This window comes from Streptomyces sp. DF42, assembly GCF_058267695.1.
This window is the reverse complement of the sequence record NZ_CM177859.1, coordinates 1,995,090-2,107,741: the sequence shown is the minus strand read 5'-3', so window position 1 is coordinate 2,107,741 and position 112,652 is coordinate 1,995,090. Positions and strand designations below refer to the sequence as shown.

Annotated in this window: 102 protein-coding genes and 4 pseudogenes (2 of these 106 cut by a window edge); 54 read left to right on the top strand and 52 right to left on the bottom strand. The window is 71.2% G+C overall.

Annotated elements, in window-relative coordinates; all coding sequences use genetic code 11:
* Together ACYUED_RS09555 and ACYUED_RS09550 are read right to left on the bottom strand one after the other, a co-directional pair.
* Positions 1-135 carry the start of a hypothetical protein gene (locus ACYUED_RS09555; RefSeq protein ID WP_491291848.1) on the bottom strand. 255 nt of this gene lie to the left of the window's left edge, so only the first 135 of its 390 coding nucleotides appear in the window; its start codon is at positions 133-135; the stop codon falls past the left edge of the window.
* 61 nt (positions 136-196) lie between these two features.
* Complete coding sequence (locus ACYUED_RS09550; protein WP_491291847.1) at positions 197-979, bottom strand: DUF8842 C-terminal domain-containing protein; 783 nt, start codon at positions 977-979, stop codon at positions 197-199.
* A gap of 532 nt (positions 980-1,511) precedes the next feature.
* On the opposite strand from ACYUED_RS09550, the gene ACYUED_RS09545 reads away from it, so the two are divergent.
* Both ACYUED_RS09545 and ACYUED_RS09540 read left to right on the top strand, forming a co-directional pair.
* Positions 1,512-2,201, top strand: coding sequence for a LysM peptidoglycan-binding domain-containing protein (locus ACYUED_RS09545; RefSeq protein ID WP_491291846.1), 690 nt, complete (start codon positions 1,512-1,514; stop codon positions 2,199-2,201).
* A gap of 114 nt (positions 2,202-2,315) precedes the next feature.
* Positions 2,316-2,981 carry a transglycosylase family protein gene (locus ACYUED_RS09540; protein WP_491291845.1) on the top strand — a complete coding sequence of 222 codons (666 nt, stop codon included), beginning with the start codon at positions 2,316-2,318 and terminating at the stop codon, positions 2,979-2,981.
* On the opposite strand, the gene ACYUED_RS09535 is transcribed toward ACYUED_RS09540, so the two are convergent.
* The 3 genes from ACYUED_RS09535 to ACYUED_RS09525 are packed head-to-tail and all read right to left on the bottom strand — an operon-like array spanning position 2,881 to position 6,877.
* Complete coding sequence (locus ACYUED_RS09535; RefSeq protein ID WP_491291844.1) at positions 2,881-3,600, bottom strand: ABC transporter ATP-binding protein; 720 nt, start codon at positions 3,598-3,600, stop codon at positions 2,881-2,883. The genes ACYUED_RS09540 and ACYUED_RS09535 overlap by 101 nt on opposite strands.
* Positions 3,597-6,401, bottom strand: coding sequence for an ABC transporter permease subunit (locus tag ACYUED_RS09530; protein ID WP_491291843.1), 2,805 nt, complete (start codon positions 6,399-6,401; stop codon positions 3,597-3,599). The genes ACYUED_RS09535 and ACYUED_RS09530 overlap by 4 nt, the downstream gene beginning before the upstream one ends.
* Positions 6,401-6,877 carry a hypothetical protein gene (locus ACYUED_RS09525; RefSeq protein ID WP_491291842.1) on the bottom strand — a complete coding sequence of 159 codons (477 nt, stop codon included), beginning with the start codon at positions 6,875-6,877 and terminating at the stop codon, positions 6,401-6,403. The genes ACYUED_RS09530 and ACYUED_RS09525 overlap by 1 nt, the downstream gene beginning before the upstream one ends.
* Before the next feature lie 143 nt (positions 6,878-7,020).
* Here ACYUED_RS09525 and ACYUED_RS09520 point away from each other — a divergent pair, with 143 nt between their 5' ends.
* From ACYUED_RS09520 to ACYUED_RS09505, 4 genes are all read left to right on the top strand, one after another.
* On the top strand, positions 7,021-7,599 hold the full coding sequence (locus ACYUED_RS09520) for an MTB12 C-terminal domain-containing protein (RefSeq protein WP_491291841.1): 579 nt from the start codon (positions 7,021-7,023) through the stop codon (positions 7,597-7,599).
* Positions 7,568-8,881: an ABC transporter substrate-binding protein gene (locus ACYUED_RS09515; protein ID WP_491291840.1), complete on the top strand. Its 1,314-nt coding sequence runs from the start codon at positions 7,568-7,570 to the stop codon at positions 8,879-8,881. The genes ACYUED_RS09520 and ACYUED_RS09515 overlap by 32 nt, the downstream gene beginning before the upstream one ends.
* A gap of 94 nt (positions 8,882-8,975) precedes the next feature.
* On the top strand, positions 8,976-9,791 hold the full coding sequence (locus ACYUED_RS09510) for a hypothetical protein (protein WP_491291839.1): 816 nt from the start codon (positions 8,976-8,978) through the stop codon (positions 9,789-9,791).
* Between the two features lie 39 nt (positions 9,792-9,830).
* Positions 9,831-10,874 carry a helix-turn-helix transcriptional regulator gene (locus tag ACYUED_RS09505; RefSeq protein WP_491291838.1) on the top strand — a complete coding sequence of 348 codons (1,044 nt, stop codon included), beginning with the start codon at positions 9,831-9,833 and terminating at the stop codon, positions 10,872-10,874.
* On the opposite strand, the pseudogene ctaD reads toward ACYUED_RS09505, so the two are convergent.
* Positions 10,873-12,441 (bottom strand): annotated as a pseudogene (ctaD, locus tag ACYUED_RS09500) (aa3-type cytochrome oxidase subunit I); the annotation flags it as partial. The gene ACYUED_RS09505 and the pseudogene ctaD overlap by 2 nt on opposite strands.
* Before the next feature lie 438 nt (positions 12,442-12,879).
* Here ctaD and ACYUED_RS09495 point away from each other — a divergent pair.
* Positions 12,880-13,095: an I78 family peptidase inhibitor gene (locus ACYUED_RS09495; protein WP_266511620.1), complete on the top strand. Its 216-nt coding sequence runs from the start codon at positions 12,880-12,882 to the stop codon at positions 13,093-13,095.
* A 113-nt stretch (positions 13,096-13,208) separates the two neighbouring features.
* Here ACYUED_RS09495 and ACYUED_RS09490 read toward each other — a convergent pair whose 3' ends face one another.
* Both ACYUED_RS09490 and ACYUED_RS09485 read right to left on the bottom strand, forming a co-directional pair.
* The gene (locus ACYUED_RS09490; protein ID WP_491291837.1) at positions 13,209-14,231 is read right to left on the bottom strand and encodes a phosphatase PAP2 family protein; all 1,023 of its coding nucleotides are present in this window, start codon (positions 14,229-14,231) and stop codon (positions 13,209-13,211) included.
* 237 nt (positions 14,232-14,468) lie between these two features.
* The gene (locus ACYUED_RS09485) at positions 14,469-15,779 is read right to left on the bottom strand and encodes a mannosyltransferase family protein (protein ID WP_491291836.1); all 1,311 of its coding nucleotides are present in this window, start codon (positions 15,777-15,779) and stop codon (positions 14,469-14,471) included.
* Between the two features lie 261 nt (positions 15,780-16,040).
* Here ACYUED_RS09485 and ACYUED_RS09480 point away from each other — a divergent pair, with 261 nt between their 5' ends.
* Positions 16,041-17,645 carry an MFS transporter gene (locus ACYUED_RS09480; protein ID WP_491291835.1) on the top strand — a complete coding sequence of 535 codons (1,605 nt, stop codon included), beginning with the start codon at positions 16,041-16,043 and terminating at the stop codon, positions 17,643-17,645.
* Between the two features lie 93 nt (positions 17,646-17,738).
* The gene (locus ACYUED_RS09475; RefSeq protein ID WP_491291834.1) at positions 17,739-18,929 is read left to right on the top strand and encodes an acyl-CoA dehydrogenase family protein; all 1,191 of its coding nucleotides are present in this window, start codon (positions 17,739-17,741) and stop codon (positions 18,927-18,929) included.
* 37 nt (positions 18,930-18,966) lie between these two features.
* Here the strand turns inward: ACYUED_RS09475 and ACYUED_RS09470 are convergent, their stop codons facing one another.
* Complete coding sequence (locus tag ACYUED_RS09470; protein WP_491291833.1) at positions 18,967-19,407, bottom strand: cell division protein SepF; 441 nt, start codon at positions 19,405-19,407, stop codon at positions 18,967-18,969.
* Between the two features lie 302 nt (positions 19,408-19,709).
* On the opposite strand from ACYUED_RS09470, the gene ACYUED_RS09465 reads away from it, so the two are divergent.
* Together ACYUED_RS09465 and ACYUED_RS09460 are read left to right on the top strand one after the other, a co-directional pair.
* Complete coding sequence (locus tag ACYUED_RS09465) at positions 19,710-20,867, top strand: DUF5685 family protein (protein ID WP_491291832.1); 1,158 nt, start codon at positions 19,710-19,712, stop codon at positions 20,865-20,867.
* A gap of 104 nt (positions 20,868-20,971) precedes the next feature.
* Positions 20,972-21,568 carry a GTP-binding protein gene (locus ACYUED_RS09460; protein WP_491291831.1) on the top strand — a complete coding sequence of 199 codons (597 nt, stop codon included), beginning with the start codon at positions 20,972-20,974 and terminating at the stop codon, positions 21,566-21,568.
* Here the strand turns inward: ACYUED_RS09460 and ACYUED_RS09455 are convergent.
* Positions 21,565-21,840, bottom strand: a pseudogene (locus ACYUED_RS09455) (ABC transporter substrate-binding protein); the annotation flags it as partial. The gene ACYUED_RS09460 and the pseudogene ACYUED_RS09455 sit on opposite strands and share 4 nt — an antisense overlap.
* Between ACYUED_RS09455 and ACYUED_RS09450 the strand changes: the two are divergent.
* The 4 genes and pseudogenes from ACYUED_RS09450 to ACYUED_RS09435 form a co-directional block, all read left to right on the top strand.
* Positions 21,840-22,104: pseudogene (locus tag ACYUED_RS09450) on the top strand (DUF1684 domain-containing protein); the annotation flags it as partial. The pseudogenes ACYUED_RS09455 and ACYUED_RS09450 overlap by 1 nt on opposite strands.
* Positions 22,105-22,313: 209 nt before the next feature.
* The gene (locus ACYUED_RS09445; protein WP_491291830.1) at positions 22,314-23,213 is read left to right on the top strand and encodes a S1 family peptidase; all 900 of its coding nucleotides are present in this window, start codon (positions 22,314-22,316) and stop codon (positions 23,211-23,213) included.
* A 192-nt stretch (positions 23,214-23,405) separates the two neighbouring features.
* The gene (locus tag ACYUED_RS09440) at positions 23,406-24,332 is read left to right on the top strand and encodes a slipin family protein (protein WP_491291829.1); all 927 of its coding nucleotides are present in this window, start codon (positions 23,406-23,408) and stop codon (positions 24,330-24,332) included.
* A gap of 230 nt (positions 24,333-24,562) precedes the next feature.
* On the top strand, positions 24,563-25,645 hold the full coding sequence (locus ACYUED_RS09435; protein ID WP_491291828.1) for a S1 family peptidase: 1,083 nt from the start codon (positions 24,563-24,565) through the stop codon (positions 25,643-25,645).
* Positions 25,646-26,399: 754 nt separating this feature from the next.
* Here the strand turns inward: ACYUED_RS09435 and ACYUED_RS09430 are convergent.
* A pseudogene (locus ACYUED_RS09430) lies at positions 26,400-27,432 on the bottom strand (ABC-2 transporter permease).
* Between the two features lie 133 nt (positions 27,433-27,565).
* Between ACYUED_RS09430 and ACYUED_RS09425 the strand changes: the two are divergent.
* Both ACYUED_RS09425 and ACYUED_RS09420 read left to right on the top strand, forming a co-directional pair.
* A complete protein-coding gene (locus ACYUED_RS09425) occupies positions 27,566-31,006 on the top strand; it encodes a DNA polymerase III subunit alpha (RefSeq protein ID WP_491291827.1) in 3,441 nt (1,146 codons plus the stop codon).
* A complete protein-coding gene (locus ACYUED_RS09420) occupies positions 31,003-31,977 on the top strand; it encodes a DNA polymerase Y family protein (RefSeq protein ID WP_491291826.1) in 975 nt (324 codons plus the stop codon). Before ACYUED_RS09425 ends, ACYUED_RS09420 begins: the two co-directional genes overlap by 4 nt.
* A 3-nt stretch (positions 31,978-31,980) precedes the next feature.
* Here ACYUED_RS09420 and ACYUED_RS09415 read toward each other — a convergent pair whose 3' ends face one another.
* Complete coding sequence (locus tag ACYUED_RS09415) at positions 31,981-32,355, bottom strand: cupin domain-containing protein (protein ID WP_491291825.1); 375 nt, start codon at positions 32,353-32,355, stop codon at positions 31,981-31,983.
* A 99-nt stretch (positions 32,356-32,454) separates the two neighbouring features.
* On the opposite strand from ACYUED_RS09415, the gene ACYUED_RS09410 reads away from it, so the two are divergent.
* The 3 genes from ACYUED_RS09410 (at position 32,455) to ACYUED_RS09400 (ending at position 34,710) form a co-directional block, all read left to right on the top strand.
* A complete protein-coding gene (locus ACYUED_RS09410; protein WP_491291824.1) occupies positions 32,455-32,901 on the top strand; it encodes a MarR family winged helix-turn-helix transcriptional regulator in 447 nt (148 codons plus the stop codon).
* A 172-nt stretch (positions 32,902-33,073) separates the two neighbouring features.
* Positions 33,074-33,934, top strand: a complete 861-nt coding sequence (locus ACYUED_RS09405; protein ID WP_491291823.1) for an esterase/lipase family protein — start codon at positions 33,074-33,076, stop codon at positions 33,932-33,934.
* Positions 33,935-34,260: 326 nt separating this feature from the next.
* On the top strand, positions 34,261-34,710 hold the full coding sequence (locus tag ACYUED_RS09400; RefSeq protein ID WP_491291822.1) for a GNAT family N-acetyltransferase: 450 nt from the start codon (positions 34,261-34,263) through the stop codon (positions 34,708-34,710).
* 6 nt (positions 34,711-34,716) lie between these two features.
* Here the strand turns inward: ACYUED_RS09400 and ACYUED_RS09395 are convergent, their stop codons facing one another.
* Positions 34,717-34,851, bottom strand: a complete 135-nt coding sequence (locus ACYUED_RS09395) for a hypothetical protein (protein ID WP_266511554.1) — start codon at positions 34,849-34,851, stop codon at positions 34,717-34,719.
* A gap of 140 nt (positions 34,852-34,991) precedes the next feature.
* Here ACYUED_RS09395 and ACYUED_RS09390 point away from each other — a divergent pair, with 140 nt between their 5' ends.
* Positions 34,992-35,615: a class I SAM-dependent methyltransferase gene (locus ACYUED_RS09390; protein WP_491291821.1), complete on the top strand. Its 624-nt coding sequence runs from the start codon at positions 34,992-34,994 to the stop codon at positions 35,613-35,615.
* Positions 35,616-35,653: 38 nt separating this feature from the next.
* Here the strand turns inward: ACYUED_RS09390 and ACYUED_RS09385 are convergent, their stop codons facing one another.
* Together ACYUED_RS09385 and ACYUED_RS09380 are read right to left on the bottom strand one after the other, a co-directional pair.
* Positions 35,654-36,154, bottom strand: coding sequence for a ribonuclease FAU-1 family protein (locus ACYUED_RS09385; protein WP_491291820.1), 501 nt, complete (start codon positions 36,152-36,154; stop codon positions 35,654-35,656).
* Positions 36,135-37,067, bottom strand: coding sequence for a GNAT family N-acetyltransferase (locus ACYUED_RS09380; RefSeq protein ID WP_491291819.1), 933 nt, complete (start codon positions 37,065-37,067; stop codon positions 36,135-36,137). Before ACYUED_RS09380 ends, ACYUED_RS09385 begins: the two co-directional genes overlap by 20 nt.
* A gap of 70 nt (positions 37,068-37,137) precedes the next feature.
* On the opposite strand from ACYUED_RS09380, the gene ACYUED_RS09375 reads away from it, so the two are divergent.
* Positions 37,138-37,509: a GntR family transcriptional regulator gene (locus ACYUED_RS09375; protein ID WP_491291818.1), complete on the top strand. Its 372-nt coding sequence runs from the start codon at positions 37,138-37,140 to the stop codon at positions 37,507-37,509.
* Between the two features lie 96 nt (positions 37,510-37,605).
* Here the strand turns inward: ACYUED_RS09375 and ACYUED_RS09370 are convergent, their stop codons facing one another.
* Both ACYUED_RS09370 and ACYUED_RS09365 read right to left on the bottom strand, forming a co-directional pair.
* The gene (locus ACYUED_RS09370) at positions 37,606-38,391 is read right to left on the bottom strand and encodes a DUF72 domain-containing protein (RefSeq protein ID WP_491291817.1); all 786 of its coding nucleotides are present in this window, start codon (positions 38,389-38,391) and stop codon (positions 37,606-37,608) included.
* A gap of 23 nt (positions 38,392-38,414) precedes the next feature.
* Positions 38,415-39,509 (bottom strand): DUF5925 domain-containing protein, encoded by a 1,095-nt coding sequence (locus ACYUED_RS09365; RefSeq protein WP_491291815.1) that lies wholly within the window; start codon positions 39,507-39,509, stop codon positions 38,415-38,417.
* 211 nt (positions 39,510-39,720) lie between these two features.
* Here ACYUED_RS09365 and ACYUED_RS09360 point away from each other — a divergent pair, with 211 nt between their 5' ends.
* Positions 39,721-41,139 (top strand): GH39 family glycosyl hydrolase, encoded by a 1,419-nt coding sequence (locus ACYUED_RS09360; protein WP_491291814.1) that lies wholly within the window; start codon positions 39,721-39,723, stop codon positions 41,137-41,139.
* A 57-nt stretch (positions 41,140-41,196) separates the two neighbouring features.
* Here ACYUED_RS09360 and ACYUED_RS09355 read toward each other — a convergent pair whose 3' ends face one another.
* The 5 genes from ACYUED_RS09355 to ACYUED_RS09335 form a co-directional block, all read right to left on the bottom strand.
* The gene (locus ACYUED_RS09355; RefSeq protein WP_491291813.1) at positions 41,197-45,075 is read right to left on the bottom strand and encodes a lipopolysaccharide biosynthesis protein; all 3,879 of its coding nucleotides are present in this window, start codon (positions 45,073-45,075) and stop codon (positions 41,197-41,199) included.
* On the bottom strand, positions 45,068-45,868 hold the full coding sequence (locus ACYUED_RS09350; RefSeq protein ID WP_491291812.1) for a polysaccharide deacetylase family protein: 801 nt from the start codon (positions 45,866-45,868) through the stop codon (positions 45,068-45,070). Before ACYUED_RS09350 ends, ACYUED_RS09355 begins: the two co-directional genes overlap by 8 nt.
* Positions 45,861-46,871 carry a glycosyltransferase family 2 protein gene (locus ACYUED_RS09345; RefSeq protein ID WP_491291811.1) on the bottom strand — a complete coding sequence of 337 codons (1,011 nt, stop codon included), beginning with the start codon at positions 46,869-46,871 and terminating at the stop codon, positions 45,861-45,863. The genes ACYUED_RS09350 and ACYUED_RS09345 overlap by 8 nt, the downstream gene beginning before the upstream one ends.
* Positions 46,868-47,734: a glycosyltransferase family 2 protein gene (locus ACYUED_RS09340; protein WP_491291810.1), complete on the bottom strand. Its 867-nt coding sequence runs from the start codon at positions 47,732-47,734 to the stop codon at positions 46,868-46,870. Before ACYUED_RS09340 ends, ACYUED_RS09345 begins: the two co-directional genes overlap by 4 nt.
* Before the next feature lie 346 nt (positions 47,735-48,080).
* Complete coding sequence (locus ACYUED_RS09335; protein WP_491291809.1) at positions 48,081-48,554, bottom strand: hypothetical protein; 474 nt, start codon at positions 48,552-48,554, stop codon at positions 48,081-48,083.
* A gap of 163 nt (positions 48,555-48,717) precedes the next feature.
* Here ACYUED_RS09335 and ACYUED_RS09330 point away from each other — a divergent pair, with 163 nt between their 5' ends.
* Positions 48,718-49,524, top strand: a complete 807-nt coding sequence (locus tag ACYUED_RS09330; protein ID WP_491291808.1) for an SGNH/GDSL hydrolase family protein — start codon at positions 48,718-48,720, stop codon at positions 49,522-49,524.
* Positions 49,525-49,528: 4 nt separating this feature from the next.
* Here the strand turns inward: ACYUED_RS09330 and ACYUED_RS09325 are convergent, their stop codons facing one another.
* From ACYUED_RS09325 to ACYUED_RS09310, 4 genes are all read right to left on the bottom strand, one after another.
* Positions 49,529-51,136: a serine/threonine-protein kinase gene (locus tag ACYUED_RS09325; protein WP_491291807.1), complete on the bottom strand. Its 1,608-nt coding sequence runs from the start codon at positions 51,134-51,136 to the stop codon at positions 49,529-49,531.
* Between the two features lie 63 nt (positions 51,137-51,199).
* On the bottom strand, positions 51,200-52,933 hold the full coding sequence (locus ACYUED_RS09320; RefSeq protein ID WP_491291806.1) for an urease accessory protein UreH domain-containing protein: 1,734 nt from the start codon (positions 52,931-52,933) through the stop codon (positions 51,200-51,202).
* On the bottom strand, positions 52,930-54,906 hold the full coding sequence (locus ACYUED_RS09315) for a tetratricopeptide repeat protein (protein WP_491291805.1): 1,977 nt from the start codon (positions 54,904-54,906) through the stop codon (positions 52,930-52,932). The genes ACYUED_RS09320 and ACYUED_RS09315 overlap by 4 nt, the downstream gene beginning before the upstream one ends.
* Positions 54,907-55,056: 150 nt before the next feature.
* Positions 55,057-56,595, bottom strand: a complete 1,539-nt coding sequence (locus ACYUED_RS09310; RefSeq protein WP_491291804.1) for a DUF4331 domain-containing protein — start codon at positions 56,593-56,595, stop codon at positions 55,057-55,059.
* A 266-nt stretch (positions 56,596-56,861) separates the two neighbouring features.
* Here ACYUED_RS09310 and ACYUED_RS09305 point away from each other — a divergent pair, with 266 nt between their 5' ends.
* From ACYUED_RS09305 to ACYUED_RS09295, 3 genes are all read left to right on the top strand, one after another.
* Positions 56,862-57,404 (top strand): sigma-70 family RNA polymerase sigma factor, encoded by a 543-nt coding sequence (locus tag ACYUED_RS09305; protein WP_491291803.1) that lies wholly within the window; start codon positions 56,862-56,864, stop codon positions 57,402-57,404.
* On the top strand, positions 57,401-58,219 hold the full coding sequence (locus ACYUED_RS09300; protein ID WP_491291802.1) for an anti-sigma factor: 819 nt from the start codon (positions 57,401-57,403) through the stop codon (positions 58,217-58,219). The genes ACYUED_RS09305 and ACYUED_RS09300 overlap by 4 nt, the downstream gene beginning before the upstream one ends.
* A 126-nt stretch (positions 58,220-58,345) precedes the next feature.
* Positions 58,346-58,615: a hypothetical protein gene (locus tag ACYUED_RS09295; RefSeq protein WP_266678455.1), complete on the top strand. Its 270-nt coding sequence runs from the start codon at positions 58,346-58,348 to the stop codon at positions 58,613-58,615.
* Between the two features lie 210 nt (positions 58,616-58,825).
* Here the strand turns inward: ACYUED_RS09295 and ACYUED_RS09290 are convergent, their stop codons facing one another.
* Entirely contained in the window at positions 58,826-59,608 is a 783-nt protein-coding gene (locus ACYUED_RS09290) for an ABC transporter permease (protein ID WP_491291801.1), read from the bottom strand.
* Positions 59,605-60,552 (bottom strand): ATP-binding cassette domain-containing protein, encoded by a 948-nt coding sequence (locus ACYUED_RS09285; RefSeq protein WP_491291800.1) that lies wholly within the window; start codon positions 60,550-60,552, stop codon positions 59,605-59,607. The genes ACYUED_RS09290 and ACYUED_RS09285 overlap by 4 nt, the downstream gene beginning before the upstream one ends.
* 63 nt (positions 60,553-60,615) lie before the next feature.
* On the opposite strand from ACYUED_RS09285, the gene ACYUED_RS09280 reads away from it, so the two are divergent.
* Complete coding sequence (locus ACYUED_RS09280) at positions 60,616-61,329, top strand: TetR/AcrR family transcriptional regulator (RefSeq protein ID WP_491291799.1); 714 nt, start codon at positions 60,616-60,618, stop codon at positions 61,327-61,329.
* Between the two features lie 235 nt (positions 61,330-61,564).
* Here the strand turns inward: ACYUED_RS09280 and ACYUED_RS09275 are convergent, their stop codons facing one another.
* The 3 genes from ACYUED_RS09275 to hmgA are packed head-to-tail and all read right to left on the bottom strand — an operon-like array spanning position 61,565 to position 64,908.
* A complete protein-coding gene (locus ACYUED_RS09275; RefSeq protein ID WP_491294193.1) occupies positions 61,565-62,725 on the bottom strand; it encodes a type ISP restriction/modification enzyme in 1,161 nt (386 codons plus the stop codon).
* 26 nt (positions 62,726-62,751) lie between these two features.
* Positions 62,752-63,501: a GntR family transcriptional regulator gene (locus tag ACYUED_RS09270; protein ID WP_491291798.1), complete on the bottom strand. Its 750-nt coding sequence runs from the start codon at positions 63,499-63,501 to the stop codon at positions 62,752-62,754.
* Positions 63,502-63,528: 27 nt separating this feature from the next.
* Complete coding sequence (hmgA, locus tag ACYUED_RS09265; RefSeq protein ID WP_491291797.1) at positions 63,529-64,908, bottom strand: homogentisate 1,2-dioxygenase; 1,380 nt, start codon at positions 64,906-64,908, stop codon at positions 63,529-63,531.
* Between the two features lie 187 nt (positions 64,909-65,095).
* Here hmgA and ACYUED_RS09260 point away from each other — a divergent pair, with 187 nt between their 5' ends.
* From ACYUED_RS09260 to ACYUED_RS09210, 11 genes are all read left to right on the top strand, one after another.
* Complete coding sequence (locus tag ACYUED_RS09260; protein WP_491291796.1) at positions 65,096-65,701, top strand: hypothetical protein; 606 nt, start codon at positions 65,096-65,098, stop codon at positions 65,699-65,701.
* Positions 65,698-66,315, top strand: a complete 618-nt coding sequence (locus tag ACYUED_RS09255; protein WP_491291794.1) for a TetR/AcrR family transcriptional regulator — start codon at positions 65,698-65,700, stop codon at positions 66,313-66,315. The genes ACYUED_RS09260 and ACYUED_RS09255 overlap by 4 nt, the downstream gene beginning before the upstream one ends.
* 158 nt (positions 66,316-66,473) lie before the next feature.
* Positions 66,474-68,726 (top strand): molybdopterin oxidoreductase family protein, encoded by a 2,253-nt coding sequence (locus ACYUED_RS09250; protein WP_491291793.1) that lies wholly within the window; start codon positions 66,474-66,476, stop codon positions 68,724-68,726.
* A 133-nt stretch (positions 68,727-68,859) separates the two neighbouring features.
* Positions 68,860-70,287, top strand: a complete 1,428-nt coding sequence (locus ACYUED_RS09245) for a CitMHS family transporter (RefSeq protein WP_491291792.1) — start codon at positions 68,860-68,862, stop codon at positions 70,285-70,287.
* A gap of 73 nt (positions 70,288-70,360) precedes the next feature.
* Entirely contained in the window at positions 70,361-71,605 is a 1,245-nt protein-coding gene (locus ACYUED_RS09240; RefSeq protein WP_491291791.1) for an MFS transporter, read from the top strand.
* Positions 71,606-71,707: 102 nt separating this feature from the next.
* Complete coding sequence (locus ACYUED_RS09235; RefSeq protein WP_491291790.1) at positions 71,708-72,388, top strand: hypothetical protein; 681 nt, start codon at positions 71,708-71,710, stop codon at positions 72,386-72,388.
* A gap of 55 nt (positions 72,389-72,443) precedes the next feature.
* On the top strand, positions 72,444-73,088 hold the full coding sequence (locus ACYUED_RS09230; protein ID WP_491291789.1) for a class F sortase: 645 nt from the start codon (positions 72,444-72,446) through the stop codon (positions 73,086-73,088).
* 182 nt (positions 73,089-73,270) lie between these two features.
* Entirely contained in the window at positions 73,271-74,617 is a 1,347-nt protein-coding gene (locus tag ACYUED_RS09225) for an ABC transporter ATP-binding protein (RefSeq protein WP_491291787.1), read from the top strand.
* Positions 74,618-74,743: 126 nt separating this feature from the next.
* Positions 74,744-76,132: an aldehyde dehydrogenase family protein gene (locus ACYUED_RS09220; RefSeq protein WP_491291786.1), complete on the top strand. Its 1,389-nt coding sequence runs from the start codon at positions 74,744-74,746 to the stop codon at positions 76,130-76,132.
* An 11-nt stretch (positions 76,133-76,143) separates the two neighbouring features.
* Positions 76,144-77,226, top strand: coding sequence for a zinc-binding dehydrogenase (locus ACYUED_RS09215; protein WP_491291785.1), 1,083 nt, complete (start codon positions 76,144-76,146; stop codon positions 77,224-77,226).
* 189 nt (positions 77,227-77,415) lie between these two features.
* Positions 77,416-78,741 carry an MFS transporter gene (locus tag ACYUED_RS09210; protein ID WP_491291784.1) on the top strand — a complete coding sequence of 442 codons (1,326 nt, stop codon included), beginning with the start codon at positions 77,416-77,418 and terminating at the stop codon, positions 78,739-78,741.
* Here the strand turns inward: ACYUED_RS09210 and ACYUED_RS09205 are convergent.
* From ACYUED_RS09205 to ACYUED_RS09195, 3 genes are all read right to left on the bottom strand, one after another.
* Positions 78,733-79,698 carry a DMT family transporter gene (locus ACYUED_RS09205; protein ID WP_491294191.1) on the bottom strand — a complete coding sequence of 322 codons (966 nt, stop codon included), beginning with the start codon at positions 79,696-79,698 and terminating at the stop codon, positions 78,733-78,735. The two genes, ACYUED_RS09210 and ACYUED_RS09205, sit on opposite strands and share 9 nt — an antisense overlap.
* Positions 79,699-79,812: 114 nt before the next feature.
* A complete protein-coding gene (locus ACYUED_RS09200) occupies positions 79,813-80,523 on the bottom strand; it encodes an ArsR/SmtB family transcription factor (protein ID WP_491291783.1) in 711 nt (236 codons plus the stop codon).
* 47 nt (positions 80,524-80,570) lie between these two features.
* Complete coding sequence (locus ACYUED_RS09195) at positions 80,571-81,221, bottom strand: TetR/AcrR family transcriptional regulator (protein ID WP_491291782.1); 651 nt, start codon at positions 81,219-81,221, stop codon at positions 80,571-80,573.
* A gap of 89 nt (positions 81,222-81,310) precedes the next feature.
* On the opposite strand from ACYUED_RS09195, the gene ACYUED_RS09190 reads away from it, so the two are divergent.
* The 3 genes from ACYUED_RS09190 to ACYUED_RS09180 all read left to right on the top strand — a co-directional run bounded on the left by ACYUED_RS09190 (position 81,311) and on the right by ACYUED_RS09180 (position 83,584).
* Positions 81,311-82,462, top strand: a complete 1,152-nt coding sequence (locus ACYUED_RS09190; RefSeq protein ID WP_491291781.1) for an acyl-CoA dehydrogenase family protein — start codon at positions 81,311-81,313, stop codon at positions 82,460-82,462.
* Between the two features lie 75 nt (positions 82,463-82,537).
* Positions 82,538-82,825 (top strand): YiaA/YiaB family inner membrane protein, encoded by a 288-nt coding sequence (locus tag ACYUED_RS09185; RefSeq protein WP_266511439.1) that lies wholly within the window; start codon positions 82,538-82,540, stop codon positions 82,823-82,825.
* A gap of 135 nt (positions 82,826-82,960) precedes the next feature.
* Positions 82,961-83,584 carry a TetR-type transcription factor C-terminal domain-containing protein gene (locus ACYUED_RS09180; RefSeq protein ID WP_491291780.1) on the top strand — a complete coding sequence of 208 codons (624 nt, stop codon included), beginning with the start codon at positions 82,961-82,963 and terminating at the stop codon, positions 83,582-83,584.
* A gap of 13 nt (positions 83,585-83,597) precedes the next feature.
* Here the strand turns inward: ACYUED_RS09180 and ACYUED_RS09175 are convergent, their stop codons facing one another.
* Positions 83,598-84,059: a MaoC family dehydratase gene (locus ACYUED_RS09175; RefSeq protein WP_491291779.1), complete on the bottom strand. Its 462-nt coding sequence runs from the start codon at positions 84,057-84,059 to the stop codon at positions 83,598-83,600.
* 107 nt (positions 84,060-84,166) lie between these two features.
* Here ACYUED_RS09175 and soxR point away from each other — a divergent pair, with 107 nt between their 5' ends.
* On the top strand, positions 84,167-84,652 hold the full coding sequence (gene soxR / locus ACYUED_RS09170; RefSeq protein WP_491291778.1) for a redox-sensitive transcriptional activator SoxR: 486 nt from the start codon (positions 84,167-84,169) through the stop codon (positions 84,650-84,652).
* Between the two features lie 30 nt (positions 84,653-84,682).
* Here soxR and ACYUED_RS09165 read toward each other — a convergent pair whose 3' ends face one another.
* Positions 84,683-85,750 (bottom strand): RNA ligase (ATP), encoded by a 1,068-nt coding sequence (locus ACYUED_RS09165; protein ID WP_491291777.1) that lies wholly within the window; start codon positions 85,748-85,750, stop codon positions 84,683-84,685.
* Between the two features lie 158 nt (positions 85,751-85,908).
* Between ACYUED_RS09165 and ACYUED_RS09160 the strand changes: the two genes are divergently transcribed.
* Positions 85,909-86,118 carry a hypothetical protein gene (locus tag ACYUED_RS09160; protein ID WP_491291776.1) on the top strand — a complete coding sequence of 70 codons (210 nt, stop codon included), beginning with the start codon at positions 85,909-85,911 and terminating at the stop codon, positions 86,116-86,118.
* Here the strand turns inward: ACYUED_RS09160 and ACYUED_RS09155 are convergent.
* Positions 86,064-86,801 (bottom strand): 3-keto-5-aminohexanoate cleavage protein, encoded by a 738-nt coding sequence (locus tag ACYUED_RS09155; RefSeq protein ID WP_491291775.1) that lies wholly within the window; start codon positions 86,799-86,801, stop codon positions 86,064-86,066. The two genes, ACYUED_RS09160 and ACYUED_RS09155, sit on opposite strands and share 55 nt — an antisense overlap.
* Positions 86,802-87,038: 237 nt before the next feature.
* Positions 87,039-87,641 carry a hypothetical protein gene (locus ACYUED_RS09150; RefSeq protein WP_491291774.1) on the bottom strand — a complete coding sequence of 201 codons (603 nt, stop codon included), beginning with the start codon at positions 87,639-87,641 and terminating at the stop codon, positions 87,039-87,041.
* Between the two features lie 231 nt (positions 87,642-87,872).
* On the opposite strand from ACYUED_RS09150, the gene ACYUED_RS09145 reads away from it, so the two are divergent.
* Positions 87,873-90,656 (top strand): penicillin acylase family protein, encoded by a 2,784-nt coding sequence (locus tag ACYUED_RS09145; RefSeq protein WP_491291773.1) that lies wholly within the window; start codon positions 87,873-87,875, stop codon positions 90,654-90,656.
* 53 nt (positions 90,657-90,709) lie between these two features.
* Here the strand turns inward: ACYUED_RS09145 and ACYUED_RS09140 are convergent, their stop codons facing one another.
* Positions 90,710-92,029 (bottom strand): serine-threonine protein kinase, encoded by a 1,320-nt coding sequence (locus ACYUED_RS09140; protein WP_491291772.1) that lies wholly within the window; start codon positions 92,027-92,029, stop codon positions 90,710-90,712.
* Positions 92,030-92,110: 81 nt separating this feature from the next.
* The gene (locus tag ACYUED_RS09135) at positions 92,111-93,349 is read right to left on the bottom strand and encodes an exo-beta-N-acetylmuramidase NamZ family protein (protein WP_491291771.1); all 1,239 of its coding nucleotides are present in this window, start codon (positions 93,347-93,349) and stop codon (positions 92,111-92,113) included.
* Positions 93,350-93,507: 158 nt separating this feature from the next.
* Between ACYUED_RS09135 and ACYUED_RS09130 the strand changes: the two genes are divergently transcribed.
* Genes ACYUED_RS09130 through ACYUED_RS09120 form a run of 3 tightly spaced genes read left to right on the top strand, consistent with a single transcriptional unit; the run spans position 93,508 to position 96,577 of the window.
* Positions 93,508-94,281, top strand: coding sequence for an SDR family oxidoreductase (locus ACYUED_RS09130; RefSeq protein ID WP_491291770.1), 774 nt, complete (start codon positions 93,508-93,510; stop codon positions 94,279-94,281).
* Positions 94,278-95,945, top strand: a complete 1,668-nt coding sequence (locus ACYUED_RS09125) for a class I adenylate-forming enzyme family protein (protein WP_491291769.1) — start codon at positions 94,278-94,280, stop codon at positions 95,943-95,945. Before ACYUED_RS09130 ends, ACYUED_RS09125 begins: the two co-directional genes overlap by 4 nt.
* A gap of 38 nt (positions 95,946-95,983) precedes the next feature.
* Positions 95,984-96,577 (top strand): TetR/AcrR family transcriptional regulator, encoded by a 594-nt coding sequence (locus ACYUED_RS09120; RefSeq protein ID WP_491291768.1) that lies wholly within the window; start codon positions 95,984-95,986, stop codon positions 96,575-96,577.
* A gap of 121 nt (positions 96,578-96,698) precedes the next feature.
* Here ACYUED_RS09120 and ACYUED_RS09115 read toward each other — a convergent pair whose 3' ends face one another.
* The 3 genes from ACYUED_RS09115 to ACYUED_RS09105 form a co-directional block, all read right to left on the bottom strand.
* On the bottom strand, positions 96,699-97,922 hold the full coding sequence (locus ACYUED_RS09115; protein WP_491291767.1) for an acyl-CoA dehydrogenase family protein: 1,224 nt from the start codon (positions 97,920-97,922) through the stop codon (positions 96,699-96,701).
* A 6-nt stretch (positions 97,923-97,928) separates the two neighbouring features.
* On the bottom strand, positions 97,929-98,951 hold the full coding sequence (locus tag ACYUED_RS09110) for a phosphotransferase family protein (protein WP_491291766.1): 1,023 nt from the start codon (positions 98,949-98,951) through the stop codon (positions 97,929-97,931).
* A gap of 157 nt (positions 98,952-99,108) precedes the next feature.
* Entirely contained in the window at positions 99,109-99,405 is a 297-nt protein-coding gene (locus ACYUED_RS09105) for a hypothetical protein (protein WP_491291765.1), read from the bottom strand.
* A 112-nt stretch (positions 99,406-99,517) separates the two neighbouring features.
* On the opposite strand from ACYUED_RS09105, the gene ACYUED_RS09100 reads away from it, so the two are divergent.
* Positions 99,518-100,465: an NADP-dependent oxidoreductase gene (locus tag ACYUED_RS09100; protein WP_491291764.1), complete on the top strand. Its 948-nt coding sequence runs from the start codon at positions 99,518-99,520 to the stop codon at positions 100,463-100,465.
* Positions 100,466-100,826: 361 nt separating this feature from the next.
* Here the strand turns inward: ACYUED_RS09100 and ACYUED_RS09095 are convergent, their stop codons facing one another.
* From ACYUED_RS09095 to ACYUED_RS09080, 4 genes are read right to left on the bottom strand one after another with little or no spacing between them, the layout of a single operon-like run.
* The gene (locus tag ACYUED_RS09095) at positions 100,827-101,150 is read right to left on the bottom strand and encodes a DUF202 domain-containing protein (protein WP_491291763.1); all 324 of its coding nucleotides are present in this window, start codon (positions 101,148-101,150) and stop codon (positions 100,827-100,829) included.
* A complete protein-coding gene (locus ACYUED_RS09090; RefSeq protein WP_491291762.1) occupies positions 101,147-101,539 on the bottom strand; it encodes a YidH family protein in 393 nt (130 codons plus the stop codon). Before ACYUED_RS09090 ends, ACYUED_RS09095 begins: the two co-directional genes overlap by 4 nt.
* Positions 101,540-101,541: 2 nt before the next feature.
* The gene (locus tag ACYUED_RS09085) at positions 101,542-102,108 is read right to left on the bottom strand and encodes an NUDIX hydrolase (RefSeq protein WP_491291761.1); all 567 of its coding nucleotides are present in this window, start codon (positions 102,106-102,108) and stop codon (positions 101,542-101,544) included.
* A gap of 23 nt (positions 102,109-102,131) precedes the next feature.
* Entirely contained in the window at positions 102,132-103,025 is an 894-nt protein-coding gene (locus tag ACYUED_RS09080) for a DMT family transporter (RefSeq protein WP_491291760.1), read from the bottom strand.
* A 398-nt stretch (positions 103,026-103,423) separates the two neighbouring features.
* On the opposite strand from ACYUED_RS09080, the gene ACYUED_RS09075 reads away from it, so the two are divergent.
* The 4 genes from ACYUED_RS09075 (at position 103,424) to ACYUED_RS09060 (ending at position 107,474) form a co-directional block, all read left to right on the top strand.
* On the top strand, positions 103,424-104,377 hold the full coding sequence (locus ACYUED_RS09075) for a tetratricopeptide repeat protein (RefSeq protein WP_491291759.1): 954 nt from the start codon (positions 103,424-103,426) through the stop codon (positions 104,375-104,377).
* Positions 104,378-104,411: 34 nt separating this feature from the next.
* Positions 104,412-105,953, top strand: coding sequence for an APC family permease (locus ACYUED_RS09070; protein WP_491291758.1), 1,542 nt, complete (start codon positions 104,412-104,414; stop codon positions 105,951-105,953).
* A 158-nt stretch (positions 105,954-106,111) separates the two neighbouring features.
* Positions 106,112-106,864 carry a molybdopterin-dependent oxidoreductase gene (locus ACYUED_RS09065; protein ID WP_491291757.1) on the top strand — a complete coding sequence of 251 codons (753 nt, stop codon included), beginning with the start codon at positions 106,112-106,114 and terminating at the stop codon, positions 106,862-106,864.
* Positions 106,848-107,474, top strand: coding sequence for a cytochrome b/b6 domain-containing protein (locus ACYUED_RS09060; protein WP_491291756.1), 627 nt, complete (start codon positions 106,848-106,850; stop codon positions 107,472-107,474). The genes ACYUED_RS09065 and ACYUED_RS09060 overlap by 17 nt, the downstream gene beginning before the upstream one ends.
* On the opposite strand, the gene ACYUED_RS09055 is transcribed toward ACYUED_RS09060, so the two are convergent.
* The 5 genes from ACYUED_RS09055 to ACYUED_RS09035 all read right to left on the bottom strand — a co-directional run bounded on the left by ACYUED_RS09055 (position 107,412) and on the right by ACYUED_RS09035 (position 112,398).
* Entirely contained in the window at positions 107,412-108,482 is a 1,071-nt protein-coding gene (locus ACYUED_RS09055; RefSeq protein WP_491291755.1) for a hypothetical protein, read from the bottom strand. The genes ACYUED_RS09060 and ACYUED_RS09055 overlap by 63 nt on opposite strands.
* An 85-nt stretch (positions 108,483-108,567) precedes the next feature.
* Positions 108,568-109,605, bottom strand: a complete 1,038-nt coding sequence (locus ACYUED_RS09050) for an L-idonate 5-dehydrogenase (protein ID WP_491294190.1) — start codon at positions 109,603-109,605, stop codon at positions 108,568-108,570.
* Between the two features lie 23 nt (positions 109,606-109,628).
* A complete protein-coding gene (locus ACYUED_RS09045) occupies positions 109,629-110,387 on the bottom strand; it encodes an SDR family oxidoreductase (RefSeq protein ID WP_491291754.1) in 759 nt (252 codons plus the stop codon).
* A gap of 10 nt (positions 110,388-110,397) precedes the next feature.
* Positions 110,398-111,795: a GntP family permease gene (locus ACYUED_RS09040; RefSeq protein ID WP_491291753.1), complete on the bottom strand. Its 1,398-nt coding sequence runs from the start codon at positions 111,793-111,795 to the stop codon at positions 110,398-110,400.
* Positions 111,796-111,879: 84 nt separating this feature from the next.
* Positions 111,880-112,398: a gluconokinase gene (locus ACYUED_RS09035; RefSeq protein ID WP_491294189.1), complete on the bottom strand. Its 519-nt coding sequence runs from the start codon at positions 112,396-112,398 to the stop codon at positions 111,880-111,882.
* A gap of 150 nt (positions 112,399-112,548) precedes the next feature.
* On the opposite strand from ACYUED_RS09035, the gene ACYUED_RS09030 reads away from it, so the two are divergent.
* On the top strand, positions 112,549-112,652 hold the 5' portion of the coding sequence (locus ACYUED_RS09030) for a FadR/GntR family transcriptional regulator (protein WP_266511354.1). Its footprint extends 598 nt past the window's final position; 104 of the gene's 702 nt are visible here — the first part of the coding sequence; its start codon is at positions 112,549-112,551; the stop codon falls past the right edge of the window.

The window sequence follows — 112,652 nt, the reverse complement described above, 5'->3', positions numbered from 1 at the left end:
GAAGGACTTGACGTACTCGGAGTAGAGCGCGTCGTAGATGGGCGTGGCCGAGGGGCCGCCCGACATGTCCTGCGCCGACCGCGCGGACGGAATCGGCTGAAGGGACTGGCGGCGGGGAACGTCGTATGTGTGCACGTATGTCCAAACGACCCCGAAGTTCAAGGGATGCGGTTCGGACGTGCCCCTTTGGGGGCTCTCACGTCCCCGCCAGCGGCATGGCGACGCCGACCAACTTCCCGTTCGCCGCGGCCTTGTCCAGTGCGCCCCGCAGCAGGTCCTCGCGGGGCTGACGTCCGATGGACCCCACCGGGGCGGCGAACATGAGCACCTGCTGGTGCTTGTTGGCGGCGGCTCGCCAGCCCTCGGTCACCTGCAGCGGCTGGTGCGCCTGCCACCAGGCGACCGGCTGACCGGCGTTCGCCCCGGGCTGCAGGACGGCGTGCAGCCGGCCCATGGCGAGCAGCACCGACCAGCCGTGCAGCACGGGCGGCACCTCGGTCAGCTGCGTCAGCGGCATGAACCCCTGCTCGATGAGCAGCGGCAGGAAGTCGTCGCCGAGTCCGGATGCGCCCGGCCGCACGATGGGCCCGGTCGGCTCGACGACCAGCGCCGGGTGCAACTCCCCTGCGATCAGGACGAGTCCGCTGGTCACGCCGAGCACGGCCGGCTCGGGGGCGACCTGGTCGGGGTCCAGGTCCACGGTGTCGCCGGAGATGGACCGCACCGCCCCCCGGAGCTGCTCCTCGGTGACCTGGACGACCTGCGAGGGCAGACAGGTGGCGTGGGCGAAGGCGAGGACGGCGGTCTCCTCGCCGATGAACAGGACGGTGCTGGTGCGCTCCTGTTCGGAGTCGCCCGGAGTGCGGCAGGACGTGCAGTCGTAACTGCCAGGGGCGTTGTCTCCGGCGAGCAGCCTGTCGGCTTCTTCGTCGCCGATCTCGGCGCGTACCTCGTCGCTGACGTCGAGCATGCGCGGCACGGTGGCTCCCTCGGGGGTGCGTGACGGGGCCGGGTGGCTCCCGGCCCGTGAACCGGGTGGGCCCCGGGCTCATGAAGAAGACAACGGGTGATCTGTGGCCGGAGTCACGCCCCACGGCGAACGGAATCGAACCATCCACCGCACAGGGTCACCACAGGTGCGGAAGCGGGCACTCACCGTCAACTCCTGGGAAACCAAAGGAAGTTGATTGCGTGAAGTGGGTCACAGGTTGGGTGGGCAAGTGGTCGACAAATCACGAAATCGGCGAATGAAGTGGGTGACCGAAAATGGTCGATACCCGGGGTAACGGCGAACTGGCCTGGAATGACAAGCAGTTGCTTGCTGACGCCTCGCCGGCATCTCTACATTCCTCGGCCGTGTGCAACGAGCACCGCTCGGGAACGTCCGCCGGCCGCACCAGGCCAGCCAGCACCACCACTCCGGCGGACGGGGCGGAGCGCGACGACCGCGTCCATGCGTGGGAAGCGCGCCCCCGCTCTGGGGGACCCCGGGTTGTTCGAGAGGGAACTTCATGTCCGAATGTGCCGATACCACTCACGGCAAGAATCGTCACGACAGCGCCGGCAGCGACAACGCTCGTAAGGCACAGTCTCGTACGACGGCGGTCCTCGCCGGGGCCGCGTTGCTCGCCGCCCCGCTCGGACTGCTGGCCGCGGCCGGCAACGCCGCCGCGGCGGACGGCGGAGTGTGGGACCGCATCGCCCGGTGCGAGAGCGGCGGCAACTGGCACATCAACACAGGCAACGGCTACTACGGCGGGCTCCAGTTCTCCGCCGGCACCTGGCGCGCCTACGGCGGCACGGCCCATGCGCCGACGGCCGACCGGGCCTCCAAGGGGCAGCAGATCGCGGTGGCCACCAAGGTCCAGCGCGCCCAGGGGTGGGGCGCCTGGCCGACCTGCTCGGCACGGGCCGGAGCGTACGGGAGCGCACCCGCGGCCTCCGCCGGCTCCGTGACCGCCAAGAAGTCTTCATCGGCCGCAGCGTCGAAGTCGTCGAAGCCGTCGAAGGCGCCGGCACGGTCGACGGGCCACACGAACCGCGGCGCCTCGCGCGGCGACTACACCGTCCGCACCGGCGACACCCTGAGCAAGATCGCCGCCCGGCACGGGACCACCTGGCAGCGGCTGTACGCCGCCAACAAGGACGTCATCGGCGGTGATCCCGACATGATCGTGGCCGGGCAGCAACTCGCACTCTGAGACGCTCCCCCTCCCCGAGTACGGGCTCCGTCCGGTCGTCCGACCGGGTGGGGCCCTCGGGCGCACCGGACGCGCCGAAGCGGCCGCGAGCCACCCAGTGCTTACCGTGGCCCGATGTTCCGCACGCATCGCAGGCCACGCACGCACCGCATGCACCGCACACCGATCGTCCTCGTCCTGGCCGCCGTCCTGCTCGGCGTCCTCGCGCCCGCCGCGGCCCAGGCGGCGCCGCCACCCCCGCGGCCCGGAGCGCTTCCGGCGACCGTGTCCCTCGACTGCGCCAAGGACCACTGGCCCTGGGGCTGTCTCGCGGAGTGCGAGAGCGGCGGGCGGTGGGACGCCAACACCGGGAACGGCTACTACGGGGGCCTGCAGTTCTCGCCGGCCACCTGGAAGGCGTTCGGCGGCCTGAAGTACGCCGCGCGCGCGGATCTCGCCACGCGCGAGGAACAGATCGCCGTGGCGGAGAAGGTGCTGGCCGCGCAGGGCTGGGAGTCCTGGCCCGTCTGCTCCCAGCGGTACAAGCTCGAAGGGCGCATGCTCATGGTGCAGCGCGGCGACACGCTGGTGTCGATCGCCGGCATGTACGGCGTCCACGGCGGCTGGCGAGGGCTCTACCGGGCCAACAAGGACATGATCGGCCGACGTCCGGACCGGGTGAACGCCGGCACGCTGCTGGTCATCCCGAAGGACTCGGCCCGCGCCGGGGAGCCGCATCGGGCCCCCGCGGTGTTCGGCCCGCCCCTGGCCTCCGTTCCCGCTCGCCCGCCTCTCCGCTGAAGACGACGGCGCCACGCCGCAGTTCGTGGACGAAGACCCCCTTCCGGTCCCGGAGCCCGGGCGGCAACCGCTGCTCGGCGACGACCACACACGCGTCGAGGGCGCTCAGCAGGTCGTACGTGCGGGCCGAGACCGCGGGCGACATGCCCTGCGCGGGCTCGTCGACGAGGACCACGCGCGCGCGTGCGAGCAGCGCGCGGGAGAGAGCGAGCATGCGCTGCTCGCCACCGGAGAGGGTGCCGGCGCGACGCGTGAGCAGGGGCCGCAGCTGCGGGTAGGCGTCGAGGGCGAAGTCGTAGTCGCCTGAGGCAAGTTCGAGGTTCTCGTGCACGGTCAGGGAGCCGAACACGGCCTGTCGTTCGGGAACCAGGCACAGCCCACGGCGTGCCCGTTCGTGGGCCGGCATCCGGCTCACGTCGACGCCGTCCCACACCACCGCGCCGCCCGACAACGGCACGGTTCCGGCCAGCGCGCGCAGGGCGGTGGTGCGGCCGGATCCGTTGCGGCCGAGGAGGACGGTGAGGCCGGGGCCGGGGCCGGGGGCGGCGAGGGTGACGCCGTGCAGGGCCTCCAGGGGGCCGTAGCGCACGCGCGCGTGGCGCAGGGAGATGCCGCTCATGGGCCGGCCTCGTCCAGTACGCGGCCGGGCGGGCCGGAGGCGACGATGCGGCCCCCCGTCATCACGTGCACGACGTCCGCGAGGTCGGCGACCAGGTCGAGGTCGTGCTCGACGACGAGGAGGGCGGTGCCGTCGGCCGCCAAAGCCTTCAGCACCCGGGCCAGCGCGGCGACTTCGGCGCTGTCGAGACCGGCGGCGGGCTCGTCGAGCAGCAGCACGCGCGGACTGCCCGCGAGGGCCCGGGCCAGCTCGACGCGGCGCAGCGTGCCGGTGGGCAGGCCCGCGGCGGGCAGTGCCCGTACCGGTCCGTTAAGTGCCAGCAGCCGCAGGGCACGCTCCACGGCTCCCGGGTCGCTCACCCGGCCCTGCTCGGCACCCACGCGGACGTTCTCGGCGACGGTCAACGACGGGAAGACGGCGAGCTGTTGGAAGGTCCTCGCGATGCCGAGGCGGGTGCGTGCGTGCGCCGTCAGCCGGGTGATGTCCCGGTCCCCGAGGCGTACGTGCCCGCGCGCGGGGCGCAGGGTGCCGGCCAGGCAGTGGAACAGGGTGCTCTTTCCGGCGCCGTTGGGGCCGACGACGGCGGTGACCCGGCCGGGGCCGACGTCGAGATCGACGCCGTCGAGCGCGGTGAAGCCGCCGTAGCGGGCGTGGAGGTGACGGACTGTGAGGCTCGGCGCGGGCGGGCGGGGGTGCACGCGGTCCCGGGCCGGGAGCCGATTCCCACGCGCACCATCCGTGCGACCTTCGTGGTCGGGGGCCGGGGGCACCGGCGGGGGGTGAGCGCCGTCGGTGGCCGCGAGTCGGTTGTGAGGCGCGGGTCGATTCCGGGGTTCGGTGCCCCCGGAGGCATCGGCGACCCCTTGGCCGGGTCGCCCCGGCGCGCGGGCACGGGAGGCCGGGGTCGCCCCCGCCAGGGCCGGCCCGCACGCCGCGCCCGCTTCCTCCACCGGCCGCAGCCGCGCCCGCACCCCCGCCCCCACCGTCGTCAGCCTCGCACTCCGCCGCGGCCGCAGGCGGGCACCCGCCGTCCGCAATGCCCCGTACGGCCCTCCGGGGAACCGCCCGACGAGTACGGCCAGCACCCCGATCAGCGCCGCCGCCACCCCACCCCGCGCCCCCGCGTCGAGCCCGACCAGCAGCGCCGCCGCGGCCAGCGCGCCCAGCGTGCTGTCGGCGCCCAGTACCACCACCGCGGCGAACCACAGCAGGCCGCGCACGGGGTCGTAGGCGCCGGGGTCGAAGGCTCGCAGGCCCATGCCGAGCATGCCGCCGCCGAGCGCGGCGAGTGCGGCGCCGCAGACGAAGGCCAGCAGCTTGAGGGAGGGGACCTGGACGCCGGCCGCCGCGGCCCCCGGCTCGTGGTCGCGCATGGCGGCCAGGGCGCGACCCGTGCGGCCCGTGCGCAGGGCGCGTGTGGCGACCAACGCGGCTGCCAGCAGGGCCAGTTCGAGGACGTAGTAGGCACGGTCGCCGTCGAAGCCCGCCGGGCGGTCCAGCGAGAGGCCGGACGTGGCGTACGGCTGGGCGAAGACGAAGCGGCTCACCCCGACGCCCACCGCGAACGTCGCCAGCGCGAGCGCGAGGCCCCGGCGGCTGATGGCCGGCCAGCCGGTCAGCAGGCCCAGCGGGGCCACCAGGACGACGGCCACGGCCAGCGCGGCCAGTTCGGGCAGCCGCGGCAGACCCGGGAAGCGGCCCGCGGCGAGCAGCGCCGTGAACAGGGCGCCGAGGCCCGCGTACGCCGCCTGGCCGAGTGAGATCTGGCCGCCGCGTCCGGTGACCACCACCAGCGACAGCAGGACCACACCCAGCGCCGGCACCTGGACCGACGTGTGCAGGTCCGAGCCTGCGAAACCGAGCGGGAGCAGGAACAGCACCACGGCGACGATCCAGACGCCCGGCGGTGTCGCCACGCGCGCGGTGGCCGTGCGCGGCAGCGCGTCGCGCGTGCCGATGCGGGGCAGCACCAGAGCCGCGACCAGCAGGGCGACGACGAACAGGTTCGCGCCCACCGCCTGCAGCAACGGCTCGCCCCAGCCCCGTGGATGCAGCCGCGTCAGCTGGCTCTGCGCCACCCCGATGCCCAGCGCCACGACGACAGCCACCGGCAGGCTGCGCATCCGCGCCGCCACCGCGACCGCCACCACCTCCATGACGAGCAGCGGCAGCCCGTACGGGTCCAGACGCACGAACGGCGCCAGCAGCACGCCCGTCAGGCCCGCCGTGAACGAACCGAACGCCCAGCCCGCCGCGGCCACCCGGTCCGCGTCGATCCCGACCAGCACCGCGAGCTGCCGGTCGTCGACCACGGCCCGCAGCTCCCGCCCGAACCGAGTCCAGCGGATCACGGCCCCGACCCCCGCGGCCAGCACGACCACCACGGCCAGCTGCCCCCAGGGGTCCTGCGACACCAGCTCCGGCGCGTCGTCCCGCGCCCCCTGCCCCCACACCAGGGCAGCCCCGCCCACCAGCAGCACGAACACCCCGATGGAGGCGACCAGCGTCTGCGCGGGGTCGCCGCCCAGGACCGCGAGCGGCCGGAAGACGAACCGCTCCAGCGCCACGCCGACCGCAGGTGCCAGCAGGACGAGCGTCACCGTCGCCCCCAGCCACAGGGGCCAGCCCCACTCGACCACGCACTGCCGCAGCGCGTACGCGCACACCATGGCGATCGCGCCGTGCGCGAAGTTGAGGACGCCGGTCGCGCGGTACGTCACGATCAGGCCGATCCCGGTGAGCGCGGCCGCGCTGCCGACCGAGAGACCGGCGAGCGTGAGGTCGTACGTCAGCGAGGACATCAGTCGGTCTCGTCGGCGGGCTCGCAGATCGGGCAGGGGCCCAGCTCGCCGCCGGTCAGCAGCTTCGCGTCGACCGGCACGGCTTCCGCCTTCCCCGCGACCAGGGGGCAGTCCGCGCGGTGCCACAGGGTGCCGCCGGGCACCATCAGCAGGTCCCCGCTGACCGCGAGGGGCAGGGTGACGGCCTGACCGGGCCCGTCGGTGTCGGTGGCATCCGCGGCCACCAGGAGGCCGTACAGCTCCTCCACGCGCGCGGCGGCGAGGGCGTTGCAGCCATGGGTGAGCAGCACCGACCCGGCGATGATCAGCGCCGCGCCGGGGACCGTGCAGGAGGCGAGGTAGGGAAGTTGGCGCTCGGCGTACCGCTCGCCGGAGATGCCGTACCAGCCGATGACACACAGCACCGCGCCTGCGGCGAGCGCGGCCCAGCCGGCCCACAGCACGGGGTGTGCACTCCGCAGTCGGCCTGTCCGCATCGCTGGCTCCCACACGTCGCATGTTCGTGCATGTGCCTGCCGCTATTCCATGTAAGCCAATGGACTTGCACTATGCCTCCTGGAAGCTGACCCTGAAAGCACCGGGTGCACCTTGCCCGGACCGACACCCGGTGGTGAGCCAGATGGTTCTCGGGAGCGACCTCAGGCGGGGGAACGCAGGCAGGGGGCGCGGTCCAAGGGCGGCGGGACGGGGCCCGGTGTTCGCGGCCGCCCTCGTTCTCGTCCTCGCCCCGGTCCTCGCGGCGTGCAGTGACGACAGTGGCGGTGGCAGCGAGACCCCGCCGCCCACCCCTTCCGTCCACAGGACGACGACGAGCGCGCCGGCCACGGCCCCCGCCGACCCGGCGGCGGCCAAGCAGGAGATCTCCAGGAACTGGCAGACGTTCTTCGACCCGAGGACGTCCCTGGCGGACAAGCAGAAGGTCCTGGAGAACGGCGAGGAGATGGCCCCGGTCCTGAAGGCCTTCAGCGGCGACAAGCGCGGCGGGCAGGTGCAGGCGAAGGTCCGGAAGATCGAGTTCACCAAGGCGACCGCGGCGACCGTCACCTACGCGCTGACCCTCAACGGCGCCACCGCCCTGCCGAACGCCTCCGGGACCTCGGTCGAGCAGAACGGCACCTGGAAGGTGTCCGTCAACACCCTGTGCGCGCTGGTCCGGTTGAGCGGCGATGCGTCGGCTTCGCCGGCCGCGGGCTGCTAGCCCCGGGACCCGGAGCGCCGCCGCCGCGGCGTTGCTGCTCCTGCTGGGCACGGCCTGCGGCAGCCGCCTGCCGGAGAGCGACTTCGAGCACGGCGGCCGGTCGAACGCGCCCGCGCCCAGCGCCGGCACGCCCCTGCGTGTCGGGATCGTCACCAGCGCCACCAGCCCGGTCGGCGGCAACGCCTTCACCGGCCCGCGCGACGGAGCCAAGGCCTTCTTCGACCGGCTCAACGCGCACGGGGGCATCGACGGACATCCGGTCGAGGTGAGCGAGTGCGACGACGGCGGCAGCGGAGTCGGCAACAACGCCTGCGTGCACCAACTGATCGACGAGGACAAGGTGGTCGCCCTGGTCGCCACCACCGCACTGGACTACGCGGGCGCCTCCCGCGTCTCCCACGCGCGCGTGCCCGACATCGGCGGCCAGCCCATCGGGGCCGCCTACGACACCTGGCCGCACCTGTACGGCATCTACGGCAGCCTCGCGCCCAGGAACGGCACCCCCGGCTGGGACGGGAAGCTGTACGGCGGCACCGAGGTCTACCGCTACTTCAAGCGCGAGAAGGGCGCCCGTACGGCCGCCGTCGTCTCGTACAACCAGGCCTCTTCGGCCGCCTACGCGCGGCTCGTCGAGCAGGGCCTGAAGGCCGAGGGGTACAAGGTGGTCACGGAGCAGGTCGACTTTGCCCTGCCCAACTTCGGTGCGGCTGCCGCCGACTTGAAGGAACAGGGCGCGGACCTGGTCTTCGACGCCATCGACACGCACGGCAACGCCCAGCTGTGCAAGGCGATGGACGAGGTCGGTGCGAAGGTGATCGCCAAGGTCACCAACGTGCAGAACTGGACGTCCACCGTCGTGGACGACTACAAGGACTCCCCGCGCTGCCGCAACGCCCTCTGGGCGACCGGATCCAGCCGCGACTACGAGGACACGGACAACCCGGCCGTACGGCGGTTCCGGGACGCCACCGAGGGCCTGAAGACGCACTCCCAATGGCAGTTGGAGGGGTGGGCGGCCGCCATGTGGTTCAGGGACGCGGCGAAGTCCTGCGCCCGGACGGGCATCACGCGCGCGTGCGTGGACGCCTTCATGAACCGCGGCGGGAACCGCACCGCGGACGGGCTGCTGGTCCCCGTCACGTTCCGGCGACTGGCCGAGCCGCCGAAGACCCGCAGGACCTGTCTGTCGGTGGCCCGCTGGCAGGACGGCAGGGGCTGGGTGTCCCAGGGGGACATGAACAGCACCTGCTTCGACGTGCCGCAGCTCCCCTACCGGCCGTAGACCGGGCCCGGGTAAAGGGCAACCAAAGGGCCTGTTCGCAGGTCTGACGGAGCAGGACGGACCGGGAAGGAAACCGAGAAGGGATCCGTGCCGCATGACGACGTTGGCTCCGCAGTCCACACCGCTGCGCGCCGACTGCATCGCCGACTCGGCGGGCGGGCTGACGTTCGACGTCGCCGCGGCCTGCGACAGCGGCGCCGCCCTCCTGGTCCTGCGCCGCCGTTCGGGACACGACGAGGTCTGCCTGCCGCTGACCCCGGCCGCGGACGGCCGGCTGCGTGCCGCGCTGCCCGGCATCGTCGCCCTCCCCGAGGGCCGCTGGGACGCCTACGCGCGCGTGGACGCCGAAGAGCCGCGCCGTCTGGTGCCCGGCGCCACCGACCTGCGCCCGCTCGCCGCACGCACCCCCAGCGGCTCCCGCGGCCATGTCGCCGTCCGCATCCCGTACGCGACCCGGCAGGGCAATCTCTCCGTCCGCAGCTGGCTGCGCGCCCCGCACGCAGAGGCGGGCGAACTCCGCATCGGACAGGGTGTGTTGACCGTGACCGGGCGCGTGTACGGCATCGGGCTCGGCCCCCGCGCGTACGCCGAGGTACGCGGGCGCCACGCATCCGTCCCGGCACGGCGGAGCGAAGTCCTCGCCGACCGGACCGAGTTCCGCTTCAAGGTGGCGTACGGCGCCCTGGAGCCCGGCGTGTGGGACCTGTGGCTGCGGCCCGCGGGGGAGACGGGGCCGGCGGTGCGCATCGCCCGGCTGCTCGACGACGTGGCCGACAAGAGGTCCGTGTTCACCTGTCCACGCGTGCGCGTGGACGCGTCGTACGGGCCGGTGAAGGCCGGGCCGTACTACACGCGGGACAACGACCTGTCCGTGTCCGTCACCGAGGTGTCCCACACCGGGCACCCTTGAGGACCATAACTGTCCGCAATCCCTGGCAGACTCGGCGCCATGTTGGAGACCTCGGCACGACTGCTGCGCCTGCTCTCGCTCCTCCAGGCCCACCGTGAGTGGTCGGGCGCCGATCTCGCCGGCCGTCTCGGCGTCACCCCGCGCACCGTGCGCCGGGACGTCGACCGGCTGCGAGAGCTGGGCTACCCCGTCAACGCCAGTCCCGGTACCGGCGGCGGCTACCAGCTGGGCGCGGGCGCCGAGCTGCCGCCGCTGTTGCTGGACGACGACGAGGCGGTCGCCGTCGCCGTCGGGCTGCGCACGGCCGCCGGACAGGGCATCGAGGGCATCGGCGAGACCTCCGTCCGGGCCCTCGCCAAGCTGGAGCAGGTGCTGCCCGGCCGGCTGCGCCGTCGTGTCGGCGCCCTCAACGCCTTCACCGTGCCGATGCTGCGCGGCCCCCAGCCCGACGCCGTCGACCCGGCGGTCCTCACCGAGGTGGCCAATCTGTGCCGGGACTCCGAGCGCCTGCGCTTCGAGTACCGCAGCCACGACGGCGTCTCCACCCGCCGTACCGTCGAACCGCACCGTCTGGTGTGCACCGAGCGCCGCTGGTACCTGGTCGCCTGGGACCTGGACCGCGACGACTGGCGTACGTTCCGCGTCGACCGCATCACGCCCAAGCCGCCGCACGGCCCGCGCTTCGCCCCGCGCACCCCGCCTGCCGAGGATCTCGCCGCGTATGTCTCGAAGGGCGTCTCCACGCGCGCGTACGCCTCGCACGCCGTCGTCCGGCTGCTCGTACCGCTGGAGGAGGCCAGGGAACGCGTCTCGCCCTCGGCCGGCCGACTGGAGGCGGAGGGCCCGGACAGCTGCATCCTGCGCACCGGGGCCGCGAGCCTCGACGTGATGGTGATTCACGTGATGCTGATGGGTTTCGAGTTCGAGGTGCTGGAGCCGTCCGAACTCACCGAGGCGATCAGGACCGCTCGGGACCGGCTGTCTCGCGCTCTTCTCCGCGAGGCTCCTCACGACTCGCCGCGAACTCGGGATGGTGCAGGTCGAACGCCGGGGACTCGGAGCGGATCAGGGGCAGCGTCGTGAAGTTGTGCCGAGGCGGCGGGCAGGAGGTCGCCCACTCCAGGGAGCGGCCGTAGCCCCAGGGGTCGTCGACCTCGACCTTCTCGCCGTACTTGGCGGTCTTCCAGACGTTGTAGAGGAACGGCAGCGTCGACGTGCCCAGCAGGAACGCGCCGATCGTCGAGATCGTGTTGAGGGCCGTGAACCCGTCCGCCGCGAGGTAGTCGGCGTACCGGCGCGGCATACCCTCCGCGCCCAGCCAGTGCTGCACCAGGAACGTGGTGTGGAAGCCGACGAACAGCGTCCAGAAGTGGATCTTCCCCAGCCGCTCGTCGAGCATCTTGCCGGTGAACTTGGGCCACCAGAAGTAGAACCCTCCGAAGATCGCGAAGACGACGGTGCCGAACACGACGTAGTGGAAGTGCGCCACGACGAAGTAGGTGTCCGAGACGTGGAAGTCCAGCGGCGGCGACGCCAGGATCACCCCGGTCAGACCGCCGAACAGGAACGTCACCAAGAAGCCCGTCGCCCACAGCATCGGCGTCTCGAAGGACAGCGAGCCCTTGATCATCGTGCCGATCCAGTTGAAGAACTTCACACCGGTGGGCACGGCGATGAGGAACGTCATGAAGGCGAAGAACGGCAGCAGCACCGCCCCGGTGACGAACATGTGGTGCGCCCACACCACCACCGACAGCCCGGTGATCGCCATCGTCGCGCCGACCAGCGTCAGATAGCCGAAGATCGGCTTGCGGCTGAAGACCGGGATGATCTCCGAGATGATGCCGAAGAACGGCAGCGCGATGATGTACACCTCGGGATGGCCGAAGAACCAGAACAGGTGCTGCCACAGCAGCGCCCCGCCGTTGGCCGCGTCGAAGACCTGCGCCCCGAACCGCCGGTCCGCCTCCAGGCACAGCAGCGCCGCCGCGAGCACCGGGAACGCCATCAGGATCAGGATCGACGTGAACAGCGTGTTCCAGGTGAAGATCGGCATCCGGAACATCGTCATGCCGGGGGCGCGCATCCCGATGATGGTGGTGATGAAGTTGACCGCGCCGAGGATGGTGCCGAAGCCGGCCAGCGCGAGCCCCATGATCCACAAGTCGGGTCCGACCCCGGGTGAGCGCACCTCGCTGTTGAGCGGAGCGTAGGCGAACCAGCCGAAGGCGGCGGGGCCGCCGGGCACGATCAGCGAGCCGAGCACGATCAGGCCGCCGAACAGGAAGAACCAGTAGGACAGCATGTTCAGGCGCGGGAAGGCGACATCGGGGGAGCCGATCTGCAGGGGCATCAACTCGTTGGCGAAGCCCGCGAACATCGGCGTCGCGAACAGCAGCAGCATGACCGTGCCGTGCAGGGTGAACAGCTGGTTGAACTGGTTGTTGTCCATGATCTGCAGTCCCGGCCGGGCGAGTTCGGCGCGCATCAGCAGCGCCATCACCCCGCCGATCAGGAAGAAGACGAACGACGTGATCAGGTACAGGTGCCCGATCTTCTTGTGGTCGGTGGTCGTGAGCCAGTCGACGATCACCCGCCCCTGACCGGTCGGCACGGGCCGCGCCGCCGTCTGCACCGTCTGGGTCCCCATCGCTCGCTCGCCCTTCGCTCGTCGCGCCCCGGGTCCGCCGAAGCCCGCGCACGCGTACCCACGAGCTCACGTCATGATGCTCGCGTCGCCGCGCGCTCCGACAGCGGGTGCGCGGGGGTTGTGTGCTGGAACCGTGCATTTCCTATGCGGTGTCAGCTCCCGCGAACCCGCCCGGAATCGGAGGGAAATCGAATCCGGGAGTGCCCCGGTGGCGGTACTCACGGCACTTTCCGTCCGGCTATTCGACAAGCCGTGGCGACACGCGGGAATTACGTTCGATTGCCTGCGTAAGGCGTACGGAACCGCTCGTACGTGTGAGTGAGTCGAGCCGAAACACCTGTCGTTGTCCTGTGACAGAAGTGTGACCGGAGGGGTACCCGTGGCCCCTGGGACCGGGCCGGGCTTCCCCGGTCGCCGGGGAAGGCCTAGCGTGGCGGCATGGCACCGATTCCCACTCCTCAAGCGGAGCCCCAGGACAGTCCGGACGGGTACGTCGGCCTCGAAGCGGCCAGGGCCGAGCGGCTCGCGCGCGAGAAGGGCTGGCCCACGGTGCGCTCACTGCCACCGGGCGCGATCATCACCATGGAGTACCGCGTCGGGCGGCTGAACTTCGAGGTCAAGGACGGCACCGTGGCCCGGGCCTGGAAGGGCTGAGCCGGCCGACGCACGACGAAGGCCCCGGTTCCTGGACGGGAACCGGGGCCTTCGTCGTGCGGGGCTTGGCTGTGCGTACCGGACCCCGCTGTCCTGGAGGCTGTCCTGTGGGGTCAGCCGCCCGTGAGCGGGCGGGCCGTGGAGGCCGTCGCGCCGCGTGGCATGCGGTCGGAGTGCGGTGGGCGGCGGCTGCCGACCGGAGTGACCGGAGTGCGCTCCGAGCGGGCCGTGTGCGGGCCCGGGGCCAAGAAGGCGGGCGCCCGGGCCGAGCGGGGCGAGGAGGAGACCGACTCGCGGGCCGCGACCTCCTCCTGCGCGGCCGACCGCCGCTTGAGCAGTACCGGGGAGCCGACCGGAGCGGCCGGTGCAGGGGCGCCACCGCGGGCGCGCCAGCGGTCGCGCAGGTCGAAGATCGCGACCTCGGCCCTGGCGATCAGCGGCTCGCACCACGGAAGGGCCAGCAGGATCAGCAGGCCGGCGGCCCAGCCGAGGAGCACGTCGCTCAGCCAGTGCGTACCGAGGTAGACAGTGGCCATCCCGACGCCCAGCGAGGTCACCGCGGAGACGGCGGACAGCCAGCGGCGGGCTCGCGGTGTGGAGGCCAGATAGGCCAGGATTCCCCAGGTCACCACGGCGTTCGCGGTGTGGCCGCTGGGAAATATATCGCCGCCGAGACCCATCTCGTTCGAGCCGATCGTGGTCGCGTAGTGCGGTCCCAGACGGCCCATGCCGAGTTTGGCGGCGCCGACCGTGATGTTCAGCAGCAGCAGCGAGGCGCCCAGCGTCAGCAGCGGGCGCAGTGTGTGCTGCCGCCAGGAGCGCCAGCCCAGCCAGGCCGCGACCATCACCGCGGTCGGGCCGCGCTGGCCGAGAACCACGTAGTAGTCGACGAACCAGTGGATGCCCTGCCACTGCTGGTACGGCCGGAAGAACATGACCTGCCAGTCCAGGCGGACCAGCCAGGAGGTGGTCACGACGGCCCACACGATCGCCAGATAGAAGGCCAGGGTCCCGGTCAGCAACGCGACCCTGTGCCTGCTCATCTTCGGCACATCGATGTGGGCCGGCCGTTCCGGCTCCCGGTCCAGCCTCGCGAACACCCGGTCCAGACGGGTGAGGTTTCGTTCGGTACGCACCCAATCGACGTTACAGCGGGGGAGCTCAGTTCTCCGTCGAATCAGCTGCTTTGTGATGACGATGTGATGTGGGATTCCTCTCAGGAGGCCCTTTATTTCCAAGGAATCCGCAATGCCGGACGATGCTTCCCTTCAATTCCTTTGATCATTCTGCGAATCAGTTTAATGGGACTTATGAATTCGTTCACCGAATGCTGGGGCGGATTTTTCCGGACGCTCACCGGGCCGGCGGGCGGATCATGGTGGACCGGAGCCGTTCAGCCAGAACGCTCCGTACACGGCCGATGCCAGTGCGGCACCGCCGACCACCAGCGCCGACCTGGGGATACGCAGTCGCGCCAGGGCCGTGGCGAGGGGCAGCAGAAGCGGGAAGGCGGGCAGCAGCAGGCGCGGTTTCGAGCCGAAGTAGCTCGACGCGCACAGGGTGAGCGCGGTGACCACACCCGCGTACACCAGCAGCACAAGCGGCTGACGCTGCCGTACGCAGGCGACGTACAGCCAGACCACCAGCCCGACCCCGACGATCAGTCCGACACCCGCCAGGGCCGACGGGAACGACGTGAACTGGTCGGCGACGAAGCGGGCGAAGGCGGCCCCGCCGTCGAAGCCGTTGCGCCAGCCCGCCTGGACGTCCAGATAGCCCAGCGGGCCCTTGCCGGTGTGATGGCCGACCCACAGGACGTAGCCGGCGGTGCCGAGCGGGGCCAGCAGCATGGCCAGGGCGCGTCGTACGGCACTGGGGGCGCGCGCCGCGTCCCGCGCGCCGTCGAGCGCGGCCACACGCTCTGCGGGGCCGTCTCCGGACGGCGCTGGGGCGCGTTCGCCCGAACGAGCGACCCTCCCGTCCGCCGTGCTGCGCTCTCGCCCGAACGAGGCGACCCCGGCCACCCATACGGCCGCGACGACGGCGAGCCCGACCGGCCGGGTCAGCCCCGCCAGCGCGGCCAGCAGGCCCGCCGTCAGCCAGCGCCCGGTCAGCACGGCATACAGCGACCAGGCGGCGAGCGCCGTGAACAGCGACTCGCTGTACGCCATCGACTGCACGATCCCGACCGGCAGCACGGCCCACAGCAGCACCGCGCAGACGCCCACCCGTCTCCCATCGCCGCCCTTCCCAGGCCGCGCTTCGCGCCCTTCCTGATTCCTGCTGCCGTACACATGGTCCGCGACCGCGAAGATCCCCCAGGCCGCCGCGAGCGAGGCGAGCAGGCTGACGACGAAGCCGGCGTCGGCGTACGGCAGGGGTGTGACGGCGTGCAGCAGCCGCTCAAGCCAGGGCAGCAGCGGGAAGAAGGCCAGGTTCGAGTGCAGGTCGCCGTTCGGCAGGCGCACCTCGTAGCCGTAGCCGAGTTCGGCGACCCTCGTGTACCACAGCGCGTCCCAGCGGGCCGTCAGCAGTGTGTACGCGCTCTTGTCACGCGCACCGCTCCACAGGACCAGGGTGAGCAGGCCCAGGCAACGCACGGCCGCGTACCCGAGCAGGGCCGGGGCCGCTCTGCGCAGGGCTGTGTCGCCGGGGGCTGTCACGCGCGTCGCAAGATCGGTCACGGGCTCGATTATCGACGGCCCACGGAACCGGGGGGCCGGGCGGGGCGTGGACGAGGGAGAGGGGGAGTGGCGTACGCCACACGGGTGGGTGCGAAGTCTGAGAGGTCCGCCACGTGACCCTGGCGCGAACTCGCGTACGCTGACGTGTCACTCGCCTTCGTTGCGCGGGCCGGAGACCACCGCTCCTCTCCGGCCGAGACCACGGGGAGTCCCCACCCCGTGTGCCCGCCGACCGCGAGGGAACATCTGGGAGGTACGTACATGTCCGGGACGACCACGGCCGCCGCTGCACTGCGCCGTCGGGCGGCCGGGGCCGGTGCAAACCGCTGGGTCGTCCTCTTCGTCCTCTGTACGAGCCTGCTGCTGGTCGCGGTCGACGCGACAGTGCTGCACGTGGCGGTGCCCGCCGTCACCGAGGACCTCAAGCCCGGCGCGATATCGCTGCTCTGGATCGTCGACGTCTACCCCCTCGCCTGCGCCTCGCTGCTGATCCTCTTCGGCACGCTCGGCGACCGGGTCGGCCGCAGACGAATCCTCCTTCTCGGTTACGGCCTCTTCGGCGTCGCCTCCGGTCTCGCGGCCCTCGCCCACGACCCGCTGGTCCTGATCCTCGCGCGGGCGCTGCTCGGCGTCGGCGGCGCGATGATCATGCCCGCGACGCTCTCGATCCTCCGCCAGGTCTTTCCGGACCGGCGCGAGCGGGCCGTCGCGATCGGCGTCTGGAGCGCCGTCGCCGCGGTCGGCGCCGCGGTCGGGCCGCTGCTCGGCGGCTTCCTGCTGGAGCACTTCTGGTGGGGCTCGGTCTTCCTAGTCAACATCCCGCTGATGCTGGTCAGCCTGCCGGTGGGCCGGCTGCTGCTGCCCGAGTCGCGGGGCGCAGGCGACGGCCCCTGGGACGTCGTCGGCGCGCTGATGGCCGCCGCCGGACTGTTCGGCGTGGTCCTGGGCGTGAAGCAGCTCGGCGGCGGCGATCCGGGCGTGCTCGCCGCGGTGCCCCTGGCCGTGGGTGCGCTGCTGCTGGTCTTTTTCGTACGACGGCAGCGGCGCCGTACGCATCCGCTCGTCGACCTCGGAATGTTCGCGCGGCCCGCTTTCAGCACGGCCGTGGGGTGCATCGTGCTCGCGATGCTCGCCCTGGTGGGCCTTGAGCTGATCGCGGCGCAGTATCTGCAGCTGGTGCTGGAACTGTCACCGCTGGAGACGGGACTGCGACTGCTGCCGCTGACGTTCGCGGCGATGGCGGCGGGCCTGGCGGGAGCGCGCATGCTCCGCCGTTTCGGCCCGCGCCGGATGGTCTGCTTCGGGTTCTGCCTCACCGCTGTGGCCGTACTGGTGCTCACGGCGATGGGCGCGACCGACAACACGGGCCTGCTGCTGGTCGGGTTCCTCCTGCTGGGCTTCGGCCTGGAGACGACGCTCTTCGGGGCGTACGAGTCGATGCTGAGCGAGGCACCGCCGGCTCAGGCGGGTGGCGCGGCGGCGATCGGCGAGACGTCGTACCAGCTCGGGGCGGGCATGGGCATCGCCCTCCTGGGCACCGTCATGAACGCGGCCTACGCGCCCGGGCTCTCGAAGGTGCCCGGCGTCCCCGCGTCGGCGTCCTCGGCCGCGGGGCATTCGCTGGGTGAGGCGTACGACGTCGCCGCACATCTCGGCGGGCCCGTCGGAGTGGCGCTGCGACGGGCGGCCCGGGACTCCTTCGTGCACGGGCTGCATGTGACCCTGCTGGTCAGCGCGGGACTGCTGCTGCTCGGTGCGGTGATGGCGCTGCGGTTGCCGCGGGTCATGCAGTGCGGCGAGCCCGCGGCGCCGCCGGTGGAGCTCCCGGCGCCCCGCGAGGTCGCGGACTCCCGCGTTTCGGCCTGACCTCTCCCACTGGACGTACGGGACACTGCGTCGTAACGTCACCTCGAACTGTGACTAGCGGTGCTAGTTTTCATGCGTGCCGGAGGGTGTCCCATGTCCGCGTCCTCGAAGTTGCCCCCCTTCGATCCCGCCGACCCGCTCGGGATCGACGACCTGCTGGAACCGGAGGACCTGGCCGTCCGCGACACGGTGCGGGCCTGGGCCACGGACCGCGTGCTGCCGTTCGTGGCCGACTGGTACGAGAAGGGGGAACTGCCACAGATCAGGGAACTCGCCCGTGAGCTCGGCGGCATCGGTGCCCTCGGCATGTCGCTCACCGGATACGGGTGCGCGGGGGCGAGCGCCGTGCAGTACGGGCTCGCCTGCCTGGAACTGGAGGCCGCCGACTCCGGGATCCGGTCCCTGGTCTCGGTGCAGGGATCGCTCGCGATGTACGCGATCCATCGGTTCGGGAGCGAGGAGCAGAAGCAGACCTGGCTGCCGCGCATGGCCGCCGGTGAGGTCATCGGCTGCTTCGGGCTGACCGAACCCGACCACGGCTCCGACCCCGCCGCGATGCGGACGTACGCCAAGCGGGACGGCGGCGACTGGATCCTCAACGGACGGAAGATGTGGATCACCAACGGCTCGGTCGCCGGGGTCGCGGTGGTCTGGGCACAGACCGATGACGGGATCCGCGGGTTCGTCGTGCCCACCGGGAGCGCCGGGTTCGCCGCGCCCGAGATCAAGCACAAGTGGTCGCTGCGGGCCAGCGTCACGAGCGAACTCGTCCTCGACGACGTACGGCTGCCCGCCGACGCCGTGCTGCCCGAGGTCGTCGGCCTCAAGGGCCCTCTCAGCTGTCTCTCGCACGCCCGTTACGGCATCGTCTGGGGAGCGATGGGCGCGGCACGCAGCTGTTTCGAGGCCGCCGTCGACTACGCGAAGTCGCGCGAGCAGTTCGGGCGGCCCATCGGGGGGTTCCAGCTCACCCAGGCCAAACTCGCCGACATGGCGGTCGAACTGCACAAGGGGATTCTGCTCGCCCACCATCTGGGGCGGCGCATGGACGCCGGCCGCCTGCGTCCCGAGCAGGTCAGCTTCGGCAAGCTCAACAACGTACGAGAAGCGATCGAGATCTGCCGTACGTCACGCACGATCCTCGGCGCCAACGGGATCTCGCTCGAATACCCCGTCATGCGGCATGCGACCAACCTCGAGTCGGTGCTGACGTACGAAGGCACCGTCGAGATGCACCAGCTCGTGCTGGGCAAGGCGCTCACCGGACTCGACGCCTTTCGGTAGACCCTGCGCGGGGGCAGGGCCGGTGAGCGGCCCTGCCTCAGCTCTGGTTGAAGAAACCGTCCGCACGGCGCGCGGCCGGTTCCCCGCTCACGATCTCCGTGTCGGCCGGAGTGAGCAGGAAAACGCGGTTGGACACACGGTCGATCGAACCGCGCAGGCCGAAGATGAGCCCGGCCGCGAAGTCGACGACGCGCTTGGCGTCGCCCGCCTCCATGGCGGTGAGGTTCACGATGACCGGCACACCCTCACGGAACAGCTCGCCGATGGCGCGGGCGTCCCGGAAGCTGTCCGGGGTCACCGTGCCGATGCGACGGTCCTTTTCCTCCGCGGCTTCCGAGGCCACCTTGACCCGCGGGTCCGTGACCCAGGCCTCCGCGGGCTGCTCGGTCCCTTCGGAGTAGTCGTCGTCGTAGTAACGCTCGTCATCGTTGTCGTCGACGAGGCCAAGCCAGGCACTTGCCTTGCGTACCGATCCCATGGACGCCTCCTCTCACAGCGGTCCTTCTGCTTTCCGCACCCCTATGGTCATCCATGATGCGGTTGGCGCGCCAAGTGGATAGACGCCGCGCGGGGGGTTTGTGACGGTACTGGTGCAGAGCGAATCCGTCGAGAGCCCGGGTATCCCAAGGGCGTTGCAGTATGCCGATGCTGACTGTGAGTGAAATATGATTCTTCACGGCGTACGGGTGACGGGCGGGGCGTACGGGTGAACGGGGTGGTCGATACGATGCCGCCGCTCAACGCCGCATCAGAAGTCACATGCGTCACGGGGGGATCATCGTGTTCGGAATCGTCAGGCCCTGTAGCCATCGGCTCGGTGAGCGTCTCAAGTCCCAGTGGATGGCGCACTTGTGCGGGCTGTGTCTCGCGCTGCGCAAGGACCACGGGCAGTTCGCGCGGGTCGTCACCAACTACGACGGACTGCTCATATCGGTTCTGACGGAGGCTCAGGCGGAACGGGCCGGGGAATGGCGGCGTACGGCAGGGCCCTGTCCGTTGCGCGGGATGCGTACCGCGTCCGTCGCGCAGGGAGAAGGAGCGCGGCTCGCGGCCGCCGTCTCGCTGGTGCTCGCCTCGGCCAAGGTCAGGGACCATGTCGCCGACGGGGACGGCCTGCTGGCGCGCAGGCCGGTCGCGCTCGCCGCACGCCGGGTGGCGTCGGGCTGGGGCGCGGCAGGGGCCCGTACGGGATCCGAGGTCGGGTTCGACACGGCGGTTCTGGTGGACGCCGTGGAGCGGCAGCTCGGCATCGAGGCGCTCGCCGGGCTCGGGACGCCGGTACTGACCGTCACCGAACCGACGGAGACGGCCACCGCGGCGGCCTTCGCGCACACCGCGGTCCTGGCGGGACGGCCGGGCAACGCCGAGTCGCTGGCCGAGGCCGGGCGGCTGTTCGGCCGGCTCGCGCATCTGCTGGATGCCGTGGAGGACAAGGAAACTGACGCTGCGTCGGGTGCCTGGAACCCGCTCACCGCGACCGGGACCTCGCTCGCCGAGGCCCGGCGGCTCGCCGACGACGCCCTGCACGGGATACGGCTCGCGCTGCGCGAGGTGGACTTCGAGGAGGGCAGGCTGGCGCATCGGCTGCTCGTGCACGAGCTGCGCGTCTCCGTCGACCGGGCCTTCGGTGCGGCGGCCTGTGCGCACGGGTCGGCCCCGACGCCGGCCGGGTCGTACGCGCCGCCCGGTGGTCCGCCACTGCCCCCTCAGCCGCCTCGGCGCGTCAGGCGCGGGCTGCTGGCGGGCTGTGCGGTGTGGGCGGGGCTCGCCTGTACGTGCCAGATGTGCTGCGGCGAGTACGACGATCCGTGGAGCCGTGAGCGCAAGGACGGATTCTGCAAGGACACGGACTGCGGCGATTGCTGTGAGTGCTGCAGTTGCTGTGACTGCGACTGCTGTGATGGGTGCGACTGCTGCGACTGCGGGTGTGACTGCTGAACCGGGGCACCGCGGTTTCGGGGCGTCCTAGCTGAACGGGGAACGGCCCATGGACGTAAAGCCTGTTGGGGATGTGACAGTCGTGCTCGAAAGGATCGGGGATCATGTCCGGGCGCTCTGACAGGATCGTCCCGCTCGCCGTGAAGGTCGTGGTGAGCGGGGGGCTCGGGGTCGGCAAGACCACGTTCATCGGGGCGATTTCGGAGATCGAGCAGCTGGACACGGAGGCTGCGATCACGCAGGTCTCCGTGGGTGTCGACTCGCTCGAAGGGGTCGAGTCGAAGACGACCACGACCGTTGCGCTGGACTTCGGGCGGATCACTCTTGATCCCACGATCGCGCTGTATCTGTTCGGCACGCCCGGGCAGGGGCGGTTCTCCTTCATGTGGGAGGAGCTGGCGGAAGGGGCCCTGGGGACGGTGGTCCTCGCGGACACCCGACGGATCGAGGACTGCTTTCCGGCTGTTGACTACTTCGAAGCCCGGGGCGTGCCTTTTGTGCTTGCCGTGAATCTGTTTGACGGGGCCGAGCGCATCGAACTCGACGAGGTCCGGGAGGTGTTGGGGCTGCGTGAGGATGTGCCGGTACTTGAGTGCGATGCGCGGGAGCGGTCCTCCGTGCGGGATGTCCTGGGGGTGTTGATGGATCGGGTCCTGGGTGTTCGGGATGCGCCCGGAAGAGGCGTGATGTTGGTGCGTTAGCGGGTGCGGGCCGGTTTTTTCAGTTCCGGCGGGGAGATGTGGGACTTATCGATCGCCGAGCCCGTCGTGCCCCACTTTTTGAGGATCTTCGCGTAAGTGCCGTCCGCTATCAGCTTGTTCACCGCCGACTGGAAAGCGGGCGCGGGTTTCGTGTTCTTCTCGGAGGCGAAACCGACATCGAGGCGGTGGTATTCGTTGAGGAACTTCACGCCTTGCTGGTGGGCCACCGCGTAACGCAGGCCATTGACGGTGGGCATCACGACATCGCTGCGACGGGCGGGAGCCGACGTTCCAGGTCGCGGTCCAGGGCGACGTCCTGTGGGCGGGCTTCGCCGACGTGTCCAGCGGGAGGGGCAGTTACCGGTTCCGGTTCCTCCACCCGGCCCCTCCCCGACGCCGAGGGCCGTACGACCGTCGGCCTCAACCGCGCCCTGCTGCCGCCGTGTGCCTTCGCCGACCACTTCATCTGCCCTTTCCCACCGCCCGGGAACGCCCTGGACGTCGCGGTCGGGGCGGGGGAGCGCAACTTGGTCTGAACCAGGCATGTGTGGCTAAAACTGATAGTTCGTTCAACGGTTTGCGGCCGAAAGGCGCCCTTGCGCCTACCGGCCGTTCGGCCGAATACTCCCCGCAAGCGCTTGTCAGGGGCACGGCGTGTCCGGAATCCGGACGATCAGTGCCCCGGCTGCGCCTCACGGGCCCCGACCCCACGCGGGCCCCTTACTTCCCCTTGGGAGGAACGAACGTGAGGATCAAGCGCACAACCCCCCGCAGTGGTATCGCGAGACGGACCCGGCTGATCGCCGTCACCACCGGACTCGTGGCCGCCGCAGCGATCGCGGTCCCCAGCGCGAACGCGTCCACCGCCACCCCCTTCAGCACCGCCCAACTCAAGAGCGCCAACGCCTCGGTGCTGAAGGCCGACGTGCCGGGCACCGCCTGGGCCGTCGACAACAGGACCAACCGTGTCGTCGTCACCGTCGACAGCACGGTCTCCCGGGCCGAGATCGCGAAGATCAAGAGCCAGGCCGGCGGCAACGCCGGTGCCCTGACCATCAAGCACACCCCGGGCACGTTCAAGAAGCTGATCACCGGCGGCGACGCCATCTACGGCGGCCAGTACCGCTGCTCGCTCGGCTTCAACGTGCACAGCGGGAGCACCTACTACTTCCTGACCGCCGGCCACTGCGGTGAGGTCGCCTCGACCTGGTACTCCAACTCCGGCCACTCCACGGTGCTGGGTACCAACGTCGGCTACAGCTTCCCGACCAACGACTTCGCGCTGGTGCGCTACACCAACTCCTCGGTCGCGCACCCGAGCGCGGTCGGCGGCCAGACCATCTCCAGCGCGGCCACTCCGAGCGTCGGTACGACGGTCTATCGTCGCGGCTCCACCACCGGCACTCACAGCGGCCGGGTCACCGCCCTGAACGCCACGGTCAACTACGGCAGCGGCGACGTCGTCTACGGCATGATCCAGACCACGGTCTGCGCCGAGGGCGGCGACAGCGGCGGTCCCCTGTACGGCGGCAGCGTGGCCTACGGTCTGACCTCCGGCGGCAGCGGCAACTGCAGCTCCGGCGGCACGACCTTCTTCCAGCCGGTCACCGAGGCGCTGAGCTACTACGGCGTGAGCATCGGCTGACGGGCCGGCCGGTTCGGCAGCGAGGCGGCCTGCGGCCCGTGGCAGGCAGCAGTAGCCGGTAGCAGTCAGCAGAAGACGAGCCCCCGCAGGCAACTGTCGTGCGGGGGCTCGCCCTTGTCCGGCCCCGGAGTTACCTTCGACGTACAGGCGGAACTCCTCTGTAATACGCCCACTCGGACCCTGGGGGCCGGCATGGTCGAGGAGCTGGTGGCGGCGGGAGTGACCCTCGCGTCCGCCGGTGTGGTGTACGCGATGGCGGCAGCTCGGGTCGTCAAGCAGTACGAACGGGGTGTGGTGTTCCGCCTCGGCAAACTCCGATCCGAGGTGCGGGAGCCCGGGTTCACGATGATCGTGCCGTTCGTGGACAAGCTCCAGAAGGTCAACATGCAGGTCGTGACCATGCCCGTGCCCGCGCAGGAGGGCATCACCCGGGACAACGTCACGGTGCGGGTGGACGCGGTCGTCTACTTCAAGGTGACCGGGCCGTCCGAGGCGATCGTCCGGGTGGAGGACTACCGGTTCGCTGTCGCGCAGATGGCGCAGACCTCGCTGAGGTCCATCATCGGCAAGAGCGAGCTGGACGATCTGTTGTCCAACCGCGAAAAGCTCAACCAGGGCCTGGAGTTGATGATCGACAGCCCGGCCGTGGAGTGGGGTGTGACGATCGACCGGGTCGAGATCAAGGACGTCTCCCTGCCCGAGACCATGAAGCGCTCCATGGCCCGGCAGGCCGAGGCCGACCGTGAGCGGCGCGCGCGGGTCATCAACGCCGACGCCGAACTCCAGGCGTCGAAGAAGCTCGCCGAGGCGGCCCAGCAGATGGCGGACACTCCGGCCGCGCTGCAACTGCGGCTGCTGCAGACGGTGACGGCGGTGGCCGCCGAGAAGAACTCCACGCTCGTTCTGCCGTTCCCGGTGGAGTTGCTGCGGTTCCTGGAGAGGGCGCAGCAGAACACCGGGGTGCCGCCGCAGGTCGTGCAGCAGCCGGTGCAGCCGGTGGAGCAATCGGTGCGGCAGCCGGTGCAGCAATCGGTGCAGCAATCGGTGCACGAGCAACTGCCTTCTCCTGTGACCCGCTTGGATCCGGAACCCGGAGGGTCGAAATCCGGACAGGACTAGACCTCACAGAGTGCGCACAGGCTACTCGCTCGTAGTGTTTGCGGAGCGAAGACGTGGGGTGACCGTGGACTGTCAAAAAATGAGGGGCGCGCGAAGCGGGTTCTACGCGCGTCCTGAAGAAGCCCTTGTGTGCTCCCTGTCGGCCTCGGGATAGTAGGCGCAGTTCAACGCCTTCCGGTTCGCGGGATCCCCACAATCTCGCGGGCCGACCCCCCACAGGAGGACGCGAGTTGAAGCACCGACGCATACCCAAGCGACGTGTGGCCGTGGCAGGTGCGGGCATCGCCGCGCTGGTCGCCGCGGCAGTCACCTTCCAGACTGCGAACGCCAGCGAGGCCCCGAAGACCTCCGCGCCCCGGACCCTGTCGGTCACGGCGGCCGGAAAGCTCGCCTCGACCCTCGGCGAGGACCTCGGTACCGACGCGGCGGGTACGTTCTACGACGCGAAGGCCAAGAGCCTCGTCGTCAACGTGCTGGACAAGACCGCCGCCAAGGCCGTCGAGGCGGCCGGCGCCAAGGCGAGAATCGTCGAGAACTCCCTCGCCGAACTCAAGAGCGCCCATGCGACGCTGAAGCAGGACGCGACCATCCCCGGTACCTCCTGGGTGACCGACCCGACCACCAACAAGGTCGTCGTCACCGCCGACCGCACGGTCTCCAAGGCCGAGTGGGCCAAACTGACCAAGGTCGTCGACGGGCTCGGCTCGGTGGCCGAAGTCCAGCGCACGAAGGGGGAGTTCAAGCCCTTCATCGCGGGCGGCGACGCGATCTCCGGCTCGGGCGGGCGCTGCTCGCTCGGCTTCAACGTGGTCAAGGGCGGCCAGCCGTACTTCATCACGGCCGGGCACTGCACCGAGGCCATCTCCACCTGGTCCGACTCCAGCGGCAAGCAGATCGGCACCAACGAGCAGTCCAGCTTCCCGGGCAACGACTTCGGCCTGGTCAAGTACACCTCCGGCGTGGCTCACCCGAGTGAGGTCGACCTCTACAACGGTTCCTCGCAGGCCATCACCCATGCCGCCGCCGCCACGGTGGGCGAGAAGGTGACCCGCAGCGGCTCCACCACCAAGGTGCACGGCGGCACGGTCACCGGCCTGGACGCCACCGTGAACTACGGCAACGGCGACATCGTCAACGGCCTCATCCAGACCGACGTCTGCGCCGAGCCCGGCGACAGTGGCGGCTCGCTCTTCGACGGCGACGCGGCGATCGGCCTCACGTCCGGTGGCAGCGGTGACTGCACGTCCGGTGGGGAGACCTTCTTCCAGCCGGTCACCGAGGCGCTGTCGACCTTCGGTGCCGAGATCGGCTGACCGTCACACCGGTTGTGTGAAGTCCCGCCCCGCGCGCGAGGGGCGGGACTTTCGCGTGCGGGTGCGCGTGCGGGTGCAGGTTGGGGGGGGGCGTATGCCTGCGGCGCCTGTGCGGGGGTGGGGGTGCGTGTAGCGCCTGTGGGGTGGGGGAGTCGGGGCCGGGGCGGGGGTGTCCGTCCTCGGTCCGGCGGTGCTGTTTGCCGAGTTGTACCCGGTGATGGACGCCGGCCGCTGCGGGCGGGCACCCTCGCCCCGTCCCCTTCCCGCCGTGGGCGGCTGACGGTCATGCGTAAGCCGTACGTCGAATGGCGCGCCTCCGCTGCGGGCGGGCCCCCCGCCCCGTCCCCTTCTCGCCGTGGGCGACCAGCCGTACGTCGGATGGCGCGCCTCCGCTGTGGGCTTACGGTGGCAGGTCGGCAGCCTGGCGTCTGGTGCGCAGGGTTGCTGCCAGGAGTGTGATGACGATTCCGGCCGCAGGTGCGTGTAGCGCCTGTGGGGTGGGGGAGTCGGGGCCGGGGCGGGGGTGTCCGTCCTCGGTCCGGCGGTGCTGTTTGCCGAGCTGTACCCGGTGATGGACGCCGGCCGCTGCGGGCGGGCACCCCCGCCCCGTCCCCTTCCCGCCGTGGGCGGCTGACGGTCATGCGTAAGCCGTACGTCGAATGGCGCGCCTCCGCTGCGGGCGGGCCCCCCGCCCTGTCCCCTTCCCGCCGTGGGCGACCAGCCGTGCGTCGGAGGGCGCGCCTCCGCTGCGGGTTCACGGCGCTCGTGGTGGCTGGTCGGTGGTCCTGCGTCTGGTGCGCAGGGTTGCTGCCAGGAGGGTGATGGCGATTCCGGCCGCCGCCCAGGCCGACAGCACCAGGAGGGCGCCCGTTGTGGCGTTGCCCTGGAAGTACGCGATCGAGCGGGCCACCCATGTGCCGGCGCCCGGCGGCAGCGCGGGGCCGATCGCCTTCCAGAACGGCGGCAGCAGCGGAAGGGGGAAGGCGCCCCCGGCGCTTGGGTTTCCCGCGATCACCACGAGCAGGATGGCCAGGCCGATGCCGGCGATCCCGAAGACTCCCTGGAGGGCGAGGGTTGCCGCGCCGACCGAGAAGGTGACCAGGGCGCCGAGTCCCCGGAAGGCCATCACGCTGCCCGGCAGGGCGCCCAGGATCGGGCCGATGATGACCGCTCCGCCGAGTCCGCCGATGATCGAGACCAATGCCATGACGGTCAGTCGGATCACCGCACGGCGCGGGTTGGCGGGGCGGGCGCCCGTGCTGATCGCCAGGACCGAGGCGGACGGGTAGCCGCCGACGCACCAGCCCACCACCGCGTAGAAGGAGGACAGCCCGTCGAAGTCCTGGGAGGAGGCCGGGGCCACGTCCAGCGTCCGGACGGTCCGCTGCTGGGAGGCCTCCAGGAGGGTGAGGTATCTCTCCAGGGTGGTCGCGAGGACGGTGCCGCCGCCACTGGCGACCAGGAGCGTGTCGGTCGTCAGGGCCGGGTTGATGACCAGTGCTCCGTCGATGTCCCGGTTCAGGATCTGCTTTCGGGCCGTCGCCTCGTCGGCCACCACGCGCGGGTCCAGTGGGGACCCCGGCAGCTGCTCCAGCCGGGTCACCGCCTGCTCGGCCGCGGACCGGGGCGCGACGACTCCGAAGGGCACGTCCTTGGGCTTCGGGTCGTGCAGCGCCCACATAGGAGGCGATGAACAGCAGCTGGAGCGCGATCACGCCGATGACCAGCAGCGTGGTGCGCGGGGTGACCGCGTCCGTCACCTCGGCGAGAAAGCTCCTCTGTGTCATGTCCCCACAGTCCGAGGCGGTGGACGTTTCCGCAGGTGGGAGAGGGCCGAACGGCTGTCGTACATGTATTCGATTTTTGGTCTATGGTGGGGGTGAGGTGATTGGGAACAGGTGTTCGAGAATGGGGGTGTGGATGTCCGGTTTCACGCATCTGCGCACCGTCTCCGGGTTCTCCATGAGGTACGGGGCCTCGCATCCGGAGCGGTTGGCCGAGCGTGCCTCCGAGCGGGGCATGGATGCCCTGGCCCTCGCCGACCGCGACACCCTCGCCGGCACGGTCCGCTTCGCCAAGGCCTGTGCGAAGGCGGGCGTCCGCCCGCTGTTCGGCGCGGACCTGGCGGTGGAGCAGCCCGCACGCGAGTCCGTACGACAGGAAAGGCGCCGCACCCCTGTACGTGGCGGTGCCTTCATCGACGAGTCGACACCCCGCGTCACCTTCCTCGCCAGGGACGGCGCCCGCGGCTGGGCCGACCTGTGCCGGCTCGTCACGGCCGCCCATGGCGCCGAGGGCGCGCCCCTGCTGCCCTGGAGCGGCAACCACGCCGACGGCCTGACCGTTCTGCTCGGGTCCGACTCCGACGTCGGCCGCGCGCTGGCTGCGGGACGTCCGGACCGAGCCGGGAAACTCCTCGCGCCCTGGCGTGAGATCTACGGCGACGCCCTGCGTCTGGAGGCCGTCTGGCACGGGCGCAAGGGCACCGGCCCCGGCTCACTGCGGCTGGCCGCCCGCACCGTGGGTTTCGCCGCCGAGCAGGGGATCCGGCCGGTGCTCAGCAATGCCGTGCGCTACGCCGACCCCGGCCTCGGCCCGGTCGCCGACGTCCTGGACGCGGCCCGCCGTCTGGTCCCCGTCGACCCGGGGAAGGAACTGGACTCCGGGGAGGCGTGGCTCAAGGCCACGGGCGCCATGCTGGATGCCGCCGAGCGGATCGTCGAGGCCGCGGGCTACCGGCGCGACACCGCCCACCGCCTGCTGGAGCAGACGCGGGCGACGGCCGCCGAGTGCCTGGTCGACCCCGAGGACGACCTCGGCATGGGCGCCGTCCACTTCCCCGAGCCGCACCTCGTCGGCGCCGGCCGGCGCACCGCCCAGCGGACGCTGGCGTCGAGGGCGGCGGCCGGGATGGTGGCGCACGGCCACTCCGGGAAGCGCGCCTACTGGGAGCGGATGCACCGGGAGCTGGACATCATCGCCCACCACGGCTTCGCTTCCTACTTCCTGACGGTCGCTCAGGTAGTGGACGACGTACGGGGGATGGGTATTCGGGTTGCCGCGCGTGGCTCCGGCGCGGGCTCGTTGGTGAACCATCTCCTGGGTATCGCGAACGCCGATCCGGTTGAGCACGGGCTGCTGATGGAGCGCTTCTTGTCGAAGGAGCGGGTGGTGCTGCCCGATATCGACATCGATGTGGAGTCCGCGCGGCGGCTGGAGGTCTACCGCGCGATCATCGGCCGGTTCGGCGAGGAGCGGGTCGCGACCGTCGCCATGCCGGAGACGTACCGGGTCCGGCACGCGATTCGTGACGTGGGGGCGGCGCTGTCCATGGATCCGGCCGAGATCGACCGTGTCGCCAAGTCCTTCCCGCACATCCGGGCGCGCGATGCCCGGGCGGCGCTGGAGGAACTGCCCGAACTCAAGGCGCTGGCGGGGGAGAAGGAGCGGTACGGGCGGTTGTGGGAGCTGGTCGAGGCTCTTGACGCCCTGCCCCGCGGAGTCGCCATGCATCCGTGCGGGGTGCTGCTCTCCGACGCCTCCCTTCTGTCCCGTACGCCGGTCGTGCCGACCAGCGGCGAGGGCCTGCCCATGTCGCAGTTCGACAAGGACGACGTGGAGGACCTCGGGCTGCTCAAGCTGGATGTGCTGGGGGTGCGGATGCAGTCGGCGATGGCACACGCGGTCGCCGAGGTGGACCGGGCGACGGGGGAGCGGATCGACCTGGATGCGTTGCGGGGCGGCGATCCGGCGACGTATCGGCTCATCCGTTCGGCCGAGACGCTGGGATGCTTCCAGATCGAGTCGCCGGGGCAGCGGGATCTGGTGGGGCGGCTGCAGCCGGCCACCTTTCATGACCTCGTCGTCGACATTTCGCTGTTCCGGCCCGGCCCGGTCGCCGCCGACATGGTGCGGCCGTTCATCGAGGCGCGGCACGGGCGGGCGCCGGTGAGGTATCCGCATCCGGATCTGGAGGAGCCGCTGAAGGGGACGTACGGGGTCGTCGTCTTCCACGAGCAGATCATCGACATCGTCGCCATCATGGCCGGCTGCGGGCGGGGGGAGGCGGACCGGGTGCGGCGCGGGCTGTCCGACCCGGAGTCGCAGGGGCGGATCAAGGTGTGGTTCGCGCAGCACGCGGCGGCCAACGGCTATGACGTGGAGACGATTCAGCGGACCTGGGAGATCATCGAGGCGTTCGGCAGCTACGGCTTCTGCAAGGCGCATGCGGTCGCCTTCGCCGTGCCGACGTACCAGTCGGCGTGGCTGAAGGCCCATCATCCGGCCGCCTTCTATGCCGGGCTGCTCACGCACGACCCCGGGATGTATCCGAAACGGCTGCTGCTGGCGGACGCGCGGCGGCGCGGGGTGCCGGTCCTGCCGTTGGACGTGAACCGGTCGGCGGTCGCCCACCGTATCGAACTGGTGTCTGAATCAGAGGGATCGGAATCGGGACCGGGCGTCTGGGGGCTGCGGCTGGCCCTCTCCGACGTGTACGGCATCAGCGAGGCCGAGGCGGCGCGGATCGCGGAGGGGCAGCCGTACGCCTCGCTGCTGGACTTCTGGGAGCGGGCACGTCCGAGCCGGCCGCTGGCCGGACGGCTGGCCCAGGTCGGCGCGTTGGACGCCTTCGGCGCCAACCGCCGTGATCTGCAACTGCACCTGACCGAGCTGCGGCGGAGTGCAGGGGGTGCGGGCGGCGGTCAACTCCCGCTGGGGGGTGGGCGGAAGACGGCGCCTGCGGGGCTGCCGGATCTGTCCGACGCCGAGAAGCTCAGCGCCGAGCTGGGGGTGCTGTCGATGGACGCCTCGCGCCACCTGATGGACGATCACCGGGCCTTCCTCGACGAGCTGGGAGTGGTGCCGGCACGGCGGCTGCGCGAGGCCCGGCACGGCGAGACGGTCCTCGTGGCGGGCGCCAAGGCGGCCACCCAGACGCCGCCGATCCGCTCCGGCAAGCGGGTCATCTTCAGCACCCTGGACGACGGTACGGGCCTGGTCGACCTCGCCTTCTTCGACGACTCCCACGACGCCTGCGCCCACACCGTCTTCCACTCCTGGCTGCTGCTGGTGCGCGGGGTGGTGCAGCGGCGCGGCCCGCGCAGCCTCAGCGTGGTGGGTGCCGCCGCCTGGAACCTCGCCGAACTGGTCGAGCTGCGCGCCGAGGGCGGCCTCGACGAGGTGGCGGCACGGCTGGCGGAACCCGTGCCGGAAGGGGCGGGCGGAGATCCGGCACGGGGCCGGCGAATCCACATGCCCACCGGATACGAGATGAACCCGTGGGCAGATCTGCGGCCGGCCGGTCAAGCGCCTTCACAGGTACGGAAGTTGTGGCACCAGAGCCCGGGGAGTGCGGGATGACCATCGTGTGCGTACGTTTCCAGCTGCCTCTGGAGCGCGAGGCCGCTCTGCCGGGGCTGCTCGGGTTGCTCGAGGAGTTCACTCCCGTCGTGGAGGCGCTGCCGCCGGACGGTGCGCTGGCCGATCTGCGGGGCGCCGAACGGTACTTCGGGCGCAGCGCGATCGAACTGGCGGCGGTGATCCGCGTCCGCGCCCTCGCCCTGCACGGCGTCGACTGCGTGATCGGCGCCGGGCCGGGCCCGATGCTGGCCCGTGTGGCCCTGCGCGACGCCCGCCCCGGGCTGACGTGCGAGGTCCCCGGCGATCCGGACGGCATCGCGGCGTTCCTCGCGGACCGTCCGGTCACCGCGCTCCCCGGCGTCGGCACGGCCACCGCACGCACCCTGCGCGAGTACGGTCTCGACACCCTGGGCCGGGTCGCCGCCGCACCGCTGTCCACGCTGCAGCGGCTGATCGGTGCGAGGGCGGCCCGCGAACTGCACGAGAAGGCGAACGGTGTCGACCGCGGCCGGGTCGTCCCGAACGGCGTCGCCCGTTCCCTCGCCGCCGAACGCCCCTTCACCCGAGACGAGTTGTCCCCGGACCGGCACCGTCGCGCGCTGCTCTCCGCCGCCGGGGAACTGGGCGCCCGCCTCCGCGCCCTGGACAAGGTCTGCCGCACCCTCACCCTCACCGTCCGCTACGCCGACCGCTCCTCGACGACCCGCACCCGCACCCTCAAGGAACCGACCGCCCACTCGGCCGCACTGGCCGGGGCGGCCTACGACATGTACGAGGCCCTCGGCCTCCAGCGCGCCCGCGTCCGCAGCCTCACCCTCCGCGCCGAATCCCTCACACCCGCCGAACAGGCTTCGCACCAGCTCACCTTCGACCCCGCCGACGAGAAACTCCGCCGTGTGGAGGAGGCCGCGGACCGGGTGCGGGCGAAGTTCGGGCCGGGGGCTGTGATGCCGGGGACGTTGGCGGCGTAGGGCTCAGTTGGCCCAGGGCGGAGTGATCCGGGTGCCGTCGGCCAGTTCGGCCTCCAGACCGATGGAGGTGGTGACCCAGGAGATCGCCGTCTGATCGGTGCGGTTCTCGACGCCGAGGGCCGCGCCCGGGTTGACGATGACCGTGTCGCCCGCGGTGACGCGGTCGGTGCGGCCGTCGAGGGTGATGAACAGTTCGCCGACGAGGAGGTGGAAGATCTCCTCTCGGGTGACGGTGTGCACGGGTGCCTTGGTGCCGGGAGGGATCTCACCGCGCCAGGCGCACAGCTCCTTGCTCCCGCTGAGCGGGGTGGCGTACGAGACGAAGCGGGCGCCGTGGATCTCGTGGGTGACGGCATCGGACGTGCGGATGACGGGCATGGGTGGCCTCCGGGTTCGGGAGTCTCGTCGGATGGTCAAGCTGCTTGACTATATGGTCAAGCGGCTTGACCAATTCGTCAAGGGTGTTTCAATGCCCCCGTGCACAACTCCGAGGCCATGGCCCTGTCCGCCGCCCTGCTCGCCGTCGCCGGTGAACTCACCCAGCGCATCCATGAGGGTGTCGTCGCCCGTGGATTCGAGGGGCTCAGGCCCGCGCACGGCTTCGCCTTCGCGCGGCTCGCCCCGGACGGCGCGACCGTCACCGAGCTGGCCGCTCACCTCGGCGTGACCAAGCAGGCCGCCAGTCAGCTCGTCGACGAGATCGTGCGGAAGGGGTATGCCGAGCGCCGGGCGCATCCCGTGGATGCGCGGGCCCGGCTGGTCGTGCTGACCGAACGGGGGTGGGCGTGCACCCGGGCTGCGGAGGAGGCGGCCGCCGCGGTCGTGCGGGGGTGGGCCGGAGTGCTCGGGGAGGGTGAAGTGCGGGCGTTGCGCGATCAGTTGGCGCGCATTGCGCCCCATGGCCCCATCAGGCCCGCCTGGTGACGCTTCGTCAACGACCGCCGCGGAGTCGGTTACCACTGGAAGTTTTTACTGACGCGTAACTTCACACTTGGGCTACTCGTCCGTAACTTGACGAGTGAACAGCATCCTTCGTGATCCGGATCACAGGGCGTAAGGCCATCGCAACTCCCTTGAGCCGCAAGGAGATCACACGATGCTGCCCTGGAAACGAGTGCTCAGACCCCTGGCCGCGCTGCTGATGACCGCAGCGGTCGCCACGGTCCCCGCCACGACCGCCCACGCGGCCGCGACCTCGTCACACGGCTGGAACGACTACTCCTGCAAGCCCTCCGCCGCCCATCCCCGCCCCGTCGTCCTGGTCCACGGCACCCTCGCCAACTCCGTGGACAACTGGCTCGGCCTCGCGCCCTATCTGGAGGACCGTGGCTACTGCGTCTTCTCCCTCGAATACGGCCAACTGCCCGGCGTCCCCGTCTTCCACGGCCTCGGCCCCATTGACAAGTCGGCAGAACAGCTCTCCGCGTACGTCGACAAGGTGCTCGCCGCGACCGGCGCCGCCAAGGCCGACCTGGTCGGTCACTCGCAGGGCGGCATGATGCCCCGCTACTACCTCAGGTTCCTCGGCGGAGCCGCCACGGTGAACGCCCTGGTCGGCATCGCGCCCGACAACCACGGCACCGACCTGGACGGGCTCACCAACCTGCTGCCGTACTTCCCCGGCGCCGCGGACTGGATCTCCGCGTCGACGCCCGGGCTGGCCGACCAGATCGTCGGCTCGGCGTTCCTCACCAAGCTCAACGCGGGCGGCGACACCGTTCCCGGCGTCCACTACACGGTCATCGCCACCAAGTACGACGAGGTCGCCACGCCGTACAGCAGCCAGTACCTGAGCGGTTCCGACGTGCGCAACGTGCTGCTGCAGAACCTGTGCGCGGTCGACTTCTCCGAACACGCCCTGATCGGGCTGACCGACCGGATCGCCTTCCACGAGGTGGCCAACTCCCTGGATCCGGCGCATGCCACCGCCACCACCTGTGCGTCGGCGCTGAGCTGACGCACTTCTCGGGGCCTGTCCGACCTGAGCCGCCGGACAGGCCCCGCGCTTTTCGCCCCGGTCAGCGGCCGTCCGACGTCAGGGCGAGCGGGGCGGCACCGAGGACGGCGACGGCGGCGACCGTGCGGCGGCCTGCGGGCATGCGGAATCTCCTCGGGACGGTCCTGATGCGTGGGGCGGGTCCCGTGGGGCTGAATCCCGTGGGGCGCGATCAGAAGCTAGCCCCAAGAAACCGTGGAATCGCCTGCTGGGGGCGGGTGAGGGAGATCCTTATGGTGGCGTTAAGGGAGCGCTCAGACTGGGATCAGGTAGGTACCGTGCGCGGCATGGAAGAGCACGAGATCCGGCCTGCCGTCGCCGCCGACGTACCGGCCGTGAAAGCCGTGACCGATGCCGCCTACCACCGCTACGTCGAGCGGATCGGGGTGGTGCCGGTGCCCATGGCGGCGGACCACGCGGCGAACGTGGCCGCGGGGAAGGTGTTCGTGACGGGAGACCCCGTCATCGGCCTGGTCGTGCTGGAGGAGCACGGCGACCATCTGTTCCTCGACAGCATCGCCGTCCACCCCGACGCGCACGGCGGCGGCGTGGGGCGGCGGCTGCTGGGGTTCGTGGACGCACGCGCGCGTGACCTCGGGCTGCCCGAGGTCAGGCTCTACACCAACGCCATGATGTGGGAGAACCAGCAGATCTATCCGAAGTTCGGTTACGAGGTCGTGGAGCGCCGGGTCACCGGTCCGTACGACCGCATCCACTACCGCAAGCGGCTGGACTGACTGCCGTCAGCCGTCCGGCCACCACGTGCGTGCGATGTCCTTGCGGACCTCCGGGCGTCCGCCAGGACGCTCGTCGGCCTCCTCGCGGACCTTGCGGGAGTCCGTCCTGCTCAGGGGCTTCTGCACAGTGGTCCGGCGCATAACTGCCTCCTTCGGTGTCTACCGAGTTCCCGTCTTCACACGGAGGTAGACCCTTTTCGGGAGAGTGACTCATCGGTTCGGGTCTGTCAGTGGCGGCTGTCACGATTCGACTGTCAGTGGCGCGTGTCACTCTGGGGCGCATGACGGATGACATCGAGCGCCTGACCGGGGCGGATGAAGAGCGGTCCGACTGGGACGCGCGGGCCGCCTCCTTCGACGACGAACCGGATCACGGGCTGCGCGACCCGAAAGTGCGCCAGGCCTGGGCCGGCCGGCTCCTCTCCTGGCTGCCCGCGCGGGCGAGCGACATCCTCGACCTCGGCTGCGGTACCGGCAGCCTGTCGCTCCTCGCCGCGGAACAGGGACACCGCGTCACCGGCGTCGACCTGTCGCCGGCCATGGTCGACCTCGCGAGAGCGAAGCTGGCCGGACGTGACGCGGTGTTCCTCGTCGGTGACGCGACGGCACCGCCGGTGGGGGAGCAGCGCTTCGACGTCGTCCTGGCGCGGCACGTGCTGTGGGCGCTCCCCGACCCCGGCCGGGCCTTGCGGCACTGGCGCGAACTGGTGCGCCCGGGCGGCCGGCTCGTGCTGGTCGAGGGCGTGTGGGGCACGGTCAGCCCGGTCGGCATATCCGCCGGCCTGCTCACCGACCTCCTCACCCCGCTCACCGCGGACCTGCGCGTCGAGCGACTGTCGCAGGACGCGGTGCTGTGGGGGAAGGAGGTGGCGGACGAGCGGTACGCGGTGGTGGCACTGGTGTGAACCCCGGACGCGCGCACCGTTGCCGGGCTGGGAGCTCCTCAGGTCAGGAGGGCGTCGAAGCCGCCATGGAGGGCAAGCCTCTCCAGCTCGTCCAGGGCGGCCACGGCGGCGGCCGCGGCCTGCGGGTCCCGCTGCGCCAGACCGCTCTCGGCGAACTCGTCCTCGTCCAGGCGCAGTACGTCCTTGCCGTCGGCGGAGCGCCACAGGTCCAGGTCGAGGTCCTCGACGATCAACTCGGTGCCGGAGAGCACGGCGGGGCGGGTGATGTCGCAGTACCAGCCCTTCACCACACCCGCGGCGTCACGGACCTCCTTCACCGCGTACCAGCGGTCCCGCCAGTAGTACTCGGTGAAGACGTCGCCCTTCTCGAAGCGGACGAAGCCGAAGTCGCGGACGCCCTCGCCCGCCCAGGGGGCGTGGACCGCGATGCGCGTACCGTCGTCGCGGATCAGGCCGGCCGCGTAACGGATCTTCGTACGGCCCGCCTTGACGAGGAGGACGTCCAACTGGCCTGTCGGATCAGCTGAGTTCGCGGACATGGCGCACCTCCGTCGCGCAGATCTCGTACCCGAACCACTTGTTGATCGCGAGCATCGGGCCGTTGCCGTCGTCGTTGCCGGTGAGCGCCTCGGTGAAGCCGGCCGCCCGGGCGCCGTGCAGGGAGGCGTTCTTGGCGAGCTTGGCCAGGCCGCGGCCGCGGAAGGCGCGGGCGGTGCCGGTCATGGCAGTGGCGTAGCGGCCGGTGGCGACGTCCGTCCAGGCCACGCTGAAGGCGGCGGGGCGACCCTCGACGAGCGCGACCTTGGTCAGCTCCCGGTTGAGCAGCGGTTGCTTCCAGCTCTCCTCGATCCAGTTCTCGTAGTCGGTGAACTCGGTGTCCACGTCGCTCGGTTCGTCCCGCGTCGTCTCCGCGTCCAGCTCGAACAGCGGACGCGGATCGTCCGCGAAGTCGGCCGCGCTGCGCAACTCGACGCCGGGCGGAGGGGTCTGGAGCGGCGGCAGCGTGCCACCGGTCAGGTCCAGGCGGAGGAAGTGGGCGGAGCGGCTGGCGCCGTAGCCGTGCCGCTCGGCGAAGGCCCGGTTGGCGGGCTCGTCCAGCACCCAGGCGTACAGCTTCGTCGCGCCGTGCTCGACCAGGTACGCCTCGGCGGTGCGGACCAGGAGGCCCCCGGCGCCGCGGCGGATCCTGTCCGGGTGCACATAGATGTTGAGCATCCCCAGGCCCGGTTCCGGGCTGTCGTACGCCAACTGCACCTGCGCCGTGCCGATGACCTCGCCGTCCTCCTCGGCGACCAGCGAGACGAAATGCGCGTCGGGGTGGGTGTGGGCGAGGCGGTGGACGACGGCGTCCGGGGTCCACAGGATGTGGGGGAGGGCCAGGTGCCGTACCCGGGCGAAGGCCTCGACGTCGGCCCGGTCGTCGGGGCGCAGGGCGCGCACGATCACAGTCATGAAGGCGCACGCTACGTGGGGACGAGCGCGAGCGCCCCTCATTTTCCGGCGGGTGCGGGACAATCGAGCAGTGACCTTGAAGATCCACATCGACGACAGTGCCGCCCCCTACGAGCAGGTGCGGGCGCAGATCTCCGAGCAGGCCCGGTCCGCAGTGCTGCCGGTCGGGTACCGGCTGCCGACCGTGCGGGGGCTCGCCGAGTCGCTCGGGCTCGCGGCCAACACGGTGGCCAAGGCGTATCGGGCGCTGGAGAGCGACGGGGTGATCGAGACACGGGGGCGCAACGGCACGTTCGTGGCCGCCGCGGGCTCGGCGGCGGAGCGGGAGCTGGCCCTGGCCGCCCAGGCCTACGTGGAGCGGGCTCGGCGGCTGGGATCGGACGAGGGCGCGGCGCTTGCCGCGGTGAGTGACGCCCTGCGGGCGGCTTACGGCAAGAGCTGAGCGCTCCGCTGGAAACCGCGGTGACGAACGCGCGGGCCGGTGGCGGCCGGTCGCACCCGCGCGGCGGAGCCGCGTATTGATACGGCCCCGCGCCCTTCAGGGGCGCGACACCGCACCTGAAGGCAGGTGTTCCGGTGTGCGGGTGACCGCCCGGCCCATCGAGCGAGCCGCCCCCGCGAACGCCACCGCGTCCTCCACTGCCGCCCCGGTCGCGTCGTTGTTGAAGTACGCGTACACATCGGCGTCGGCCGTCCACGACTCCGCGATCCGCCCGGCCCACGTCTCCAGCGCTCGCCGCCCGTAGTGCGGCCACGCCCGTGCGCGGCCCTCGTGGAAGCGGACGTAACCCCAGTCGGTGGTGCGCCACAGGGGCGTCACCGGGCGGGAGCGGGCGTCGGCCCAGCACAGCGCCGCGCCCCGCGCTTCCAGCACCTTCCGTACCGCGGGCGTCCACCACGAGTCGTGCCGCGGCTCCACCGCCACCCGCGTGCCGGACGGGAAGCAGCCGAGGCACTCGTCCAGCAGGTCCGCGTCCTCCTTCAGCGTCGGCGGCAGTTGCACGAGCACCGGACCCAGCCGGTCGCCCAGGCCTGCCGCGTGGCTCATCAGGCGGTCGACCGGTTCCCGCGGGTCCTTGAGGCGCTTGATGTGGGTCAGATAGCGGCTCGCCTTCACCGCGACCACGAAGCCCTCCGGGACCCGGTCCCGCCAGGCTGCGAAGTTCTCGCGCGTCGGCAGCCGGTAGAACGCGTTGTTGAGCTCCACCGTGGTGAAGTGCTCCGCGTACTCCTCCAGCCACAGCCGTGTCGGACACCCGGCCGGGTACAGCACGCCCCGCCAGTCCTTGTACTGCCACCCCGACGTCCCGACGAACAGGGTCATACGACCATCAAAGCACCGCAGGGTTACAGATACAGCCCCGCGTCGGCCCCGTCCCGCGGCTCCGGCAGCGCCGTCGGCGAGGTGCCCCGGCGCAGCGCGTACAGCTCCGCCAGGGTGGCGCCCTCGCGGCCCACACCCTCCTCGGTGCCGAGCCAGCCCACGGCCTCCCGGCGGGTCAGCGCGCCCACCTCGATGCGGGCCAGACAGCGGCCGGGGCGGACCACGGCCGGGTGCAGGCGCTCCAGGTCCTCGTTGGTCGTCACACCGACCAGGACGTTGCGGCCCTGGCCGAGCAGGCCGTCGGTGAGGTTCAGCAGCCGCGACAGCGCCTGGCCCGCGGTGTGCTTGGCCTCGCCGCGGATCAGCTCGTCGCAGTCCTCCAGGAGCAGCAGCCGCCAGCGGCCCTTGCCCGTCCCGTCCTCCTCGCCGATCGCGATGTCCATCAGATAGCCGACGTCGGAGAACAGGCGCTCGGGGTCGAGCACACAGTCCACCTGGCACCAGTCCCGCCAGGAGCGGGCGAGGGTCCGCAGCGCCGAGGTCTTGCCGGTGCCCGGCGGGCCGTGCAGCAGCAGCAGACGGCCCGCGATGTCCTCGGGCGTCGTCTTCATCAGGCTGTCCATCGCGTCCGCCACCGGCGCGGTGTAGTTCTCCCGCACCTCGTCCCAGGTGCCCGCCGAGATCTGCCGGGTCGTGCGGTACGGGCCGCGCCTGGGGGAGACGTACCAGAACCCCATCGTCACGTTCTCCGGCTGGGGCTCGGGCTCGTCCGCCGCGCCGTCCGTCGCCTGGTCGAGGATCTTCTGCGCCAGCTCGGCGGTGGTCGCCGTGACCGTGACGTCCGCGCCGCGGTTCCAGCGGGAGACCAGCAGAGTCCAGCCGTCGCCCTCCGCCAGCGTCGCGCTGCGGTCGTCGTCGCGGGCGATGCGCAGCACATGGGCGCCCGCCGGCAGGAGCGTCGCCCCGGACCGGACGCGGTCGATGTTCGCCGCATGCGAGTACGGCTGCTCGCCCGTCGCGAAGCGGCCGAGGAACAGCGCGTCGACGACATCGGACGGTGAGTCGCTGTCGTCGACGTTGAGCCGGATCGGCAGAGCGTCGTGTGGGTTCGCAGACATGGCGTCCATGATCCGGCACCGACGCACTCCGCGCACGGGATTTCCCCCGCCCTGTCCCCGGTGTCACGCCATGCGCCGAGTTCGCCGACCCCCTGCCGGGGCCCGGCCCCGGCGCAGCCGCGATCGAATGCGTGTCCCCTGAAAATGCAGCAGAGCTGTGCTTTCACAACATCTGCCCTACTTGGCGTCCACGCGGTTAGTGTTGCCCTCGATGGGACGTCATGAGTGGACTTCGGGGGCACGACGGTGGCGGCTCACCGCGCTGCTCGGCGTGGGTGTTGCGGCGCTGGCCCTGATCGTCACCCTGATCAGCACGCTTCCCGGGGGCGGAAGCACCGCGGGCACCTCGCGCAACGGCGACACGGTGCACGGCACTCCGGCGACCCCTCCCGACCAGGACAAACCCGAGGTGGGCTGGGGCTTCACCCACACCCAGTACAGCGCCGACGAGGGCAGCTCGGCTGCCACCGCCCGGGTCGAGGGGCTGCTCTCGGACGCCGGGGGGATGCCGCAGGACCAGGCGGTCATGGGCTGGGGCGCGGACAATCCGGAGCCGGTGAAGGGGCGTTACGACTTCGACGCGATGGACCGCCGTATCGACTTCATCCGCAAGTCCGGCGGAACCCCGGCCGTCACCCTGTGCTGTTCTCCGGACTGGATGAAGGGCGGCAAGGCCGGTGTCGACAACACCGACTGGAGCCAGTCCGCCCTGGAGACGGCGCCGCAGCCGGAGCACTACGCCGACTTCGCCGCGCTCGCCGCGACGGTCGCGAAGCGCTATCCGGACGTACGCCACTTCATCGTGTGGAACGAGTTCAAGGGCTTCTGGAACGACGCCAAGGGCCGCTGGGACTACGAGGGTTACACCAAGCTGTACAACCTCGTGTACAAGGCCCTGAAGAAGGTCGACAAGGACATCATGGTCGGCGGGCCGTACCTGGTCATGGACAGTGTGGACCCGCGTGCGGACGAGGCCTCCTCGACCTTCAAGGGACCCTGGGGCGCCATGGACCAGCGCATCCTCGACGCCTTCGACTACTGGAACAAGAACAAGGCGGGCGCCGACTTCGTCGTCGTGGACGGCTCCAGCTACACCAACGACGACGAGATGCTGCCGAACGAGTTCGCGGCAACCGACAAGTTCACCGCGGTCGGCAGGTGGGTGCGGAAGCAGGCGGACAACCTGCCGCTGTGGTGGGCCGAGTACTACGTCGAGCCCGCCGACGGCAACGACGACCGCAAGGGCTGGTCCGAGACCCGCCGGGTCGCCGTCCAGGCCGCCGGAATGATCGCCATGGTCAAGGGCGGCGCCTCCTCGGGCTTCTACTGGAACCCGGAGGACGAGAAGGGCAGCGACTGCCCCGGCTGTCTGTGGACACCTACCGACGGTTCGAACGGCGGCAAGAAGCTGCCCATGTTCCACCTGGTCTCCCGCTTCCACCGGGAGTTCCCGCCCGGCACGACCTACAAGACCGTCGCGGTCGCCGCGGACGACGTGCCCAACGTCCGCGTCCTCGCCACCGACAAGTCCGTCCTGGTGGTCAACACCCTCGACCGGTCGATCAGCGCGAAGGTCGACGGCAAGCGGTTCGAGATGCAGGCCTACGAAGTGAAGTGGCTTACCAGGTAAGCCCGGTAAGCCACTTCGGCGACGACGACAGCGACAGCGCCCGCCCCTGCGCCATGGTCACTTCATGGTCAGGAATCTCTGCACCAGCGCGGCCAGTAGCACCGCCAGCAGCGGCAGCGAGAACCAGAAGCTGCTCTGCAGTCGGCGCAGTTGCCGCACGCTCGGGCGCGTCGCGACCCGCACCACCTCGCGCGCCGTCAGCAGCACGATGAGCGCGAGGGCGGCCAGGGCGCCGACGACCGACCACGGCGTCCAGGTGATCTGCGGTCCGATCGGACCCGGATCGGGCGCCGGCACCTTGCCCTCGGGCTGCTTCTTGAGGGCGTAGAGGGTGGCGTCGGCATTGACGTAGACCTTCTTCAACTCGGGCCGCTGGTCCAGGTTCTGGAGGAGCCGGGGCTGCCAGGTGTCCGAATAGCCCACGTCCATCCGGAGATAGGTCATCTGGCCGGCGTTGATCATCAGGTACGAGTTCGGGCCCGCGTCCTTCAGCGCCTTGACCAGGCTCGACACCAGCACCGGGTCGGCCGGGGCCAACGTGGGCACGTAGTTGACCCGCTCCATGTCCTTCGCGCCCCACGGCATCGCCGGCGTCACGTCGTTGACCGTGTCGTTGCTCAGCCACAGCAGCCGGACGGTCGGCTTGTCGTGCGCGTACACGTAGTCCATGGCCGCGACCTCCCCGGGCCGGACCCGCTCGAAGGGCTCGTTGCCCCAACGGGCCACCAGGAAGCCGCCCATGAGCAGCAGCCCGGCCAGGAGTGCGGCCAGCGGGGCGAGGCTGACCCGGTCCTTGTCCCGCTCCTCGGCGGTGACGCCGGTGCGCGGGAACAGGGCGAGACCGGCCAGCAGCGCCGCGCCCGGCACGGCGAACATGAAGACGCGCAGGGCCATCTCGCCGCCGTAGGACTGCATGCCGAAGCCCAGGAACGGGACGAACGTCAGTACCAGCAGCGACCGCTCGCGGTACTTGTGGTCGCGCCGTCGCCACCAGCCCCAGCAGGCGAACGTCATCACGCCGCCGGCCAGCAGTACGCGCGTGTACAGCACGAGCTTGTGGGTCGAGTCGCCGCCCTGGATACGGCCGGAGACCGACGTGGACACATTGCTGCCGACGCCGCCGACGCCGCCGAACAGGTCGTTGAAGTGCCCCGACCAGTACGGCTCCGCCATGAAGCCCAGCCAGCCGATGACCAGGACACCGAACAGGATGGGCAGGCCGCGCAGTTCGGACCGGCCGGTCATGACGAGCACCGCGAGCACGCCCAGCATCACGAACGGCGTGAGCTGGTGGGCCGGGACGCTCGCCGCGAACAGCCCGATCACCACACCGAGCAGGACGGCCTTCTGGCGGCGGCTGGCCGGCTCGACCTCCGCCTCGCCGGGCCGCCGCTTCGCCCAGATCACCCGCGGCGCCCGGAACCAGACCAGCAGGATCGCCACGAACGCCAGGTAGAGGAGGAAGGTGAAGCCCTGCGGCGAGAAGTAGTCCTGCCCCACCCAGCCGCTGAGCACGAAGATCCAGATGCCCGTCCACTTGGCGCGCCAGCTCGCCCGCATCGAGCGCACGAGCAGGAACATCGGTGCCAGGTAGAGGAGTTGGATGATCAGCGGCCACCAGCGGATGAGGTCGGTGAGGTCCGTCATCCCGCAGGCCCTGGTGACGAACGCGGCCACCGCGAAGAATCCGGGCCAGCTCCAGCGCGCGTCCAGGTCCGGTACGGCGGACCCGGTGCGGTCGATGTAGTCCAGGAACCCGAGGTGCTGCCAGGCCGTCGGGAAGCGCGGCTCGGTCTCGAGCACCGCGGGAAGCGCGTGCAGCGACACCACGGTCGCGAGCAGCGTCACCAACAGCAGCGCCTTGTGCTCCCGGCCGAGCCAGAGCAGCGAGGCGAACACCGCGACCAGCAGCGCCGCGCCGACCAGGGTGGGCAGCGGCAGGATCGAGATGAGGCCGAGCCCGCCCATCTCCTCCAGGTCCGCCTCGCCCAGCCGCAGCGCGGGCACCCAGTAGAGCAGCAGCGCGGCCGCCAGCAGACAGCCGAGGACGACGCCGAAGCGGGTCGGCTGAAGGCGCTCGCGCAACGACTGCTCAGACGGCGCGACGGGCACCGGCACCGGCACCTCTTCGCGCACGGGCGCCTCCTCACGGACGAGCGACGCCTCGGCCGCTCGTACGGCCTCCTCGTCGTCGCCCGCCTCGAAGCCGGCCCCGAACTCGGCCTCGAACGGCGCGTCCACCTCCACCTCGGCCGGTCCCAGGGATGCCTCGGAACCCGGCTCCCGCTCCTCCACCGGCAGCCCCAGCTCCGGGTTCTTCGCCCAGGCCGGCCGGTGGTCGGCGGGCGTCACGGGGGTGCCGGTCGGCGGTGTGCCGGGACCCGGGCGGACGTCGGGACGGCGTTCCTGGTGGTCGAAGTCGACGTGGATGCCGAGCGCCAGGGTGTCGCTGTCCAGCGCCCAGGCCGGCCCGCGCCGGCGCGTCGTCTCCGAGGCCGGGGCGGTGGGGGTCCCCCCGCTCGACCGAAGCCGAGAGGTGAGTGCCCCCAGGTCGGCGAGGTCTCCGTCGGGTGCCGCCGCTTCGGGGACGGCGGGGGCCGGTGCGGCCCTGAGCGTGCGGTACAGCCTGGGCGCGGCGATCAGGACGATCACCGAGAGCGAGGAGATCTCGGCGACGCCGGCGCCGGTCAGCCCCATCCGGGGGAGCAGCAGCAGCGTCAGTCCGAGTACCAGGACGCACAACAGGCCCTGCAGCCAGGCGAGTCCGGCGGTACGGCTCTGCGCGCGCAGCACCGCGAAGTACGTCTCCATGACGACCCGGAGCAGCGCGCCGGCGGCGAACCAGCGCAGCAGCGGGGTCGCCGCGTCCGCGTAGCCCGCACCGAAGACACCGAGGATCCACGGCGCCCCGACGAACAGCAGCCCGCAGATCGGCAGCATGATCCGCGCCATGCGCTTGAGCGCGGCGCGCGTGTTGGCGGCCAGCCGGCCGGGGTCGTGCGAGCCCTCGACGGTGAGCGAGGCGCCCATGTTGATGGCGAGCAGGTTGACCGTGCCGCCGATGGTGGTGGTGATGTAGAAGTAGGCGTTGTCCTCGGAGCTGACCTGCGAGGCGATGATCACCGGGACGAGATAGACGACGGCGAGCGAGAACAGCGAGCCGGTGTAGTCGCCGGCCAGGAACCTGCCGATCTCCTTCAGAGTCGGTGGCTTCGTACGGTCCGCCGTGGCCTCGATGTGCCGGGGGACCAGCTTCCGGAACACCAGGATGCCGAGCGGCACCACGGAGGTGGCGATCGCCAGCACCCAGGAGACGAACACGCCGGTCGTCGGCATGCTGACGGCCAGTCCGACCAGCAGCGCCAGCTTCACCGCGGAGAACACCGTGTTGCCGACCGGCACCCACGGCGCACTGCGCAGCCCGGTCAGCACCCCGTCCTGCAGCGTGAGCAGGTTCCAGGAGGCGACGGCCATGATGAAGCCGAGGCCCTTGATGGACCCGTGCAGGAAGCTGTACGACGGCCCCCAGGAGTCGAGGGTCAGCAGGAAGATTCCCGCCGCGAACGACACGACGACGCAACTCGCCGCGTACGTACGGAAGATGAGGCGCCCGGTGGCGCGCCCGGCGACGGGGATGAAGCGGGCCAGGGCGCCCGTCAGGGCCACCGCCGTCAGACCGGCCAGCAGCTTCATCGCGGCGATCGCGGCCGAACCCTGGCCCACCGCGGACTCGGAGTAGTAGCGGGCGGCGATGAGCCAGTACCCCAGGCCCAGCACCGCGGAGATGCCGGTGTTCAGCATCAGGGCGTAGGCGTTGCGGAACAGGGGGCTGCCGCCCCCCTTGCCCATTCCGGGCAGCCGAAGACGGCGCCCCGACTGCTCGGGCGCCTCGGTCACGGGCTGTGAGGCCTCGGTCGTGGTCGTCGTGTCAGACACGGGAACGGATGGCCTTCCGGCGGACCTGTCGTGCTCTGCGAACCATGGCGTACCCCTTGGTGAGGGCACGGTCCCTGGTGAAGTTGCGGGCGATCGCGCGGCCCTCGACCAGCTGCTCGAACTCCTCGATGCCCGTGCTGCGGCGCACGGTCACCCGCTGCAGGGCGTACGGGCCCTGACGGCGGCGCGCGAGGCCGTTGCCGACGGCGAGCGCCTGGGCGTACCCCGTGGCCCGCACCGCCTCGCGCACCCGGCGGCTGGAGTAGCCGTACGGGTAGGCGAACGAGGCCGGGACGGCGCCCAGTTCGTCGGCGACGATCTCCTTGCAGTGGATCAGCTCGTGCCGCAGTGAGTCGTCGTCGAGCTGGTCGAGCTGCGGGTGGGTATGGCTGTGCCCGCCGATCTCCACGTCCGCGGCGGCCAGTTCGCGCACCTGCGCCCAGTCGAGCATGGTGTCGAGGCCGCCCCCGGTGTCGTGGGCGCCCTTGATCCAGCCGGTGGAGACGAACAGCGTGGACGCGAAGCCGTGCTTGGCGAGCACGGGCAGGGCGTGCCGGTGCACACCCTCGTAGCCGTCGTCGAAGGTGATCAGGACCGGGCGCGCCGGCAGCGAGCGGCCCGAGCGCCAACATGCCGCCAGATCAGCCGTGGTGACCGGGGTGAGGCCCCGGTCGCCGATGAGTGCCATCTGCTCGGTGAACGCCTCGGGTGCCACGGACAGCGCCCGCGTGGCGTCGTTCGGAGCGGACGCGACCGAGTGGTACATGAGAACCGGCACGGGCGCTTCAGTCATGAGATCCCCCCTGAGCTCCGCCGCTGATCTCCACCACCGAGAACGTGGCACCGCCCCTGCGGGCCCGCACGCTCCCCACCACGTACCCGCCCGCCGCCGTGAGGACCCCGGCGACGATCGCGCCGGCCCGGCCCGCACCGCCCGGCCGGGCCAGCGCGGCGTCGCGCAGACCGCGCACCACACCGGCCGGCAGGACACGGGTGGTGTACCGGCGCTCGGACTCAAGTCCCTTGTCCGCACCCACGCTTCGCGCCACCAGCGCCTTGGACAGGCCCTCGGCGTACGCACGCGTGCGGAAGTACCCGAAGTGCTCGCGCGCCTCGGGCACCCGGTGATGGATCACCGCACGGTCGTCGATCAGCAGGATCGCGTCCGGTCTGGCGCGCGTGAGACGGATGCACAGCTCCGTCTCCTCACAGCCCAGCGGCCGCTTGTCGCCGTCGCGCCCGATGCCGGTCGCGAAGCCGCCCGCGGCGTCGAACGCCGTACGACGGAACGAGGCGTTGCCGCCCAAAACGTTGCGCACCCGGACCAGGCCCGGCGGCAGCCCCCTGTAGGTGCAGCCCACCACCCAGTCGAACTCCTCGGGGAACCAGGCGGGACGCCGGCCCGACGCCCAGATCGGCATCGTACGGCCGCCGACGGCCATCACCCGTGGGTCGGCGAACCCCTCGGCGAAGCGGCGCAGCCAGTCCCGCTCGGCCACGGCGTCGTCGTCGAGGAAGGCGATGACCTCGCCGCGCGCGGCCGCGATCCCGGTGTTGCGGCCGGCGGACAGGCCGCGGGGGCCCGCGTTGGCGAGCACGCGGACCTCGCCGCTCGCCTCGAACTCCTTGTACTCCTTGGTGAGCCGGTCCAGCAGGGCCGGATTGTGGTCGACGGACAGCAGGGTCTCCAGGGCACGGTGGGACTGCGACCGCACCGAGGCGACCGCCGCGAGGATGTCCTCCCAGCGGTCCTCGGTGTAGACGCAGATCACGACGGAGATGTCGAGATCGCTCAAGACACCTCTCCCCGGACCGAGTCGAGTTCGGCCGAGCCGAGTTCGACCGAGTCGAGCCCGACAGTGTCGAGCATCGGCGAGTGGTGCTCCTGTCGGCGCAACTCCCGCCGGTTGGACCGCTCCTTGAGGATCACCTTGAGCACCCGGAACCCGTCCCGCACGGCCCGCAGATTGCTCGCGCCGTGGATGCGCAGGTACTCGTGGCTCGGGATCTCCTGCACCTTGAGCCCGGCCTTGACCACCCTGATGTTGATCAGGGTCTCGATCTCGAAGCCGGTGCAGTCGAGGTCGATCTTGTCGAGGCAGTGCCGCCAGAACGCGTTGTACCCGTAGCAGAGGTCGGTGTAGCGGGCGCCGAACTTGCGGTTGACGACGGTGCACAGCGCCCAGTTGCCGAGCTTGCGGATGAACGTCATGTCGTCGGTGCCGCCGCCGTTGGCGAAGCGGGAGCCCTTGGCGAAGTCCGCGCCCGACACCAGGGCGGAGACGTAGCTGACGATCTCGTTCCCGTCGGCCGAGCCGTCTGCGTCGACCATCACGATGATGTCGCCGGTGCAGGCCTCGAACCCGGTGATCAGGGCATCTCCCTTGCCCTTGCCATGCTGCTCGACGACCTTGACGTTCGGCCACAGCTCGCGCGCCACCTCGACGGTGTCGTCCGTCGAGTTGCCGTCCACGAGGACGACTTCGTGTATCCAGTCCGGAAGTGTCTTGAACACGTACGGGAGATTCTCCGCCTCGTTCATGGCGGGAATCACCACACTCACCGGTGGCGCGATGGCCAGGTGAGAAGAGATCGGCCGGTATTTGCTGGCAGTTGACGGATCCAGGTCCGTGGCCGCCGGCCGCAGAACAGAACTCATGAGTCTGGTCCCTCTCGTCCGGTGGACCGCCCGCCCCTGGGCGGCCCGGCATTGTGTCCGGTTCGAAAGGGGGGTTTCACGCCTGTGGCATGACGAAATGGATCTACGTGCACGCCGAGGCGAGCTGGCAAAGCTGGCCGCCTGCCGCCTTGACGGCAGCCGGTCGCGCGGCACGACTCGGTCACAAGTGCGGTCACCGAGCACGGCACCCCCCTACCGCGCCCCACGCCGGATCCATCGCGGTCCTTGAGCCCTCCCCTAGAGCCGCTTGATGATGGACCGATGTGGGTGAGATGTACGACGGTATTGATGATTGAACCCGTATGGCAAGACCTGGAACGAGGCCTCACGTTTTTGTTGGTTTGACCGTTACACAGCCCAGAAGCAGCAGAAGACTGATCACGGTCACGGCGATGATTCCGCCCCGCACCGACCAGCGGTGAACAGCCAACATGCCCTGCGCCACCAGCATGTTGAGGACGATTGCGCCCGCGACCGCGGCAATGGTGCGGCCGCGGGGCTCCAGCCCGCGCAGCGCGGCCCCGAGGGCCGTCGCGGGCGCGGCGAGCAGGAAGAACAGGGTGAGCGGGCCGCGCAGGGGTGAGTCCGAGTCGACGAGCGCCAGAAGCGCGCCGAATCCCCCTACGGCCGTGGCGGCGCCCGCGAGCAGTGGCGACAGGTCCCTCCCCGGTCCTGGTCGCGCCGGCTCGGTGCCGTCGGTCGAAGGTCTCTTGATACGGATGGTCTGCATTGGCGACTTTGCCCCCCAGCGCGCCGGATGCCGGACTTCAATGTCGCGCAGGGCGAGAGCGGCCGTCAAGACGTGGAATCGGCCTGTACCTGTCCTTGTCGATTCTTAAACATGTGTTCGCCCGGACGGGGTGACTGTCGGACGAACCGAACCGCCTTGACATGGACACTTCCGATCAACACGCGTAGTTGGTACGACGGTTATGGCAGAGATCCTGCTAAAGGGAGGTTCCATGAGACGTTCCCGAATTGCCGTTTTCGTGAGCTCGATCCTCCTCGCCGCCGGCACGGCCCTCACCGGGGCCACGGCTGCGCAGGCATCCGGGCAGGCCGCAGCAACCGGCTATGTGGCCCTCGGCGACTCCTACTCCTCCGGGGTCGGGTCGGGCAGCTACATCAGCTCCAGCGGCGACTGCAAGCGCAGCACGAAGGCCTACCCCTACCTCTGGGCCGCCGCCCATTCACCCTCGACGTTCGACTTCACCGCCTGCTCCGGCGCCCGAACGGGTGATGTTCTGTCAGGACAGCTCGGCCCGCTCAGCGCCTCCACCGGACTGGTGTCCCTCTCCATCGGCGGCAACGACGCAGGCTTCTCCGACGTCATGACGACCTGTGTGCTCCAGTCCGAAAGTGCCTGCCTCTCCCGGATCAACACCGCCAAGGCCTATGTCGACTCGACGCTCCCCGGACAGCTGAACAGCGTCTACTCGGCGATCAGTGCCAAGGCCCCGAACGCCCACGTCGTCGTCCTCGGCTACCCCCGCTTCTACAAGCTCGGCGCCACCTGCATCGGCCTCTCCGAGACCAAGCGGAAGGCGATCAACGACGCGGCCGACTATCTGGACACCGCCACCGCCAAAGCCGCCGCGGACCACGGCTTCGCCTTCGGTGACGTCCGCACCACCTTCACCGGCCACGAGATCTGCTCCGGCAGCAGTTGGCTGCACAGCGTCGAACTGCTCAACATCGGCGAGTCCTACCACCCGACCGCGGCCGGCCAGTCGGGCGGCTACCTGCCCGTCATGACCAGCGCGGCCTGACCCGTCAGGGCGAGGGCGACTCGGAAGTGGAAGGGGAGGAGGAGGTCCCGTCAGTCGGGGTCTCCTCCTCGCAGGACAGCGAGAACGGCACCGAGTCGGACGTCGCGTGAACGGGATCGCGGACCTCCACGCTGATCACGTCCTGGAAGGTCCCGCTGCTGTCGCGCGTGGTGATGAACTGCCTGTCCTGCTGGGACCTTTCGCCGTTCGCCGGGAAGGAGACCGTCTTCCAGTTCCCGGACAGCGAGCCGTTCTCGGTCACCCAGCGGTAGGTCACCGTGGCCGGAAGCCGTCCGACCGTCAGCGTGGCCGTGAAGGTCGGGGCCTCGGACTTCGAGGGCGGACAGGTGCCCGAGTAGTCGGTGTTCGCGCCCGCGAGGCTCACCTTCACGGACTGGGGTGTCTTCGTACGACTGCTGCTGGGGCTCGGCGTGGGGCTCGCGGCCCCGCCGCCGGGTTTGCTTTCGGCGGCGGTCGGCGAAGTCCCCGCCCCGGAACGGGTGTTACTGCCGTTGTTGTCGTTCCCGCCGCCGTTGTCCCGGTTCAGCAGCGCGTACGTCAGTCCTCCCAGCGCCAGCGCGAGGGCGAGCACGCCGACGACCAGGACGGCGGCGGCCCTGCGGTTGCGCTCCGGCGGCGCGGTCGTGGCCGAGGTCCCGGGCGCGGCCACGGGCCCGGTCCGCGCGGCCGCGTAAGGAGTCGGCGGGGCCGGCGTCCCGCGCCGCGGGTATTCGGCGATCGTCGGCGCGTAGGGCGCGGTCGGCAGCACCTCCGTGCGGGGCGTGCCTCCCGCCCCGATGATCCGCAGGTCCTGCTGGGCCCGGTCGGCCGTCAGCCGCTCGGCCGGATCCTTGCGCAGCAGCCCCTCGATGACGGGCGCGAGCGGTCCCGCCCGCAGCGGTGGCGGCAGCTCGTCGTCGACGATCGCGCGCAGGGTGTTGAGCGGAGTGGCCTGGCGGAAGGGGGAGTTGCCCTCCACCGCCGCGTACAGCAGCACGCCGAGCGACCACAGGTCGGACTCGGGACCCGGTGTGCGGCCCAGCGCCCGCTCCGGTGCGAGGAACTCGGGCGAGCCGATGACCTCGCCGGTCATCGTCAGCGCCGAGCTGCCCTCCACCATGGCGATGCCGAAGTCGGTGAGCACCACCCGGCCGTCGCTCGACAGCAGAACATTGGCCGGTTTCACGTCCCGGTGCAGCACTCCGGCCTCGTGTGCCGCCCGCAGCGCCGCCAGCACCTCGGCACCGATGTGCGCGGCCCGCTCCGGCGGCAACGGGCCCTCTGCGTCGAGGAGTTCGGCGAGGGAGATACCGCGGACCAACTCCATGACGATCCACGGCCGGCCGTCCTCGGTGGCCACGTCGTACACCGTCACGACGTTGCGGTCGGCGACCCGCGCCGCCGCCCACGCCTCACGCTCCAGACGGGCGTACATCCGCTCCACGTCCGAGGCCGGCAGCCCGGCGGGCGCGCGTACCTCCTTCACGGCGACCTCGCGGTGCAGCACCTCGTCCCGGGCCCGCCACACCGTCCCCATGCCACCCTCGCCGAGCGGGGACAGAAGACGGTAGCGGCCCGCGACCACACGCTCACTGCCCGGTTCTTCTGACACGGGCGTCCCCCCTTCGCATCCGCGTGTTTTCTCCACTGCGCGTGATTTCTCCACAAACGTAGCTCAGCCGAGTACGGATGCCGCCCCCTTGAGCACCAGTCCGACACCGAGGGCGACAACGAGGAACGCGGACGCCAGCGGGGCGGTCCTGCGTACGAGGGTCGCCATCGGGTGGGTGGTCCAGCGGGGGCGCCTGTCCAGCACACGGTTCATTCCCGTACCCAGCTTGACGACGGCGAACCCGGCCGCGGTGAGGGTGAGGGCGAGCCCGACGCCGTACGCGACGACGAGCAGCAGCCCGAACCAGGCCTTCCCGAGCGCCGACGCTCCCACGAGCACGACGACGGCGGAGGGACTGGGCACCAGACCGCCGGCGAAACCGAGCAGGATCGTGCCGCGGAGGGTCGGGGCCGTGGAGTGGGTGTGGGTGAAGCCGCCGTGGGTGTGCTCGACGGTGTGGGAGTGACTGTGGCTGTGGCTGTGGTCGTGGTCGTGGTCGTGTGTATGACCGTGGTCGTGATCGTGCGGGTTGGTGGACGCGCGCCGGTGTGAGTGGGCCTCGGTGGTCGACGAGGCGTTCTCGGTGTGGGCGGCGACCAGGACCAGCTCGCGCTCCTCGGTCCCGTCGGTCCCGTTGGTCCCGTGCGTGTGGGTGTGCCCGCCGAGGCCGTCCGGGTGCGGGTGCGGGTGTGCATGGGGATGCGGATGGTCGTGCCCGTGCCCGTGCCCGTGCCCGGGCTCGTGGCCGTGGGGGTGCCGGGGTGTGCGGTTGCGCCAGACCCGGCGTACGAGGGTCGCGCCCGCGCAGGCCACCATGACGCCGCTCGCGATGCCCAGCCAGGCGATCACCGAGGGCGCCGCCGCCGAGCCGGCCGTCACCAGGAGGCCGAGGGCGACCACGCCCAGGGTGTGGGTGACCGTCACCGAGGCGGCCAGCGGCATGACGTCCTTGAGGCGCGCACGGCCGCCGCGGGCGGCTGCCGTCGCGGCCATCAGGGTCTTGCCGTGGCCCGGCGCGAGCGCGTGCATCGCGCCCAGGACGATCGCGACGAGCAGCGCGAGTGCCGCGAAGCCGAGGGTGAGGTCGTGGCGGGCGACCAGGGAGTCCAGGGCGCGGGTCCAGCGGTCGGCGCCGCGCGGCAGCACGGAGGCCGCGGGGGCGTCCCGCCGCTTCTCGACCAGGGCCGGTCCGCCGGCGCGCACCCGCAGGGACGCTGCCGAGGTGTCGGCGGGGGAGGAGAGCAACTCCTTGGGATAGCTGGTGAGTTCGTGTGAGACCGAGGTCTTCGGTACGTCCGTCGCGGTGAGCGTCATACGGTCGCCGCGCGCGGTGATCTCCCGCCAGCCCGGCCCGGAGGAGGCGCCCGCGCTGTGGAAGCCGAGGCGCACGGTGTCGCTCTTCGGGAGCGGCGCGGTCAGCCCGCACTCCACCCGGAGCGTGTTCAGCCCCGCCTGCCCGGGCCGTAGGTGCGCCTGGCCGCTGCCCACGGTCAGGGCGGTGGCCCGTCCGTCGACGGTGACCTTGCTGCCGTCCGCCGCCTTCGCGCACCGCTGTCGCGCCCACTCGCTCATGCCGAGCCGCTTGATGTCGGGCCTGGCCTGGGTGGCCGGGATCTCGGCGAGGTCCTCGACGTGGTCGACGCGCAGTGTGCCGGGGGCGGCGACGAGGCCGTCGTACCGGTTGACGGTGAAGTTGCCCAGGGGGTGCGCGCTCGCGCTGGTGGAAGGGAACAGCGCGAGCGCGCAGGCCGCCGTGAGGACGGCCCCTGTGGAGGCGAGCAATCGACGGGCTATCACTTCGCCGCCTCCAGGTCCTTGAGCGCCTTGCGGGCCTCGCCGGCGCCCAGTGGCGAGAAGCCCGGGTTCAGCGTGAGTGCCGCCCGCAGCGAGGCGCGGGCCTCCTTGGTGTGGCCGGTGGCGCGCTCGATCACGCCGCGGTGGTAGAGGAACGAGGCGTTGCGGTAGCCGGTGGCCGTCGCCTGGCGGGCGTAAGGGAGGGCTTCCGCGTCCCGGCCGTTGACGTGCAGGGCCCAGGCCAGGGCGTCCGCGGTGTGCACGGTGTGCCGGCGGGCCCACTCGGCGCGGGCGGCGCGCAGGGCGGAGGTCCTGCTGCCGTGGTCGGCCGCGGCGAGCGCGGTGTCGAGGTCGGCGTTGACCCCGTTGGCGCGGGCGAGGGCGATCCAGGCGTCGACCAGGGCGTACTGGTCGCGGGCCTTCTCCTGGTCACCCTCGGCGCCGCGCTCCTCGTACATCTCACCCAGCTCGACGAGCGGCTGCGGCAGCGGGTAGCGGGCGACCACCTGCTCCATGCCCTCGACCGCGGCCGCCTTGTCCCCGCTCCCGTACTGGGCGCGGGCGCGTCCCTCCAGGGCCGGGAGGTAGTTCTCGTCGGCGGCGAGGGCGCGGGCGTAGTAGGTCAGCGCGCTCTTGTAGTCACCCTGGTTCCAGGCGAGTTGGCCGAGCTGGGCGGCCACGTAGGAGATGTCTCCGCGGGCGGTGGAGGTGGCGAGGGCCTGCTCCAGTACCCGCCGGGCCGTCTTCACGTCCCCGCGCAGTTCGTGGACGTACGCGTACCGGGTGAAGACCGGGACCCCCGGGCGGCGGGAGTCGGCGGTGTCGGCGGCCTTCGACGCGTCGGCGTAGCGGCCGAGTTCGACGAGGGCGTCGATGCGGGAGGAGAGGGCGTTCTGGCTGTAGGGGTTCTCCTTCAGGACCTGGTCGGCGTACTTCAGGGCGTTCTTGAAGTCGTGTTGGGCCGCGGCGAGGGCGGCCTGGCCGGTGAGGGCCTGCTCGTTGCCGGGCCTCAGGTCGAGGGAGCGCTTCAGGGCCTTCTGCGCCTGCGGGTAGCGGGAGGGGTCGCCCTTGGTGCGGGCCTGCTCCACGTACGCCAGGCCGAGGGTCGCCCAGCTGCCGAAGTCCTTGGTCTGCGACCGGAGTTGGGCCTGCAGAGCGGCGATGCTCGCGTCGAGGCTGCCGCTGGAGAGCAGAGCCGGCGACAGGGCGCCGGCGGCGGAGGCGGCGACCGTCGTGCCGCCGTTGTCCCGGATGGCCCCGTAGGCGATCGACCCCGCGGTGAGTGCGACGGCCAACAGCACGGCGGTGCCGCCGAGTTGGAGCGCCCGCATCCGCCGTCCGGCTTCGCCCACCCGGCGAACGGCGTCGACCCGCTGCCGGGCCGACGGGTCGGTTCCGGCCTGCGCGGGGTCGCCGGGGCGTGACGGCTTCTCCTCTGCCTCACCCTCGGCGCCCGCCGCACGGGACACCGCCTCGACGGCGTGTTCCGCGACCTGCCCACGCGACGGTGCATCCGGCACCTGCGCGGGGCTGCCTGCCGGGGCGCCCGGGGCCGCGAGGGGAACGGTTTCGGCGGCCGTCGTCCTGGCCACCGCCTCCGTGACGGGCCGTGCCGTCCGGTCGGTGCGAGGCCCCTCCACCGGGCCGCCTTCCGGGATGCCGGCCGACGGCCCGGTGCGGGGGCCCTCAGCGGGGTCGTTCTCCCGGACGTCGGCCGGGCCGCGCCGGGGGGCGGCGGTGTGTTCCGTGGCGGGCCGTGCGGTCCGGTCGGGATGTGGGCTGGTGGTGGGTGCCTGGGTGGTCGGGGTGTTCTCGGGGGCGTCGGCCGTCGTGGTGGAGGGCTCCGGCTCGGGGGCCGGGGTGCCGGGCTCGGTCCGGGACCGCTCGGCGGCCGGTGCAACCTCGGGGTCCGGTGCGGTGAGCGGCGTGCTGCCGTTCTCCTTCTCCGGCTCGGTGCCGTTCGTACGCGGGGCCATGCCCTCTCCTCAATCGGCGTGCGGTGAAAGGAAGATGCGGGGAGTGCGGCGCGGCCCGGCCGTGGGGGATGGATACGAGCGGGCCGCGCCAGTCGGTGGGGCGGCCGGGCGGCGCTGTTCAGGAGCGACGCCCGGCCCGCGGGGGAGGGCCTAGTAGGCCCGGCTCCGCATCCGGCGCCACCACATCAGGCCCGCGCCGATCAGCGCGATCCCGGCGGCGCCGGCTCCCGCGGAGGCGGCGATCAGACTCGTGTCGGTCATGCCGCCGGAGGAGGAACCGGCCGGCTGCAGCGCGTCGCCCAGCTGGTTGCGGACGTCGTTGCCGCTGGTGACACCCTTGGCGGTGGCACCGCGCGAACCGGCCGTCGGGTTGGCCAGGTACGGGAACGAGTGGCCGAAGTTCTTGTCGTTCTTGTCGACCGCGTCGCCCAGGTCGTTCTTGGAACCGACCAGTTCACCCTCGACGACCTGCAGCGCCTCGTCGATCACGTCGTCGGTGAGGCGACGGCCGTTCGGGAAGCCCGCGTTGTCACCGTCGAGCACGCCCAGCCGCTTCGGGTAGGCGGTCGGCTTGATCGAGGTGTTCAGGCGCAGTTCCTCCGCCGGGCGTACGTTCGGCGGCTGGTTGAGGCCCTTGACGCCCTTCAGGAAGACGTCGACCAGGTCGTTGCGCGGCTCGGCGGGCGCCTTGATCTTGTAGATCCCCTCGATGAGCTTGGGCAGCTCCGGGTTGGTCACGTTCTTCAGGAACTGCGCGTCGTACCACGGCGAGGACGCGTTGAACTTGTCCTTGTCCTTCAGCGGGTTGACGACCTCGTTGACCAGCGGGTTGCCCAGGCGCGAGACCTGCTCGTAGTAGCCCTGTGCGTTCCTGCGCTGCGTCGTCGACCAGACGCCGACGACCGGCTGGTGCTTCGACTCCGTGATCATGTCGGTCGGGACCTGCAGGGCGATCGAGTTGACGTTGTAGCCCTTGAGGGTGTCCCGGCCGACCTCGGAGAGGTTGCCGCCGTAGAGCAGGTCGAAGACGCGCAGGTCCAGGAAGAACGGGTCGTCGGCCTGCCCGGCGAACGTCTGCGCGCCGTTCGCCAGCTTGTAGACCGCCTGCTTGCGCAGGGTGTTGTAGTCCGGCATCGACGCCTTGCCGACGTTCGACGGCGCCACCGGCACGTTGTCGGCGAGCTTCGTCTTCGACATCACCTTCTGGTTGTGCAGCTTGACCAGGTCGATGTCGTACGTCTGCGTGACGTTCAGGTCGGGGTCGTTCAGGCTGGTGACCGCGCCCGTGTTGTAGAGGAACGTGTTCTTGTTCTTCGTATGCGTCTTGAAGGTGTAGCGCAGCAGCAACTCGCCCTGCGCGTCACCGTTGTTGTCGATGTGGATGTCGTACTGCGCGTCGTCCGCGAACGTGAAGAAGTTCGGGCCGCCCGCCGGGTCCTCGAAGGGGATCCAGTTGGCGATGATCGTCGTCGTGTCCGGCTTGTCCGGGCTGACGAACGCGTAGACGTCCGTGTTGTCGTACTGGGGCTGCCCCGAGATCAGCGGAGCCTCCCGGTGGCTGGAGGCGGAGGCCGCCCCCGGTTCCAGCGTGGCCACGCCGGCGGCTGCGAGCCCCCCGGCGGCCAGCGCGCCGGCTATCAGGGTCGCGATGCTCCTGCGTCCCGCACCGCTCCTGGAGATAGGTGTCATGCCGTCCGTCCTCAGTCCCAACTTGCCTGACGAACGCTGATTCGGAGCGGTCGGCAGGGTGGATTGGTCGAATCCCAAACGTTCTTACGGCGAACTTGGAATCTTGTTTCAGACGAGCCGGGAATCTTGTGTCGGCGAGCGTGGATTCATGGAGAGCGGACCCGCGTTTTGGGCACGGCGATCCGTAACCCCATCCGGAGGTGCGTTCGTTGCGAATGCCTGGTGTGACGGGACGGGGCCCATGCGGCCGGAGAGAGGGGGACCGAGTGGAGGCGGACGAGCTTCTGGTACTCGTGGCAGGCGGAGACCAGAAGGCATTCGAGAAGCTGTACGGGATGGTGTCGGGCCCGGTGTTCGGACTGGTCCGACGTGTCGTGCGGGATCCGGCGCAGTCGGAGGAGGTGGCCCAGGAGGTGCTGCTCGAACTCTGGCGGTCCGCCGCGCGGTTCGACCCCGGACGTGGCAGCGCCCTGTCCTGGATCCTCACCCTCGCCCACCGCCGAGCCGTCGACCGGGTGCGCAGCGCCCGCGCGGCCGGCGAACGCGAGCAGCGCGAGGCCCGCCGGTCCCACAACCCCGCCTTCGACCAGGTGACCGAGGAGGTCGAGGCGGGCCTCGAACGCGAGTGGGTCCGCCGCTGCCTGGACCGCCTCACCACCCTGCAGCGCCAGTCCGTCACCCTCGCCTACTACGACGGCTACACGTACCGTGAAGTGGCCGAGCGGCTCTCGCTGCCGCTGGGCACGGTCAAGACCCGTATGCGCGATGGACTCACCCAGCTGCGCAAGTGCCTGGGAGGTTTCGCATGAGTCTCCTCGACAAACTGCTGCGCCGCGGGGACCTGCACTCGCTCGCGGCCCCCTACGCACTCGACGCCCTGGAGCCCGCGGAACGGCTCCGCTTCGAGAAGCACCTCGCGTCGTGCGACGTCTGCGCCGCCGAGGTGCGCGCCCTGTCCGAGGACGCCGTCCGCCTCGCCTGGTCCACGGCCGCCCCAGCGCCGACCGCGATGCGCAACCGGGTGCTGGCCGCCGTACGGGCCACGCCGCAGGAGCCGGGGGCCGTACGGGAGCACACCCCCCAGCTGCCGCCGCACGTGTGGGGTACGCAGCCGCCGCCGGCACGCTCCCGTGCGCCTCGTGAGCGCCGCCCCCTCTTCGTACCGTTCGCCACGGCGACCGCCGCCGCGGCCCTCGTCGTCGCCTCGCTCTTCGCCGTCCAGGCGAACCAGACCCAGGACACCCTGAACGCCGAACGCTCCCAGGCACGTGAGATCGCCCACGTTCTCGCAGCTCCCGACGCCCGCGCGAACTCCGGCAAGGACGCCCGGGGCCGAAGTATCTCAGTGGTCGCCTCCGCATCGGAGGGGCAGGCCATCGTCACGCTCAGCGGATACGGTGAGCTGCCCAGCGGACGCGTGCACCAGCTGTGGCTCATGCGCCCCAACGTGCAACCGCGCTCCCTCGGGCTCTTCAAGGGCGGCGACACACCCTTGGTCGCGACCGACCTCAACAAGTCCGCCACGTCACTCGCTGTGACCGTCGAGCCCGACGGTGGCTCACCGCAGCCCACCAGCCAGCCGATTGTCCAACTCGCCCTGAAATCGGTTGGATTCGGAGAGTGACGAACGAAGAGTCGTCAACACCCTTACGGGGAAGGTGAATCCTGTGACCGCGATACACGAGTGCCCCGACGGGGCGATAGGGTTACCCTGCCCGGGCCGGGTGGACTCGTACGGGTGGGGAGTGACATGGAACAGATAACAGTGAGCAGCAGGGCCAGGGTCCCTGCGATCACGTGCGGGAGCAGCGCGACCAGTTCGCGCCTCGACCGCCATCTCTCGGTGCTGGCGGGTCCTGCCGTCCCGCAGCGGGAGACGGCCGAGGCGACCTTGCTGATGCGTGAGCTGACGGCGCGTGACACCCCGCGTGAGCGCAGTGCAAGGGGCAAGCGCGTGAGTCGTGTCCTGCTCTTCGCGCCACTGCGCCGACTGCGTCGTTCGCTGTTCGGCGGGCGCTGAGCGAAACCGGCGTTCGTTCCGCGAGGGCCGCGCCCGGAGCACCGCGTCGTCCGGCGCGACGCCGCGATCCCGTCGTCCGTCATCCCCACGGCATGCAGCGACGCCCGGGCCTGCGCCCGGGCGTGGCCACATCTCCCGATCCATCACCTCCGGTACGTCCCACCCGCTCGGTACCCGAGGCGACACCCCCTGTGTCTCCGGCCGTTGAGGTCAGCGCTCCCCGCGCGCATACCTGCGCACCGCGAGCGGCAGGAACACCGCGATCAGCACGGCGCACCACATCAGTGACCCGGCGACCGGGTGCGCCACCGGCCAGGCCGCGTCCCCCGGCACCGGAGCGTTGCCGAAGAGGTCCCGCAGGGCCGTCGTCACCGCGCTGATCGGATTCCACTCGGCGACCGTCCGCAGCCAGCCCGGCAGACCCTCGGTCGGGATGTAGGCGTTGGACAGCAGCGGCAGCATGAAGGTCGCGCCACCCAGCTGACCCGCGGCCTCCTCGCTCCGTGTCAGCATGCCGAGGAAGATCCCGACCCACGTCGTCGCGAACCGGAACAGCAGCAACAGGCCGACGGCGCCCACCGCTTCGAGCGCGCTCCCTTCGATACGCCATCCCACGGCGAGTCCCACCAGAAGGAACGGCACGGTCCCGGCGGCCGTGACGACGACGTCCGCCACGGCCTGACCGAGCGGCACGGCCGTCCGGCTGATCGGCAGCGTCCGCAGCCGGTCCATGACGCCCCGGTGCGTGTCCTGGGCGGCCTGGAACATACCGGTCATGATGCCGTTCGCGGCCGTCGCCACCAGCAGTCCCGGCACCAGGAAGGACCGGTACTCCCCGCCCGGCATGGCCAGCGCGCTGCCGAAGACGTACCCGAAGAACAGCAGCATGCTGATCGGCATCGTCTGGGAGAGGATCAGCAGCCCCGGGTTGTTCCGCATCCGCCGCAGCTGACGACCCAGCAGGGCTGTTCCGTCGTACGCCATCGTGCTCATGCCGCACGCTCCTTGTCGTCTTCGGTCAGCCGGAGGAACGCCTCGTCCAGCGTCGGCGGTCGCAGGCTCGCGTCGAGCAATGGCACGCCCGCCGCGTCGAGTTCGCGCACCAGGCGGGGCAGCGTGAGTGTGCGGTCCCGGGTGACCGCGCCGACGGCGTATCGCTCGCGGTCGAACGACGGCTCGGCGCCCGTGAGTTGGTCGATCACGCCGGCCGCCTTCGCCATCATGTCCGCATCCGTGACGATGACCTCGACATACGTGCCGATGACCGCCTTGAACTGCGAGGGCGACCCCGTGTGCGCCACCCGCCCCCGGTCCACCAGGGCGATGTCGTCGGCGAGTTGGTCGGCCTCCTCCAGGTACTGCGTGGTCAGCAGCACCGTCGTGCCATCGGCCGTCAGCTCACGCACCGCGTCCCAGATCAGGTTGCGGCTGGAGGGGTCGAGCCCGGTCGTCGGCTCGTCCAGGAACAGCACGTCGGGGCGGCGGATCAGGCTGGCCGCCAGGTCCAGCCGGCGCCGCATGCCGCCGGAGTACCCGGACGCGGGCCGGTTCGCCGCCTCGGCCAGCCCGAACCGGTCGAGGAGCTCGTCGGCGCGCTGTCCGGGCGCCCGCACCCGGTGCAGCCGCGCGAACAGCCGCAGGTTCTCGCGGCCCGTGAGGTCGCCGTCGACCGACGCGTACTGCCCGGTGACGCCGATCCTGCGCCGTACGGCCGCGGGCTCCCGGACGAGGTCGTGGCCCGCGACCCGAGCCGAGCCCTCGTCGGGCCGCAGCAGCGTCGTCAGCAGCCGTACGGCCGTCGTCTTGCCCGCCCCGTTGGGCCCGAGGACACCGCAGACCGTGCCCTGGGCCACCGCGAGATCCAGCCCGCGCACCGCCTGCACCTTGCCGAACCTTTTCTTCAGACCTTCACTAAGTACAGCGTACGTAGAAGTCATGTCCCGACCATAGCGCACTACGTACGCTGTACGTAACTAGGATGGTGGCCGAGGTGATGATCGATGGCGGGCCGAGCGGCGGTACCCGAAGTGATCTGGGCGCGTCCCGAGCGGACGGGCCGGGGGCCGAGGCCGGCGTACACACGCGCCGACATCGCGGCGGCGGCGGTGCGCGTCGCCGACTCCGGTGGCCTGGACGCGGTGTCGATGCGGCATGTCGCGGCCGAGCTGGGCTGCGGGACCATGTCGCTGTACAACTACGTCCCCCGTAAAGAGGACCTGTACGAGCTGATGGTGGACGCGGTCAGCGGCGAGCACGACCTGTGGGAGCCGTCGGGGGACTGGCGGGGCGACATGCGCCGGGTCGCCGGGCAGACGCGGGCGCTGATGCACCGGCATCCGTGGATGACCCGGCTGATGTCACCGGTCTACGGCTTCAGCCCGAATGCCCTGCGCTACCTGGAGCACTGCCTGGTCTGCCTGGATCCGCTCCAGGTGCGCTACGGCATGAAGATGCAGCTGGTCGGCATGTTGAACGGGTGCGTGACGTCGTACGTCGCGACGGAGCTGGCCGCCGCCGAGCGGACGCGGTCGCTGCCGTGGTCGGCGGAGGAGGAGAGCGCGGTGCGGATCGCCTACCTGGGGAGCCAGGTGGCCGGCGGCGCCTATCCGCGGATGGCCGCGGCGTTCACGGAGGATCCGGGGCCGATCGATCTCGACGGGGCCTTCGAGCTGATGGTGGAGCGGATACTGGACGCCTTCGCGCCCGGGAACTAGGGGCCCCGGCAGGCGACGTTCGCCCCGTCGCGACGCCCGGCACGCTCCCCGCTGCCTCAAGGGCGTGGGAGGTGCCCCCACTCGCCGCGCCGGGCACAGGCCCAAGTGCGTCCCGTAGGGGCCCGCACCCGGCACGGGCGAGAGCACGCACCGGACGCCGCTCCTTGACGGGCAGACGTTGCCTGCCGGGGCACTTGGCGCGGGAACCAGAAGGCGTGGGAACGGGGGCCGGGGGCTAGATCAGCGCGAACTGGCCCTCGGGTCCCTCCTCGTGGTGATCGAGGACCGAGGCCGGCTTCCGTGTCGTCTCCGGCGCCGGGAGCACTCCCGCCTTGTGCAGGTCGGAGGCGGTGACGGGTGCCGTCACCGTCAACTCCTCCTGCTGTGACCGCAGTTCGGCCAGCAGCGCCAGGACCGTGATCAGCTCCAGCAGCTCCGAGGTCCACGTCTGCGGCCATGTCGCCGGCCGGATCGCCGTCAGTGTTCCCGGCTCCGCCCGGGCCGTGCGGGCCGTGAACCACTGCTCCAGGACCCGGACGCCGGCCGCCTCGAAGTCCCAGGCCTCGGGTGGCACCGGGGAGATGCGGCCCTCGTCGAGCAGCAGCGTCTCCTCGTCGCGGTCGTAGTCGATCGTGAGCGGCCGTGAGGGCAGCGGGGCACGCACATACGGCCTGCGGCCCCCCGGCAGCTTGGGACGGTCGCCGTCCCGGCGCATCAGCCAGAGCGTGCGGCGGCCCAACTCCACTCCGTGCGACCAGAGTTCCGCGTCCCCGGTGAGCGGGACCGTCAGGTCGGGCCGTACGGCCGACAGCGTCCAGGCGAGGAAGTCCGGCGCCGTGGGGGAGTGGCCGAGCCGGGCGCCCAGGTGGTCGAGCAGCCCCGGCGCGAGGTTGGGTTCCGTGCCGCCGGGGCGGCGGTACAGGGGACGGATGCGGCCGGGGCGGAGGAGGGAGAGGCAGGACGTGGCCAGGACCCGGGGTGCGGTCGTCTCCGACGGTGTCTCCACCACGAAGATCTGCCGCTCGTCGGCCACCCGCCACAGCTCGGGACGGGCCGCGTCGATCAGCCGGTGGTCGGGGATCAGCCACTGCTGGTCGAAGGGGGCGTGCAGGACCCGTACGGGGTCCGGGCAGGGGCCCGCGGCACGGATCAGCTTCTCGGTGCCGCTCGACTGGCCCGGGAGCCGGCCGACCGCCGTGTGCAGGGTGCGCGAGCGGGTCGGCTCGAACAGGGCCTCCCGGTCCGGGCCCTCGGCCTTCAGCAGGGCGTCCCAGCGGGCTTTCAGGGATGCGGCGTCGGGGCCCGTCGGCCACCCCCGGCCGAGCCGCGGCGGTGCGACGGACCACGGCATGAGGTCCGCCAGCAGCGGAGCGTCGTCGTGCGTCACGCTCGGCATCGTACGGCGTGGTACGGGCACTGCGGTCATGTGGCGTCCAGGGTCACCGTGAAGGAGAAACGGTCGCCGCGGTAGTGGATCACCGCCGCGTCCAGGACTCTTCCCTGTGCGTCGTAGGTCACACCCGTGTAGTGCAGGATCGGGCTGAGCAGCGGGACTTGGAGCAGCCGGGCGGTCTCCGGGTCCGCCAGACGGGCCTCCACGGTGTCCGTGATGCGGCTGATGTCCGCCAGCATCACGTCACGCAGCACCTTGGTCATCGGCCAGCGCAGCAGGTCCGACGGGTCGATGCGGGCGGCCAGTTCGGGCCGGACGTAGTTGCGGGCGTGGTTGGTCGGCTCGCCCGTCTTCTCGTCGCCGCGCAGACGGTGGTACGTGCCCACCTCGTCGATCTCCGGGAAGTACTCGGCGAGTTCGGGCGGCACGGGCGCCGGGCCGTGGCCCAGCAGCTCGGTCGTCATCCCCGACTGCTGGGCCACGATGGCGTCCACCGAGCCGAGCAGGCGGACCGGGGCACCCCGTCTGGCCTGCGGCTCGATGAACGTGCCCCGGCGGCGGTGGCGCGTGATCAGGCCCTCGTCCTCCAGCTCCTTCAGCGCCTGCCGCATGGTCAGCACGCTGACCCCGTAGTGCCCGGCCAACTGCTCCTCGGTGGGCAGTCGCAGCGGGTCCCGGGGCGAGCGGCCGAGTATCGAGGCGCGCAGGGACTGCGACACCTGGTACCAGAGCGGCAGCTTGCGGTTCAGGACGATCGAGTCCGGGGCGAAGGAGGTCACGGGGCCATCCGTACCGGTAGTGAATCTTCAGTGCAAGGGGCGGAAATGCCTCTCCAGGCCCTGCCACACGTCGTCGTAGCGCTGCTGCAGGTGCTCCGCGCCCGCCGCGTGCGGGGTGAGCGTCACCGGCCAGCGCGTCTCGAACATGAACGCCAGCCCGTCGTCCACCCTCTGCGGCTTCAGTTCGGCCGCGCTCGCCCGGTCGAACGTCTCCCGGTCCGGACCGTGCGCCGACATCATGTTGTGCAGCGACCCGCCGCCCGGCACGAAGCCCCCCTTCCCGGCGGTCTTGGCGTCGTAGGCGCCCTCGATCAGGCCCATGTACTCGCTCATCACGTTCCGGTGGAAGTACGGCGGCCGGAAGGTGTCCTCGCCGACCAGCCAGCGCGGCGCGAAGACGACGAAGTCGACGCCGGCCAGGCCCGGGGTGTCGGACGGCGACGTCAGGACGGTGAAGATCGACGGGTCGGGGTGGTCGTAGGAGATGGTGCCGATGGAGTTGAAGCGGCGCAGGTCGTAGACGTACGGGACGAGGTTGCCGTGCCAGGCGACCACGTCGAGCGGCGAGTGGTCGTACAGGGCCGTCCAGAGGTTGCCGCAGAACTTGTTCACGACCTCCACCGGGCCCGCCGTGTCGGTGTCGGTCTCGTAGGCCTCGTACGCGGCGACGGGGGCCTGGAAGTCGCGGGCGTTGGCGAGGCCGTTGGCGCCGATCGGGCCGAGGTCGGGGAGGCCGAAGGGGGCCCCGTAGTTCTCGCACACATAACCGCGGGCAAAGGCGTCCAGCAGCTCCACACGGAAGCGCACCCCACGGGGAACCAGCGCCACATGTCCCGGTTCCACATGCAGAAGCCCGAACTCGGTGCGCAGCAGCAGCCCGCCGCGCTCCGGGACGATCAGCAGCTCGCCGTCCGCATCGCTGAAGACGCGCTCCATCGAGGAGTTGGCGTGATACAGGTGCACCGCCATGCCGGCGCGCTGCGTGGCGTCGCCGTTGCCGCCGAGGGTCCACAGGCCCGCGAGGAAGTCCGTACCGGACGCGGGTTCGGGCAGCGGGTTCCAGCGCAGGCGGTTGGGGTCGGGCACCGACTCGGTGAAGGGGGCCGTACGGATCGAGCCGTTGTCCGTGCGCGTGAACGCCGGGTGCGCGGCCGACGGGCGGATCCGGTAGAGCCAGGAGCGCCGGTTGTGGGCCCGCGGCTCGGTGAACGCCGTACCGCTGAGCTGTTCCGCGTACAGCCCGAGGGGCGCGCGCTGTGGCGAGTTGCGGCCCACGGGCAGGGCGCCGGGGACGGCCTCGGAGCTGTGCTCGTTGCCGAAACCGGTCAGGTAGGTCAGCCCCTCGGCCGTCTTGCGCGCTCCCCCGCGCTCGAACCCGCTCGTGCGGGCGGTACCCCCATCGCTCATCGTCGCTCCCTTGCGAACTGCCGCGGCCTGATTCCTGCGCATCTGATTCCTATGTATCACCGTAGGATTGCGGTTTCGTCGGCGCAAGGGGGCCTGGGGACCTCCTCACCAGGGAGGAACCGGGGAGGAACGAGAACCAGACTCCAGGGGGATCCGGCGGCCGGACCGGTGTTCTAGTCTCCCGGGCATGTCGTGGACGCGGGGTCTCCTGGCCGTGCTCGCGGTCTGTGTCCTGCTGCTGACCGGATCCGCGAGCTGCGGCTCCGGTGTCGCCCGCGAGGGGAAGAACGGGGAGTCGGTCTCCCCGGTGGGCAAGGTCCTGCCCCATACGGACAAAGAGGGCCGGCACTACCGTGAGGTGCAGAAGAAGGGCGCGCCCGAGGTCGGCATCGAGGTGCAGCCGGACGTCCATGACACCTGGGACGTCCGCCTGACCGTCCACAACTTCCGCTTCTCTCCCGGCGATGCGTCGCCGCGGGCGAGGGCGGGCCGAGGCGTCGCCTACGTCTTCGTCGACGACCGGCTCGCCACCCGGCTCAGTGGCCTCACGTACCGCCTCCCGGCCCGGCTCGTGCCCCGCGGCACGCACCACGTCACCGCCCGGCTGTACGCCGACGACGGCACCGTGTGGGCGGTGAAGGGCGAGCCCGTCGAGAGCACCGCCGACATCACGGCGTCCGAGGCGGCGGGCGCCCCGGGCGGCAGTCCGGCCGCGCGCGCGTTGAGTGCACGTAGCACCTATACGCGTACTGGGGGGCGAGGTTCTCCGGAGCGCGCCGGAAAGGCATCATGAAGCCCGTGCCCCACGCGACATCGCTACGCCGTGCGCCTGTGCAGCGGCGCAGTGCAGAACGTCTGACCAAAATCCTCGACGCCTGCGCCGACCTCCTCGACGAGGTCGGTTACGACGACCTGAGCACCCGGGCCGTGGCCCAGCGCGCCCAGGTCCCCATCGGCTCGGTCTACCGTTTCTTCGGCAACAAGCGGCAGATGGCCGACGCGCTCGCCCAGCGCAACCTGGAGCGCTTCACCCAGCAGGTCACCGAGCGGCTGAAGTCGGCCGGTGACGGGGGCTGGCGCTCGGCGATGGACGCCGTCCTCGACGAGTACCTGGCCATGAAGCGCACCGCCCCGGGCTTCTCCCTCGTCGACTTCGGCAACCAGATCCCGGTCGGCGCCCGCAACGCCGAACCCAACCACCGGGTCGCCGACCGCCTCACCGACCTGCTGTCCGGCTATCTCGACCGGGAGCCGGACGAGGATCTGCGCCGCGCCTTCCTCATCGCCGTGGAGACCGCCGACACCCTGGTCCACCTCGCCTTCAGAATGGCGCCCGAGGGCGACCCCAAGATCATCGACGAGGCGCGGGAGCTGTTGCGGGCCTATCTGGCGCGGGTGCTGGACTGAGAGCGGTCCGAGAGTTCCGGGCGGTCCGATGGCGGTCGGGAGCGGTCCGGTGTGCGCCTCGCAGATTTCCGACCTCATCCCCGACGGGGCCTCCCGCACTTGCATACCAGTCGGTATGCTCGGTCGGGCCCAGCGTCGTCGCCCATCGGGAGGACCCCGTGTCCCGCACCGCTCTGCGTATCTGTCCCCTGTGCGAGGCCACCTGTGGGCTGACCCTCACCATCGAGGGAACCCGGGTCACCGGCGCCCGAGGCGATCGCGACGACGTGTTCAGCAAGGGGTTCATCTGCCCCAAGGGCGCCTCGTTCGGTGCCGTCGACGGCGACCCCGACCGGCTGCGCACCCCGCTCGTACGCAAGGACGGCGAACTGCGCGAGGCCACCTGGGAGGAGGCCTTCGACGCGGTCGCCGCGGGCCTGAGGCCCGTCGTCGAGCGGCACGGCCCGCACGCGGTGGGCGTGGTCCTCGGCAACCCCAACGTGCACACCATGGCCGGCGCCCTCTACCCGCCGGTGCTGCTCGCCGGCCTCGGCACCCGCAGCGTCTTCACCGCGTCCACCGTCGACCAGATGCCCAAGCACGTCTCCAGCGGCCTTCTCTTCGGCGACGCGAACGCGATCCCCGTGCCGGACCTGGACCACACCGACCATCTGCTCCTCATCGGTGCCAACCCCCTGGAGTCCAACGGGAGTCTGTGCACCGCCGCCGACTTCCCCGGCAAGCTCAAGGCCCTCAAGGCCCGCGGCGGCACCCTCACGGTCATCGACCCGCGCCGCACCCGCACCGCGAAACTCGCCGACCGGCACCTCGCGATCCGCCCCGGCACCGACGCGCTCCTCCTCGCGGCCATGACGTACGTCCTGTTCGAGGAGGGCCTCGTCGATCCCGGGGCGCTGACCCCGCACCTCCAGGGCCTCGACGAACTGCGCGAAGCGGTAAGGGACTTCACTCCCGAAGCGGTCGCCCCGGCCTGCGACGTGGACGCCGACGTGACGCGCGCCCTCGCCCGTGAACTCGCCGCCGCCCCCACCGCCGCCGCGTACGGCCGCATCGGCAGCTGCACCGTCCCCTACGGCACGCTCGGCAGCTGGCTCGTCGACGTCCTCAACATCCTCACCGGCAACCTCGACCGCCCCGGCGGCGCCCTCTTCCCGCAGGCGGCAACCGACAGGACGCCCCGCCCGGCCGGACCGAGCCACGGCTTCACGCTCGGCCGCTGGCACTCGCGGGTGAGCGAACACCCCGAGGCGAAGGGTGAGTTGCCGCTCTCCGCGCTCGCCGAGGAGATCGACACCGCCACCGAGCAGGGCGAGCCGGTCCGGGCGCTGGTCGCCGTCGCCGCCAACCCGGTGCTGTCCGCGCCCGACGGCGACCGGCTCGACAAGGCCCTGGACTCCCTGGACTTCATGGTCAGCGTCGACCCCTACCTCAACGAGACCTCGCGCCACGCCCATGTCGTCCTGCCGCCGCCCCCGCCCTCCCAGAGCCCGCACCACGACTTCGCCTTCAACACCCTGGCCGTACGCAACCAGGTCCGCTACACCCGCCCCGCCGTCCCCCTGGAGCCCGGCCGCCTCGCCGAGACCGAGATCCTCGCCCGGCTGGTCCTGGCGGCCACCGGCATGCACGGCGCCGATCCGTCCGCCGTCGACGACATGGTGATCGCGCAGACCCTCGGCAAGGCGGTCAAGGAGCCGCACTCCCCTGTGCACGGCCGCGACCCGAAGGAACTCGCCGCCGACCTCACCGGTGTGAGCGGCCCCGAGCGACGGCTCGACATGATGCTGCGCCTCGGCCCCTACGGCGACGGCTTCGGCGTACGACCGGACGGGCTGAGCCTGGAGCAGCTCCTCGCGCACCCGCACGGCATCGATCTCGGTCCGCTGCGGTCCCGCCTCCCGCAGCCGCTGAAGACGAGGAGCGGCAGGGTCGAACTGCTGCCGCAGCCGATCGCCGGCGACCTGCCCAGGCTGAAGCGGGCCCTGGAGGAGCTCCCCGACGGACTCGTCCTGGTCGGCCGCCGGCACCTGCGCTCCAACAACAGCTGGATGCACAACGTCCCCGCCCTCACCGGCGGCACCAACCGCTGCACCCTGCACATCCACCCCGAGGACGCCGAGCGCCTCGGTGTGCTGGACGGCGCCGCCGTACGCGTGAAGGGCGCCGGGGGAGAGGTGACCGCCCCCGCGGAGGTCACCGACGCCGTGCGCCCGGGGGTGGTGAGCCTGCCGCACGGCTGGGGCCACGACCGGCCCGGCACCCGGATGAGCCATGCCGCCACCGACCCCGGCGTCAACGTCAACCAGCTCCTCGACGGCAGCCTGCTCGACCCGCTCTCGGGCAACGCGGTCCTCAACGGAGTGCAGGTCGACATCACGGCCGCGGCCGAAATGGTCATGCCTCTGACCTGAGAAAAGCCCTGACCTGCAGTTTTGCGCTTATTGCTCACAGGTCAACGTCTTGTTAACGCCGTTTGAAGGGACCTAACGTCGTCGCACCGCCTGCCCGGTGGGATGTTCAAGGGCGAACGTTAGGTATCCACTCATGCTGACCATCCTCGGCTTCGCCATGATCGCGACCTTCCTGGTCCTGATCATGCTGAAGAAGATGTCGCCGATCGCGGCACTCGTGCTGATCCCGGCACTGTTCTGCGTCTTCGTCGGGAAGGGGGCGAAGCTCGGCGACTACGTCCTCGACGGCGTCACCAGCCTCGCCCCCACCGCGGCGATGCTCATGTTCGCGATCGTCTACTTCGGCGTGATGATCGACGTCGGCCTCTTCGACCCGATCGTTCGGGCCATCCTGAAGTTCTGCAAGGCCGACCCGCTGCGGATCGTCGTCGGTACGGCCGTCCTCGCCGCGATCGTCTCGCTCGACGGCGACGGCTCGACCACCTTCATGATCACTGTCTCGGCGATGTACCCGCTGTACAAGCGCCTGAAGATGAGCCTGGTCGTGATGACCGGTGTCGCCGCCATGGCCAACGGTGTGATGAACACCCTGCCGTGGGGCGGCCCGACCGCCCGCGCTGCCACCGCGCTCAAGCTCGACGCGAGCGACATCTTCGTCCCGATGATCCCGGCGCTCGCCACGGGCCTGGTGTTCGTTCTCGCGCTCTCGTACGTCCTCGGGCGTCGCGAGCGCAAGCGGCTCGGCGTGCTGACGCTGGACGAGGCGCTGGTGGAGGAGAAGGAGACGGAGACGGAGACCGTGTTGGTCGGCGCCGGCTCCGGTTCGGGTGTGGGCTCCGGTACCGGCAAGTCCCTTTCCCGCAACGGCGGTTCGGGCTCTGGCACGGACGCGGAGCTGCCCAAGGAGGAGGACGAGGGCTTCCAGGGCCTCGACCCCGACCGGGCCACCCTGCGCCCGAAGCTGTACTGGTTCAACGCCCTGCTCACGGTGACGCTCCTCACCGCCATGATCATGGAGTGGCTGCCGATCCCGGTGCTGTTCCTGCTCGGTGCCGCGCTCGCCCTGACGGTCAACTTCCCGCACATGCCCGACCAGAAGGCCCGCCTCGGCGCGCACGCCGAGAACGTCCTCAACGTCTCCGGCATGGTCTTCGCCGCCGCCGTCTTCACCGGCGTCCTGCAGGGCACCGGCATGGTCGACCACATGGCCAAGTGGCTGGTCGAGAACATCCCCGACGGCATGGGCCCCCACATGGCCTTCGTCACCGGCATCCTGAGCATCCCGCTCACGTACTTCATGTCGAACGACGGCTTCTACTTCGGCATCCTGCCGGTGCTCGCCGAGGCCGGCCAGGCCCACGGCGTCTCGTCCCTGGAGATCGCCCGCGCCTCCCTCATCGCCCAGCCGCTGCACATGTCGAGCCCGCTCGTCCCGGCCGTCTACGTCCTGGTGGGCATGGCCAAGGTCGAGTTCGGCGACCACACCAGGTTCGTCGTGAAGTGGGCCGTGCTCACCTCACTGGTGATCCTCGGGGCGGGAATCCTCTACGGCATCATCTGATCCGGCCCGCACGCCGTCCGGCCCGGCCGGACACGGTCCGATTCGGCCCGCACATCGTCTGGAGGACTTCACCATGAGGCCCGGTGGGAACCGCGGCTGGCTGCTCCGCCTCGTCATCGCCTTCGGCTTCGCGCAGGGGGCGGTGTCGATGGCCCGGCCCGCCGTCTCCTACCGGGCCCTCGCGCTGGGCGCCGACGAGCGGGCGGTCGGCGTCATCGCGGGCGTCTACGCCCTCCTCCCGCTCTTCGCCGCCGTACCGCTGGGCCGTCGCACCGACCACGGCCGCTGCGCACCGCTGCTGCCGGTCGGCGTGGTCCTGATAGCGGGGGGCTGCGCACTGAGCGGCATGGCGGGCTCCCTGGGGACGATGGCGGTCTGGAGCGGGGTGATGGGCCTCGGCCACCTCTGCTTCGTGATCGGCTCCCAGTCCCTCGTCGCCCGCCGGTCCGCCCCGCACGAACAGGACCGCAACTTCGGCCACTTCACCATCGGCGCCTCGCTCGGTCAGCTGGTCGGCCCGATCGCCGCGGGCGTGCTCATCGGCGGCCCGGACATGGCCGGCACCAGCGCACTGGCCCTCGTGGTGGCGGGCGCCGGTGCCGCCGTCGCGTTCACCTCGCTGTGGCGCATCGAGGACCGTACGGCAGTGAAGTCCCGTACGGGAGAAGCGGTTCGCGTGCCGGTCGGGGACATCCTGCGCGCCCGGGGCGTGCCCGCGGGCATGCTCGTCAGCCTCTCGGTGCTGTCGGCCACCGACATCCTCACCGCCTATCTGCCGGTGGTCGGCGAGCACCGGGGCATCGCGCCGTCGGTGATCGGTGTGCTGCTGAGCGTGCGTGCGGGGGCCACCATCGCCTGCCGCCTGGTCCTCACCCCGCTGCTGCGGCTGCTCGGCCGGCCGGCGCTGCTGACCGTGACCTGTCTGCTGGCGGCCCTGCTGTGCGCCGGGATCGCCCTGCCGATGCCGGTGTGGGCGCTCGGTGCACTGCTGGCCGCCCTCGGCTTCTGCCTCGGCGTCGGCCAGCCGCTGTCCATGACGACCGTCGTCCAGGCCGCCCCGGACGGCGCGCGCTCCACGGCACTCGCGCTGCGTCTGACCGGCAACCGCCTCGGTCAGGTCGCCGCGCCGGCCGCGGCGGGCCTGGTCGCGGGGGTCGCGGGCGTGGCGGCTCCGTTCGTGATGCTCGGGGCGCTGCTGTTGCTCTCGGCGGGCAGTGCTCTGCGTGGCCCGGCCGCCCCGGGCGGCGGCCAGGTAGCCCGGACCGCTTCGGACGGGCGCCCGGCCGGAAGCCGATTGCGCCGGTCGAGCGATATCTGACGGCGCGTCGGGTGACGTTGCCGCAGGGCGAGGGCTGGATGTGAAAGAGAGTCAGGTGAAAGAGCGATTTGTATGAAAATCGTCTGACTCGGAGGAACGTCCATGCCCACCTTGATGCCCCCGTCCGCCGGCGCCCGTCTCGGCGCCGTCGCCCTCACCGTACTCACCGCGGCCGGGGCCTCCTGGTTCGCGCCAACGGCCGCTGTGGCCGCCCCCGGCGACGGTGCCGACATCAGGATCCACGAGGAGCGCGTGCCCTACGGTGTCTCGAAGGACGACCCCGCGGTCTGCAGGTTCTACCTCGACGCCGCGAACTTCGGCGACGTGAGCAGCGTCTCCTACTCCATCACGGCACAGCCCCCGCTGCCCACCGCGGCCACCGTGAGCGGCACGATCTCCCTCGCCGGCGGGGCCGGTCACACGGACACCCTGGGTCTGGCCGACGGCAGGTACACGCTGGTGTGGACCTTCACACCCCTCACGCCGCCGAACGCCCTGCCCGTCCGTTCCAAGGAGAAGATCTTCACCGTCGACTGCCACAGCAGGCGCGACCCGGAACGCGGCCAGCAGGGCCCCAACCGGACGATCGAGGACCACGCCGGTCCGGGCGGCCACCAGGACGGCGGGCCGAAGGGCGGCGTGCACGCCGGGGGCGGCGGTCTCGTCGACACCGTGCAGTCGTACAACCCGCTGAGCGCGGCCGCGGGCGTCGGCCTGGTGGCGGTCGGCGGAGCCGTCTACGTCCGGGTGCTGCGGCGCCGCCGCTCCCACGGTGCCGCGTAGGCGCCGACGCAGGCCGTGGTACCGGACCCGCGCCTACCGCCTCGCCAGGACGGCCATGATCGTGGCCGTCCTGGTGACGGTCGTGCGGTGCGGGGGGCACCACCACCCGGCCGCGCCCGTCCGGGCCGGGGGGCCGGCGCCCGCCGAGGCACCTGCCGAGCCGGCCCCCGGCGTCGCCGACGGACGGCCCCGGGCCGTCGAGTCGACGCCCTCGGCCACGCCCGCCCCGCCGCCCCGGCCGCTGCCCCGGTCGCCGGCGACCGGCCTGCGCGTACCGTCTCTGGGGATCGACGCGCCGATCGTCGCGGTGCGGGTCGGCCCCGACCGCCGGCTCGGCACCCCGCCGCTGGACAGACCCAAGCTCGTCGGCTGGTACCAGGACGGGCCCTCACCGGGCGAGACCGGCACGGCCGTCGCCGTCGGACACCGGGACACGAGGACCGGCGCCGCCGTCTTCGCCGCGCTCGCGCAGGTGCACCCCGGCGGCCGGATCGAGGCCCGGCGCGCCGACGGCCGCACCGCGGTCTACACCGTGGACCGCGTACGGGTCTTCGACAAGGCCCGCTTCCCCGACAAGGAGGTGTACGGCCCGAGCCGGCGCCCCGAGTTGCGCGTGCTCACCTGCGGTGGTCTCTTCAGCCACCGGACGGGCTACAGCAGCAACGTCGTCGTCTTCGCCCATCTGACGGCGACTCGCTGAGCCGACTGAATCTGAGCGTCCGCTTTCTCGGTGGGCGGAATGAGGAGCCCGATTCCGTCCTTTGCCTTCCCCCGACCGCGTACAGTCCGTTAACTTCCGTGACTCACAGCCCGTACGACCCGCACGGGCCATTCGACCGCGGAGCATCAGCGCTCGCTCAGTACGCCCCCGGGGGCAGTGTCATGACACGCGCCATCTCTCTGCACGACGTGAGCAAGACCTACACGCGAGGCGTTCGCGTGGTGGACCGGATGTCGCTGGACATCCGGCCGGGTGAGTTCCTCGTGCTGCTCGGTCCGTCCGGCTGCGGCAAGTCCACCGTGCTCAGAATGATCGCCGGGCTGGAGGAGATCACGGAGGGCAAGCTGCTGCTGGACGGCGAGTACTGCAACGACCTGCTCCCGTCGGACCGGAACATGGCGATGGTCTTCCAGAACTTCGCCCTCTACCCGAACATGACGAGCCGCGGGAACATCGGCTTCCCGCTGCGCGTCGAGAGCCCCGGCGAGGACCCGCGCCCGCGCGTGGACGCCACCGCCCGCATGCTCGGCATCGAGGACCTCCTGGAGCGCTTCCCCAACCAGCTCTCCGGCGGCGAACGCCAGCGCGTCGCCATGGGCCGGGCCATCGCCCGCCACCCCTCCGCCTTCCTGATGGACGAGCCGCTGTCCAACCTCGACGCCAAGCTCCGCAACCATCTGCGGGCCGAGATCTCCAAGCTCACCCGCGAGTTGGGCGTCACCACCATCTACGTCACCCACGACCAGGCCGAGGCCATGTCGCTCGGTGACCGGGTCGCCGTGCTGCGCGGCGGGGTGCTCCAGCAGGTCGGCACCCCGCGCGTGGTCTACGCCCTGCCCCGCAACGTCTTCGTCGCCGCCTTCATCGGCACCCCGCGCATCAACCTGCTGCGCGGCCTGGTCCGTGCCCCGCTCGACGGCGCGATGACCATCAGTCTCGGCAAGCAGTATCTGCGGCTGCCCGAACCCCTGTGCCTGGACCACCAGTTGCTGCGCGTGCAGCAGGGCCGGGAGGTGATCGTCGGGCTGCGCTCGGAGGCCGTGCGCATCGCCGAGCGCTCCTCGGCCCGCCCCGGCGAGGTGCCGATCACCGGCCTGGTGGAGCACGTGGAGTTCCAGGGCCACGAGGTCCTGGTCCACTTCAACACCGGCTCCCAGCCCGCCTTCGTACCCGACCTCGAGGCGCCGCGTCCCGCCGTACGGCCCTCCCGGCGCCGCCGCCGGGAGGGCGGCCCGACCGTCCTGGAGCGCATGCGGGAGCGTGCGGGCGCCCTGCGTGCCGGCCCGGTGGTGGTCATGGACGAGCCGGACGACGCCCCCTCCGCCCAGCCCGCCTCCGCCGAGCCCCGCCTCCCGGGCGACCTGGTCGTACGCACCACCCCCGACATCGAGCTCCGCCACGGGATGCAGGTCCCGCTCCTGGTCGACATCGCCCATCTGTTCGTCTTCGACCGGCACGGCGAGCGCATCTGCCCGTCCCCGGCGCGCCTGCCGGACCTGGAGGGGTAGGCCTCCGGCGAGGGGGTGCCCGGCGTCCGAAAACTATCGCCGCTAGTTTATGTGGCGGTGGGTCGGTAGGTTTGACACGGACGACGCACCCACGCGGACGACGCACCCCGCCCCCGGAGGAGCACGATGAAGGCACACGACGGGATGTACATCGACGGCGCCTGGCGCCCTGCCGCGGGCGGGGAGGTCATCGAGGTCGTCAACCCGGTCGACGAGCGGGTGATCGGCCGGGTTCCGGCCGGCACCGCCGCCGACGTCGACACCGCCGTACGGGCCGCCCGCGCCGCCCTCCCGGCCTGGGCCGCGACCCCTCCGGCCGAGCGGGCCGCCCGGCTGGCCGCCCTGCGGGACGTCCTCGAGGCCCGCAAGGACGAGATCGCCGAGACGGTCACCGCCGAACTCGGCTCGCCCCTGCAGTTCTCGCGGCACGTCCACGCCGCCGTACCGATCGCGGTCGCGGGCTCGTACGCCGAGCTGGCGGCGACCCACGCCTTCGAGGAGAAGGCCGGCACCTCGATCGTCCACCTGGAGCCGGTCGGGGTCGTCGGCGCGATCACGCCCTGGAACTACCCGCTGCACCAGGTCGTCGCGAAGGTCGCCCCGGCGCTCGCGGCCGGCTGCACGGTGGTGCTCAAGCCCGCCGAGGACACCCCGCTGGTCGCCCAGTTGTTCGCCGAGGCGGTGCATGAGGCGGGTGTCCCGGCGGGTGTCTTCAACCTTGTCACCGGCCTCGGGCCGGTCGCCGGACAGGCCCTCGCCGAGCACCCGGACGTCGACCTGGTCTCCTTCACCGGTTCGACGGCGGTGGGCCGGCAGATCGGCGCGACCGCCGGCGCGGCCGTGAAGAGGGTCGCCCTGGAGCTGGGCGGCAAGTCCGCCAACGTCATCCTGCCGAGCGCCGACCTGGCCAAGGCGGTCAACGTCGGCGTCGCCAACGTCATGTCCAACTCCGGGCAGACCTGCAGCGCCTGGACGCGGATGCTGGTGCACCGGGACCGGTACGAGGAGGCGGTCGCTCTCGCGGCCACCGCCGCCGCGAAGTACGGCGAGCGCATCGGCCCCGTGGTCAACGCCAAGCAGCAGACGCGAGTGCGGGGTTACATCGAGAAGGGCGTGGCGGAGGGGGCCCGGCTGGTGGCCGGCGGCCCCGAATCACCGTGCGAGCAGGGCTACTTCGTCTCCCCGACCGTCTTCGCGGACGTGACGCCCGAGATGACGATCGCCCAGGAGGAGATCTTCGGCCCGGTCCTGTCGATCCTCCCGTACGACGACGAGGAGGACGCCCTGCGTATCGCCAACGGCACGGTCTACGGCCTCGCCGGCGCCGTCTGGGCCGGCGACGAGGCGGAGGCGGTGGCCTTCGCGCGCCGCATGGAGACCGGCCAGGTCGACATCAACGGCGGCCGCTTCAACCCCCTTGCCCCCTTCGGCGGTTACAAGCAGTCGGGCGTCGGCCGCGAACTCGGCACGCACGGCCTCGCCGAGTACCTCCAGACCAAGTCCCTGCAGTTCTGAGGAGCGTATCCGTGGTTCGCGCAGCAGTACTTCCCGGCGTGGGCGCCCCGCTGGAGATCACCGGCATCGACCTCCCGGACCCCGGCCCCGGCCAGGTCCGCGTCCGGCTCGCCGCCGCCGGGGTGTGCCACTCCGACCTGTCCCTGTCCAACGGGACCATGCGGGTGCCGGTCCCGGCCGTCCTCGGGCATGAGGGCGCCGGCACGGTCGTCGCCGTCGGCGAAGGCGTCACGCATGTCTCACCCGGCGCCGAGGTCGTCCTCAACTGGGCTCCGTCCTGCGGAAGTTGCCACGCCTGCTCGCTCGGTGAGGTGTGGCTGTGCGCCAACGCCCTGAACGGCGCCGCGGACGTGTACGCCCACCGCGCCTCGGACGGCTCCGACCTCCACCCCGGCCTGAACGTCGCCGCGTTCGCCGAGGAGACGGTCGTGTCCGCGGGCTGCGTCCTGCCCCTGCCCGAGGGGGTGCCTCTCACCGACGCGGCCCTCCTGGGCTGCGCGGTCCTCACCGGTTACGGCGCCGTCCACCACTCGGCGCGGGTACGGGCCGGCGAGACGGTCGCGGTGTACGGCGTCGGGGGAGTGGGCCTGGCGGCCCTCCAGGCGGCCCGGATCGCGGGAGCCGCGCGCATCGTCGCCGTCGACGTCTCCCCGGAGAAGGAGGAGCTGGCACGCGGCGCGGGCGCCACGGACTACGTCCTCGCCTCCGAGACGACGGCCCGCGAGATCCGGGGCCTGACGGACAAGCAGGGCGTCGACGTGGCCATCGAGTGCGTGGGCCGCGCGTCGACGATCCGCACGGCCTGGGACTCCACCCGCCGCGGCGGCCGTACGACGGTGGTCGGCATCGGAGGCAAGGACCAGCAGGTCACCTTCAACGCCCTGGAGATCTTCCACTGGGGCCGGACCCTGGCGGGGTGCGTGTACGGCAACTCGGACCCGGCGAAGGACCTGCCGCTGCTGGCCGGACACGTGCGGGCGGGCCGCCTGGACCTCGGCGCGCTGGTGACGGAGCGGATCGGCCTGGACGGAATCCCGGCGGCGTTCGAGAACATGCTGGCGGGCAAGGGCGGACGGGCGCTCGTCGTCTTCTAGCGCGTCCGATTCGGCCCGCCCGATTCAGCCCGCCCGGCGTTCGAGGACGCGGCCACTCAGGACGATGGGCATCTGGGGGCGCAGCCCCCAGATGCTCCATACACGCACCATGCACACCCGTTGACCCCATACCGTCCGGTCAGTATGTTCCCGGGAACGTCCCCACCGCACCCACTGGAGTGTGCACGCATGGACACGTTCCCCTCCGCTCACCCCACTCCCACCCCGACCGCCCTCCCCCCGGTCAACCGCCGCCGCGTCGCCACCGCCGCAGCGCTCGCCTCGGCCGTCGAGTGGTACGACTACTTCGTCTTCGGCATAGCCGCCGCCCTCGTCCTCGGTGACCTGTACTTCCCGGCCGGCAGCTCCACCGCCGGAGTACTCGCCGCCTTCGCCACCTTCGCCGTCGGTTTCCTGGCCCGCCCGATCGGCGGCGTCATCGCGGGCCAGCTCGGCGACAAGCGGGGCCGCAAGCCGATGCTGGTCCTCGCGCTCACGCTCATGGGCGTCGCCACCACCGGCATCGGCCTGCTGCCGACGTACGACACGATCGGCGTCGCCGCACCGATCCTGCTCGTCCTGCTGCGCGTCGTGCAGGGCGTCGCGGTCGGCGCGCAGTGGGGCGGCGCGATGCTGCTGGCCACCGAGTACGCCCCCGAGGGCAAGCGCGGCGTCTACGGCAGTGTCGTCCAACTCGGCGTCCCCATCGGGGTGGTGACCGCCAACACGGTCTTCCTGATCGCCGGGGCGTTCACCAGCGACTCCGCGTTCGCGGCCTGGGGCTGGCGACTGCCGTTCCTGGTCGGCCTGCTGGTCCTCGCGCTCGCCTGGTACATCCACCGGCATGTCGAGGAGACCCCCGAATTCCGGCAGGCCGAACGGGAGCTGGCCGAGAAGGAGAAGTCCGAGCAGAACTCGCCGCTGCGCACGATCCTGCGCGAACACCTCGGCACCGTGTTCCTGGCCGGCGGTTCCTTCGCCGTGAACACCGCGACCTTCTACATCCTGATCACCGGCGTCCTCGACTACACGACGCGTGACCTGGGCATGAAGCGGGACGCGGTGCTCACCGTCTCCCTCTGCGTCAGCCTCACCCAGCTCGTGCTGATCCCGGCCGCCGCCGCCCTCTCCGACCGTGTCGGCCGCATCAGGATCTATGCGTTCGGCGCGGTCGGCATCGCTCTGTGGGCCGTACCGATGTTCCTGCTGATCGACACCGGTTCACTGCTGTGGCTGGCGGTCGGCACGTTCGTCGCCGGCTGCTTCCTCAGCATCATGTACGGCCCCCAGGCCGCCCTGTTCGCCGAGCTGTTCACGCCCGAGATGCGCTACACGGGAGCCTCCCTCGGCTACCAGATCGCGGCCGTGCTCGGCGGCGGCCTCGCGCCCTTCGTGATGGTGCTGCTGCTGGAGGCGACGGGCACCTCCATGGCCGTGTCCGGCTACATCATCGCCCTCGCGGTGATCGCCCTGCTGTCCATCAAGGTCCTTGCGGGCAGGGTGCGTTCAGGCTGATTCGGGGGTCTGATGGGGCCGCGGCTCCGGAGTGCTCTGCGGCGCCGCGGCCCGCGCGAGACCCTTCCGGGGCCGCGAAGCCTTCCGGGGCCGCGACCGCGACACCGCCACACCCGCCAGACACAGAGCACCACCGGCCAGCGTGAGCAGCCCCGGCACCTCGCCGAGCACCAGCCACGACATCAGTACGACCAGCGCGGGCACCGCGTACGTGGTCGCCCCCATGCGGGAGGCGGTCGTACGGGCGAGGGCGTACGCCCAGGTCGTGAACGCGAGAGCGGTGGGGAACACGCCCAGATAGACCATGTCGAGCGTCGCCGACACGGGCGCGTCGGCCGCCTCGCCCACCAGCTGCCCGGCGAACGGCAGGCATCCCACCGCACCGACGAGGCAACCGAACGTCGTCACCTGCAGCGCACTCGCCCTGCCCAGAGCCGGTTTCTGTGCGACGACGCCGCCCGCGTACCCGACCGCGGCCAGCACGCACAGCACCACTCCGAGCACCGAGGATCCGCCGCCGCCCGACATCGACAGCCCGACCGCGACCGCCCCCGCGAACGACACCGCCATTCCCGCCAGCAGCCGCGGCGGCATCGGATCACCGAGCAGCCGGGAGCCGAGCAGGGCGATGAGTATGGGCCCGATGTTCACCACCAGGGCGGCAGTCCCGGCGTCCACCTGCTGCTCGCCCCAGTTCAGGACCACCATGTAGAACCCGAACCACAGCACCCCGGACAGCGCGATCCCCCGCCAGGCCGCCCGAGGCGGCACTCCTTCTTTGCGGACGACCAGCATCACCCCGAGCACCAGCGCCCCGGACAGCAGCCGCCCGAGCGCCAGCGCCCCCGGGGAGTAGGCGTCCCCCGCACTACGGATCGCCACGAAGGCGGAGGCCCACAGCACGACGGTGACGGCGGCGGCAGCGGGGGCCAGCAGGTCGGTACGACGGGGGTTCATCATGCTCCAGAGGCTAGGCAGGGTCAGGGGGTGAGAGCTCGCGGATTTCGGACGGGGTGTGGCTGCGGGTGCGTTGTGGCTTGTCGCGCGGTTCCCCGCGCCCCTTTGGGGCGCTCAGCGCAACGCCGTTGTCTCGATTCCCAAGAGCGTGGCCAGTGCTTGCTCACCTGTCGGTGTCACCCTCACCGCGCGTTCGGTGCCGATCCGCACACACCACCCGGTCTCCAGTGCATGTCGGCACAGGGCCGCGCCCGCGACACCGGCGAGATGCGGTCGGCGTTCGGTCCAGTCCAGGCAGGCACGGGCCAGCGGACGCCGTCCCTTCCGGTCGAGCGCGATACCCGCAGCGCCGAACCAGCGGACGCCCGCATCGGTCAGCGCGAACCCGGTGTCCTGCCGCAACAGCCCGTGCAGCGTCAACGCATCGGTCACGGCGATCCCGAGCCGCCCCGCCAGATGGTCGTAGCAGGTACGCCCCCGCGCCATCGCCGACCCGGCACTCGACTCCCGCAGACTGCGCGGCCGGGCGACCTCACCCGGCTTCACCTGCGCGGCCAGGTCCTCCACCAGCTGGGCGACCCGGGCGTCGGCGAGGCGCACGTACCGGTGCCGGCCCTGCCGTTCCTCAGCCAGCAGCCCGCCCGCGACGAGCTTGCCCAGATGCTCGCTCAGCGTCGACGCGGCGACCCCCGCGTGCCGCGCCAGCTCACCCGCGGTCCACGCCCGTCCGTCGAGCAGCGCCAGCAGACACGCGGCGCGCGTCTCGTCGGCGATCAGCCCGGCGAGCCGGGCCAGCTGCGGTGCCTGGGGGTCCCTGGTCGTCATGGGTTCCAGCATGCGGCACGGACACTTCGGCGACCGCCGAACTGTCCCTACCGCTCCTGGACCGTCCGCTTCACCTGCTCGTACTGCTGGACCAGCCCGTCGAGGAGCGCCGTGAGCCCCGTCTCGAAGGCGCGCTCGTCGATCTTCTCCTGCTGCTCGGCGAGCAGGTGGGCCTGTCCGAGGTGGGGGTAGTCGGCGGGGTCGTACGCGCTCTCGTCGTCCACGAAGCCCCCGGCGAAGGAGCCGAGCGCGGAGCCCATGATGAAGTACCGCATCAGCGCGCCGATGGAGGTGGCCTGCGCGGGCGGCCAGCCCGCGTCGACCATCGCGCCGTACACCGCGTCCGCGAGGCGCAGACCGGCCGGCCTGCGGCCGGGCCCGGTGGCGAGGACGGGCACGATGTTCGGGTGGTCGCGCAGTGCGGCCCGGTAGGACACCGCCCAGTCGTGCAGCGCGGTCCGCCACTCCCGGCCGTCCTCGAACATCGACAGGTCGACCTGTGCGCTCACCGAGTCGGCGACCGCCTCCAGGATCTCGTCCTTGGTGCGGAAGTGGTTGTAGAGCGAGGGCCCGCTCACCCCGAGCTCCGCCGCGAGCCGACGCGTGGAGACGGCCGCGAGGCCCTCCGCGTCCACGAGCACACGTGCCGTCTCGACGATCCGGTCGGTGCTGAGCAAGGGCTTGCGCGGTCGGGCCATGGCGCACATAGTAGGGCTGCAACCAGAAACTAGCAGTGCTAATTTAAATGTACGGCTTTCAAGGACCGTCAGTGATGGGGTGACTCGGCATGAACCTAGAGCTCAGCGAGGAGCAGACCGCCGTCCGGCGGCTCGCCCGGGACTTCGTGGAACGCGAGATCACCCCGAACGTCATCGCCTGGGACCGCGCGGAGGACGTGGACCGCTCCCTGGTGAAGAAGCTCGGCGAGGTCGGCTTCCTCGGTCTGACCGTCGACGAGGAGTACGGCGGCAGCGGCGGCGACCATCTCGCGTACTGCCTGGTGACCGAGGAACTCGGGCGCGGTGACTCCTCCGTGCGCGGCATCGTCTCCGTCTCGCTCGGGCTGGTCGCCAAGACGATCGCGGCCCGGGGGAGCGAGGAGCAGAAGCGGCGGTGGCTGCCGGGGCTCACCTCCGGCGATTCGGTCGGCTGCTTCGGCCTCACCGAGCCCGGCACCGGCTCCGACGCCGGCAACCTCACCACCCGCGCGGTGCGCGACGGCGGGGACTACGTGATCAACGGCACCAAGATGTTCATCACCAACGGCACCTGGGCCGACGTCGTCCTCCTCTTCGCCCGCTCCACCGACGCCCCCGGCCACAAGGGCGTCTCCGCCTTCCTCGTGCCGGCCGACACCCCCGGCCTGACCCGCCGCGCCATCCACGGCAAGCTCGGCCTGCGCGGCCAGGCCACCGCCGAGCTGGTCCTCGAGGACGTGCGCGTCCCCGCCTCCGCGATGCTGGACGAGGAGGGCAAGGGCTTCTCGGTCGCCATGTCGGCGCTGGCCAAGGGGCGGATGTCGGTCGCGGCGGGGTGCGTGGGCATAGCCCGGGCCGCCCTGGAGGTGGCCGTGGCGTACGCGGGCGAACGTGAGCAGTTCGGCAAGCCCATCGCGCAGCACCAGCTGGTGCAGGAGCTGATCAGCGACATCGCCGTGGACGTGGACGCGGCCCGCCTGCTGACCTGGCGGGTCGCCGACCTCATCGACCGCGGGCAGCCCTTCGCCGTCGAGTCCTCCAAGGCCAAGCTCTTCGCCTCGGAGGCCGCCGTCCGCGCGGCCAACAACGCCCTCCAGGTCTTCGGCGGCTACGGCTACATCGACGAGTACCCGGCGGGCAAGCTGCTGCGCGACGCCCGCGTGATGACCCTCTACGAGGGCACCAGCCAGATCCAGAAGCTGCTCATCGGGCGGGCGCTGACCGGCGTCTCGGCGTTCTGACCGCCCCTCAGTTCTGAGTACCACCTAGGTACGTCGGCGGATGTGGCGGCGGCCACGTCCGCCGACGCTTGTCCCATGAGTGACACACCGGTCAAGCAGCAGAACACGGCCGCCTTCTACGGCCAGGCCGTCGCCTCCTTCGGCGTCGCCATGGCCGCGACCGCCATCGGCATCTTCCGGCTCAGCGCCGACGCCTGGGTGCGCGGCTTCCTCGCCATCGCCGTCCTGTACCTGGTCACGTCCGCCTTCACCCTCGCCAAGGTGATCCGGGACCGGCAGGAGGCGGGGCAGATCGTCAGCCGCGTCGACCAGGCCCGGCTGGAGAAGCTGCTCGCCGACCACGACCCCTTCGAGAAGCTCTGAGGCCCTTGGCCACCAAGCCCTGAAGCCGCCAAGCCCCGAAGCCGCCGAGCCGAGAAGCCCCGAGCGGGCACACTAAGCGCTCGCTCAGCTTGGGCGGTATGGTGTTGTCCTTGTCGGTGAGAGGGGCAGCGAGCGATGAGTACGGCGGAGGAGACGGCCGGTGACGAGGCGTCGGCGTGGGGTGAGGTCACGCCCGACGCGGCCAGGCGGCTGCTGATCGCCGCGGTGGAGGCCTTCGCCGAGCGCGGGTACCACGCCACGACGACCCGTGACATCGCGGGCCGCGCGGGCATGAGCCCGGCAGCGCTCTACATCCACTACAAGACCAAGGAAGAGCTGCTCCACCGGATCAGCCGGATCGGTCACGCCAAGGCCCTGGAGATCCTGCGGACGGCGGCCCGGCGCGAGGGCACCGCGACCGAGCGGCTGGCCGACGCGGTGAGCTCCTTCGTCCGCTGGCACGCGGGCGGCCGCACCACCGCCAGGGTCGTGCAGTACGAGCTGGACTCGCTCGGTCCCGGCGCCCGTGCCGAGATCCTCGCGCTGCGCCGGCAGTGCGACGCGGAGGTGCGCGGGATCATCGAGGACGGCATCGCGTCCGGCGAGTTCGATGTGCTGGACGTCAAGGGCACGACCCTCGCCGTCATGTCGCTCTGCATCGACGTCGCCCGCTGGTTCAACATCGACGGGCCCTGGACGCCGGACGAGATCGGCGCGCTCGACGCCGACCTCGTGCTGCGCATGGTGGGGGCCAAGTAGCCCCCGGGGTCGCTCAGAGGTAGAAGCGGGCCACCGACTCGGCCACGCAGACGGGCTTGTCGCCGCCCTCGCGTTCCACGGTGTAGGCGACGGCCACCTGGATGCCGCCCGGCACGTCCTCGACGCTGCTGATCTTCCCGGTCGCGCGCAGGCGTGAGCCGACCGGGACCGGCGCGGGGAAGCGGACCTTGTTGGTTCCGTAGTTGACGCCCATCCGCACGCCATCGACCGTGATCAGCTGCGGCCCGAACAGCGGCAGCAGGGACAGGGTCAGATAGCCGTGCGCGATGGTCGTGCCGAACGGTCCCGCCGCCGCCTTCTCCGGGTCCACGTGGATCCACTGGTGGTCCCCGGTCGCCTCGGCGAAGAGATCGATCCGCTTCTGGTCGACCTCCAGCCAGTCGCTGTACCCCAGTTGCTCGCCCACCGCCGCCTTCAGGTCGTCGGCGGACGCGAAGATCCTCGGCTCTGCCATGTCCCGGCCTCCCATCGGTCAAAAGTCTAAGCGACTGCTTAGCATGGTCGGGCGGGAATCCAATGTCAACGGATGACGGCCCCGACGGCGTGGGTAGGGTTCGAGGAGTGCCCCAGATTCCAGAGAAGATCCACGAGCTCACGGTAGGCCAGCTCGCCGCGCGAAGCGGCGCCGCCGTCTCCGCCCTGCACTTCTACGAGTCCAAGGGTCTGATCAGCAGCAGCCGCACCGCGGGCAACCAGCGCCGCTACCACCGCGACGCGCTGCGCCGGGTCGCGTTCGTACGGGCCGCACAGCGCGTCGGCATCCCCCTGGCCACGATCCGCGAGGCACTCGCCGAGCTCCCCGAGGAGCGCACCCCCACCCGGGAGGACTGGGCCCGTCTCTCCGAGGCCTGGCGCTCCGAACTCGACGAGCGCATCAAGCAGCTCAACCGCCTGCGCGACCACCTCACCGACTGCATCGGCTGCGGCTGCCTCTCCCTCGACGGCTGCGTCCTGTCCAACCCGGACGACGTGTTCGGCGAACAGCGGGCGGGATCGCGTCTGCTGGTCGAACGAGCGGCGAACCGGCTGCGGCAGCAGCAGAGTTAGGGAAGGTGCCTGCCTGCCGGGCCACCCCGTTCACTCGAACTCCGTGCCGCCCTTCCTGGTCAGATAGGCCGCACTCACCGCCTTCGCGATCGCCCGGCCCCCGGTCACGGGGCTGTACCGCTCGGCCGCAGGACGGATCACGACCCCTTCGCGCAGATGCAGCTCCCGCCCGGACACGGTCTCCCGCCCGCTCGCGATCTCCAGCACCCGGCCGATGTCGTACGGCCCCTCGTACAGCCGCGGCACCAACGGCAGCTCTCCGCCGAGCAGTTCGGCCGCGTCCAGCCATCGCACCGTGCCGTCGATCTCCGCACTGACGTCGAACACCGCATACCCGAGGGTGGTCCGGCGGCCGTCGGCGCCGTACGTCAGGTCCTGGACCCCCGCGCCGTACACCTCACCGAAGATGCCGACCCGGCGGGCGCCCACCCGCTCGGCGAGCCGGGCGGCGGCCTCGGCGACGCCGTGGCCGTGCACCGCCCGCCAGTACAGATTGCGCGGATCCTCCTTCAGGGCGAGGGACTTGGCGCCGAAGCCCTTGGACGAGACGTACACGCGGCCCTCGTCGGCGAGGTAGGTCAGCAGACAGGCCGAGCCGTGCAGCTTCTCGGTCAGGACCACAGCCTCGCCCGGTGAGAAGGTGTCCGGAAACCGCTGGATGTTCTCGATGTCGACCCAGGGCAGCAGATCGGGCGCGGACTCGACCTCGCCGTCCATCGTGGGCGGGATCGGCGGCACCCACTTGGTGATGCCGAGCCGCTCGGCGAAGTCCGTGCCGTCCAGGGCGGCCCGCGCCAGGTCGACGGCCGCCAGCGCCTTCGGGCGGCACACGATGCCCTGCGACAGCTCACCGCGCAGCCGCACCGCCTTCACCCGGTCCGAGCCGCTGCCCGCCAGCCGTCCGGTCAGCCCCAGCTCCTCGATCAGATCCGCCGGCAGCACGGACTGCTCGGGGATGTAGAGGGCGGCGTCGCCGGTGCGGTACGCGCCCTTGGCGACGACGGCCCGGTACAGGCCCACCTGGGCCAGTTCGAGGGCATCGGCGTTCGGATGCTCGTGGACGGTCAGCACTTCGGCGGTGACGCGCAGCGTCGACATCGGGACTCCTCGTTCCGCAGGTGGTTCTCAGGTGTGTTCCATCGCCTCCCAACTGTCCGGACGGGAAAGGGGTGGAGCGAGGGGATTAGCGACTGCTAGCGTCGGGATCTTCGGCCGGCCCGCACGCCGTGCACGGAGTCCTGACGGGACCGACTCCCATGATTTCAGCCGCACTTGACGCCGCCCTCGCGGACATCGACACGGTCACCGGACTCGCTGACCTGCGCACCTGGCCGGCCGGCCCGGGTGCCGCCCGGCTGCACGCCCACGGCGAGCCCGATCTGGCCGTCCGCGCCGAACTCCTCGCCCTGCCCTACGACGAGCGCTGGGCCCACCCGTACTGGGACAGCCCCTCGGCCACCAACTGAGCGTTGGACAAAGCTCGTTCCCCGTCCGGCAGCAGCAGCGTGTCCTCCAGGCCGATCCGGGTGGCGAGCCCCAGCCGCCCGGCCAGCCGCAGCACCGGCCACACGCTGCCGTCCTCGCCGTGCAGCAGCACGGGGCGGCCGTGGGCGGAACCCAGGTCGGCCAGGAGGGCATCGGCGGTGTGCTCCGCCGTGTCCTGAGAGGTGTCCGTCACCTCGCCCAGCACCCGCCGCACCCGCGGGCCGACGGGCGAGACGGCGAACCGGGCGGCCCCGTCCGTCCCCGACCAGATGCCCGCCTCGACCCCCACACCGAGGTCGATCAGTGCGGCGGCGATCTCCTCCGCGCCCTCCTCATGCCAGTTGACCGAGGCGTGGTCGGGCGGCTCGGACAGCATGGACCAACTGCGAACACGCTCCAGGCGTGCGGCCGGGCCCGGTTCGGCCCAGGCGCCCGTGGTCACGCCGACCGGCACCGACACCCGCGCCCTGATCGCGTCGAGCGTCGGCGCGAGGACTCTGGGCGAGAGGGAGTCCTGTCCGCAGGGGCCCTTGGGGTGGACATGGATGTCCGTCGCCCCGGCCGCGACCGCATACGCCGCCGACTCGGCCATCGCCTCCGGCGACAGCGGCACGCGCGCGCTGTCCAAGGCGCTCCGAGATCCGTTGAGACACACCTGCACCATGTCCCGATGGTGCCAGTCGTGACAAGGGCGGACAAACAGGGGGTGCGGCATCCCCGGCGCACCCCCCGGCCGTGTTGTCGTCGGTCGCCGACCCTCCGCGTCGACTCCCGCCTCCGCCTTGCGGCTGCACGTTCCCCCACTCCCGGCGTCGCGCGTGCGAGGGGCCCCCACTGGCCCCGCTCGGGTCAGTCAGGAGGTTGTCTTGTCCTGCAGCCGGCTCGATCCGTCGGCCGGAACCTAGGCCGACACGAGCAGCCTTCCGCGCCTTGCGTCCGCCAGGGCCTCGGCTCTGAGCACGGGCCGTGGCACGAGAATTCCGCAGTGAGTGCAGACCGGACCCGTGGAGGGTTCGTGGTCCAGGTCGTACTTCCAGATCAGGCGCTGCGCACCGCACACCGGGCAACCCGAACCCGGCTCGCGCTCCAGGCCGGTGATCAGCCGGCGCAGCACCTCGGCGAGCGGTTCACGGGGGTGCACCCGTGGGTCGTCGCACCAGGCGACACCGAACCCGCCCCAGGTCAGGCGGTGCCAGTCGTCCACGGTGCCCGGCCGACGCAGCCCGTCGTGCTTCTCCTTCTTGCGCCGCTCGGCGAACTCGACCTCGTAGGCCAGCCAGACCGAACGCGCGTCTTCCAACTCGTCCAGCGCGGCCACGAGCCGCACCGGGTCGGGGGAGCGGTCCTCCGGACCGAACCCTGCCCGGGAGCACAAATGGTCCCAGGTCGCCCTGTGCCCGTAAGGAGCGAACCGCTCAAGGCACTTGCGCAGTGAATAGCGCCGCAGTGCCAGATCGCACCGCGGATCGCGGACCTGTCTCGCCAGACTCCGGAAACCGGCCATCGCCCTGCACCTCCGTCACACCTGCACCTGTACTTCGGTCACTTCGGCGTCGCCGCGCGGACGTCGCGCGACGTTGACGAATAGACGTATCGACATGCGATTCGGCTCCATCCGTTTTCCGATGACCTCCATAAGCCGCCCTGACTACTCCAAAACTTGACGCATGTTCATCTTCACTCTCGGGGCTACCGGCGGTAACGTCCCGGCTCACCCCCGTCGGTAGGAGCTGCCATGCCTCGGCGTCCCTCACGTATCGCCCCACGCAGACTGAGAACTCCCGGCAGACTCGCCGGGTTCCTGAAGGCCGCATCCATATGCGTCCTGGTTGCCGGCCTCCTGTCCCCGCTCACCCAGGCGACCGCGGTCGCCGCCACCGCCTCGAACGACTACTGCGGCGGCCAGTGCTCCGACATCACGCCGCCGGGTGAGAACGGCAACGCCACCCTGGCCCAGATCGTCCTCAACCAGGCCTTCGGCACCCAGCCCAGCCATGCCGAGGACCAGCTCGGCCCGTACGCCGACCTCGCCACGGGCCACTCCACCCTCACCGACTCGAAGATCAACACCTTCTTCAACGACGCGTCCTTCGGGGTCTCTTCCGATCAGGTCGCCTCCTCCGAGAAGCCGGCCGGCCGGACCGACGTGACGATCGTCCGCGACAAGAAGGCGGGCATTCCCCACATCACCGGTAGCACCAGATACGGCACGGAGTTCGGCGCCGGGTACGCCGCGGCTGAGGACCGGCTGTGGCTCATGGACGTCTTCCGGCACGTCGGACGCGGCCAGCTGACGACGTTCGCGGGCGGCGCCCCCTCCAACCAGGGCCTGGAGCAGGAGTTCTACCGCAGCGCCCCGTACACCGAGGCCGATCTGCAGGCCCAGATCGACAACGCCGTCGCCGACAACGGCGCCCGCGGGAAGCTGGCCCTGGACGACGCCAACGCCTACCTGGCCGGCATCAACGCCTACATCGACGCCTCCGACACCGGCCGTTACTTCCCCGGCGAGTACGTCCTCACCGGGCACAAGGACTCGATCACCAACGCCGGCACCATCGACCACTTCAAGATCACCGATCTGGTCGCGCTGGGCTCTGTCGTCGGCACGCTGTTCGGCTCCGGCGGCGGTGGCGAGGTCAACAACGCGCTCTCCCTGATCGCCGCCCAGTCCAAGTACGGCGTGCAGGAGGGCACCAAGGTCTGGGAGTCCTTCCGCGAACGCAACGACCCCGAGGCCGTCCTCACCGTCCACAACGGCGAGAGCTTCCCGTACGCCTCCAAGCCCGCAGACCCCCAGGGCGAGGCCCTGCCCGACGCCGGTTCGGTGACCCAGGAGCCACTCGTCCACGACCGCACGGGCAGCGCGGCCACGGCCGGCTCCACCGGCGCCTCGGCCACGGCGGCGGCGACCACCCTGAGCTCGGCCAAGCGCGGCATGTCCAACGCCCTCGTGGTGAGCGGCAAGTACACCGCCAGCGGCCACCCCGTCGCCGTGTTCGGGCCGCAGACCGGCTACTTCGCCCCGCAGCTCCTCATGCTCCAGGAGATCCAGGGCCCGGGCATCAGCGCCCGCGGCGCCTCCTTCGCGGGCCTGAGCATGTACGTCGAACTGGGCCGCGGCCAGGACTACTCCTGGAGTGCGACGACCTCCGGCCAGGACATCATCGACACCTACGCCGTAGAGCTGTGCCAGGACGATTACCACTACCTGTACCACGGCACCTGCACGGCCATGGACAAGGTCGAGCAGGCGAACTCCTGGAAGCCCACCACGGCCGACGGCACCGCTGCGGGCTCGTACACGATGCGGGTCTGGCGCACCAAGTACGGGCCGGTGGAGTACCGGGCGACCGTCGGCGGCAAGAAGGTCGCCTACACCACCCTGCGCTCGTCCTACATGCACGAGGCCGACTCGATCATCGGCTTCCAGATGCTCAACGACCCGGACTACGTGAAGAGCCCGCAGACCTTCCAGAGCGCGGCGCAGCACATCAACTACACGTTCAACTGGTTCTACGCCGACTCCTCGCACACCGCGTACTACAACAGCGGCAACAACCCGGTGCGGGCGAGCGGCGTCGACGCCGAGTTCCCGGTCTGGGCGCAGGCGGCGTACGAGTGGAGGAACTGGGACCCGGCCACCAACACGGCCGACTACACGGCGGCCTCCGCGCACCCCAACTCCATCGACCAGGACTACTACATCTCCTGGAACAACAAGCAGGCCAAGGACTACACGACCGCGCCCTGGGGCGACGGGTCCGTGCACCGTGGCAACCTGCTCGAGGACCGGGTGAAGAAGCTCGTGGCCGCGGGCGGAGTGACGCGGTCGTCGCTGGTGAAGGCGATGTCGGACGCGTCACTGGCCGACCTGCGGGCCGAGGACGTGCTGCCGAAGCTGCTCAAGGTCGTCAACGGCAGTCCGGTCACCGACTCCACGGCCGCGGCCGCGGTGAGCACGCTGCAGGCGTGGGTGACGGCGGGCGCCAAGCGCACGGAGACGTCGGCCGGTTCGAAGAAGTACGCCGACGCCGACGCGATCCGGATCCTGGACGCGTGGTGGCCGCTGCTGGTCAAGGCCGAGTTCGAACCGGGCCTCGGCAGCGACCTGTACACCGCCTTCGGCAACAACCTTCCGATCGACGAGTCCCCGTCGGCCGCCCACGGGCCCACCGGCTCGCACGCGGGAAGCTCCTTCCAGTACGGCTGGTGGAGCTACGTCGACAAGGACATCCGGGCGGTGCTCGGTGAGCCGGTGCAGGGGCCGCCGGCGGCGAAGTACTGCGGCGGCGGCAGCCTGAGTTCCTGCCGGGACATCCTGATCAGCACCCTGAAGTCGGCGGCCGGCACGTCCGCGTCGTCCGTCTACCCCGGCGACTCGCTCTGCTCGGCGGGCGACCAGTGGTGCGCCGACTCGATCGTCCAGCGCACCCTCGGCGGCATCAAGCACCGCAACATCAGCTGGCAGAACCGGCCCACCTTCCAGCAGGTGGTGGAGTACACGTCCCATCGGTGACAAGTGACCTTCCACCACCCCTCGGTGGAAGGTGACACACCACTGGCGGCGGGTCAGCGCACGCGGCCCGCCGCCAGCACCACCTCGGCCAGTTCCCGGTGCACGATGTCGCTGTGCGCGCCGGAGGGCGGCCCGCCCTTCCTGACCACGGCCGCCGCGTCGACGTTGACGCAACCCGAGGCGGGCAGACCGGAGTCGAGGACGTCCGCGAGCTTGCACGCACGCGTGCCGGGCACCGCCTGCACGCCGTCGTGCCCCATCGCCCCCCACTTGGCGCCCAGCATCCCCGCGATGTCGAAGCCCTCGGCCACGCCCTGCGCGTCGTTCGCCATACGAGAGGCCAGCGGGTAGATCGTGCCGAGCGCCGAGTCGAAGTGGGAGTAACAGCACACCAGGGGGCCGTCGATACGGTTCTGCTGGCCCTGCAGCACGCCTCCCGCGTGTGCGTCGTGCGGCAGCCGGGCCGCGAACGCGTAGTGCGAGAAGGCCCCTTGGAGCAGCGTCACCGACTTCACCGTGTGCACGCCCTCGGGCAGACCGCGCAGCGCGAACGACACCAGCCTGCCGCCGAAGCTGTGCCCGACCAGGTGCACACGCACGTCCGGCGCGGACGAGGCGAGCTGCCCGACCACCCGGCCGAGCCCGCGCTCGCCGACCGTCCCCGCGCGCCGCTTCATCGCGTAGTACGTCGCCTGCCGCAGCAGTTCGTGCGCACCGTCCCAGGGGTCGGGCAGAGTGAACGAGGCCTGTGCGCCCGGGGATTCGAGCTGCGCCAGCGCCTGCGCGAACTCCTCGCAGACCTCCGCCGCGGGCCGCGAGAACATGTCCGGCTCGTTCTCCGGCGCCCCGTTCGCCAGGGTGTCCGCGGCGAACAGCGGTTGCGGCCCCGGCGGTACCACCTCCACCAGCAGCCGCACCAGCCGCCCGAACTCCGCCAGCTCGGCCTCCTCGCCCGTGTGCTGGTCCAGCAGCCGGGCGAGCTGGTCGATCACGGTGGCCCGGCCGGGGAAGGTCTCCAGCAGCGCGTGCCGTGTGTCCTTGTCGAGCGCGGGACGCGCCGGCGCGTCGGCCGCGACGGACCGCGGGAAGTCCGGGATGGGCTCGTCCGGGAACCGCATCGACGGCCACAGGACGCCCACGTACCCGAGCCTGGCCGTCGGCGCGAGGCCGGGGATCGGCGCGAAGAAGCTGCTGTAGAGGCGGGTCGCGCCCGAGCGGTCGTTGTTCCAGCCGTGCGCGAAGACGATCAGGTCACGGACACCGCGCCGGGTGACCTCGGCCAGCAGCCGATCCCGCTCCGGCCCGTCGACGTCCCCGTCCGCGTCGAAGGTCAGCTCCCAGAAGGGAGACACGCTCATTGCCGGCTGTGCCATGACAGGCCCCCTCGTCCCCCGCAGCTCTGCGATGTGGGCGCATCGTCCTGCTACCGGACAAGGAAGGCCATAGGTCGTGAGTCATCCGTAGAGGAGGTATTCCTTTCGAATCCGCCGGAACGCCGCCAGTTCCTCCTGCCAGCCCGCCACCACCTCGTCGGTGCTCGCGCCCGCGTCGATCGCCATACGCACGCGCGCCGAGCCTGTGAGCTTGTCGATCCAGTTGTCCGGCCGCCAGCCGAAGCCGCTCCACACCTTCTTGGCGGTCACCAGAAGTGCGACGCCGGTACGCACGGGGTCGTACGCGGCCCGGTCGTGCACATGGATCTGCACGCCGCCTACCGTCCTGCCCTGGAACTTGGAGAAGGTCGGCGCGAAGTACGCCTCCCTGAAGTGCACGCCGGGCAGGCCCAGTTCACCGACCGCCGCCGCCCACCGCCCGTCGATCCCCTCCGCGCCGAGCAGCTCGAAAGGGCGGGTCGTACCGCGCCCCTCCGACAGGTTCGTGCCCTCGAACATGCAGGTCCCCGAGTACGCCAGGGCGGAGTCGGGCGTCGGCATGTTCGGGCTCGGCGGCACCCAGGGCAGCGACCAGGCGTCGTAGAACTCCGACCGCTTCCACCCCGTCATGAGGACGGTCTCCAGCGGCACCGGCGTCTTGAGGAACTCCCCGTTGAACAGCCGCGCCAGCTCGGCCACGGTCATCCCGTGTGCCTGGGAGATCGGCTGCCGGCCCACGAAGGTCGCGAACTCCTTGTGCAGCACCGGGCCCCGGGCCGCGCGCCCGGTCACCGGATTCGGCCGGTCCAGGACGACGAAGCGTTTGCCGGCGAGCTGGGCTGCCTCCATGCAGTCGTACAGCGTCCAGATGTACGTGTAGAAGCGCGCGCCGACGTCCTGGATGTCGAAGACGACGGTGTCGACACCGGACGCCGTGAAGACGTCGGCGAGGGGCCGGCCGCTCTTGAGGTACGTGTCGTAGACGGGGAGCCCGGTGGCCGGGTCGTCGTAGCGGCCCTCGGAGCCGCCGGCCTGCGCGGTGCCGCGGAAGCCGTGTTCGGGGCCGAAGACGGCCGTCAGGGTGACGCGGGGGTCCGCGTGCATCACGTCGACGATGTGACGGACGTCTCGGGTGATGCCGGTGGGGTTGGTGACGATGCCGATGCGCCGGCCGCTGAGCTGGGCGTAGCCGTGGGCGGCAAGTTGTTCGAACCCGGTGCGGAGAGGGGATCGACGTGGTGCCGCGTCGGCCGCGGTCGCGCTGGACAGAGATGTCGCTGCCGTTGTCGCTGCGAGCAGGGCTCGTCTTGAGAGGCGCATGAGGGGCAACGTATTGCGCCCGCGGGTTGTGCGGAAGCTTTCCGTTGTCTGCGGGTCGCGCGGTTCCGCGCCCCGGAGGGGGTGGTCATCACCCCTTTCCTGTCACATACCGACCGGTTAGTCTGGGCCCGCAGCAGAGCCGCAGTCGAAGGAGACCGATGGTGGAAGCCGTGCAGGATGCCGGAGTGGTCGTCACCGGAGCCGGAGGCGGGATCGGGGCTGCCCTGGCCCGGCGGTTCGCCGCCGAGGGGGCCCGGGTCGTGGTCAACGACCTGGACGCCGGGCGGGCCGCGGCGGTCGCCGAGGAGATCGGCGGCATCGCGGTGCCCGGAGACGCCTCCTCGATCGTGGCCGACGCCCGGGACGCGCTCGGTGGCACGGTCGACGTGTACTGCGCCAACGCGGGCGTCGCCTTCGAGGGCGCCGAGCTCGGGCAGCCGCTCGACGAGAAGCCCTGGGAGCTTTCCTGGGACGTCAACGTCATGGCCCATGTGCGTGCCGCCCACGAACTGCTCCCCGACTGGCTGGAGCGCGGCAGCGGCCGGTTCGTGTCCACCGTCTCCGCCGCCGGACTGCTCACCATGATCGGCGCGCCCTCCTACAGCGTCTCCAAGCACGGTGCGTACGCCTTCGCCGAGTGGCTGTCGCTGACGTACCGGCACCGGGGCCTCAAGGTCCACGCCATCTGTCCCCAGGGCGTCCGCACGGACATGCTGGCCGCCACCGGCAGCGCGGGCGAACTGGTGCTCCAGCCGACGGCGGTCGAGCCGGCGGACGTCGCGGACGCCCTGTTCAAGGGGATGGAGGAGGACCGGTTCCTGATCCTCCCGCACCCCGAGGTCGCCGGGTACTACCAGGCGAGGGCCGCCGGCCCCGACCGCTGGCTGACGAACATGAACCACATCCAGCAGAAGTGGGAGGAGATGCGGTGACCGGCTCCCCGTACGCCGCCCAGCCCTGGGTGGCTCTGCTGAACGCCGCCCAGCGGGCCCCGATCGACCCCGCCGACTCTCTGGTGCACGCCCTGCGCCGGTCCGCCGCCGAGGCCCCGGACCGGGCCTTCCTCGCCTACTTCGACGGGCGGCTGAGCTACCGCGAGGCCGACGAGCTGAGCGACTCGGTCGCCGGGCATCTGGCCGCCCGCGGCCTGGAGCGCGGCGACCGGGTGGCGATCCTGCTGCAGAACTCCCCGCACTTCGTTCTCGCCCTGCTGGGCGCGTGGAAGGCGGGCGCGATCGTCGTGCCGGTCAACCCCATGTACAAGGCGGGGGAGGTGGGGCACGTCCTGCGGGACGGCGAGGTGTCGGCTCTCGTCTGTTCCGATCGTGCCTGGGAGTCGTATCTGCGCGACGCCGCCGCCGACTCCTCCGTGCGGACCGTGCTGACCGGGTGCGAGCTGGACTTCCAGACGCGCGACGACGCGCGCGTACTGGCCTTCGAGCGGCTGCCGCACGGCGACGACGCCGACGACCTGGTGGCCGTGGCACGCGCCGGGCACAAGGCGCCGGAAGGCCGGGACCCCGGGCCGTCCGACATCGCGCTGATCAGCTACACCTCGGGCACCAGCGGCACCCCCAAGGGCGCCACCAACACGCACGGCAACATCATGTTCAACGCCGAACGGCAGCGCACCGGCCTCGCCCTGCCCAACGCGCCGGTCTACTACGCGATGGCGCCCCTGTTCCACATCACCGGGATGGTCTGCCAGCTCGGCGCGTGTCTCAACAGCGCGGGCACGCTCGTGCTGACGTACCGCTTCGAGGCGGGTGTCGTGCTCGACGCGTTCGCCGAGCACCGGCCGCACTACACGGTCGGCCCGTCGACCGCCTTCATGGCACTGGGCGCCCACCCGGACGCCACCCCGGACCACTTCTCCTCCTTCGTCAACATCTCCTCCGGCGGCGCCCCCGTGCCGCCGGCCCTGGTGGAGAAGTTCCGGGCCGGCTTCGGGCCGTACATCCGCAACGGCTACGGGCTGACCGAGTGCACCGCTCCCTGCGCCTCCGTCCCGCCCGGCCTGGAGGCACCCGTCGACCCGGCCTCCGGCACCCTGGCCGTGGGCCTGCCGGGCCCCGACACGATCGTGCGGATCGTCGACGACCGGGGCCGCGAGGTCCCCCTGGGCGAGCAGGGCGAGATCCTCGTCCGCGGACCGCAGGTCGTGCCCGGCTACTGGCGGCGGCCCGACGCGACGGCCGAGACCTTCCCGGACGGCGAACTGCGCACGGGCGACATCGGCTTCATGGACCCGCAGGGGTGGCTGTACGTCGTCGACCGCAAGAAGGACATGATCAACGCGTCCGGCTTCAAGGTGTGGCCGCGCGAGGTCGAGGACGTGCTGTACACGCATCCCGCGGTCCGTGAGGCGGCGGTCGTCGGGGTGCCCGACGGGTACCGGGGGGAGACCGTCAAGGCGTACATCAGCCTCCGTCCGGGCGCCGACACGGACCCGGGTGAACTCGCGGCGTACTGCAAGGAGAGACTGGCCGCCTACAAGTACCCGCGGCAGGTGGAGATCCTGCCCGACTTGCCGAAGACGGCAAGTGGGAAGATCCTCCGTCGGGAGCTTCGTTCCCGACCGCGGGACAGTGCTTAGAAGCAGACCGAGAGCTTGGAAGGCAGGTGGCGGCACAAGTGCCCAGGACGACGGACGGTGACGGTACTCCCGTCCCTCAGCGGCTGCTGGCCGCCGCCACCCGCCTCTTCGCCGAGCGGGGCTACGACCGCACCTCGGTGCAGGAGATCGTCGAGGCGGCCGGCGTCACCAAGGGGGCGCTGTACCACTACTTCGGCTCCAAGGACGACCTCCTGCACGAGGTGTACGCGCGCGTGCTGCGCGTCCAGCAGGAGCGCCTCGACGCCTTCGCGGACGCCGACGAGCCGATCGAGAAGCGGCTGCGGGGCGCGGCGGCCGACGTCGTGGTCACGACGATCGACAACCTCGACGACGCGAACATCTTCTTCCGCTCCATGCACCACCTGAGCCCGGAGAAGAACAAGCAGGTGCGGGCCGAGCGCCGTCGCTACCACGAGCGCTTCCGCGCGCTGGTGGAGGAGGGGCAGCAGGCGGGCGTCTTCTCCAAGGCGACTCCGGCCGACCTGGTGGTCGACTACCACTTCGGCTCGGTCCACCACCTGTCCACCTGGTACCGGCCCGACGGCCCGCTCAGCCCGCAGGAGGTCGCCGACCACCTGGCGGACCTGCTGCTGCGCGCGCTGCGGCCGTAACCGCGATACGGATCGGGCACAGGTTCAACAGGTCCATACGGGCACAGGTAAGGGGCGGCTGCCACGCGCAGCCGCCCCTTGCGCCTGACCCATGCGGGGTCACCCCGCATGGGTCATGGGGTCACACGTACTTCTTCAGCTCCCGTCGAGCCAGCGACCGCTGGTGGACCTCGTCCGGGCCGTCGGCGAGCATCAGGGTGCGGGCGCTCGCGTACAGCTCGGCCAGGGGGAAGTCCTGGCTGACACCGCCCGCGCCGTGGAGCTGGATCGCGCGGTCGAGGATGTCGACGACCGTGCGGGGCGTGGCGATCTTGATGGCCTGGATCTCGGCGTGGGCGCCCTTGTTGCCCACGGTGTCCATCATCCAGGCCGTCTTCAGGACCAGCAGGCGCAGCTGCTCGACGGCCACACGCGCGTCCGCGATCCAGTTCTGGACGACGCCCTGCTGGGCCAGCGGCTTGCCGAAGGCCGTACGGGAGACGGCCCGGCGGCACATCAGCTCGATCGCCCGCTCCGCCATGCCGATCAGCCGCATGCAGTGGTGGATGCGGCCCGGACCGAGCCGGGCCTGGGCGATCGCGAAGCCGCCGCCCTCCTCGCCGATCAGGCTGGACGCCGGTACGCGCGCGTGGTCGAAGACCACCTCGGCGTGGCCGCCGTGGGAGTGGTCCTCGTAGCCGAACACCTGCATCGCGCGCTTCACGACGACTCCCGGGGTGTCCCGCGGGACCAGGATCATGGACTGCTGGCGGCGGATGTCCGCGCCGTCCGGGTCCGTCTTGCCCATCACGATGAAGATCTTGCAGTCCGGGTTCATCGCCCCGGAGATGTACCACTTGCGGCCGGTGATGACGTACTCGTCCGTGCCATCGGAGGCTCGCTCGATGTGCGTGGTGATGTTGGTGGCGTCCGAGGAGGCCACCTCGGGCTCGGTCATCGCGAACGCCGAGCGGATCTCACCGGCGAGCAGCGGCTCCAGCCACTGCTTCTTCTGCTGCTCGTCGCCGAACTGCGCGAGCACCTCCATGTTCCCGGTGTCGGGCGCCGCGCAGTTCGTGGCGGTGGGTGCCAGATGCGGGCTGCGGCCCGTGATCTCGGCGAGCGGCGCGTACTGCAGGTTGGTCAGTCCGGCGCCGTGCTCGGCGTCCGGGAGGAAGAGGTTCCACAGGCCCTGCCTGCGCGCCTCGGCCTTCAGCTCGCCCACCACGGCCGGGGTGTCCCACGGGGAGGCCAGCGCGGCCCGCTGCTCCTCCGCCACCGCCTCGGCCGGGTAGACGTACTCGTCCATGAAGGCGAGGAGTGTGGCGCGGAGTTCCTCGGTGCGTGCGTCGAACGCGAAGTCCATGACTGATCAGCCTTCCTGAAGAGTGGTCAGGCCGTGCCCGATGAAGACGGGCACCAGGTCGCCGATGCGGTCGAAGCCCCGGCCGACCGTCTGGCCCAGCGTGTAGCGGTAGTGGATGCCCTCCAGGATCACGGCGAGCTTGAACCAGGCGAACGCCGTGTACCAGGAGACCGAGGAGACGTCGCGCCCCGAGCGCGCGGCGTACCGCTCGATCAGCTCGGCCGGCTCCGGGTGCCCGGGCGCCTCGGCCGTGGTGGAGACGGGGGAGTCCGGCATGCCGAGCGGCATGCTGTACATCACCAGCAGCCCGAGGTCGGTGAGCGGGTCGCCGAGCGTCGACATCTCCCAGTCGAGGATCGCCTTGATGCGGTCGTCCTCGCCGATGAGGACGTTGTCGAGCCGGTAGTCGCCGTGGATCACGGTCGGCGCGGGCGACGGGGGGAGCTGTCGGCCGAGCGCCGCGTGCAGCTCGTCGATGCCGGCCAGCTCACGGTTGCGGGAGGCGTCCAACTGCTTGCCCCAGCGCCGCAGTTGCCGGTCGAGGAAGCCCTCGGGGCGGCCGAAGTCGGCGAGGCCCACCGCGGCGGGGTCCACCGCGTGCAGCTCGACCAGCGTGTCCACCAGGGACAGAACGGCGCCCCGGGTGCGCTCCGGGCCGAGCGGGGCGAGCTGGTCGGCCGTGCGGTACGGCGTGCCCTCCACGAACTCCATGACGTAGAGAGGAGCCCCGAAGACCTCGTCGTCCTCGCACAGCAGCACCGGGCGCGGCACCGGGACGTCCGCCGGGTGCAGGGCGCTGATCACGCGGTGCTCGCGCTTCATGTCGTGCGCGGTGGCCAGCACATGGCCGAGCGGGGGCCGTCGTACGACCCATGTCGAGGTGCCGTCGGAGACCGCGTACGTGAGGTTCGACCGTCCGCCCTCGATCAGCCGGCCGGTCAGGGGGCCGTGCACCAGGCCGGGCCGCTCCTGGTCGAGCAGGCCGCGCAGCCGGTCGAGATCGAGGCCTGGCGGATGGTCGGGGCTCATCGGTGCTCCTAACGGGCGCGTAAACGGTTCCCGACTATGATGCCGACCGGTCGGTATGTCGTCCAGTGTGCGAGGCGAACGTGATCTGAGCCACGATAGGCCGACAGCTCCCCGCGCAGTACCGCGGGGAGCTGTCGGGGGGCCGGTCCTGCCCGATTCAGTGGTCGTCCCAGTGCCCGTCGTGCGGGGCGTGCCGGTGGCCGTCGTGCAGGTAGTCGACGTGGTCTCCGTGCAGGACGCTCTCGTGTCCGCAGCCCTCGCCGTGCCGGTGGTCGTGGGCCTCGTGCGGGGCGTGGCCGGCGGGCTCGCACTCGTCCCAGTGGTCGCTGTGCTCGCGGTGCAGATGCCCGTCGTGCGCGTAGTCGACGTGGTCTCCGTGCGGCACCGGCGTGTGTCCGCAGTCCGGGCCGTGCGCGTGTGTGTGGGAGGGGTGTTCCATGTGGAGGGTGGTCATGGGGCTCACCTTCGGGGGTACGGGTGGTGACGACGGACAGGCTGCCACGCGATTGGTGCATATCGGGGCATTCGGGTTGCGTGGCGCCCGGGCACCCCGGAGGGTCGGTGTCATGAAAGGCATCAGCTACAGCCGGTACGGCGGACCGGACGTGCTCGAGTACGGCGAGGTGCGCGATCCGAAGATCGGCCCCGACGCCGTGCTGGTCAAGGTTCGCGCGGCCGCAGTCAATCCCGTCGACTGGAAGTGTCGCGAGGGCTACCTCGACGCAATGCTCGACCCCGTCTTCCCCGTGGTGCCCGGCTGGGACGTCTCCGGCGTGGTGGTGCAACCGGGCGTCTCCGTCACGGAGTTCACCGCCGGGGACGAGGTCATCGGCTACGTGCGCGAGGACTTCCTCTCCCGCGGCACCTTCGCCGAGTACGTCGCCGCCCCCGTGCGCGCCCTCGCCCGCAAGCCGCGCAACCTCACCTGGGAGGAGGCGGCCGGGCTGCCGCTGGCGGGGCTCACCGCCTACCAGGTGCTGGTGAAGGCGCTCCAGGTCGGGCGCGGCGACACGGTCCTGGTGCACGCGGCCGCGGGCGGGGTCGGCTCCGTCGCGGTCCAGCTGGCCCGGCATCTGGGCGCCCGGGTGATCGGCACGGCGAGCGAGGGCAACCACGACTTCCTGCGGGGGCTGGGCTGCGAGCCCGTGGAGTACGGCGAAGGGCTGGCCGAGCGGATGCGCGGGCTGGCGCCCGAGGGTGTGGACGCCGTGTTCGACACCGTCGGCGGCGAGGCCCTGAAGACCTCGGCCGAACTGCTGGTCCCACAGGGCCGTCTGGCGTCGATCGCCGACGGCGAGGTCATCGGCTACGGCGGCCGGTACTGCTGGGTGCGCCCGGACGCCGAGGACCTGCAGCGGCTGACCGAACTGGTGGAACAGGGCGTCGTGTCCGTGCATGTCTCGGAGACGTTCCCGTTGGAACGCGCGGCGGACGCCCACCGCCTCAGCCAGGAGGGCCGGACCCGGGGAAAGATCGTGGTGACGGTGGACTGGGAGGTGGAACCGGCGGGTTAGAGGCCGAGGCCCGCCCCGCACACCGCGAAGGCGATCGCGCACAGGGCTGCCGTGGGCGAGGAGCGGGAGGCCAAGCGAGGGGATGGGGTACGGGGTGCGGGCCGCGACGGTGGCCGGGGCATCGCGGTGCGGTGCGGTGTTTCCGGTCAGAGGACGAGGGCGGCTCCGCATGCTGCGAGGGCGATGGTGCACAGGGCCGCTGTGGTGGCGTGGCGGGGGGTGAGGGCGTGGGGGCTGTCGGGCGATGCCGGGGTGCGGGTTCGGTGGTGGGCGAGGAGCGGGAGGCCAAGCGAGGGGATGGGGTACGGGGTGCGGGCCGCGACGGTGGCCGGGGCATCGCGGTGCGGTGCGGTGTTTCCGGTCAGAGGACGAGGGCGGCTCCGCATGCTGCGAGGGCGATGGTGCACAGGGCCGCTGTGGTGGCGTGGCGGGGGGCGAGGGCGTGGGGGCTGTCGGACGATGACAGGGTGCGGATTCGGCGGTGGGCAACCAGGAGGAAGCCCAGCCAGAGGGCGCAGCACAGGGCGCAGGCCACGACCGCGACCGGGGAGGCGTCGCCGTGCAGCGCGGTCCTCACGGCGAGAACGGCGGCCACGGTGCTCGCCAGCGTCGTACGCCGCCAGGCCAGCCGGGTCCGCTCCGGCTGCAGCCCGGGGTCGCGCTCGGGCGCCGCGTCGGCGGTCATCCCTCCCACCCGACGAGCACGACGACGACCATCGCCACGGCCACGACGGCGACGACCACGCTCAGCACCGCCGGGAACCGTGAGACCGGCAGGTCCTCGCCGCGGCGCATCGCACGCTCGCAGCGCATCCAGTGATTGACCGCACGCAGGGAGCACAGCACGCCCGCTCCGAGCAGCGCGAGCGCGAGCCCGACCCGCCAGGCCCAGCGCAGGTCCGGCAGGAACTGGTCCACCGCGAAGCCGCCGCCGATCAGGGCGAGCGCGGTGCGCAGCCAGGCCAGGAAGGTGCGCTCGTTCGCCAGCGAGAAGCGGTAGTCGGGGGTGCGGCCGTCCTGCCGGACCTGTTCGGGGGCGAACCAGAGCCGGATGTTTCGTGCAAGGTCGATCACGTTCAGGACTTTATCGGCCCTGAACGGGCCTCGTCCCCAGACGCCGGGCGGCCGGATGCGCCTCGGAAGGCCTTCAAGCGCTCGTACGCGGCCAGCCCGTCCGGCACCCACTCCCACTCCGGCAGACGTCGCTCCACCTCCGCCTCCGGCAGGAACGCGTGCCAGGCCACCTCCTCGGCCTGCGGGTCGACCGGCAGATCGCAGCGGACCTCGTACACCGCCGACCACCAGGTCCGGCCGGCGCCGTCGTCGTACAGGAACTTGAAGAGGAAGCCCGGGTCCGGGAGGCCGGAGACGCCCAGTTCCTCCTCGGCCTCGCGCAGCGCCGCGTCGTCGTAGGACTCGCCCGCGCCGACCACTCCGCCGACGAACATGTCGTAGAGGGAGGGGAAGACCAGCTTGATCGGGGTGCGGCGGTGGACGAAGAGGCGGCCTTGCGCGTCCCTGGCCTGGATGAAGACGCAGCGGTGGCGCAGGCCCTCGGCGTACACCTCGCCGCGCGGGGACCGGCCGATGACCTGGTCGTTCTCGTCGACGATGTCGAGGATCTCGTCTGCGGGGCTCGTCATACGGCCATCCAAGCAGGACGGCGTCAGTTCGGCTGCAGGTCCCGGACCCGCTGCGGCTTCGCCGCGCCGCTCGGCATGCACGGGTGCAGGCCGAGCAGGACGATGCCGCCGACGATCGCCGCGAGACCGGCCGCCTCCCAGGCGAGCGCTCCCGTGTCGGTGCGCAGACGGTCGCCCAGGAAGCCCACTCCGCAGATGATGCCGGCGAGCGGCTGGGCCGCGGTGAGGGCGGGCAGCGACATGCGCAGGGGCGCCGTCTCGAAGGCGCTCTGGACCAGGATCAGGCCGGTGACGCCGAGGGCCGCGACGCCGTACGGCTCCCAGCCGGTGACCAGCTCGGTGAGGCCGCCCTCGGAGAAGCGCTGGCCGCTGACCCGGGTGAGAGCGTCCTGGACGCCGTAGAGGAGGCCCGCGGCGAGGGAGAGGAGGACCGGGGCGGAGCTGAGGCGGGAGCGCTTCGCGTACGTCGTCAGGAGCAGCGCGAGACCGATCATGGCGCCGATGATCAGCCAGTGCCGGAAGGGGTCGCTGACCGCGCTGCCGCCGTGCGGCCGGCCCGCGACGATGAAGGCGGTGACGCCGCCCGCGAGCAGTGCGAGTCCGCCCCAGCCCTGGCGGCCCAGCGGCTGCCTGGTCTGCTTGCGGGAGAGGGCGAGGGCGAAGAGGAGGTTCGTGGCCAGCAGGGGTTCGACGAGGGAGATCTCGCCCTGGCTCAGCGCGATCGCGCCCAGGACCATGCCGGCCACCATCAGGCCGATGCCGCCCAGCCAGCGCGGCACCTGCATCAGGTCGAAGAGCAGACGCAGCGAGAGGAAGTCGCTCAGGGGTGCCCGCTGGGCCGCGTTCTGCTGGAGCACGAAGCCGAAGCCCAGGCAGCAGGCGGCGCTCACGGCGAGAATCAGAACCAGAACGGACACGCTGCGTACCTCGATCGTCGGGCCGGGCCTCGGGGTGCGTTTGGGTGACTGTAGCGTCCCGGCGCCCGGCATGCTCCTGGGAGTACCCGGATCCGGGGAGTCGACTCCGTCACGGTGCCCCGACGGTCGAAGGACGATCAAGGACGGTGACGTGGCCGTCCCGTCATGGTGAGGTGCCGGAAGCGGGGGCGCCATGGCGTACGCCACATCCGTGAGCGCACATACCGGGCCGCGGCGCGCAACCTGATCACAAGTGCCCCTTCAGTAACGGATGTTGACGCGTGTAACAGCCGTACATCCCTTGACGCAAAGCAATGGCGGCGGGTTTGCTGTGCGTGACCAGTCGACGGCAAGCCGAAACCGGACGACGAGCCGTGTCGCGTGAGGAAGTTCCCGCGGTGTCCCCACCCCCGCCACCCCTCGGCCGGGGCCGCAAGCGTGTGGCCGCCCAGGCGCTCGACGCGGTCCTGGACGACACCGAACTCTCCGGCGCCCGCGCCGCGTTGGCGCAGGGGCGTTGGCAGGCCGTGCGGTCCCTGCTCATGCACACCGGCGACGACTGGGACCGTCGCGGGCACCGGATCACCGTGCTGGCGCTGGAGCCCTACAGCGCCGCCTGGGCCGGGGACTGGCTGCTCGCCGAGCCCGACTCCACCGACGCCGCCGTGCTGCTCGCGCTCGCAAAGGTCCAGCGCGCCCTGCGGGGCAAGGAGAAGCCCGACCGTGCCCGGGAGGCCTGCCGGGACGCGGCCGCCCTCGTGCCCGCCGACCCCACCCCGTGGCTGGGCCTGCTCATGCTGGAGCGCGACGGGGGCGCGGACGAGGAGACCGCACGGCTCTTCGACCAGGTCCGCGGCCGGTACGCCGACCACCACCACGCCCACCACCTGATGGTCGCCCACCTCGCCGAGCGGCACGCGAGCGCCGGCCCCGACCCCCTGCACGAGGTCTACGACTTCGCCAACTGGGCCGCCGAACAGGCCCCTGCCGACTCCCCGCTCGCGATCCTGCCGGTCGTCGCCCACGCCGAGCGCTACCGCGTACTGGCCGCCACCGGACAGGAACCGGCGGAGCCGGCCGCCTCCGGGCACTGGACCGGCCGCCGGGCCCGCCAGGTCATGAAGACCGCCTTCGACTGGTGGCTGGAGTGGGAGCACGAGGGCCACCCGCGCCGCCTGGTCGACCTCAACTTCCTCGCCCACGCCAAGGTCTGCGAGGGCCGGGGCGCCGAGGCCGCCGCCCTCTTCCACCGCATCGGCGAGCACGCCACCCCGGCACCGTGGTCCTACCCGGACCGCGATCCCCACTCCGCCTTCCGTGCCGCGCGCGCCGCCGCGATCGGCACGGCATGACACTCCCGACGCCAACCAGAAGGACGGTCCTGCGATGACCACGGGCAGTTCCCACGCGAGCAGATCTGCCGCCGACGGCATCAGTACGTATCTGGGGCAGGAGCGTGCCCTGCGCGCCGACCGCCTCGGCACGGGAGGGCTGCTGCTCTCCGTGCTCGCCGCGACCGCCCCTCTCATGGTGGTCGCGGGTGTCATGCCCACCACATTCGCGGTGATGGGGATCGTCGGTCAGCCCCTCCTGTTCGTCGGCCTCGGTGTGGTGCTGGTCCTCTTCAGCGTCGGCTATGCCGAGATGAGCCGGCACGTCCACAACGCGGGCGCCTTCTACGCGTACATCTCCCGGGGCCTGGGCGGCACCGCCGGCGCGGGCGCCGCCCTCGTGGCCCTGGTCGCCTACAACGCCCTGCAGGTCGGCATCTACGGCATCTTCGGCTTCGAGGTCTCCGGGCTCTTCTCCACCTACGCCCACCTGGAGATCGCCTGGTGGATACCGGCGCTGGCGGCACTCGCGGTCGTCGGCCTGCTGGGCTGGCTGAAGATCGACGTCAACGCGCGCGTGCTGGGCGTACTGCTGGTCGTCGAGGTGATCCTGGTGGTGGTCTTCGACATCGCGGCGATCGGCGACCCGGCCGGGGAGGGCACGTCGCTGCACGCCTTCAACCCGGACACGCTCAGCGGCGCCGGGGTGGGTACCGCGCTCTGCTTCTGCATCGCGGCCTTTCTCGGCTTCGAGCAGGCGCCCGTGTACGCGGAGGAGACCAGCAAGCCGCACATCCTCGTGCCGCGCGTGATGTTCCTCGCGGTGGCAGGCGTCGCCGTCTTCTTCGCCGTCAGCAGCTGGGCCCTGACCGTCGCCGCGGGCCCCACGCAGGTCGTCGGCGTGGCCCGCAAGGAGAGCGCCGGAATGCTCTTCTCGCTCACCGAGTCCCGGCTCGGCTCCACCTTCACCGACGTGCTGCACGTCCTGTTCGTCACGGGCATGTTCGCCGCCATGCTCAGCTTCCACAACGTCGTCGCCCGCTACACCTTCGCCATGGGGCGCGAGGGCCTGCTGCCGCGCACCTTCGGCCGTACGACCGGTTCGAGCGGCGCTCCCGGCAGCGGTTCCCTGCTGCAGACGGCCGTGGCGGCGGTCGTCGTGATCGCCTTCGCGATCGCCGACGACAAGCCCACCGGCGACCCCACCGAGCCGGTGCTGCACCTGTTCACCTGGTTCGGCAACATCGGCGCCCTCGGCGTGATCCTGCTGATGGCGGCGGCCTCCGTGTCGGTCATCGTCTTCTTCGCCCGCCGCGGCGCCCTGGGCGCCCAGTGGTGGCGCCTGGTGACCTCCGCGCTCGCCGCGGTCGCCCTGCTCGTGATCGCCGGCTACACCGTCAAGGACTTCGACGTGCTGGTCGGCGCCGGCCCCGACTCGGCCCTGAGCTGGGCACTGCCGGGCATCATCGGCCTCGCCCTGGTCGTCGGCCTGGCCCAGGGCCTGGTCCTGCGCTCGCGGGTGCCCGAGGCACACGCCCGGATCGGACTCGGCAACGAGGCCTTCCAGCTGGACAGGGCGGCGCAGGAGACGCCGTAGGCACGCATGCGGAGCAGGCACGCATGCGGAGCAGGCACGCATGCGGACCGGCTTTTCGGGCGCCGGTTTCTGAGAACGCCGTAAGAAGTGATTACGGAACCCTGACGAGCACCCTCGATTCCTGGTCCCGCCGGGGTCGCGGGTGTTCGAATGGATACGTGAACCCCGAACAACCCGAGGAGCCCGGCAGCCCGAAGGCACCCGAGGAGCGCGGCACACCGATCGGGCGCCGTGTCCTGCTCGGCACCATCGGCCTGGGTGCCCTCGGCGTGATCGCCGCACCCACGCTGCAGAACGCCCTGGAGGGCTTCCTCGGCGCGGCGGCCGACAAGGACCCCACCGGTCTGACCGGCCTGCTCCCCAACGGCGGCGGGTTCCGCTACTACTCGGTCGCCTCCTCCGTGCCGCACAGGAACGCCGCGAACTACCGCCTCACCGTGGACGGACTCGTCGACCGCCCGAAGACCTACACGCTCGACGACCTGCGCGCCCTGCCGCAGACCAAGCTGGTCAAGGACGTCCAGTGCGTCACCGGCTGGCGGGTCCCCGACACCCCCTTCGAAGGCGTACGGCTGTCCCGGCTGCTGGACGCGGCGGGCGTGCGGGCCAAGGCCGGGGCCGTGCGCTTCACCTGCTTCGACGGCACGTACACCGAGAGCCTCACCCTCGCCCAGGCCCGCCGCTCCGACGTCCTGGTGGCACTGCGCATGCAGAACAAGGACATCGGCCACGCCCACGGCGGCCCGGTCCGCCTCTACGTGGCGCCGATGTACTTCTACAAGTCCGCCAAGTGGCTCTCCGGGATCACCGTCACCGAGGACGTGAAACCGGGCTACTGGGAGCACCTCGGCTACGACGTCGACGCCTGGGTCGGCAAGTCGAACGGGCGGGACGATGACCCTACGAGCTGAGGCACACACCCCGGCGGCCACCGGGGTCCGCCGGTTCGGCCCCGTCCAGCGCTGGGTGCACCGCACGACCGCCGCACTGATGGGCGTGTGCGTGGTGACGGCCGCGTTCCTCTACATCCCGCAGTTCGCCGAACTCGTCGGCCGCCGCGAGCTGGTGGTCCGGGTCCACGAGTGCGCCGGGCTCGCCCTGCCGGTACCCGTCCTGCTGGGGCTGGCCTCCCGTTTCTTCCGCGCCGACCTGGGCCACCTGAACCGCTTCGGGCCGCACGACAGGGACTGGCTGCGCGCGGCCCTGCGCCGCGACAAGCGCCGCTCCTCGCGCCCGGCGGCCAAGTTCAACGCCGGGCAGAAGATCTACGCGGCCTGGATCGCCGGAGCGACGCTGGTGATGCTCGGCACGGGCCTGATCATGTGGTTCACCCACCTCACCCCGATCATGTGGCGCACCAGCGCGACCTTCGTCCACGACTGGCTGGCCCTGACGATCGGCATCGTCCTCGCCGGGCACATCGGCATGGCGATCGCGGATCCCGAGGCGCGCGGCGGGCTACGGACCGGGAAGGTGAGCCGGGAGTGGGCCGAGCGGGAGCACCCCCTGTGGCGACCCTGACGGGCCACCGGGTGACGGCAGGGCGGCGGGTGCCACGACCGTGAACGCGTCCATCAGCCGCGCCTCGGTGGTCCCGTACCGGACGACCACGTCGACCGAGAGCGGGTAGCCGCCCAGGGACGGCACCACCGCGGACAGCACCAGCCCCTCGCCCGCCCGCGACCGCGGCACGGGCGGCCCGGCGAGTTGCCGCCCGCCGATGAACACGCTCCCGAACCGCAGCAGTTCGGCGGGGTCGAAGCAGATGTCCCGGAGTTCGATCGCGACCGTGTCGCCGGGTTGCGCCTCGCCGTCGCCGCCGGTGTCCACGCCCGTGACCCGGTAGGCGCACGCGGGCGTGCCGCCCGAGGCCTGCAACCGCACGGTGGCGCCCGGGTGTCGCCGGTGGAAGTCCAGCAGCCCGCCGAGTACGGCGTAGCCGGCGCGGCCCTTGCAGGTGCCCGCCTTCCCGGCCGGGCCGGCGTACTCCCTGGTCGCGCTCTCCCAGCTGCCGCCTCGGCCCTGAACCGCCAGGCAGGCCGTCGCGAGCGCGCGCACGACCCGCCACTCCGGGTCGGCCGAGGCCGCCGGGACGACGTCGAGGGCGGCCCGGCACTGGTCCGGGTCCCGGAGCTCGTCGTAGACGCCGGCCGGGTCGGGGGTGGGGTCGGCATCGGGCGAGGCCGGGCCGGGCGGGAGCCAAGCGGGGCTCAGGAGAAGGCTGTTGCTGTGGGTGGGGGAAGGGGTGGGGGAGGTGCCGGCCGGCGGTGTCGTGATGCGGTGGGTGTGGCCCGGGGTGCTCGGCAGCGCCGTGGGGCCCGCTTCCCCGGCGGGTGACTGCCGGGGAACGGGAGGCAGGGGCGACGCGGCGGAACGGGCACCGTCCGACGGCCCGACCGTCACGATCGTGCCGTTCCCGCCCCCTCTGACCGGCGCACCACTTCCGTCACCGGTGAAGGCCGCGACAGCCACCGCCACCGCTCCGACCACGAGCAGCCCCGAGATGCGCATCCCGAGGGAAACCGCCATGACGCCCCCCGACACGGTCGCCCCCGGAGGCCGTGTCCGGAGGTCTCCTCATGATGAGCCCGAGCGGGCCGCCGGGGAAGCCGATTCAGGCACCGAAGTCCAACAGGACCTTGCAGGACCGGCTCCGGTCCGCGGCGAGCGTGAACGCCGCCTCGGCGTCCGTCACCGGCACCACCGCGCTGACCAGCCCGTCGAAGGCGGGCTCGGCGGCGAGCAGCCGCAGCGCCTCGTCGAACTCCGTGTCGAAGCGGAACGCTCCCCGCAGCTCGATCTCCCGGCTCACGACGAGGTTCCCGGCGAACGGACTCGGTCCGGGTGGCAGCATCCCCAACTGTACGACGACCCCGCCGCGCCGCACCAGACGCAGACACGTGTCGAGGCCGGCGGCCACCCCTGACGCCTCGACGGCCACATCCACCTCGTCCGCCTCGGACGGCCACCCGGCGTCGGCCGGATCGTCGGCCCGTACGACGGTGTCGGCGCCCGCGGCACGTGCGTACTCCAGAGCCGCCGGGAGAAGATCGGTGACCGTCACCCGCGCGGCACCCGCCGCCTTCGCCGCGGCGACCACGAGGCACCCGATGGGGCCGGCGCCGGTGACCATCACATGCCGTCCGCTCATCTCCCCGGCCCGCCGTACCGCGTGCAGGGCGACGGACAGCGGCTCGGCGAGCGCTGCCCGCCGCAGTTCGAGGCCCGCCGGAAGCGGCCTCAACTGCTCAACGGGTACGACCACTTGGGCGGCGAAACCGCCCTGCACGTGCGGGAAGCGCGCCGCGCTGCCGAGGTAGCGGGTGTCCCGGCAGACGTTTCGGCGTCCGGCCGCGCATTCCGGGCACGAGCCGCACGGAGTCGCGGGGTGCACGGCCACCGGCGTACCGACGGCCGGACCCGACGCGTCCGGGGAGCCGTACGCCAGGACCGTCCCGACCACCTCGTGCCCGAGCAGCATCGGTTCCCTCAGGTGGAAGTCGCCGACCCCGCCGTGCCGCCAGTAGTGCAGGTCGGAGCCGCAGACGCCCCCGTAGCGGACGGCGATCAGCGCCTGCCCGGGGCCGGGCTCGGGGACCGGCAGCCGGTCGACCCGCAGGTCTCCCCGACCGTGGATCACGCAGCCGGGCATCTCTGTCATGTCAGCAGGCCCTCTCACAGCACGCTCGTCATTCCGCCGTCGACGTACAGCACCTGTCCGCTGACGAAGTCCGCGGCGGGCGAGGCGAGGAACAGCACCCCGCCCACCAGGTCCTCGGTACGGCCCCAGCGGCCGGCCGGGGTGCGGCGGCGCACCCAGGCGCTGAACTCCTCGTCCTCGACGAGGGGCCTGGTCAGTTCCGTCTCGATGTAGCCCGGGCCCAACCCGTTGACCTGCACGCCGTACGGGCCCCAGTCCGCGCACATGCCCTTGGTGAGCATCTTCAGGGCGCCCTTGGTGGCCGCGTAGGGCGCGATGCCGGGGCGGACCACCTCGCTCTGCAGCGAGCAGATGTTCACGATCTTGCCGTGGCCGCGTTCCGTCATCCGGCGGGCCGCCTCACGGCCGACCAGGAACGCGCTGGTGAGGTTGGTGTCCAGGATGCGGTGCCAGTCCGTGTCCGTGAACTCCAGGAGCGGGGCGCGCAGTTGCACGCCCGCGTTGTTGACGAGGATGTCGACCGGCCCGACCCGCTCCTCGACATCCGCGATCCCCGCGGCGACCGAGGGGCCGTCGGTCACGTCGAACACGGCCGTGTGGACGTCACCGGGCAGTTCCGCGGCCGCCTTGGTGAGACGGCCGGCGTCGCGGCCGTTGAGGACCACCGTGCAGCCGGCCTCCGCGAGGCCCCGGGCGAGGGCGAGACCGATGCCGCGGCTGGAGCCGGTGACCAGGGCCGTGCGGCCGCTGACGTCGAACAGGGGGTGACTCATCCTCGTACTCCTAGATGACCAGCGAGAGGAGCAGGACCAGACCGCCGGCGACCACCGAGATGATCGTCTCCATGACGGACCAGGTCTTCAGGGTGTCGCCGACGCTGAGGCCGAAGTACTCCTTGACCAGCCAGAATCCCGCGTCGTTGACATGGCTGAAGAAGAGCGAGCCGGCGCCGATGGCCAGGACGAGGAGCGCGGTGTGGGCGGTCGACATGTCGGCCGCGAGCGGGGCGACCAGCCCGGCCGCCGAGACCGTCGCCACCGTCGCCGAGCCGGTCGCCAGGCGGATGGCCACCGCGATCAGCCAGGCCAGCAGCAGCGCCGGGATCGACCAGTCCTTGGAGATGTCCAGGATCATCTGGCCCACGCCGGAGTCGATCAGCGTCTGCTTGAAGCCGCCGCCCGCGCCGACGATCAGCAGGATGCCGGCGATGGGCGCGAGCCCCTTGTCGACGAGCGGCGTGAGCCGCTCCCTGCCGAAGCCGGCGGGCCGCAGCAGCGTGAAGATGCCGACGAGCACGGCCGCGAGGAGGGCGATCAGCGGATTGCCGATGACGTCGAAGACGCGCTGGGTGCGGTTCGCGGGGTCGTCGATGACGATGTCGACCAGCGCCTTGGCCAGCATCAGCACGACCGGCAGCAGCATGGTGCCCAGGGTGGCGCCGAAGCCGGGGCGGTTCTCCAGCTCCTCGGAGACCCGCGGCGGCAGCATCCGGTCGGGGACCGGGGCGTCCACCCAGCGGGCCGCGACCTTCGAGAACAGCGGACCGGCGATGATCACCGTCGGGACGGCGACGAGGATGCCGAGCGCCAGCGTGACACCGAGGTTGGCGCCCACCGCGTCGATCGCGACCAGCGGGCCGGGGTGCGGCGGGATCAGGCCGTGCATCACGGACAGGCCCGCGAGGGCCGGGATGCCGATGCGCATCAGGGAGTAGTTGCCGCGCTTGGCGACCATCAGCACGACCGGGATCAGCAGCACGATGCCGACCTCGAAGAACAGCGGCAGGCCGATCACCGAGGCGATCAGCACCATCGCCCAGGGCATCGCCCGGCCGCCCGCCTTCGCGAGGATCGTGTCGACGATCTCGTCGGCGCCGCCGGAGTCGGCGAGCATCTTCCCGAGGATCGCGCCGAGGGCGATCAGCACGCCCACGCCGGCGACCGTGGTGCCGAGCCCGGTGCTGAAGCTGAGGATCACCTTGTCGAGCGGGGCCCCCGCGACGGCGCCGAGCACCAGTGACCCGATGGTCAGGGACAGAAAGGCGTGAAGTCTGAACTTGGTGATGAGCACGACGATGACGGCGATGCCCACCAGAACGGCGATGCCCAGCTGAGCGTGACCGGCGGAGGTGATCGGTGCCGGTGCGTCCGCTGCCAGGATCTCGACGTTGAGTCTGGTCACGGTGGTGTCCTTGCAGGTATGGGGGAGGGCGGACTTGAGGGAGAGGGCTCGGGGGAGAGGGCTTGGGGGAGGGGCCGGGAGGTGTTACCCGGCAGGGTGGGGGAGCGCGTCCAGTGCCTTCACGGCCCGTGCGGTGATCTCCTCGGGGCTGCCGGTGACGTCCACTGCGATGCCTGCCTCGTCCGGCTGAAGCGGCTGGAGCGTGGCGAACTGGGAGTCGAGCAGCGCCGTGGGCATGAAGTGGCCCTGCCGGTGCGACATCCGCTCCTCGATGAGGGCACGGTCGCCCGTCAGGTGCACGAAGACGACCCCGGGAGCCGCGGCCCTGAGCCGGTCCCGGTAGGTCCGCTTCAGCGCCGAGCTGCTGACCACCCCGCCGAGTCCGGCCCTCCCGTGCGCCCAGGCGCCGATGGCGTCGAGCCAGGGCCACCGGTCCTCGTCCTGCAGCGGGGTCCCGGCCGACATCTTGGCGATGTTGGCCTGTGGGTGGAAGTCGTCGCCCTCGGCGTACGGAACGCCGAGACGGGCCGCGAGCAGGGGACCGATGGTGGTCTTGCCGGTGCCCGCGACGCCCATGACCACGACGACATGGGGGGTGCGCAGCTGCTGCATCGTGCTCTCACTGTCTTCTTCGACATCTGGACGCCATCCGGCGTCGACGACACTGAAACCGATTAGGTACGACTAGTTCAAGGGTCTGTGGCAAATAAGTCTGACTTTTTGATTCTGTAAACCTCCCCGTACGCTGAGTGCATGAGCACTCTGGGCCGGGGGCTGCACGGCCGCGTACTGGACTCCCTCGGACCCGCCATCACGGCGGGGGAGTACCCGCCGGGCAGTGTTCTGCGCACCGACGA

Bases quoted from the DNA above. Each gene is read 5' to 3' on its own strand.
- ACYUED_RS09085 (WP_491291761.1), bottom strand. From the start codon at position 102,108: ATGACGAGCCCCGCAGACGAGATCCTCGACATCGTCGACGAGAACGAC.
- ACYUED_RS09095 (WP_491291763.1), bottom strand. From the start codon at position 101,150: ATGACCGCCGACGCGGCGCCCGAGCGCGACCCCGGGCTGCAGCCGGAG.
- ACYUED_RS09245 (WP_491291792.1), top strand. From the start codon at position 68,860: ATGCTGACCATCCTCGGCTTCGCCATGATCGCGACCTTCCTGGTCCTG.
- ACYUED_RS09295 (WP_266678455.1), top strand. From the start codon at position 58,346: ATGGAACAGATAACAGTGAGCAGCAGGGCCAGGGTCCCTGCGATCACG.
- ACYUED_RS09475 (WP_491291834.1), top strand. From the start codon at position 17,739: ATGTCCGCGTCCTCGAAGTTGCCCCCCTTCGATCCCGCCGACCCGCTC.
- ACYUED_RS09525 (WP_491291842.1), bottom strand. From the start codon at position 6,877: ATGCGGACAGGCCGACTGCGGAGTGCACACCCCGTGCTGTGGGCCGGC.
- ACYUED_RS09105 (WP_491291765.1), bottom strand. From the start codon at position 99,405: ATGACCACCCTCCACATGGAACACCCCTCCCACACACACGCGCACGGC.
- ACYUED_RS09440 (WP_491291829.1), top strand. From the start codon at position 23,406: ATGGTCGAGGAGCTGGTGGCGGCGGGAGTGACCCTCGCGTCCGCCGGT.
- ACYUED_RS09185 (WP_266511439.1), top strand. From the start codon at position 82,538: ATGAGTGACACACCGGTCAAGCAGCAGAACACGGCCGCCTTCTACGGC.
- ACYUED_RS09400 (WP_491291822.1), top strand. From the start codon at position 34,261: ATGGAAGAGCACGAGATCCGGCCTGCCGTCGCCGCCGACGTACCGGCC.
- ACYUED_RS09505 (WP_491291838.1), top strand. From the start codon at position 9,831: ATGTTGGAGACCTCGGCACGACTGCTGCGCCTGCTCTCGCTCCTCCAG.
- ACYUED_RS09535 (WP_491291844.1), bottom strand. From the start codon at position 3,600: ATGAGCGGCATCTCCCTGCGCCACGCGCGCGTGCGCTACGGCCCCCTG.
- ACYUED_RS09175 (WP_491291779.1), bottom strand. From the start codon at position 84,059: ATGGCAGAGCCGAGGATCTTCGCGTCCGCCGACGACCTGAAGGCGGCG.
- ACYUED_RS09055 (WP_491291755.1), bottom strand. From the start codon at position 108,482: ATGGCGGTTTCCCTCGGGATGCGCATCTCGGGGCTGCTCGTGGTCGGA.
- ACYUED_RS09050 (WP_491294190.1), bottom strand. From the start codon at position 109,605: ATGCCCGGCTGCGTGATCCACGGTCGGGGAGACCTGCGGGTCGACCGG.
- ACYUED_RS09530 (WP_491291843.1), bottom strand. From the start codon at position 6,401: ATGTCCTCGCTGACGTACGACCTCACGCTCGCCGGTCTCTCGGTCGGC.
- ACYUED_RS09380 (WP_491291819.1), bottom strand. From the start codon at position 37,067: ATGACTGTGATCGTGCGCGCCCTGCGCCCCGACGACCGGGCCGACGTC.
- ACYUED_RS09240 (WP_491291791.1), top strand. From the start codon at position 70,361: ATGAGGCCCGGTGGGAACCGCGGCTGGCTGCTCCGCCTCGTCATCGCC.
- ACYUED_RS09390 (WP_491291821.1), top strand. From the start codon at position 34,992: ATGACGGATGACATCGAGCGCCTGACCGGGGCGGATGAAGAGCGGTCC.
- ACYUED_RS09315 (WP_491291805.1), bottom strand. From the start codon at position 54,906: ATGGCCCCGCGTACGAACGGCACCGAGCCGGAGAAGGAGAACGGCAGC.
- ACYUED_RS09260 (WP_491291796.1), top strand. From the start codon at position 65,096: ATGTCGTGGACGCGGGGTCTCCTGGCCGTGCTCGCGGTCTGTGTCCTG.
- ACYUED_RS09155 (WP_491291775.1), bottom strand. From the start codon at position 86,801: ATGGTGCAGGTGTGTCTCAACGGATCTCGGAGCGCCTTGGACAGCGCG.
- ACYUED_RS09385 (WP_491291820.1), bottom strand. From the start codon at position 36,154: ATGTCCGCGAACTCAGCTGATCCGACAGGCCAGTTGGACGTCCTCCTC.
- ACYUED_RS09470 (WP_491291833.1), bottom strand. From the start codon at position 19,407: ATGGGATCGGTACGCAAGGCAAGTGCCTGGCTTGGCCTCGTCGACGAC.
- ACYUED_RS09395 (WP_266511554.1), bottom strand. From the start codon at position 34,851: ATGCGCCGGACCACTGTGCAGAAGCCCCTGAGCAGGACGGACTCCCGC.
- hmgA (WP_491291797.1), bottom strand. From the start codon at position 64,908: ATGAGCGATGGGGGTACCGCCCGCACGAGCGGGTTCGAGCGCGGGGGA.
- ACYUED_RS09425 (WP_491291827.1), top strand. From the start codon at position 27,566: ATGTCCGGTTTCACGCATCTGCGCACCGTCTCCGGGTTCTCCATGAGG.
- ACYUED_RS09115 (WP_491291767.1), bottom strand. From the start codon at position 97,922: ATGGACTTCGCGTTCGACGCACGCACCGAGGAACTCCGCGCCACACTC.
- ACYUED_RS09420 (WP_491291826.1), top strand. From the start codon at position 31,003: ATGACCATCGTGTGCGTACGTTTCCAGCTGCCTCTGGAGCGCGAGGCC.
- ACYUED_RS09190 (WP_491291781.1), top strand. From the start codon at position 81,311: ATGAACCTAGAGCTCAGCGAGGAGCAGACCGCCGTCCGGCGGCTCGCC.
- ACYUED_RS09480 (WP_491291835.1), top strand. From the start codon at position 16,041: ATGTCCGGGACGACCACGGCCGCCGCTGCACTGCGCCGTCGGGCGGCC.
- ACYUED_RS09460 (WP_491291831.1), top strand. From the start codon at position 20,972: ATGTCCGGGCGCTCTGACAGGATCGTCCCGCTCGCCGTGAAGGTCGTG.
- ACYUED_RS09165 (WP_491291777.1), bottom strand. From the start codon at position 85,750: ATGTCGACGCTGCGCGTCACCGCCGAAGTGCTGACCGTCCACGAGCAT.
- ACYUED_RS09220 (WP_491291786.1), top strand. From the start codon at position 74,744: ATGAAGGCACACGACGGGATGTACATCGACGGCGCCTGGCGCCCTGCC.
- ACYUED_RS09495 (WP_266511620.1), top strand. From the start codon at position 12,880: ATGGCACCGATTCCCACTCCTCAAGCGGAGCCCCAGGACAGTCCGGAC.
- ACYUED_RS09370 (WP_491291817.1), bottom strand. From the start codon at position 38,391: ATGACCCTGTTCGTCGGGACGTCGGGGTGGCAGTACAAGGACTGGCGG.
- ACYUED_RS09235 (WP_491291790.1), top strand. From the start codon at position 71,708: ATGCCCACCTTGATGCCCCCGTCCGCCGGCGCCCGTCTCGGCGCCGTC.
- ACYUED_RS09130 (WP_491291770.1), top strand. From the start codon at position 93,508: ATGGTGGAAGCCGTGCAGGATGCCGGAGTGGTCGTCACCGGAGCCGGA.
- ACYUED_RS09545 (WP_491291846.1), top strand. From the start codon at position 1,512: ATGTCCGAATGTGCCGATACCACTCACGGCAAGAATCGTCACGACAGC.
- ACYUED_RS09510 (WP_491291839.1), top strand. From the start codon at position 8,976: ATGACGACGTTGGCTCCGCAGTCCACACCGCTGCGCGCCGACTGCATC.
- ACYUED_RS09210 (WP_491291784.1), top strand. From the start codon at position 77,416: ATGGACACGTTCCCCTCCGCTCACCCCACTCCCACCCCGACCGCCCTC.
- ACYUED_RS09195 (WP_491291782.1), bottom strand. From the start codon at position 81,221: ATGGCCCGACCGCGCAAGCCCTTGCTCAGCACCGACCGGATCGTCGAG.
- ACYUED_RS09540 (WP_491291845.1), top strand. From the start codon at position 2,316: ATGTTCCGCACGCATCGCAGGCCACGCACGCACCGCATGCACCGCACA.
- ACYUED_RS09110 (WP_491291766.1), bottom strand. From the start codon at position 98,951: ATGAGCCCCGACCATCCGCCAGGCCTCGATCTCGACCGGCTGCGCGGC.
- ACYUED_RS09060 (WP_491291756.1), top strand. From the start codon at position 106,848: ATGACCCTACGAGCTGAGGCACACACCCCGGCGGCCACCGGGGTCCGC.
- ACYUED_RS09145 (WP_491291773.1), top strand. From the start codon at position 87,873: ATGCCTCGGCGTCCCTCACGTATCGCCCCACGCAGACTGAGAACTCCC.
- ACYUED_RS09415 (WP_491291825.1), bottom strand. From the start codon at position 32,355: ATGCCCGTCATCCGCACGTCCGATGCCGTCACCCACGAGATCCACGGC.
- ACYUED_RS09180 (WP_491291780.1), top strand. From the start codon at position 82,961: ATGAGTACGGCGGAGGAGACGGCCGGTGACGAGGCGTCGGCGTGGGGT.
- ACYUED_RS09070 (WP_491291758.1), top strand. From the start codon at position 104,412: ATGACCACGGGCAGTTCCCACGCGAGCAGATCTGCCGCCGACGGCATC.
- ACYUED_RS09310 (WP_491291804.1), bottom strand. From the start codon at position 56,595: ATGACACCTATCTCCAGGAGCGGTGCGGGACGCAGGAGCATCGCGACC.
- ACYUED_RS09330 (WP_491291808.1), top strand. From the start codon at position 48,718: ATGAGACGTTCCCGAATTGCCGTTTTCGTGAGCTCGATCCTCCTCGCC.
- ACYUED_RS09365 (WP_491291815.1), bottom strand. From the start codon at position 39,509: ATGTCTGCGAACCCACACGACGCTCTGCCGATCCGGCTCAACGTCGAC.
- ACYUED_RS09200 (WP_491291783.1), bottom strand. From the start codon at position 80,523: ATGACGACCAGGGACCCCCAGGCACCGCAGCTGGCCCGGCTCGCCGGG.
- ACYUED_RS09520 (WP_491291841.1), top strand. From the start codon at position 7,021: ATGGTTCTCGGGAGCGACCTCAGGCGGGGGAACGCAGGCAGGGGGCGC.
- ACYUED_RS09290 (WP_491291801.1), bottom strand. From the start codon at position 59,608: ATGAGCACGATGGCGTACGACGGAACAGCCCTGCTGGGTCGTCAGCTG.
- ACYUED_RS09275 (WP_491294193.1), bottom strand. From the start codon at position 62,725: ATGCCGAGCGTGACGCACGACGACGCTCCGCTGCTGGCGGACCTCATG.
- ACYUED_RS09205 (WP_491294191.1), bottom strand. From the start codon at position 79,698: ATGAACCCCCGTCGTACCGACCTGCTGGCCCCCGCTGCCGCCGCCGTC.
- ACYUED_RS09230 (WP_491291789.1), top strand. From the start codon at position 72,444: ATGATCGTGGCCGTCCTGGTGACGGTCGTGCGGTGCGGGGGGCACCAC.
- ACYUED_RS09285 (WP_491291800.1), bottom strand. From the start codon at position 60,552: ATGACTTCTACGTACGCTGTACTTAGTGAAGGTCTGAAGAAAAGGTTC.
- ACYUED_RS09140 (WP_491291772.1), bottom strand. From the start codon at position 92,029: ATGGCACAGCCGGCAATGAGCGTGTCTCCCTTCTGGGAGCTGACCTTC.
- ACYUED_RS09280 (WP_491291799.1), top strand. From the start codon at position 60,616: ATGGCGGGCCGAGCGGCGGTACCCGAAGTGATCTGGGCGCGTCCCGAG.
- ACYUED_RS09360 (WP_491291814.1), top strand. From the start codon at position 39,721: ATGGGACGTCATGAGTGGACTTCGGGGGCACGACGGTGGCGGCTCACC.
- ACYUED_RS09255 (WP_491291794.1), top strand. From the start codon at position 65,698: ATGAAGCCCGTGCCCCACGCGACATCGCTACGCCGTGCGCCTGTGCAG.
- ACYUED_RS09405 (WP_491291823.1), top strand. From the start codon at position 33,074: ATGCTGCCCTGGAAACGAGTGCTCAGACCCCTGGCCGCGCTGCTGATG.
- ACYUED_RS09150 (WP_491291774.1), bottom strand. From the start codon at position 87,641: ATGGCCGGTTTCCGGAGTCTGGCGAGACAGGTCCGCGATCCGCGGTGC.
- ACYUED_RS09135 (WP_491291771.1), bottom strand. From the start codon at position 93,349: ATGCGCCTCTCAAGACGAGCCCTGCTCGCAGCGACAACGGCAGCGACA.
- ACYUED_RS09100 (WP_491291764.1), top strand. From the start codon at position 99,518: ATGAAAGGCATCAGCTACAGCCGGTACGGCGGACCGGACGTGCTCGAG.
- ACYUED_RS09350 (WP_491291812.1), bottom strand. From the start codon at position 45,868: ATGACTGAAGCGCCCGTGCCGGTTCTCATGTACCACTCGGTCGCGTCC.
- ACYUED_RS09340 (WP_491291810.1), bottom strand. From the start codon at position 47,734: ATGAGTTCTGTTCTGCGGCCGGCGGCCACGGACCTGGATCCGTCAACT.
- ACYUED_RS09300 (WP_491291802.1), top strand. From the start codon at position 57,401: ATGAGTCTCCTCGACAAACTGCTGCGCCGCGGGGACCTGCACTCGCTC.
- ACYUED_RS09160 (WP_491291776.1), top strand. From the start codon at position 85,909: ATGATTTCAGCCGCACTTGACGCCGCCCTCGCGGACATCGACACGGTC.
- ACYUED_RS09225 (WP_491291787.1), top strand. From the start codon at position 73,271: ATGACACGCGCCATCTCTCTGCACGACGTGAGCAAGACCTACACGCGA.
- ACYUED_RS09045 (WP_491291754.1), bottom strand. From the start codon at position 110,387: ATGAGTCACCCCCTGTTCGACGTCAGCGGCCGCACGGCCCTGGTCACC.
- ACYUED_RS09515 (WP_491291840.1), top strand. From the start codon at position 7,568: ATGCGTCGGCTTCGCCGGCCGCGGGCTGCTAGCCCCGGGACCCGGAGC.